Origin of the sequence: Pseudoflavonifractor sp. An176, from assembly GCF_002160435.1 — a bacterium.
GTDB lineage: Bacteria > Bacillota > Clostridia > Oscillospirales > Oscillospiraceae > Enterenecus > Enterenecus faecium.
This window is the reverse complement of the sequence record NZ_NFKO01000001.1, coordinates 1-115,343: the sequence shown is the minus strand read 5'-3', so window position 1 is coordinate 115,343 and position 115,343 is coordinate 1. Positions and strand designations below refer to the sequence as shown.

At 53.1% G+C, this 115,343-nt stretch carries 111 protein-coding genes and 2 riboswitches (1 of these 113 running past the window's edge); of the genes, 87 read left to right on the top strand and 24 right to left on the bottom strand.

The features are described from left to right. The 45 genes from B5F12_RS00550 to B5F12_RS00335 form a co-directional block, all read left to right on the top strand. Positions 1-388, top strand: the 3' portion of a protein-coding gene (locus tag B5F12_RS00550; protein ID WP_087228692.1) for a hypothetical protein. Its footprint begins 47 nt before the window's first position; only the last 388 of its 435 coding nucleotides appear in the window; the start codon falls outside the window, past its left edge; its stop codon occupies positions 386-388. A gap of 69 nt (positions 389-457) precedes the next feature. Beyond that, on the top strand, positions 458-877 hold the full coding sequence (locus B5F12_RS00545) for a GNAT family N-acetyltransferase (RefSeq protein WP_087228690.1): 420 nt from the start codon (positions 458-460) through the stop codon (positions 875-877). A gap of 177 nt (positions 878-1,054) precedes the next feature. Then, positions 1,055-1,183: a hypothetical protein gene (locus B5F12_RS12235; RefSeq protein ID WP_275532681.1), complete on the top strand. Its 129-nt coding sequence runs from the start codon at positions 1,055-1,057 to the stop codon at positions 1,181-1,183. Positions 1,184-1,323: 140 nt separating this feature from the next. Further along, a complete protein-coding gene (locus tag B5F12_RS00540; protein ID WP_143482291.1) occupies positions 1,324-1,896 on the top strand; it encodes a hypothetical protein in 573 nt (190 codons plus the stop codon). Positions 1,897-1,929: 33 nt separating this feature from the next. Next, positions 1,930-2,595, top strand: a complete 666-nt coding sequence (locus B5F12_RS00535; protein ID WP_087228686.1) for an ABC transporter ATP-binding protein — start codon at positions 1,930-1,932, stop codon at positions 2,593-2,595. 13 nt (positions 2,596-2,608) lie between these two features. Beyond that, positions 2,609-5,806, top strand: a complete 3,198-nt coding sequence (locus B5F12_RS00530) for an ABC transporter permease (RefSeq protein ID WP_087228684.1) — start codon at positions 2,609-2,611, stop codon at positions 5,804-5,806. A gap of 136 nt (positions 5,807-5,942) precedes the next feature. Next, complete coding sequence (locus tag B5F12_RS00525) at positions 5,943-6,146, top strand: alpha/beta-type small acid-soluble spore protein (protein ID WP_087228682.1); 204 nt, start codon at positions 5,943-5,945, stop codon at positions 6,144-6,146. 472 nt (positions 6,147-6,618) lie between these two features. After that, positions 6,619-7,815, top strand: a complete 1,197-nt coding sequence (locus tag B5F12_RS00520; RefSeq protein ID WP_087228679.1) for a LuxR C-terminal-related transcriptional regulator — start codon at positions 6,619-6,621, stop codon at positions 7,813-7,815. A gap of 211 nt (positions 7,816-8,026) precedes the next feature. Continuing rightward, the gene (locus tag B5F12_RS00515) at positions 8,027-8,380 is read left to right on the top strand and encodes a PqqD family protein (protein ID WP_158096710.1); all 354 of its coding nucleotides are present in this window, start codon (positions 8,027-8,029) and stop codon (positions 8,378-8,380) included. After that, positions 8,377-9,444 (top strand): radical SAM protein, encoded by a 1,068-nt coding sequence (locus B5F12_RS00510; RefSeq protein ID WP_087228675.1) that lies wholly within the window; start codon positions 8,377-8,379, stop codon positions 9,442-9,444. The genes B5F12_RS00515 and B5F12_RS00510 overlap by 4 nt, the downstream gene beginning before the upstream one ends. 1 nt (position 9,445) lies before the next feature. Continuing rightward, positions 9,446-9,922, top strand: coding sequence for a hypothetical protein (locus tag B5F12_RS00505; protein ID WP_087228673.1), 477 nt, complete (start codon positions 9,446-9,448; stop codon positions 9,920-9,922). 143 nt (positions 9,923-10,065) lie between these two features. Then, complete coding sequence (locus B5F12_RS00500; protein WP_143482289.1) at positions 10,066-10,728, top strand: hypothetical protein; 663 nt, start codon at positions 10,066-10,068, stop codon at positions 10,726-10,728. Further along, positions 10,721-12,484: an ABC transporter ATP-binding protein gene (locus B5F12_RS00495; RefSeq protein ID WP_242954862.1), complete on the top strand. Its 1,764-nt coding sequence runs from the start codon at positions 10,721-10,723 to the stop codon at positions 12,482-12,484. Before B5F12_RS00500 ends, B5F12_RS00495 begins: the two co-directional genes overlap by 8 nt. 51 nt (positions 12,485-12,535) lie before the next feature. Next, positions 12,536-13,372 (top strand): immunoglobulin-like domain-containing protein, encoded by an 837-nt coding sequence (locus B5F12_RS00490; protein WP_087228669.1) that lies wholly within the window; start codon positions 12,536-12,538, stop codon positions 13,370-13,372. Then, positions 13,369-14,808 carry a polysaccharide biosynthesis tyrosine autokinase gene (locus B5F12_RS00485; RefSeq protein ID WP_087228667.1) on the top strand — a complete coding sequence of 480 codons (1,440 nt, stop codon included), beginning with the start codon at positions 13,369-13,371 and terminating at the stop codon, positions 14,806-14,808. Before B5F12_RS00490 ends, B5F12_RS00485 begins: the two co-directional genes overlap by 4 nt. After that, entirely contained in the window at positions 14,789-16,249 is a 1,461-nt protein-coding gene (locus B5F12_RS00480; RefSeq protein WP_087228665.1) for a polysaccharide biosynthesis tyrosine autokinase, read from the top strand. The genes B5F12_RS00485 and B5F12_RS00480 overlap by 20 nt, the downstream gene beginning before the upstream one ends. A 52-nt stretch (positions 16,250-16,301) precedes the next feature. Further along, positions 16,302-17,531, top strand: coding sequence for a nucleotidyltransferase family protein (locus tag B5F12_RS00475; protein WP_087228663.1), 1,230 nt, complete (start codon positions 16,302-16,304; stop codon positions 17,529-17,531). A gap of 481 nt (positions 17,532-18,012) precedes the next feature. Then, positions 18,013-19,197, top strand: a complete 1,185-nt coding sequence (locus B5F12_RS00470; protein ID WP_242954861.1) for an aminotransferase class I/II-fold pyridoxal phosphate-dependent enzyme — start codon at positions 18,013-18,015, stop codon at positions 19,195-19,197. A gap of 20 nt (positions 19,198-19,217) precedes the next feature. Beyond that, the gene (locus tag B5F12_RS00465; protein WP_087228659.1) at positions 19,218-19,865 is read left to right on the top strand and encodes a sugar transferase; all 648 of its coding nucleotides are present in this window, start codon (positions 19,218-19,220) and stop codon (positions 19,863-19,865) included. Next, positions 19,862-20,467 (top strand): acetyltransferase, encoded by a 606-nt coding sequence (locus tag B5F12_RS00460; protein WP_087228657.1) that lies wholly within the window; start codon positions 19,862-19,864, stop codon positions 20,465-20,467. The genes B5F12_RS00465 and B5F12_RS00460 overlap by 4 nt, the downstream gene beginning before the upstream one ends. Beyond that, a complete protein-coding gene (locus B5F12_RS00455) occupies positions 20,442-21,593 on the top strand; it encodes a glycosyltransferase family 4 protein (protein ID WP_087228654.1) in 1,152 nt (383 codons plus the stop codon). The genes B5F12_RS00460 and B5F12_RS00455 overlap by 26 nt, the downstream gene beginning before the upstream one ends. Before the next feature lie 163 nt (positions 21,594-21,756). Beyond that, positions 21,757-22,755, top strand: a complete 999-nt coding sequence (locus tag B5F12_RS00450) for a glycosyltransferase family 2 protein (protein WP_087228653.1) — start codon at positions 21,757-21,759, stop codon at positions 22,753-22,755. Between the two features lie 30 nt (positions 22,756-22,785). Next, entirely contained in the window at positions 22,786-23,337 is a 552-nt protein-coding gene (locus tag B5F12_RS11620) for a hypothetical protein (protein ID WP_143482288.1), read from the top strand. Positions 23,338-23,363: 26 nt separating this feature from the next. Continuing rightward, positions 23,364-24,455, top strand: a complete 1,092-nt coding sequence (locus tag B5F12_RS00445) for an EpsG family protein (RefSeq protein ID WP_158096709.1) — start codon at positions 23,364-23,366, stop codon at positions 24,453-24,455. Then, positions 24,452-25,570, top strand: coding sequence for a glycosyltransferase (locus B5F12_RS00440; protein ID WP_087228649.1), 1,119 nt, complete (start codon positions 24,452-24,454; stop codon positions 25,568-25,570). The genes B5F12_RS00445 and B5F12_RS00440 overlap by 4 nt, the downstream gene beginning before the upstream one ends. Then, positions 25,563-26,795 (top strand): glycosyltransferase, encoded by a 1,233-nt coding sequence (locus B5F12_RS00435; protein ID WP_087228647.1) that lies wholly within the window; start codon positions 25,563-25,565, stop codon positions 26,793-26,795. The genes B5F12_RS00440 and B5F12_RS00435 overlap by 8 nt, the downstream gene beginning before the upstream one ends. Continuing rightward, positions 26,782-27,771, top strand: coding sequence for a glycosyltransferase family 2 protein (locus B5F12_RS00430; RefSeq protein WP_087228645.1), 990 nt, complete (start codon positions 26,782-26,784; stop codon positions 27,769-27,771). The genes B5F12_RS00435 and B5F12_RS00430 overlap by 14 nt, the downstream gene beginning before the upstream one ends. Before the next feature lie 21 nt (positions 27,772-27,792). Beyond that, complete coding sequence (locus tag B5F12_RS00425; protein ID WP_242954848.1) at positions 27,793-28,536, top strand: NTP transferase domain-containing protein; 744 nt, start codon at positions 27,793-27,795, stop codon at positions 28,534-28,536. Between the two features lie 50 nt (positions 28,537-28,586). Continuing rightward, the gene (locus B5F12_RS00420; protein WP_242954847.1) at positions 28,587-29,468 is read left to right on the top strand and encodes a phosphotransferase; all 882 of its coding nucleotides are present in this window, start codon (positions 28,587-28,589) and stop codon (positions 29,466-29,468) included. After that, positions 29,465-30,439, top strand: coding sequence for a hypothetical protein (locus B5F12_RS00415; RefSeq protein ID WP_087228641.1), 975 nt, complete (start codon positions 29,465-29,467; stop codon positions 30,437-30,439). The genes B5F12_RS00420 and B5F12_RS00415 overlap by 4 nt, the downstream gene beginning before the upstream one ends. A gap of 188 nt (positions 30,440-30,627) precedes the next feature. Further along, positions 30,628-31,182, top strand: a complete 555-nt coding sequence (locus B5F12_RS00410) for an HAD family phosphatase (protein WP_087228639.1) — start codon at positions 30,628-30,630, stop codon at positions 31,180-31,182. A gap of 153 nt (positions 31,183-31,335) precedes the next feature. Further along, positions 31,336-32,202 (top strand): hypothetical protein, encoded by an 867-nt coding sequence (locus B5F12_RS00405; protein ID WP_242954846.1) that lies wholly within the window; start codon positions 31,336-31,338, stop codon positions 32,200-32,202. After that, positions 32,202-33,113, top strand: coding sequence for a glycosyltransferase family 2 protein (locus tag B5F12_RS00400; protein ID WP_087228637.1), 912 nt, complete (start codon positions 32,202-32,204; stop codon positions 33,111-33,113). Before B5F12_RS00405 ends, B5F12_RS00400 begins: the two co-directional genes overlap by 1 nt. Before the next feature lie 14 nt (positions 33,114-33,127). Next, on the top strand, positions 33,128-34,027 hold the full coding sequence (locus B5F12_RS00395) for a glycosyltransferase family 8 protein (protein WP_087228635.1): 900 nt from the start codon (positions 33,128-33,130) through the stop codon (positions 34,025-34,027). A 52-nt stretch (positions 34,028-34,079) separates the two neighbouring features. Then, positions 34,080-35,006, top strand: a complete 927-nt coding sequence (locus B5F12_RS00390) for a GT-D fold domain-containing glycosyltransferase (protein ID WP_242954860.1) — start codon at positions 34,080-34,082, stop codon at positions 35,004-35,006. Between the two features lie 6 nt (positions 35,007-35,012). Further along, positions 35,013-36,143, top strand: a complete 1,131-nt coding sequence (locus B5F12_RS00385; RefSeq protein WP_087228631.1) for a polysaccharide pyruvyl transferase family protein — start codon at positions 35,013-35,015, stop codon at positions 36,141-36,143. 17 nt (positions 36,144-36,160) lie between these two features. Further along, a complete protein-coding gene (locus B5F12_RS00380; RefSeq protein WP_087228629.1) occupies positions 36,161-37,714 on the top strand; it encodes a hypothetical protein in 1,554 nt (517 codons plus the stop codon). After that, complete coding sequence (locus tag B5F12_RS00375; RefSeq protein ID WP_087228627.1) at positions 37,707-38,684, top strand: glycosyltransferase family 2 protein; 978 nt, start codon at positions 37,707-37,709, stop codon at positions 38,682-38,684. Before B5F12_RS00380 ends, B5F12_RS00375 begins: the two co-directional genes overlap by 8 nt. Positions 38,685-39,351: 667 nt before the next feature. Further along, positions 39,352-40,092, top strand: a complete 741-nt coding sequence (locus tag B5F12_RS00370) for a CpsB/CapC family capsule biosynthesis tyrosine phosphatase (protein WP_087228625.1) — start codon at positions 39,352-39,354, stop codon at positions 40,090-40,092. A 17-nt stretch (positions 40,093-40,109) separates the two neighbouring features. Then, the gene (locus B5F12_RS00365) at positions 40,110-41,114 is read left to right on the top strand and encodes an LCP family protein (protein WP_087228623.1); all 1,005 of its coding nucleotides are present in this window, start codon (positions 40,110-40,112) and stop codon (positions 41,112-41,114) included. 15 nt (positions 41,115-41,129) lie between these two features. Beyond that, positions 41,130-41,885: a Wzz/FepE/Etk N-terminal domain-containing protein gene (locus B5F12_RS00360; protein ID WP_087228621.1), complete on the top strand. Its 756-nt coding sequence runs from the start codon at positions 41,130-41,132 to the stop codon at positions 41,883-41,885. 12 nt (positions 41,886-41,897) lie between these two features. After that, positions 41,898-42,599 carry a CpsD/CapB family tyrosine-protein kinase gene (locus B5F12_RS00355; protein ID WP_087228619.1) on the top strand — a complete coding sequence of 234 codons (702 nt, stop codon included), beginning with the start codon at positions 41,898-41,900 and terminating at the stop codon, positions 42,597-42,599. 52 nt (positions 42,600-42,651) lie between these two features. Continuing rightward, entirely contained in the window at positions 42,652-43,743 is a 1,092-nt protein-coding gene (locus B5F12_RS00350) for a hypothetical protein (protein ID WP_143482287.1), read from the top strand. Positions 43,744-43,871: 128 nt separating this feature from the next. Further along, entirely contained in the window at positions 43,872-45,770 is a 1,899-nt protein-coding gene (locus B5F12_RS00345; RefSeq protein ID WP_343286305.1) for a nucleoside-diphosphate sugar epimerase/dehydratase, read from the top strand. A gap of 650 nt (positions 45,771-46,420) precedes the next feature. After that, positions 46,421-50,353 carry a LamG-like jellyroll fold domain-containing protein gene (locus B5F12_RS00335; protein WP_087228614.1) on the top strand — a complete coding sequence of 1,311 codons (3,933 nt, stop codon included), beginning with the start codon at positions 46,421-46,423 and terminating at the stop codon, positions 50,351-50,353. A 137-nt stretch (positions 50,354-50,490) separates the two neighbouring features. On the opposite strand, the gene glmM is transcribed toward B5F12_RS00335, so the two are convergent. The 5 genes from glmM to B5F12_RS00310 all read right to left on the bottom strand — a co-directional run bounded on the left by glmM (position 50,491) and on the right by B5F12_RS00310 (position 55,945). Beyond that, complete coding sequence (gene glmM / locus B5F12_RS00330; RefSeq protein ID WP_087228612.1) at positions 50,491-51,855, bottom strand: phosphoglucosamine mutase; 1,365 nt, start codon at positions 51,853-51,855, stop codon at positions 50,491-50,493. 32 nt (positions 51,856-51,887) lie between these two features. After that, positions 51,888-52,550, bottom strand: coding sequence for a UDP-N-acetylglucosamine pyrophosphorylase (locus B5F12_RS00325; protein WP_087228610.1), 663 nt, complete (start codon positions 52,548-52,550; stop codon positions 51,888-51,890). Between the two features lie 294 nt (positions 52,551-52,844). Then, positions 52,845-54,536, bottom strand: a complete 1,692-nt coding sequence (locus B5F12_RS00320) for a carbohydrate-binding domain-containing protein (RefSeq protein WP_087228609.1) — start codon at positions 54,534-54,536, stop codon at positions 52,845-52,847. 16 nt (positions 54,537-54,552) lie between these two features. Then, entirely contained in the window at positions 54,553-55,245 is a 693-nt protein-coding gene (locus B5F12_RS00315) for a DUF4956 domain-containing protein (RefSeq protein WP_087228607.1), read from the bottom strand. Further along, positions 55,238-55,945, bottom strand: coding sequence for a polyphosphate polymerase domain-containing protein (locus B5F12_RS00310; RefSeq protein ID WP_343286302.1), 708 nt, complete (start codon positions 55,943-55,945; stop codon positions 55,238-55,240). The genes B5F12_RS00315 and B5F12_RS00310 overlap by 8 nt, the downstream gene beginning before the upstream one ends. A gap of 441 nt (positions 55,946-56,386) precedes the next feature. Between B5F12_RS00310 and B5F12_RS00305 the strand changes: the two genes are divergently transcribed. Then, the gene (locus B5F12_RS00305) at positions 56,387-59,086 is read left to right on the top strand and encodes a family 20 glycosylhydrolase (protein WP_158096708.1); all 2,700 of its coding nucleotides are present in this window, start codon (positions 56,387-56,389) and stop codon (positions 59,084-59,086) included. Between the two features lie 97 nt (positions 59,087-59,183). On the opposite strand, the gene B5F12_RS00300 is transcribed toward B5F12_RS00305, so the two are convergent. Genes B5F12_RS00300 through B5F12_RS00280 form a run of 5 tightly spaced genes read right to left on the bottom strand, consistent with a single transcriptional unit; the run spans position 59,184 to position 64,148 of the window. After that, positions 59,184-60,191 carry a TRAP transporter substrate-binding protein gene (locus tag B5F12_RS00300; RefSeq protein WP_087228602.1) on the bottom strand — a complete coding sequence of 336 codons (1,008 nt, stop codon included), beginning with the start codon at positions 60,189-60,191 and terminating at the stop codon, positions 59,184-59,186. 21 nt (positions 60,192-60,212) lie between these two features. Next, a complete protein-coding gene (locus B5F12_RS00295) occupies positions 60,213-61,499 on the bottom strand; it encodes a TRAP transporter large permease (RefSeq protein WP_087228600.1) in 1,287 nt (428 codons plus the stop codon). Continuing rightward, positions 61,500-62,093 carry a TRAP transporter small permease gene (locus B5F12_RS00290; RefSeq protein ID WP_087228598.1) on the bottom strand — a complete coding sequence of 198 codons (594 nt, stop codon included), beginning with the start codon at positions 62,091-62,093 and terminating at the stop codon, positions 61,500-61,502. Positions 62,094-62,124: 31 nt separating this feature from the next. Continuing rightward, positions 62,125-62,886, bottom strand: coding sequence for a type I 3-dehydroquinate dehydratase (gene aroD, locus B5F12_RS00285; protein ID WP_087228596.1), 762 nt, complete (start codon positions 62,884-62,886; stop codon positions 62,125-62,127). 44 nt (positions 62,887-62,930) lie between these two features. After that, complete coding sequence (locus tag B5F12_RS00280; RefSeq protein WP_087228595.1) at positions 62,931-64,148, bottom strand: MFS transporter; 1,218 nt, start codon at positions 64,146-64,148, stop codon at positions 62,931-62,933. A gap of 249 nt (positions 64,149-64,397) precedes the next feature. Here B5F12_RS00280 and B5F12_RS00275 point away from each other — a divergent pair, with 249 nt between their 5' ends. The 7 genes from B5F12_RS00275 (at position 64,398) to B5F12_RS00245 (ending at position 71,952) form a co-directional block, all read left to right on the top strand. After that, complete coding sequence (locus B5F12_RS00275) at positions 64,398-65,285, top strand: LysR family transcriptional regulator (protein ID WP_087228593.1); 888 nt, start codon at positions 64,398-64,400, stop codon at positions 65,283-65,285. Between the two features lie 131 nt (positions 65,286-65,416). Next, positions 65,417-67,441: an FAD-dependent oxidoreductase gene (locus B5F12_RS00270; RefSeq protein ID WP_087228591.1), complete on the top strand. Its 2,025-nt coding sequence runs from the start codon at positions 65,417-65,419 to the stop codon at positions 67,439-67,441. Between the two features lie 30 nt (positions 67,442-67,471). After that, positions 67,472-68,359 (top strand): quinate/shikimate dehydrogenase, encoded by an 888-nt coding sequence (locus B5F12_RS00265; RefSeq protein ID WP_087228589.1) that lies wholly within the window; start codon positions 67,472-67,474, stop codon positions 68,357-68,359. A gap of 153 nt (positions 68,360-68,512) precedes the next feature. Then, entirely contained in the window at positions 68,513-69,097 is a 585-nt protein-coding gene (locus B5F12_RS00260; protein WP_087228587.1) for a helix-turn-helix domain-containing protein, read from the top strand. 158 nt (positions 69,098-69,255) lie between these two features. Continuing rightward, positions 69,256-69,816: an RNA polymerase sigma factor gene (locus B5F12_RS00255; RefSeq protein WP_087228585.1), complete on the top strand. Its 561-nt coding sequence runs from the start codon at positions 69,256-69,258 to the stop codon at positions 69,814-69,816. Beyond that, a complete protein-coding gene (locus tag B5F12_RS00250; protein WP_087228583.1) occupies positions 69,813-70,703 on the top strand; it encodes a hypothetical protein in 891 nt (296 codons plus the stop codon). The genes B5F12_RS00255 and B5F12_RS00250 overlap by 4 nt, the downstream gene beginning before the upstream one ends. Positions 70,704-70,722: 19 nt before the next feature. Beyond that, positions 70,723-71,952, top strand: a complete 1,230-nt coding sequence (locus B5F12_RS00245; RefSeq protein WP_158096707.1) for a serpin family protein — start codon at positions 70,723-70,725, stop codon at positions 71,950-71,952. A gap of 46 nt (positions 71,953-71,998) precedes the next feature. Here the strand turns inward: B5F12_RS00245 and B5F12_RS00240 are convergent, their stop codons facing one another. Together B5F12_RS00240 and B5F12_RS00235 are read right to left on the bottom strand one after the other, a co-directional pair. Next, complete coding sequence (locus B5F12_RS00240) at positions 71,999-73,297, bottom strand: FAD-dependent oxidoreductase (RefSeq protein WP_087228579.1); 1,299 nt, start codon at positions 73,295-73,297, stop codon at positions 71,999-72,001. Positions 73,298-73,439: 142 nt separating this feature from the next. Then, positions 73,440-74,951: an LCP family protein gene (locus tag B5F12_RS00235; protein WP_087228577.1), complete on the bottom strand. Its 1,512-nt coding sequence runs from the start codon at positions 74,949-74,951 to the stop codon at positions 73,440-73,442. Between the two features lie 249 nt (positions 74,952-75,200). On the opposite strand from B5F12_RS00235, the gene B5F12_RS00230 reads away from it, so the two are divergent. Next, positions 75,201-77,105, top strand: a complete 1,905-nt coding sequence (locus B5F12_RS00230) for a nucleoside-diphosphate sugar epimerase/dehydratase (protein WP_242954845.1) — start codon at positions 75,201-75,203, stop codon at positions 77,103-77,105. A gap of 93 nt (positions 77,106-77,198) precedes the next feature. Beyond that, positions 77,199-77,951 (top strand): CpsB/CapC family capsule biosynthesis tyrosine phosphatase, encoded by a 753-nt coding sequence (locus B5F12_RS00225; protein WP_143482286.1) that lies wholly within the window; start codon positions 77,199-77,201, stop codon positions 77,949-77,951. An 82-nt stretch (positions 77,952-78,033) separates the two neighbouring features. Here B5F12_RS00225 and B5F12_RS00220 read toward each other — a convergent pair whose 3' ends face one another. Further along, complete coding sequence (locus tag B5F12_RS00220) at positions 78,034-78,555, bottom strand: nitroreductase (RefSeq protein WP_087228571.1); 522 nt, start codon at positions 78,553-78,555, stop codon at positions 78,034-78,036. Between the two features lie 118 nt (positions 78,556-78,673). Next, positions 78,674-79,051 (bottom strand): RidA family protein, encoded by a 378-nt coding sequence (locus B5F12_RS00215; protein WP_087228569.1) that lies wholly within the window; start codon positions 79,049-79,051, stop codon positions 78,674-78,676. 150 nt (positions 79,052-79,201) lie between these two features. Continuing rightward, positions 79,202-79,320, top strand: a riboswitch (molybdenum cofactor riboswitch). 93 nt (positions 79,321-79,413) lie between these two features. Between B5F12_RS00215 and B5F12_RS00210 the strand changes: the two genes are divergently transcribed. Genes B5F12_RS00210 through B5F12_RS00165 form a run of 10 tightly spaced genes read left to right on the top strand, consistent with a single transcriptional unit; the run spans position 79,414 to position 87,073 of the window. Continuing rightward, positions 79,414-80,439 (top strand): molybdopterin-binding protein, encoded by a 1,026-nt coding sequence (locus B5F12_RS00210; RefSeq protein WP_087228567.1) that lies wholly within the window; start codon positions 79,414-79,416, stop codon positions 80,437-80,439. 9 nt (positions 80,440-80,448) lie between these two features. Beyond that, on the top strand, positions 80,449-81,651 hold the full coding sequence (gene glp / locus B5F12_RS00205; protein WP_087228565.1) for a gephyrin-like molybdotransferase Glp: 1,203 nt from the start codon (positions 80,449-80,451) through the stop codon (positions 81,649-81,651). A gap of 18 nt (positions 81,652-81,669) precedes the next feature. Next, positions 81,670-82,152, top strand: a complete 483-nt coding sequence (moaC, locus tag B5F12_RS00200) for a cyclic pyranopterin monophosphate synthase MoaC (RefSeq protein WP_087228563.1) — start codon at positions 81,670-81,672, stop codon at positions 82,150-82,152. Further along, the gene (gene mobB, locus B5F12_RS00195) at positions 82,142-82,645 is read left to right on the top strand and encodes a molybdopterin-guanine dinucleotide biosynthesis protein B (protein ID WP_158096706.1); all 504 of its coding nucleotides are present in this window, start codon (positions 82,142-82,144) and stop codon (positions 82,643-82,645) included. Before moaC ends, mobB begins: the two co-directional genes overlap by 11 nt. Then, complete coding sequence (gene moaA / locus B5F12_RS00190; protein WP_087228559.1) at positions 82,642-83,619, top strand: GTP 3',8-cyclase MoaA; 978 nt, start codon at positions 82,642-82,644, stop codon at positions 83,617-83,619. The genes mobB and moaA overlap by 4 nt, the downstream gene beginning before the upstream one ends. A 5-nt stretch (positions 83,620-83,624) precedes the next feature. Further along, positions 83,625-84,065, top strand: coding sequence for an MOSC domain-containing protein (locus tag B5F12_RS00185; RefSeq protein ID WP_087228557.1), 441 nt, complete (start codon positions 83,625-83,627; stop codon positions 84,063-84,065). Then, positions 84,062-84,562 (top strand): MogA/MoaB family molybdenum cofactor biosynthesis protein, encoded by a 501-nt coding sequence (locus B5F12_RS00180; RefSeq protein ID WP_087228555.1) that lies wholly within the window; start codon positions 84,062-84,064, stop codon positions 84,560-84,562. Before B5F12_RS00185 ends, B5F12_RS00180 begins: the two co-directional genes overlap by 4 nt. Further along, positions 84,559-85,395, top strand: a complete 837-nt coding sequence (gene modA, locus B5F12_RS00175) for a molybdate ABC transporter substrate-binding protein (protein ID WP_087228553.1) — start codon at positions 84,559-84,561, stop codon at positions 85,393-85,395. The genes B5F12_RS00180 and modA overlap by 4 nt, the downstream gene beginning before the upstream one ends. Continuing rightward, positions 85,395-86,051, top strand: a complete 657-nt coding sequence (gene modB / locus B5F12_RS00170; RefSeq protein WP_087228551.1) for a molybdate ABC transporter permease subunit — start codon at positions 85,395-85,397, stop codon at positions 86,049-86,051. Before modA ends, modB begins: the two co-directional genes overlap by 1 nt. A 5-nt stretch (positions 86,052-86,056) precedes the next feature. Beyond that, on the top strand, positions 86,057-87,073 hold the full coding sequence (locus B5F12_RS00165; RefSeq protein ID WP_143482285.1) for an ATP-binding cassette domain-containing protein: 1,017 nt from the start codon (positions 86,057-86,059) through the stop codon (positions 87,071-87,073). Positions 87,074-87,140: 67 nt separating this feature from the next. Here B5F12_RS00165 and B5F12_RS00160 read toward each other — a convergent pair whose 3' ends face one another. After that, positions 87,141-87,497, bottom strand: a complete 357-nt coding sequence (locus B5F12_RS00160; RefSeq protein WP_087228547.1) for a CoA-binding protein — start codon at positions 87,495-87,497, stop codon at positions 87,141-87,143. Between the two features lie 37 nt (positions 87,498-87,534). Continuing rightward, positions 87,535-88,350 carry a histidinol-phosphatase HisJ family protein gene (locus B5F12_RS00155; RefSeq protein WP_158096705.1) on the bottom strand — a complete coding sequence of 272 codons (816 nt, stop codon included), beginning with the start codon at positions 88,348-88,350 and terminating at the stop codon, positions 87,535-87,537. Between the two features lie 222 nt (positions 88,351-88,572). Then, a riboswitch (cobalamin riboswitch) is annotated at positions 88,573-88,763 on the top strand. 107 nt (positions 88,764-88,870) lie between these two features. Between B5F12_RS00155 and B5F12_RS00150 the strand changes: the two genes are divergently transcribed. The 6 genes from B5F12_RS00150 to B5F12_RS00125 all read left to right on the top strand — a co-directional run bounded on the left by B5F12_RS00150 (position 88,871) and on the right by B5F12_RS00125 (position 98,103). Next, on the top strand, positions 88,871-92,320 hold the full coding sequence (locus B5F12_RS00150; RefSeq protein WP_087228543.1) for an Ig-like domain-containing protein: 3,450 nt from the start codon (positions 88,871-88,873) through the stop codon (positions 92,318-92,320). 27 nt (positions 92,321-92,347) lie between these two features. Continuing rightward, a complete protein-coding gene (locus B5F12_RS00145; RefSeq protein WP_087228541.1) occupies positions 92,348-93,070 on the top strand; it encodes a DUF4430 domain-containing protein in 723 nt (240 codons plus the stop codon). A 19-nt stretch (positions 93,071-93,089) separates the two neighbouring features. Continuing rightward, the gene (locus B5F12_RS00140) at positions 93,090-93,980 is read left to right on the top strand and encodes an energy-coupling factor transporter transmembrane component T (protein WP_158096704.1); all 891 of its coding nucleotides are present in this window, start codon (positions 93,090-93,092) and stop codon (positions 93,978-93,980) included. Beyond that, positions 93,953-95,602 carry an ABC transporter ATP-binding protein gene (locus B5F12_RS00135; protein WP_087228537.1) on the top strand — a complete coding sequence of 550 codons (1,650 nt, stop codon included), beginning with the start codon at positions 93,953-93,955 and terminating at the stop codon, positions 95,600-95,602. Before B5F12_RS00140 ends, B5F12_RS00135 begins: the two co-directional genes overlap by 28 nt. After that, a complete protein-coding gene (locus B5F12_RS12105; RefSeq protein ID WP_242954844.1) occupies positions 95,584-96,885 on the top strand; it encodes an ECF transporter S component in 1,302 nt (433 codons plus the stop codon). Before B5F12_RS00135 ends, B5F12_RS12105 begins: the two co-directional genes overlap by 19 nt. Before the next feature lie 75 nt (positions 96,886-96,960). Continuing rightward, a complete protein-coding gene (locus tag B5F12_RS00125; protein ID WP_087228535.1) occupies positions 96,961-98,103 on the top strand; it encodes an L-serine ammonia-lyase, iron-sulfur-dependent, subunit alpha in 1,143 nt (380 codons plus the stop codon). Between the two features lie 71 nt (positions 98,104-98,174). Here B5F12_RS00125 and B5F12_RS00120 read toward each other — a convergent pair whose 3' ends face one another. From B5F12_RS00120 to B5F12_RS00095, 6 genes are all read right to left on the bottom strand, one after another. Further along, positions 98,175-98,552 (bottom strand): desulfoferrodoxin family protein, encoded by a 378-nt coding sequence (locus tag B5F12_RS00120; protein WP_087228533.1) that lies wholly within the window; start codon positions 98,550-98,552, stop codon positions 98,175-98,177. 102 nt (positions 98,553-98,654) lie between these two features. After that, positions 98,655-99,995, bottom strand: coding sequence for a hypothetical protein (locus tag B5F12_RS00115; protein ID WP_087228531.1), 1,341 nt, complete (start codon positions 99,993-99,995; stop codon positions 98,655-98,657). Next, complete coding sequence (locus B5F12_RS00110; protein WP_087228529.1) at positions 99,980-100,735, bottom strand: ABC transporter ATP-binding protein; 756 nt, start codon at positions 100,733-100,735, stop codon at positions 99,980-99,982. Before B5F12_RS00110 ends, B5F12_RS00115 begins: the two co-directional genes overlap by 16 nt. A gap of 13 nt (positions 100,736-100,748) precedes the next feature. Beyond that, positions 100,749-101,222 carry a hypothetical protein gene (locus B5F12_RS00105; protein WP_087228527.1) on the bottom strand — a complete coding sequence of 158 codons (474 nt, stop codon included), beginning with the start codon at positions 101,220-101,222 and terminating at the stop codon, positions 100,749-100,751. Further along, positions 101,219-101,941: a hypothetical protein gene (locus B5F12_RS00100; RefSeq protein ID WP_087228525.1), complete on the bottom strand. Its 723-nt coding sequence runs from the start codon at positions 101,939-101,941 to the stop codon at positions 101,219-101,221. Before B5F12_RS00100 ends, B5F12_RS00105 begins: the two co-directional genes overlap by 4 nt. Continuing rightward, positions 101,938-102,321: a GntR family transcriptional regulator gene (locus B5F12_RS00095; RefSeq protein WP_087228523.1), complete on the bottom strand. Its 384-nt coding sequence runs from the start codon at positions 102,319-102,321 to the stop codon at positions 101,938-101,940. The genes B5F12_RS00100 and B5F12_RS00095 overlap by 4 nt, the downstream gene beginning before the upstream one ends. A gap of 165 nt (positions 102,322-102,486) precedes the next feature. Between B5F12_RS00095 and B5F12_RS00090 the strand changes: the two genes are divergently transcribed. The 7 genes from B5F12_RS00090 to B5F12_RS00060 all read left to right on the top strand — a co-directional run bounded on the left by B5F12_RS00090 (position 102,487) and on the right by B5F12_RS00060 (position 107,196). Then, positions 102,487-102,810 (top strand): helix-turn-helix transcriptional regulator, encoded by a 324-nt coding sequence (locus B5F12_RS00090; protein ID WP_087228521.1) that lies wholly within the window; start codon positions 102,487-102,489, stop codon positions 102,808-102,810. Then, on the top strand, positions 102,807-104,141 hold the full coding sequence (locus B5F12_RS00085) for a DUF2812 domain-containing protein (RefSeq protein ID WP_087228519.1): 1,335 nt from the start codon (positions 102,807-102,809) through the stop codon (positions 104,139-104,141). The genes B5F12_RS00090 and B5F12_RS00085 overlap by 4 nt, the downstream gene beginning before the upstream one ends. Beyond that, positions 104,138-104,404, top strand: a complete 267-nt coding sequence (locus tag B5F12_RS00080) for a cysteine-rich small domain-containing protein (RefSeq protein WP_087228517.1) — start codon at positions 104,138-104,140, stop codon at positions 104,402-104,404. Before B5F12_RS00085 ends, B5F12_RS00080 begins: the two co-directional genes overlap by 4 nt. Next, complete coding sequence (locus tag B5F12_RS00075; RefSeq protein WP_143482284.1) at positions 104,401-105,270, top strand: NAD(P)H-hydrate dehydratase; 870 nt, start codon at positions 104,401-104,403, stop codon at positions 105,268-105,270. The genes B5F12_RS00080 and B5F12_RS00075 overlap by 4 nt, the downstream gene beginning before the upstream one ends. A gap of 155 nt (positions 105,271-105,425) precedes the next feature. After that, complete coding sequence (locus B5F12_RS00070; protein ID WP_087228513.1) at positions 105,426-106,193, top strand: EFR1 family ferrodoxin; 768 nt, start codon at positions 105,426-105,428, stop codon at positions 106,191-106,193. Positions 106,194-106,208: 15 nt separating this feature from the next. Next, on the top strand, positions 106,209-106,562 hold the full coding sequence (locus tag B5F12_RS00065; protein ID WP_087228511.1) for an arsenate reductase family protein: 354 nt from the start codon (positions 106,209-106,211) through the stop codon (positions 106,560-106,562). Positions 106,563-106,632: 70 nt separating this feature from the next. Beyond that, on the top strand, positions 106,633-107,196 hold the full coding sequence (locus tag B5F12_RS00060; RefSeq protein WP_087228510.1) for a 3'-5' exonuclease: 564 nt from the start codon (positions 106,633-106,635) through the stop codon (positions 107,194-107,196). A gap of 58 nt (positions 107,197-107,254) precedes the next feature. On the opposite strand, the gene B5F12_RS00055 is transcribed toward B5F12_RS00060, so the two are convergent. Continuing rightward, on the bottom strand, positions 107,255-107,848 hold the full coding sequence (locus tag B5F12_RS00055) for a TetR/AcrR family transcriptional regulator (protein ID WP_087228508.1): 594 nt from the start codon (positions 107,846-107,848) through the stop codon (positions 107,255-107,257). An 86-nt stretch (positions 107,849-107,934) separates the two neighbouring features. After that, the gene (locus B5F12_RS00050; RefSeq protein WP_158096703.1) at positions 107,935-108,393 is read right to left on the bottom strand and encodes a PaaI family thioesterase; all 459 of its coding nucleotides are present in this window, start codon (positions 108,391-108,393) and stop codon (positions 107,935-107,937) included. A gap of 174 nt (positions 108,394-108,567) precedes the next feature. Between B5F12_RS00050 and B5F12_RS00045 the strand changes: the two genes are divergently transcribed. From B5F12_RS00045 to raiA, 9 genes are all read left to right on the top strand, one after another. Continuing rightward, positions 108,568-109,446 (top strand): prephenate dehydrogenase, encoded by an 879-nt coding sequence (locus B5F12_RS00045; RefSeq protein WP_087228504.1) that lies wholly within the window; start codon positions 108,568-108,570, stop codon positions 109,444-109,446. An 82-nt stretch (positions 109,447-109,528) separates the two neighbouring features. Beyond that, on the top strand, positions 109,529-110,698 hold the full coding sequence (locus tag B5F12_RS00040) for an AI-2E family transporter (protein WP_087228502.1): 1,170 nt from the start codon (positions 109,529-109,531) through the stop codon (positions 110,696-110,698). Positions 110,699-110,751: 53 nt separating this feature from the next. Beyond that, a complete protein-coding gene (gene yabP, locus B5F12_RS00035) occupies positions 110,752-111,033 on the top strand; it encodes a sporulation protein YabP (RefSeq protein WP_087228500.1) in 282 nt (93 codons plus the stop codon). Between the two features lie 113 nt (positions 111,034-111,146). Continuing rightward, the gene (locus tag B5F12_RS11960; protein ID WP_204221436.1) at positions 111,147-111,455 is read left to right on the top strand and encodes a hypothetical protein; all 309 of its coding nucleotides are present in this window, start codon (positions 111,147-111,149) and stop codon (positions 111,453-111,455) included. Between the two features lie 53 nt (positions 111,456-111,508). Further along, on the top strand, positions 111,509-111,787 hold the full coding sequence (locus tag B5F12_RS00025; RefSeq protein WP_087228497.1) for a septum formation initiator family protein: 279 nt from the start codon (positions 111,509-111,511) through the stop codon (positions 111,785-111,787). A 55-nt stretch (positions 111,788-111,842) separates the two neighbouring features. Then, positions 111,843-112,316: a S1 RNA-binding domain-containing protein gene (locus tag B5F12_RS00020; protein ID WP_087228495.1), complete on the top strand. Its 474-nt coding sequence runs from the start codon at positions 111,843-111,845 to the stop codon at positions 112,314-112,316. A gap of 206 nt (positions 112,317-112,522) precedes the next feature. Next, positions 112,523-113,659 carry an amidohydrolase gene (locus tag B5F12_RS00015; protein WP_242954843.1) on the top strand — a complete coding sequence of 379 codons (1,137 nt, stop codon included), beginning with the start codon at positions 112,523-112,525 and terminating at the stop codon, positions 113,657-113,659. After that, complete coding sequence (locus tag B5F12_RS00010; RefSeq protein ID WP_087228491.1) at positions 113,659-114,501, top strand: fumarate hydratase; 843 nt, start codon at positions 113,659-113,661, stop codon at positions 114,499-114,501. The genes B5F12_RS00015 and B5F12_RS00010 overlap by 1 nt, the downstream gene beginning before the upstream one ends. 130 nt (positions 114,502-114,631) lie before the next feature. Continuing rightward, positions 114,632-115,177, top strand: a complete 546-nt coding sequence (raiA, locus tag B5F12_RS00005; protein ID WP_087228489.1) for a ribosome-associated translation inhibitor RaiA — start codon at positions 114,632-114,634, stop codon at positions 115,175-115,177. Positions 115,178-115,343 lie beyond the last annotated feature (166 nt).

Below are 115,343 nucleotides of genomic sequence, written 5' to 3'. Positions count from 1 at the left end.
TTTGGAGCGCACCAAAGAGTGGTACAGCCAGTCGGAAGAGTGGCCGTGTACATGTGGTCATTGCCGCAATTTTTTGGCGTTGGCAAAACAGAGGCTTCTTCTGCCTTCGATGATGGAACTGCTGGACAAATTCTCCATTGTGCCGGAGAAGGCCACCTATGTGTGTGAACTGGACCACAATGAGAAGGGCCATTTGTATGAGATTAGTTATCGCGTTGCTGGTCAAATGCTTGAAAAGGAACGGGAAGATCTTGAGGAATATTCCTGGGGAGGGGGCGGGTGTGGCCACAACCCGTACCCATATGGCGCTCCGGGATTTCCAGAGCCCCATTTTGATCTGGAGTTTTTCGTGACGTTGCCGTGGGTATTGGACGAACCGGATGAATAAATGGAGGGTGTGAAATGAGATTGCGCTGAACAGGTAACATCCAAAAACGAAAAACTGGAGGTTACTGACATGGAAATCAGAGAATACCGAACTTACAACGAACAGGAAATTTTGCCCCTGTATACCAGCGTAGGCTGGACGGCCTACACCGATGCCCCGGACACATTGCGGCAGGGATTTGAACACTCTCTTTTGACCCTTGCGGCATATGAAAATGGGCAGCTTGTGGGGCTGATTCGTACTGTGGGGGACGGATATACCATCGTGTTTGTACAGGATATTCTGGTGTTCCCGGAGTATCAGAGAAGAGGAATTGGAACGGCGCTACTGCAAGCGGTGTTGGACCGATTCAGCTATGTGCGGCAGATGGAACTGGCCACAGATGATACGCCCAAAACCATTGCCTTTTATAAATCCTTGGGCTTTTCCCCTATGTCTGAGATAGGATGCTGTGGATTTATGCGATTGTTGCCATGTGGAACAGAGTGAAACCACAAAAAATGAAATCTGATAATTCCGGTTTGACAAAACAGGGGGGACTGGGTATGATAAATCCCAGTGTACCGATGGTAAATCAAGGAGTTAGGGACAGCTCACAGCTGATGGCTGACGACTATGCCAGACCAGAGGGACAAAATATTTTGATTGAGTAAGGAGCTAACACCTATGAAGAAGCTGTTTATGGAGCCCGAAGTGAAGATCACCAAGTTTGAGGACGAGGATCTGATGCGTACATCTGGAGTGATTGTTGACCCTAATCCGGATGTGCCTGGTGGGGAGACTGACTTCGAGTGAGAAGGATGACAAGAAAAAAGCTTGGCGTGGTGTTGGGGATGTTAACGTTTGTTCTATGCCTGACGGCCTGCACAAGCCCCCAGCCCCAAGAGCAAACAACTAGCCCTGAGGTAGTCCAGACCCAGGCGGTCAGCCACAACATGGATACTGTGCGCAGCCTGAGTGACCGCTGTATTGTGCTAGACGGCGGACGGGTGGTGTACGACGGCGACGTGGAACAGGGGATTGACCACTATATGATGCAGCGCCTGACGGTACAAGACAGCTATGATTTCACCGATGTGCCCCGGAAGGGAACGGCGCAGCTGGTGCGGATGCAGCGGGCGCGGGTGAGCCAGAAGGACCATTGGCTCAACCTACAGTTGGATTTGAGCAGCAAAGAGTCGAGAAAAGGGCTGCATCTTCGGCTGACCGTGGCCAATGCCCGGGGAACACCGGTGGCCACGGCGGTATCTCAGCCGTTTGCCAGTGATGGAACGGCGGAACAGAGGCTCACCCTGACGCTGGACACGGATGCCCTGGTGTCTGGCACATACAGCGCTGATCTGGCGGTGGTGGAGCCTGTGGGAGACAAGCAGCAGCGCCATGATTTTCTGGAACACGCCATTGCATTTACCCTGGAGAAAGAGGAACTACCCTATCGGGTGCAGTGGCCTCAGCAGACCTGGGGCAGTGTGCGCCTTCCGGTTATGAGAGTGGAGCATGGAGCGTAAGCTCTGTGTATAGAGAGAAAAGGGGGAATTGTTGTGCATGCACTGAGCATTCAACATGTCAACTACACGTATCAGACGCAGTATCAGAAGGTAGAGGCCCTGCGGGATATCTCGGCGGACTTTGACGCCGGGAAGGTGTATGCCATCGTGGGCAAGTCGGGCAGTGGTAAAACCACCCTGCTCTCTCTGATGGCCGGGTTGGATTTGCCCACCCAGGGAGAGGTGCTCTGCCACGATGTGGCCACCAGTCAGATGCAGTTGGAGATGTACCGCCGGGAGAAGGTGGCGGTGATCTACCAAAATTTCCGGCTGTTTCCGCTGCTCACCGTGGCGGAAAACGTGATGTACCCCATGGAGCTGCGGGGGATGAGCCCCAAAGAGGCGCTGGAAAAGGCGAAAGCCTTGATTGAGCGAGTGGGACTGCCTGCCACGGTATTGGACCGCTATCCCACCATGCTGTCCGGCGGCGAGCAGCAGCGGGTGGCCATTGCCCGTGCCCTGGGGATGGAGACAAAGATCATGCTGGCCGATGAGCCCACCGGAAACCTGGATACGGCAAACGGTGAGAACATTTTCTCCATTCTGCAATCGCTCGCCCATGAAGATGGATATTGTGTCATCATTGTCACCCATGATCGCACCTTGGCCCAGAAGGCTGACGACGTCCTGGAGTTGCGGGACGGTCAGGTGGTGGGCTGAAGGAGGATGCCAGATGATTATTCGAAACGGAATCCTCAGCACGGTGCGTTCCAAAGGGAAAACAGTGCTGTTTACCCTCCTGATTTTTGTTCTGACCCTGTCGTTGGGGCTGGGATTGGGCCTGTGGAGCTACTGTACCCTGACCTTGCAGAGCATGGAGGAGATGTACACATCCATTGCTGTGGTGGAGTACATGGGAGACCAGTACCCGGAGGAGTATGTAGCAGACGAGGCCGCCCGAGAGGCATTGAACCAGCTGGGAGATATTGATCAGGTTCCCGGTGTGGAGTTGTGGGAGACCACCAGCTGGGGTATGGCACTTACGGATGGATACCAGCGGCGGGGTAGTACCGTGCCCTATGAGAACCAACTGGTAGTGGCGGTGTTCAATCTGGTGGCCAAGCAAGAACAGGTGTGGGGGGTGTTGTCCTCCAATGACTTGCCGGACAACTACCTGCTTTTCCTGAATGCGAATAACAGTGCGGCTACCGTGAAGCTGGGCAGTGAGATCTGGGAGAACATTCCCTTCGTGGACCTGTCTGTGGAAACGGTGGATACAGAAAACCTGCCCGATGTCTATTGTACGATGGGCACTCGAGTCACACTGGTGGACGAGACCCGAGGTGTGAACAAAGACATCTCGTTTCTCTTTGAGCAAGGAAATTATTTCAGTTATAACGCTGAGACAGAGGAACTCTCCGGCCTGTACATGGCAGATATGGGCTACATTGGCATTATTGGCGAGAACCTCTACTCCTATGAGGGAAAGAGCGGTGTTGCCATCCAGATTGATCCCGGAGACAGTGGATTTGTTCCGGAGAAAGATGGGCGGTATCTGCTGCACGGTGAAATTTTTGACAGCGGAAGCTCCAACCGTGCCATGGTGGTGACGGACTTCTATGAGGGCTGTGAAGCGTCTCCATGGGTGGCGTTTGACAGCTATGACGACCCGGTGCTCCATGAGGGAATTTTTGCTGAGTACGCGGAAAAGTATGAGTTAGGCAACAACTATATCCGTGTGGACGCCAGCGATGACATTGGGGCGTTGGAGCCCTTCCAGCAGGGAATGCTCTATCTTCTGGACGGACGATTTCCCGCTGCGGGGGAGGAAGGCGTGTGTGTGATCAGCAACGACATTGCCGAGGAACTGGATTTGAAGGTGGGAGACAGCCTCCCGCTGTCCATGATGGAGTCCACCCAGCAGGACCCCTTCGCCCTGGAGGAGACGGGCGAGTCTCAAACGTGGACGGTGGTGGGCATTGCCAACCAGGCGGAGACCTATGAGGGACGTGTTTGGGTGTCCCGAGGACAGGAGTTTCCTCGGACGTCGTTGTTTGGGTATCAGCTGGGCCGGGCTGTGCTGGATAACAACCTGGCGGTAGAGGCCGTGGAACAGATGGAGGCTCTGGTCCCCGATGGGGTGCGCATCACGCTGTTTGACCAGGGGTATTCTGCCGCAGCCCAGCCCTTGCAGGCCATGGAGTCCACGGCTCAGGGGGTCACCTTTGCCTCGCTGATTGGCGTGGTGGCCGTGCTGTTCCTGTTCGCGTTCCTCTTTGTGGGGCGGCAACAGCAGGCAGTGGATGTAATGACCTCTCTGGGTACGCCCAAGGGAAAAATTCGTCTGTGGCTGCTGTCCGGCGCCACCTTGGTGTGCGGCGTGGCTGTGCTGGCAGGAATAGTGATCTCTGCGGCTTCAATGCAATTGCTGGTGCAGCTGGTGTTGAAAGCGGCTGCGGCCTTCTATGCCGCAGATCAGCGGTATAGCAATGGTGCCTTGGGCATCACGAAGGATGTGGAGATGGTCCACCAGTTGCCCCTGTGGCCCAGCTTGGTGGCAGGTGTGGTGGTCTTTGGTGTGGCCCTGGTGCTGTGTGTGGCCTTTGTGGGACAGGCGCAGCGCAAGAACACCCTGCGCCGTGGTAAAACCCGGGTGCGGGTGCCTAAGAGCACCACCAGTGTGGCGGGGAAGGGGGCACTGCGGTTTGCCTATCTCTCTGCTCGCCGGGGCGGTTGGCGCTCCCTAGTGGTGCCGGTGGTTTCTCTGGTGTTGTCTGCGTTCCTGGGCTTTTTGATGGCCACTGCCCAGGGATGGGCGGATCAACGAGCCACCCTCTATGAGAACACCACCATCACAGGCCAGTTTACCTCCACCAACGGAAGACAGTACACGGGCTTGGTCTTGGCCAATCCGTGGAAGATATGGAACTCCGGGATGCTCTCTTCCATCGAAGTCAACGTCACCTATCACTACTGGCTGGAGGGTGAGATGCCCCAATTTGCCAACAACGACTACGGGGCAGATCGCAAAGAGGCTTGGATCAAGGACCAGTCTTCCATGGTATTCCTCAACGGGCTGCAAGTTGCGCCGGAGTTTATCTACGGAGAGGTGCCAAGCGTCACCTGGCTGGAGGGATGGGACGAGAGCTTTTTGGCCGATCCCAGCTATCATGAAAACTGGTCTCAGACCCCATGGCCCTGTGTGGCCAGTGAGCGCTGGATGAAGGAGCAAAACTTGAGTTTGGGAGATGAGATTCCGGTCAACTGTGAGATGCTGAATGGGGCAGTCCCGGTGAAAATTGTGGGCAGCTTCAACCCGGCGGGCGGAGAGGATAATCTCTATTTACCCCTGAGCTATTGGTGTTTGCCGCCTTGGGATACCGAGGACCAGCGGGAGAGCATTCCGCCCTCTGGTAGCTTCCCCAGCGCTTGTTTTACCTTGGGCTCGGCCTATCATCTGGAGGCGTTCCGGGAATATCTCGCCCAGGAGGGATATAACCAGCCGGGGAGCAATGGAAGCAACCGGGTTACGGTTGTGCTCAATGACCACATCTTTAACCAGACGGTGCAGGCCTTGAACCGCTACATCACCTTGGGACAAATCCTGTTCCCAGTGCTCTTTATCCTGATGGGAGTGTTGGGATTTGTGGTGTCCTGGCTGATGGTCAACGGCAGACGCATGGAGTTTGCCATCATGCGGGGCATGGGTGCCCCTAAGAAATTGGTGTTTGGCTCCTTCTTCCTGGAACAGGTGGGGCTGTGCCTGGTGGGCAGCCTGATCAGCGGCCTGATTGTCTCCGTGTGGAGCGGGCAGCCCATGGTTTGGTTGGCGATTGCTGTGTTTGTGCTGTGCTATCTGGCAGGCTGTGCGCTGGCCGTGCGGACTGTGGGGAAAACCAATATCTTCGCGCTGCTGACACAAGGGGACTAAATAGAGCCCATATTCCCATAGAACCATTGGTTTGAATGCTGAATTTTTCCAGATAAAATGGCGAATAGAAAAACGCTGTCTGCTCAAACTATGCTCGGATTCCAAATCCAACACAAGTTTGAAGGAGGACAACAATATGTCTAGCAACAATAGTTCTAACAAGCTGGTGGTTCCCGGTGCCCGTGAGGCCATGGATAAGTTCAAGATGGAGGCTGCCAATGAGGTGGGCGTGAACCTGAAGGCCGGCTATAACGGCGACCTCACCAGCCGTCAGGCCGGTTCTGTGGGCGGCCAGATGGTCAAGAAGATGATCGAGGCCTATGAGAACGGCCTGAAGTAAGCAATAAAACGCACAACAAAAGAAAAGGGCCTGGTGGATGCAGTGCATTCCGCCAGGCCCTTTTGGCGGTTGGAAGGGGCTTCGTTGTACCACTTGAATCATACGTTCGGGTGATTTACAGGAGATAGAAACAAGTGGTAAAATATAATAAAATCCTATGCAAAGAAAGGGAGTGCAGCGCATGGAGCATACCGTTATCGTACCTCGGGCGTTGAAACAGAAGATTACCAGTGCGCTGGCCCGTGGATGGGTTGTGCTTTTTAGCGATCCCTGCGGCTTTGGGAAAATACCTGTGACGGAATAGCGACTGTAATGAAGGTCTGGAATATGATGAGAAAACTGAAAACAATGGTTAGATATCATAAGAATAGCGGCTGAAAACATTTGCTTTTCTCTTAAAGGCACAAAAATTGAATTGGAGAAAAGTGTGCGCAAGTGCGAACACAAATTCTCGCGGAGAAAGGAAGGCCTCATGGAGTATATCACTGTAACAGAAGCTGCAAAAAAGTGGGGAGTTTCCAATCGTATGGTGCAGAAATACTGTGCAGAAGGACGGATTGAAGGGGTTAAAAAGTTTGGTGTCGCATGGGGGATTCCGGCCCATGCCGTCAAACCCAGAGATCCGCGGAAGGAGAGACACATAGATTCCAGAGCATATTCCTGTGAGGAAGAGGCGCTCCAGGGGCTTATGCCACTGATGAACCATCCGTTTCAACCTGGAAAGTGTTTGGAATTTATCGATATGATGGAAGATGGGCCAAAGAAAAAGATTGCTTTGGCTGAATATCACTACTTTAGTGGACGACCAGAGGAGGCCGCACAGGCGGCAGAACTGTTTTTGACAAGTCCAGACTTAGCGGTTCGGTTGTCTGCTTGCCTGATTTATGGATATGCCAACCTGTCACAGGGGCAGATTCAGCAAGCCAGGATGGCCCTGCGGGAGATTCGGGCGGCCATGGAATCAGAGGAAACTGTTTCGACTCAGGCCAAGACCATCGAATCCTTTGTAGCTGCTGCGGCAACGGTCCTCCTCCATCTACCACTGCCCAAGGAACTGCCCCCTTTGCAGCAGTTGCTTCCTGCTCTGCCCCTGGGGTTGCGGGCCTTTGCCATGTATGTACTGTGCCACTATCTCTATTTGCGAGAGGACTATCAGACCAGTTTGGGAATTGTAGAGGCCACCTTAGCTATGGGGGGGCAGAACTATCCTATCCCCGCTATCTATCTACATCTGGTGGCAGTTATGGACTGCATGAGCCTGCGAAAGGTAGCCCGAGCAGAACAACATTTAATGGCTGCGTGGGCCCTGGCCCGCCCAGACGATTTGATCGAGGCATTCGGGGAGCATCATGGATTGTTGGGAGGTATGCTGGAGGCGGTCCTAAAGCCCCAATGGCCTGAGGATTTCAAGCGCATTATCAACATTACTTGTCGCTTTGCTGACGGTTGGCGTAAAATTCACAACCCAGTGACAGGAAATAATGTAGCGGATAATCTAACCACTACGGAGTTTACCATTGCCATGCTGGCGGCCCGGGGATGGACCAATCAGGAGATTGGCCAGCATATGAACATATCGCCGAATACGGTGAAGCGTTATTTGTCAACCTCAATGGAAAAACTCGGAATTACACGTCGAAAAGATTTCAAAAAACATATGCTTCGGTAAATGATGGAAGAAGAGCTACCCGTTTTTCCATAAAAAATGGGTGATGGCAGAGAGTCGAATCAATGGTATAATTTTTATATTTGATGCAGATTGCTTGATTCTTCGACAAAAAATGGAGATATAGAGTGGAAGGAACAAGACGCAAATGTTGTATGATATGTGTGGAAAAATATGAAAAGTGTGATATAATGAGATGCAGGAGGTGACCACAGTGCGATTAAAAAAGAACTTGGTGCTGCGTAAGGTGGCAGGGGAGTACATTGTGGTACCAATTGGGAAGCTATCGAAAATTTCCCCTATGATGCAGGTGACACCGTCCACAGCTTGGTTGTGGGAACAGATGAAAGACAGCGACTTCACAGAGGATTCCTTAGTGGAGTTGGTGCTGGGACATTTCTCTGGTGTAGACGAGCCACGAGCCCGGGCAGATATTCAGGGATTCCTGAATCTGCTGGATGGGAACTATATGTTGGACAATGGCAGGCCGGAGCCCATGTTGGGGTCGGTAGAGGTGCAGGTACCGAACGGATTTAAGGATAAGCTGGGAGGGGAACAGGGTACATGATGAATCGAACGCCGTTTGGCATGGTCAAAATGGCCCAGATGCACCATCGTGCCTATGAAAATGCTACCCCTATACAGGCCACCTTTGAACTGACGCCCCGCTGCGGCTTCAACTGCCGCATGTGCTACGTTCACCTTCCGCCAGAGCGGATTTCCTATGTGGGAGATGGGCGGGAACTGACCGGAGAGGAGTGGCTGGAGCTGGGGCGACAGGCGGCGGATATGGGTGTGCTGGAGCTATGCATCACCGGCGGAGATCCCATCTGTCACCCGGACTTTCCGGCCATCTGGACGGGACTGGCTCAGATGGGGTTTCGGCTTACGTTGCAGACCAATGCCTCCCAGCTGACTGGGGATTTGTTAGACCTGCTGGATGAATACCCGCCGGAGATGGTGAAAATCACCCTCTATGGCTCCAATGACCAGGTATACCGGGAGGTGTGTCGGGTGAAGCGGGGCTTTACCCGAGTGGATGCAGGCATCCAGGCATTGAAGGAACGGGGGCATGCCATCCAATTGGTGACCACATTTATTCAGCAAAACCGGGAAGATGCTCAGAGCATTGCCGCCTATGCCAAGTCGAACGAGCTGCCGTGGTACTATAGTGCCGCCTGCTACCCTTCGCTCCGTGGGGCGGACAGTGAGGCCGAAACCTGCGCCATCCCCATGTGGGATGAGACGGGAGCGGAGGAGCTGTCCAAGCTGTGGAACAGCATGAAGCCCGCCAGTGAGGATATCCCCGCCAAATTGTGCTCGGGCTACCGCACCGCCTTTAACATCAGTTGGGACGGAAACATGCGGTTCTGCCTGTTTTTGAATGAGCCGAACCTGTCTGTAGTGGGTCGGGACTTGAAGGAATGCTGGCAGGAGTTACTGGACTTCTGGGAAGGCTTGCGGTGGCCGGAGGAGTGCTATACCTGTGACTATCGCACTCGGTGCCGGAAGTGTCTGGCCCATCTGGCCTGCTTCAGCGGTGGGCTGGGACGGTTGAGTCGTACTTATTGTGAGAAAATGAAACGAATTATGGACTTACCCCAAAAACAAGGGGGAGAAAAGGAGCATTGATATGGAAGGTCAAGTGTTTGTGCAGTATACGGGGATTGGAGGAAATAACTTGGATCAAGGGATTATGACTATGTCAGTCGAGGGATCATCGGCAGAGGCTGGGATAGAGGGAGGCTTGATTCCGAGCACTAACGTAACCTGGGTATTGCCGGGTGGAATTACCAACAGAAAATTCAGAATTGATCCCATAACTCCTTATCAAGGAGGTGAGTGGGGATACATGCTTCACACTAAAGAAGATAGTCCAATTCCAAATACAGATAACGATGTAATTGCATGGGTGTCGGGAAAACATCCTGACGCCGAATTTGATGAGAATGGAAACCTCACTACAATTGGACTCGAAACGACAATAGAAAGTGATATTAACAAAGAGCTATATGATTATGTAAGGAGAGCTATGTCATTTCAAGGAGGTTCAGACTGGAGGGATTTTGTTGAATATTTTGCCCTGGATATATGCGTGTTTATTAGATGATGAACGTAACAATATGCCGTTGGCGTTGCATTAACTCCAGAGTGATATGTATTCCTTATTGCAAAGAACTCCCTACGGAATGGGAAAAATTTGAAGCAAAAGACGATGGGGATAGTAGAATAAGAGTTTTAGTGCAAAAAAAAATGACATCAAATTATGATTTGAGGTGTTTTCAACCCCAACCAGGCCCTGCCGTCTTTCTGAGTAAAAATGCCCTTCTCAGCGCTAACCACGACTGGACCGAGGCCTGTATTACCCTGCTGGATGGCAAGGAGGAGGGCTTGGAAGGAGCCCTCATCGCTGCCATTATGACCCACCTGTCCACCCGGGGGGGCTTGATGATCCACACCTCTCTGGTGGACTACCAGGGAAAGGGCATTCTTTTCGTGGGCCCCTCCGGTATCGGCAAGACTACCCAGGCAGAGTTGTGGATGAAGTACCGGGACGCCATTATCATTAACGGAGATATGGCCCTGGTGGGAGAGAAGGACGGATCGTTTACAGGCTACGGATGCCCCTGGCATGGCTCCTCTCCCTACTGTGAGAATCGTCAGGTTCCATTGGCAGGTATCGTTGTACTGGAACAGGCCAAAGAGAACACCTTGGAGCGGCTCCACGGTGTAGCCATGATTGAGCGGATGATGCGCAACATCTTCCTGCCCCACTGGTACCAGAAGGGAGCGGAGGCGGCCATGGAGACGGTGGACCACCTGCTGTCCACGGTGCCGGTGTATCTGCTGAAATGTCGGCCGGATGAGGAGGCTGTAGCCATGGTAGAAAGGGCCTTGTTTGATACGAATGATTAAAGCAATCAAACACTATATCACACGAATTCGGGAGGGCAGACTCCAAGAGCTGCTCTCCCAATGGCTTTGGATGGGTGGCTATGTCCGCAAGTATTGGTTGCTCATCGGAACATACACCCTCATCGGGGCCTCCGGCTCCCTCATGGGGTTGGGCACCTCTCTGCTGTCCCGAAACCTAGTGGACTCGGTGACCGGAGATAGCACCGTGAAAATTTTGGCCTCTGCCCTGGGCTATGCCGGGGTGGGCCTGTTTCAGATGGTGATTTCTGCGTTTCGTACCCGGCTCTCCCTGCGCATTACCATGAAGGTGGGCAACAAAATTCGCAGCGATATTTTTGCGCAAATCCTGCGGACCGAGTGGGAGCACCTGTCTCAGTTTCCCTCGGGAGATCTGTTATACCGCATCAACGGAGATACCTCTGTAGTGGTCAACAACATTTTGACCTATCTGCCCAATGTGGCCTCTATCCTCATCTCCTTTGGTGGTGCTTTCTGGGTGATGATGCAAAATGACCCGTGGATGGCCCTCATTGCCTTAGCTGGTGCACCCATTTCCTTCCTCAGCACCCGATTTTCCATGCGGAAAATGCGGGAGTTTCAGAAGAAGCAGATGGAGCTGCAGAGCCATAAGACGGTATTCAACCAGGAGGCCTTGCAAAACATGCAGATGATCAAGGCTTTCGGACTGGTGGAGTATTTTATCCAGCAGTATACCGAGGTACAGGACCAGTCTTTGGAATATGCCATGGTACAGAATACCTTCCAGTCCAAGATGACCATTCTTACCGGACTGATTGGCCAGCTCATCGGCTATGCCTGTTATGGATTTGCGGTCTTTCGCCTGTGGCAAGGACAAATCACCTATGGCACCATGACCCTCTTTGTGTCCATGGCCTCTTCTTTGCGAGGTTCCTTCTCTGGGGTGCTGAATCTACTGCCCACCGCCATGCGGGCAGGTATCAGCGCCGGGCGCATCATGGAGGTAGTCCAGTTACCTCGAGAGTCGGAAGAAGACCTGGAAAAGGGGCGGACCATGCTGGAGCGAGCCAGAAAAACGGGTGTCCAGGTGGAAATGAAGGGTGTAAGCGTGGCATACGGGGACAATGATCCGGTGTATACCCATGCCGATATGCTGGCCCGACCTGGGGAGATCATTGCCCTCATCGGCCCCTCAGGGCAGGGCAAGACCACAACCCTTCGGGTACTGTTGGGACTATATCATACCCAGGAAGGGCAGGTTACGGTGGCCAATCCCGGAGGAGAAACGGAATCTGTGAGCGCGGGAACTCGTTGCCTGTTTAGCTACATACCTCAGGGGAACACCCTCTTTTCTGGGACCATTGCAGATAATATGCGTATGTTAAAGCCGGATGCCAGCGACCAGGATATCATCGAGGCGCTGAAAACAGCGGATGCGTGGGAGTTTGTGGAGAAATTGGACCAGGGCATTGATACCCCCGTCCGAGAAGGCGGAAACCGTTTTTCGGAGGGACAAAAGCAGCGACTTTCCATTGCCCGGGCGTTGCTCCTTCGCACACCAGTGCTCCTGTTGGATGAGGCCACCAGTGCGCTGGATATGGCCACCGAACGCCGCGTGTTAAAAAACATCTTGCGCCGTGACCCTTTGCAGACCATCATCGTCACAGCTCACCGTCCCAGTGTCCTATCCATGTGTCATCGCGTCTATAAAGTTCAGGACGGACGTTTTGATGAGGTGAATGATGCGGAAATCCAAGAATTTTTGCAGGGAGATTAGGAAAGGCGAAACCAGAGGAGACAGCTTGGTTCTAGAAAGAAAGGAAACGCCATGAAAATCATTCGAATTTTGCTGCTGATTTGTGCTGTGTTGGCTGTGGGGCTGTTTGGGGTCTCGGAGACCATTGCGTGGAGGCAGAGAGATTTGGCAGCGCCGCAATTGACGGCAGACACCGATGTGGTGGAAGTGCCCTGCGCCTATACGAGACAGGATTTGATGAAGGGGATTCGGGCCTGGGACGAGGAAGACGGAGACTTAACCGATGAAGTGGTGCTGAGCACATTGTCACGGTTTCTGGAAGACGGTGTGTGCAACCTGACCTATGTGGTATTTGATGATGCAGATCAGGCGGCATCTTTGACCCGAAAGGTGCGGTTTGTGGATTATCATGCCCCTCGGTTCACCCTCACGACTCCTTTGGTGTACGAAGAGGGAACGGGTTCCTACAATGATATTGTCAATGCTCTTGGGGCCCAAGATGCACTGGATGGAGACAGAACGGAGTGGATTGTTCGGACGGCCACCAACCTGAATTTTCAAACGGTTGGAACGTATTCCGTCTCTTTTGAGGTGAGCAACAGCTTCGGAGACAGTTCCTCGGTGCAGCTTCCAGTGCATGTGATTCCCACACAGGCGGGAAATGGAGGCATTTCCCTCAACACAGGACTGGTATATCTGGAAGTGGGACAGACGTTGGAGCCAACCCAGTATATACAGCACGTGACCGCAGCGGACGGCTCAGAATTGGAACTGCAAACGGTGAATATTACCTCTCAGGTTAATACCCAGGCAGCAGGCTGTTATGAAGTCCACTATGAGGTGAAGGATGCCCGAGGAAACTCCTATGAGACGTGGTTGACCGTGATTGTGGACGGGAGGGCAGCATGAATCGAACCGAACATTGGATGAGTGAAGTGAGTGTGCGGGGGCTGTGCGTCGACCTGATGCGCAATCTATGGATGATTGTATTGGCGGTCATCACCATGTGGTGTGCCACCGTGGGATTGCACAACCTCACCTACCAGCCTATGTATACCTCTTCCGCCACTTTGGTGATTGGAGTGAAGGGAGATAGCAATATTTACTCCTCGCTGTCACTGGCCTCCCAAATGGCAGAGGTATTTGGTCAGGTGTTCCAAAGCGATGCCCTGCGTGAAAGAATTGCCGCTGATGTGGGAACTGATGTGCAGGGTGAAATCAGCTGCTCTCTGGTGACCCAAACCAACTTGCTGGTGGTTAAGGCCACCAGCGCACGGCCCAGACCGGCGTACGTCTATCTCAATTCTGCCCTGGAGCACTATGAAGGGGTATCGGAACAAATTTTCTCCAATGCAGAACTTCAAATCGTACAGGAGCCGGATGTGCCACTTGCCCCCTCGAATACCTCGTGGTTCCTAAAATATCAGGGAATACTTATGGTTGTAGGGGCAGTGGGAATGGCGTTCCTTATTGCGTTGTGCTACATTGCTCGATTTACTGTGAAAACGGCGGAGGCTGCTCGCATCCAGTTGGATGGACCGATTCAGGGAACGATACCCTTTGAACGAAGAAATGTGGCCCTAGGGAAAAAGCGGAATAAGAAGGCTTTTTTGCTCAATTCCCCTGAAGTGAGTATGAATTTTGCTGAGGCCATGAGAAATATCGGAACCCGGCTGGAGCGTCATCTGCGACACCACGGATACCAGGTTCTTCTGGTGACTAGTGTAGCGGAAAACGAAGGAAAATCGACCACTGCAGCCAACCTAGCTCTGGCACTGGCGGAAAAACAAAAACGGGTGTTGCTGGTGGATGCTGATCTGCGAAAACCTTCCCAGTACAAGGTGTTTGAGGTCCGAAGAGATGACACGGTATCTTTTTCTCGGGTGTTGGAGGGAGAAAAAGACTGGAAAGATATCGTCGGGTATAGCCGTAAGAGTGGCCTTTGGATGCTCTTCCAGTTTTTGCAGGCGAAAGATCCCGGAGGCGCACTCAGGGAAGGACGTATGCGGGAACTCCTGACGGAGTGGAAGAAACAAATGGACTATATCATTGTGGACTGTGCCCCCATTTCGGCAGCTGCAGATGCGGAAATCTGGATGGCGGCTGTGGATTCGGTGCTTCTGGTGGTAAGAGAGGACTGGGCAGATGTGCGGTATATCAATGATGGAGTGGATGTTGTTCGACAAAATCACACGGATTTCTCTGGTTTTATACTCAATGCATTCCATAAAGAGTGGTCCTCCAAGCACTACGGTTATCAATACGAAAAATATGGAACATATTCCAATGAAGACGGGGCTGAGGATGGTGGAGAGGGTCTGAAATATGGAAGAAATAAAACGTGAGATCCAGGGACGATATAATGACGAAGAAATCGACCTGTTACAACTATTGTTGGACATGGGAAAACATTTTCGACACTTATGGTGGCTGTGTGTGCTTTTGGTGTTAGGAAGTGCGGCGCTAGTGACGGGGGCGCTCTTCGTTTTGCGAAGCCCGATGTACCAAAGTAGTGCTAGTTTTACCGTGGCAACGGGGGAGGAAAGTGGAAGTTATAGCTTTTACTATGACAGCGGAACAGCTGACCAGTTGTCTATGACATTCCCTTATATTTTGGAGAGTGGGTACTTCCGCAGCGTATTGTTGGAACATCTGGGGACAAATAACTTGAATGGAACCATTACAGCGGAGACGATTTCGGGCTCCAATGTGGTGACCATGAAGGTGCAAAGCTCTAGTCCACAAGATGCGTACGCGATCTTAACGACTGCGATTGAAATCTATCCAGAAGCGGCCCACTTTGTGCTAGGGGATATTAGTTTTTCCATGCTGACACAGCCTCAGATTCCTAGTGAGCCGTATAATCGGCCCAGCATAGGGAAAAGCTGTTTGCTTGGAGCTGGCCTGGGAATGTTGCTTTCAATGGCGATTTTGTTATTGTTGGCAATCTTTCGCAAAAATGTGTGCGCGAAGGAAGAGATGAGGAAGATCACCAGTATGCGGTGTCTGGCCATGCTACCTCGGGTCCATGTAAAAGCGCGGACAAAAAAACGTACGATGCAGCTCTCTTTTCTTAATCCATCTCTGCCCCACGGCTATACGGAAAGTATCCGTGTGCTGAAAAATCGAGTTGTGAAGGCAATGGAGTCCAAGAATCAAAAGGTGCTATTGGTTACCAGTACGGTTCCTGGGGAAGGAAAATCTGTAACAGCGGTAAATCTGGCTGGACAATTGGCCATAGACGGTGCCCGAGTTCTCTTGGTAGATGGCGATTTGAGAAAACAGCAGGATGGGCAACTTCTAAACCTCACGGCTGAGTACGGATTGATGGAGGCTTGTAAAGAGTCGGATATGGCAGCTGTATGGAAGGGAATTGAGCGAAATAGCGCTACATTGCAAGAGCGTGGTCTGCTGTTTTTGGGAGGAAGAAAAGTGTTGAACCAGCCGGCGTCACTACTCAATAGCTCAGAGCTGAAACGCTGTATGCAGTCCTTGCGAGCAGAGGTGGATTATATTATAATTGATAGCCCACCCTGTGGAATGTTTCAAGATACGGCCATTCTGGCTGAATACGTGGATAGCGTCTTGTATCTTGTGGGCTATGATCGCCTGCCTGCCAGTGCGATTCGGGAAGGTATTCACGCATTGGGCGGACAACTGGCTACTTTTCTGGGATATGCATTTAACTCATGCCCTGAGAATCGAGGGGGGGACGGCTATGGATATGGGAAATATGGATATGGCCGTTATGGAATGTATGGATATAGTGGCAGGAAAGAAAGATGATTCAGGCGAATATACGAGGGAAGGGTATTTTGGTGATTGAGGGGCCGACATTATGAGAAAAAGTGCCATGGAAATAAATTGGGAAACTCGGGATTTGTTTCTTCGTATGGTAGGAGATTTTGCGGTGGATAGAAAGGGTGTTTATCCAGATTGTAGCGATGAGTTGGAGGACTTGCTTTATCTAGCGCATATCCATAGCCTTGAACCTGTTGTGTACTACATGCTTCGGGAACAACGAAAGCAGTTGTTGGAACAAAAGCCAGAGCTATTTCGGCATATGCAAAGAGCATATCACTCTGCCGTGTATGTGTCAGTAACTCAGGAGGCTAGCAGAGCGGAAATTGAAGAAACCTTCAAGAGAGCGGGCGTCAAATTAGTTTTCTTTAAGGGGGCGCAGCTGCGAGAGTTGTATCCTGTGCCAGAACTGCGTACCATGGGAGATATGGATTGCCTGATTCGCCGGGAAGACAGGCCTAAGGCACATCAACTGATGCTTCAACTAGGGTATGAGTGTCAGGTGGACGCAGAGCCGGTGTGGATGTACAATAGAAATGGCATTGTGATTGAAATGCATACGCGAGTCGCTGCGGATAGTCTGGGCAATGGAGTTGATTACCCAACGATGTTCTCAGATGCGATGATGCATGTCCACGAAGAGAACGGATACCTCTGCCTCGAATGGGAGTACCATTTTTGCTATCTCATCTACCATATTGCCAAGCACTTGAGCTCAACAGGAGCTGGTGTGCGGATGATAGCTGATATTGCGGCATTTATGTATCGGCGGGCTAACCAGATGGAGTGGGAGCGGGTGAAGTCCGTGCTCCAGGAGTTTCAACTATGGAAAACGACATTGGCGGTGTTCGGATTATGTCACCAATGGTTTTCTGTAGAGATACCTACAGATGATATAGTATCAGAACAGACTTTGAATGATTTGGAGGCGTATATCATAGCTGGAGGGACCTTCGGCTTTGAGACGCATGATGCAGGGGATATTTATCGCAAAAGGGCGTTGCGTGGCGGGGCGGATACTACGGGATGGAAATACCGCATGAGATTGACAAGAAGCTATCTATTTCCGCCAAAACGATACCTTGTGCAATATTTCTCTCCCACGGAAAAGCACTCTTGGCTGCTGCCGGTGGCTTGGTTTTGTCGTTGCTGGAGGGGGCTCGTGCACCGAAAGGGGCATTCTGTAGCGACCATACAAGCTATGACGCAAGGGGATGCGTCCCGCAGCTATCGGGAAGTACTCATGCTTAAGGAAATAGGATTATGAAGAGGAATGCTCTATAATACGAAATCTGGAGTATCCACAGTTTTTGCCTCCATCATAAAACAAAAATCCTCTGTCGCTATCTGGGAGTATAAGCAAAAAACTCTGTGGTATTACCGCAGAGTTTTTTGCTCTTTCTGAGCTAAAAACGAATGGCAAAATGTATATTCAGTGCAATTGCTGTGAAATTGTGCAGTTTGTCGAATCGCTCTTTTGAAATAGACGAAGTGTTGTGGGAGTGTACAATAAACGGGGCAGGGATGGCAAGAATTTCTACAGACCGAGGAGTGAGGGGTGTATTGTAAAAAGAGAAGGGATAAGGTAGAATAAACTGTATATACCCTGTGATATGCTAATAAAGAAATATAATGATATCACACAGGGATCATGGTAGAAAATGAGGGAGTGCTTTGCACTTAGATCAAAAGGAGCGTTGAAGATCGTGAAGCCTTTTAAGAAAAAAGTGTGGCTCTCTACTCCCACGATGCACGGAGAAGAGTTGCGCTACATAACAGAAGCATACGAGAGTAATTGGATGTCTACGGTGGGTGAAAACATCAATGAAGTGGAGCGCATGACCTGTGAAAAGGTGGGATGTAACTATGCGGTGGCTTTGTCTGCAGGTACCGCTGCCCTACACCTATGTGTGAAGCTGGCGGGGGTAAAGCCTGGGGATAAGGTGTTTTGCTCTGATATGACCTTTGGTGCAACGGTCAATCCTGTGGTATATGAGGGTGGCGAGCCGGTGTTTATTGACACTGAGCGTGATACTTGGAACATGGATCCAGTGGCATTGGAGAAGGCTTTTGAGTTATATCCTGACGTCAAAGTAGTGGTGCTGGTACATCTGTATGGTACTCCTGCTAAAGTGGATGAGATTCGCGCCATCTGCGACAAGCATGGTGCTGTGCTCATTGAGGATGCTGCCGAGTCACTGGGTGCTACATATAAGGGACGGCAGACGGGAACCTTTGGTGCCTATCGTGCCATCTCCTTCAATGGGAATAAAATCATTACCGGTTCTTCTGGGGGTATGTTACTCACTGATAATGAACATGCCGCCAATAAGGCCCGCAAGTGGTCCACTCAGAGCCGTGAGAATGCCCCGTGGTACCAGCATGAGGAGCTGGGCTATAACTACCGCATGAGCAACGTAATTGCCGGTGTAGTACGTGGACAGTACCCTCATCTGGAAGAACACATTGCTCAGAAGAAGGCCATCTACATGCGGTACAAAGAGGGGTTCAAAGATTTGCCTGTGACCATGAATCCCTATGACGAGACAAACAGTGAGCCCAATTTTTGGCTGTCTTGCCTGCTGATTAACGAGGAGGCTATGTGTCGTCAGGTACGCGGTGAGCAGGAGGCCCTGTACATCAGCGAACCGGGGAAGAGCTGCCCCACTGAGATTCTGGAGAAACTTGCCGCATACAACGCAGAGGGACGTCCTATTTGGAAACCGATGCATATGCAGCCCATTTACCGGATGCATGCTTTTGTCACCCGTGAGGGCAATGGTCGAGCCAATACCAACGCTTATATTGCTGGTTCTGGCGTTGACGTGGGCATGGATATTTTCCAGCGTGGCCTGTGTTTGCCCAGTGATAATAAGATGACCGAAGAGGAACAGGCCCAGGTCATTGAGATCGTGAAGAGCTGTTTTGCATAATGGAGGAGAGACGAGAGAGTATGGTGCAGACAAAGCACACACCCTATGGTTTGTATGAGCGCTTTTTTAAACGAGCTCTAGATATTTTCTGTTCTTTGATGGCACTTCTGGTGTTTTGGTGGCTATATGTGATCGTGGCCATTTTGGTTCGGGTGAAGCTGGGCAGTCCGGTGCTGTTTACCCAGGATCGGCCAGGGAAGGACGAGAAGATTTTTAAGCTCTATAAGTTCCGCACCATGACAGATGCCCGAGATGAGAATGGTAGGCTACTGCCTGATGATGTGCGTTTGACCAAGTTTGGTAAGTTGCTGCGTTCCACCAGCTTGGATGAGTTGCCTGAGGTGTTCAATATTCTCAAGGGAGACATGTCTATCATTGGTCCTCGGCCGCTGCTGGTGAAGTATTTGCCCCTTTACAATGAGGAGCAAAAGCGTAGACACGAGGTGCGTCCAGGTCTGTCTGGCTATGCACAGGTCAACGGCCGCAATAGCGTGTCCTGGGAAGAGAAGTTCCGCATGGACGTGGAGTATGTAGACCATGTGACCTTTGTGGGGGATGTGAAAATCATTCTGGGTACGGTACTGAAGGCGTTTGTCAAACGAGAAGGAATCAATTCGGAGACGGCGGCTACGATGGAAGAGTTCAAAGGGACAGTGAAGAGTAAATGAAAACACTGGGGATTATTGGTGCCAGTGGCCACGGGAAAGTGGTTGCGGATATTGCCAAGAAATTGGGATATGAAGAGATCGTGTTTTTTGATGACAATCCAGAGGTAGACTACTGTGGTACTTATCCTGTTGTCGGAGTAACACAGAACATTTTCGAGTGCAACTGCCATGCATTTGTCGCTATTGGAAATCCAATGGTGCGCAGCCGTCTGCTGGAACAGCTGGAGCGAGAGGAGAAGTACGTTCCGGTATTGGTCCACCCCAGTGCAGTGGTGGCGGAGGATATTCAGCTTGGAACGGGAACTGTGGTGGCGGCAGGTGCGGTGATAAATCCCGGTGCTAGGATTGGAAAAGGTTGTATTATCAATACCTGTTCTTCGGTCGACCATGATTGCATCGTTGAGGACTATGTACATGTTTCGGTTGGTACACATGTGGCTGGTACGGTTTGCATCGGACATCACACCTGGGTGGGTACCGGTGCGACTGTGAGCAACAATGTGAACATTTGTGCCAACTGCATGATTGGTGCTGGTGCTGTGGTGTGCAAAGATATTGTAGAGGGGGGGACCTATATTGGAGTCCCGGCAAAGAAGAAATAAAATATGCTATGTAGTTACGATTCCTACTACAATTAGAGCCTTTTTCATCCCACAGCTGAAGTATTTGGCGGAACATGGGTATGACATCACGGTTGTGTGTGGACAGGACGATAAGCTACAACAGGACCTGGGGGATAATATTTGTTATACTCCTGTGGATATGCCCAGAGGCTTCTCTCTGTTTGGCTCATTGAAGGCAATCAAGTTACTGTACAATGTCATGAAAAGCAACAGATTTGACCTTGTTCAATACTCCACACCGAATGCTGCGTTGTATGCATCTATTGCATCAAAGCTGGCCGGTGTTAAGCGGCGAAATTATCATCTTATGGGATTCAGATATTTAGGGGCATCCGGAATTGGACGAGCCTTTCTTAAGGGAATTGAAAAGATTTCATGTATGCTGTCAACCTCTATTGAATGTGTTAGTGACTCGAACCTGAAACTTGGAATTCAGGAAAAGGTTTTTGAAGCCGAAAAGGCAACGGTTGTATGGAATGGTAGCACAGGCGGAGTGGATTTGAAACGCTTTGACTATGCTAACAGATACATCTGGCGAAATGAAGTCCGAACCCCATTGGGCCTTAAGAATGATGATTTTGTATTCGGTTTTGTGGGACGAATCACAAAAGATAAAGGTGTTAACGAAATTTTGGAAGCATTTCTGAGCAGTCAAGCGGGAGCAAAACTTCTACTTGTCGGAGCGGAGGAAGGTTTGGACACCTTGGAGCAACAACTGCTTCAAAAAGCAAAGTCTCATCCAGATGTTATATTTCAAGGATCGGTAACCGATGTAGAACGGTATTTTGCTGCCATCGATGTACTGCTGTTACCCAGCTATCGAGAGGGATTTGGCAATGTAATCATTGAAGCGGCAGCTATGGGAACTCCGGCTATAGTCAGCAATATTCCAGGGCCCATTGATGCGGTTGACCCAGGTAAGACGGCGCTTGTCGTGCCAGTCAAAAATGTAAGCGAGTTGAGAAAGGCTATGGAGCGCACTCGTGGAGACGGAACTCATGGGATGGAAGAGGCTTGCGTGGAGTTTGTGCGGACACACTTTGACAGTGAGAGATTGTGTGAAAAAATATATGGTCGCAAGGGGAAATTATTAGACAATGTTTAGAATTGCTTTGGCAACCGTTATTTATGGAATTTGTGCCATATGGCACCAGAGAAGCGGATAAGGTTATGAGTGGCATTAACCCAGAATTACACAGCTCCATGAACGCGTCAATGATGAAATCAGAGTAAGAAACTGAGTGATGAAAATGAGGAGAGTGTGGTAGATGGAACCATTATTTAGTGTAATTGTACCAATATATGGTGTTGAAAAATACATTGACAAATGTATCGGAAGCATACTCAACCAGACGTTTACGGACTATGAGCTTATTCTTGTTGATGATGGTTCTTTAGATAGATGTCCACAGATATGCGACGAATATGCGAAGACTGATGACAGAATTAAGGTTATTCACAAAGCGAATGGTGGTCTTGTTAGTGCGAGAAAAGCGGGATGTAAAGTTGCATCTGGTAAATATATTGTGAATGTAGATGGAGATGACTGGATTAGAGATGGTTATTTTGATGCTATAGCTCAGATTGCAGAACAATATGAGCCGGAAGTAATTTGCTTTGGAACGATATATCATTGGGGCAATAGAGAGGAGGAAGTCTCTTGTCAATATACATCGAAGTACTATTCAAGAGAGGAAATAGAAAATGAGATTTTCCCTGTTTTGATCGAAGCAGAGACTGGTGAGTACTTTCCTCCATCTATTTGGTCCAAGGCAGTAAGACGAGATTTGTATAGAACTTGTCAAGATAAGGTCGATGATAGAATTGTCATTGGGGAAGATGTGGCATGTACAAGGCAGATTATATATTGGGCTAAAAATATGTATGTCATGAATGATTGCCTTTATTACTATAGACAAAATGATCAATCTATGACAAAAAGTAAAAAGGCATTTAGCATGAGATCTCCAGAATTAATCTCGCATATTCTTATGGAACTTGCCTCAAACAATGTCCAAATGGAACTGCAAGTGTACCGTTGTGTTTGCCATTTATTTTTTATAGCAGCGTTGACACAGTTCAACAGGCAGGAGCATTATCGAAAGATAGTGGGCGATATTGAGATGGAACTGGAAAAGGAATATATTCAAACAGCAATTCAAAAGTGTTACTACAAGCCGCTATATTACAAAGGAAGAATCGCTTTGTTTTGCTTAAGACATAAACTGTTTTATGCAATGAAACTTTTGAATTTTACTAGAAAATGATAAAGTATAGAAGATGTGTGAGAATGATTTATGGATAATAAATTAAGAGAGATAATCAAAGAAGACAAGCAGTATTATTTTGGAAAAGAAATGAAAAAAAGCTTGTACCGTAGAATAACTCAAAATCCGCTTTATAAACGTGGAGAATACGTTATTGTATGTAGGAAGCTTGGGTATCACAAAGCCCATACCGGTTTGTGTCACCAGTTACTGGCGATTATATATTTAAGAAAGAAAAACATATTGGGGAAAAAGTTAAATATCGAGTTAGGACCAGATGAATTTGGACGGCGACTTAGAATTTATCATAATGACATCGTTGTCAACGCAGGTGCGGTGATAGGGGATGATTGTGAATTTTATGGAAATAACTGCATTGGAAATAAGGGAAGTGGTTCCGAACCATTAGGGGCACCAACTATAGGAAATAATGTGTCTTTTGGGGTGGGAGCAAATGCAATTGGAAGAATTTCGATTTGTGACCATGTACAGGTTAGTAGTATGTCCTTGGTAAATAAGGACATTACAGAAGCTGGATTATATGGAGGCGTTCCCGCACAATTGATTAGGTCTAAAACATGAGCCTACTTGGAATGAGGAGGAGAACATTGGTTGTATCATTATCTTATTTAGGAAGTGTTGCACTGTATGTATTTATCTTTATAGTATCTGCATGTGTGTTAAGAGTAAGGGTAAGAAATCGAACGCTTCAAATTGTTCTAGCCTCCCTACTTCCATTTCTGATTTCAGCATTCCGCTATAATGTTGGATGGGATTATGGAAGCTATGTGTTGGGATATGAATTGTTTGATCCAGGTATATCTATTTTTGAAATATTTAGTGGATATCAGTTTGGTGACTCCATAGGGTTAAATCTTGTGTTACTCATTACGAAGTCTTTGAATTCCCAATTTCTGTACTTGGGGATTACTAGTGCGCTTTGTTTTGTGCCTGCGTTTCTTTACTTAAAAAAAGAATGGGATACACGAGAATATTTCATTCCACTAGCGATTTTTGTAACGGGATTCTCCCTGTTTTTCACCGGTCTTAGCGCAATAAAGCAAGGGATTGCCATTAGTTTTTGCTTATACTCATTAACTTATGTATTCCATCGAAAACCCCTTAAATTCTTGTTGTTTGTAGCCATTGCTTTCTTGTTTCACTCCAGCGCGCTCATATTCTTGCCTATATACTTGTGCTGGGATCATAAGGGAAGATTAGCGGGGTGGAAGCAATTTTGTGCAATAGGGGGAGCGTTTGTATTTCTTATCTTTTTTACGGATATTATTTCCACCTTCGGTGGAGAAAGATTTGAGGATTATGCTACTTCAGTTGTTAGAACGAACAATTACATGTTTTATCTGATGCTATTTTGGCTGGTTATCTTTCTAGTGTGTAGACGAAAACTTATTAACCTAGATGCCAGAAATGAGTTGATGATTGTCCTCTATGCTATTGCAGTCATTTTTATGCTTTTGGGCTTTCAGAATGCATTTGTAAAGCGGATTGCTAGTTATTTCGATGTGGTTCAAATTATATTACTACCTCAAATGGTCTTTGTTTTTACAAAACGAAGTAGACGGCTTGCTGTGATGTTGCTCGGAGTTTACATTGTTTTATATTGTATTTTGCAAAATAGTGGAGCGGCGGGAAGTATGGCTCCTATTCCATATGCTTTCTTGTTTGGTGGTTTAGAATGAAAAAAATATGTATATTGCAGAATAGCATGACATATGGTGGAACGGACACATTTGTTATCAATCTTTGTAGGGGACTGGTGAAAGACGGATATGATGTGACCGTCGTTTTGTCAGCTGACGAAAACGAAACGCTTCCAAGGGAAGGAGAGCTATTAGATACAGGTGTTCGAATCTTGAAAACCTGTCATTTGCATGGGGGTGCGTCAAAGCTTAAACATTTAAAGCTTCTATACGCAGAATTAAAGAGAGGAAAGTACGATGCCTTTCAGAGCAATATTGACCTCTTTAACGGGCCACAGATGCTGGTGGCATGGCTGGCGGGTGTGCCTGTGCGAGAATGTCACTCCCATAATTCTCAACAGGGGAGAGAATTGAGTCAGGGAAGGACCGTGCCAATCAGATTCTATCAAGGCGTGATGCGTTGGCTATGTTGGACATTTTCAAATCGGCGATGTGGATGTTCTGAAATAGCAATGGATTTTTTGTTTAAAAAGAGATGGAAAAATGATTTACATTCCAAAGTGGTTTATAATGGGATCGACTTCTCAGCTTACAGCAACTATTTAGATTTGCAAGTTAAGAAAAAAGAATTAGGAATATCCAAACGATGGAACGTTTGTACTGTTGGTAGAATGACCTATCAGAAAAACTCTTTTTTTATTGTAGAAATTATGAAATCTTTATTAAACATTAGAAAAGATTGTGATTTTATATGGGTCGGGACTGGAGAGTTGAAAGATGAGATTCAGAATAAAATTGAAGAGTATGGCATAGAGGACAACGTGCATTTGTTGGGAGTAAGAGAAGATGTTCCCGATATTTTGAGAAGCTGCGATATATTTCTTCTACCAAGTATATTTGAGGGGCTAGCTATAGTTTTAATTGAAGCACAAGCTGCGGGTCTACAATGTGTTGTATCTAATACAACGGCCGTTGAATCAAACTGTGGGGGATGTTTATATCTTCCTTTAGAGGAAAGTGCTGATTATTGGGCAAATAAAATATGTGAAATTCTAGACGGAAAAATCAAAGTAAACGTGAAAAATGATATACTCAATAACTTTAGCGTAGATCATATGGTGAATGAAATGGAGGAGATTTTGTCCAATGAATGACAGGAAAAGGATTGTTTTTGTCAATCTTCATTCCGACTGGATGCTTCTAAAATCTGCGTCAGTGTATCTATTTAAATATTCAGCTGCAATCAAACATGGATATTTGTTAAAATATCTACTGAAGAATCCGGAGTATGAAGTGTGTAACTACATCAATGATAGAGGATTTTCAATTTTGAGGAATGACAACGAAATGTTGATGAAGTTACTTAATATCTTTCGTTTTGCAGAGAATAGAAAAACTATGAAAGTCAATGGAATTGCAGCTGGAGATATTACAATTATAAAAGATATATCCCAAATTCAAAAGGACGACATAGTCATTCTATACAATGTATGTGCGGATAACTATCGTCAAATGTCTGGGGTGCATGCGTTCAAAGCGTTGAGTATGTTGCATTTCCATGGTTTGGCAACTGAAGATGAAATAATTAACAATTCAGATGTAAGCTGTCTATTTGGGGAAGTTGATTTACAGAAAAACTGTGAACTATATCGTACATATTACCATGTGGATAAACCATGGGTGACACATCCCTTTGTGTATGCAGAACGATTTCAAAATAAGGTGCCCTTTGAAAAAAGAAAAAATATGGCGTTTGCTACTGGTACAATCACTTATAAAAATCATAAAGAATTTCTGGCTGTCTATGGAGACGCTTGTGACCAACCGACACGAAAGCAGATTAAGGATAATCCAGAGTTTTTTAAAGATACAGTGTACTGTACAAGTAGTGACTATCTGGAAGATGACGCCGGGAAAAAAGTTAACGAAACAGATATTCTACCTGTTAAATTATATAAGAAAATATATAATAGAACCCATGTCGGAAAGCAGAAAAAGTATTACTCCTTTGACATGGTAGAAGCATTTAACAACTACAAGATGTGCATTGTTGGTGAAGAAATTTTGGGGATTCCTGGAATAGGCTTTGTGGAGGGAATGGCTTGCGGCTGCGCCTACATTGGACAGGATATGCCTGCCTATCGGGATTGGGGGCTCATTCCCGGTATCCATTACATAACATATGATGGAACCAAGGAGGACTTGAAGCGGGTAATCGAATATTACCAAATGGATGACCATCAGACTGAACTTGAAAAAATAGCTCGTACAGGTTGCGAGTATGTTAGGACAAATTTTAGCGGGAATGCTGTTGCAGCGAAGTTATTAGAACAATTAGAAGAAGCGCAGAGGAAGTGGTTAAATAATGGAAGAGCCTAAAGTTACTATTATTGTCCCAGCGTATAATGCGGAAAACTCAATAGAGCGAACGTTGAAGAGTATTCTTTTGGGCACATATAAGAATATTGAGGTTCTTGTTGTAAATGATGGATCAACTGATGCTACTGAAAATATGGTGAGATCAGTTATTGCTAGAGACCAGAGAGTAAGGCTGATTTCTCAAGTTAATTCTGGTGTTGGAGCAGCAAGGAGTAGAGGAATTAAGGAAAGTTCAGGGGAATATATTGCATTTTGTGATTCAGACGATTGGTTTGAACAAGATTATTTGCAAGAACATGTTAAACACCTAAAAAACTATAACGCAGAAATATCTATGTGTCGAACACATGTAAGCAATAGCAAAGATGTTGCTAATAGCCAAGATGTAATGATTATAGAAAAGCCTGACCTGATGAGAGCTTATTTGAGTTATGGCGGAGTATCTGTTGCGCTATGGGATAAAGTATTCAAGAAGAGTATTTTAGATGTCAAAGAAATAATAAATGAGTTACGCTATTCTGAAGACCTGTATATGAACTATGTTGCATGTAAACGAGCGAGTAGATTGGTAAGATTCAACACCACAAAGTACAACTGGTTTAACAATTCTACGTCCCTTTCTAGAGGGAAATTCAACCCAGTAAAGCTAGAGTGTGATTTTTGGGCATGGAATATGATCATAGCTGATTGCAAAATAAACTACCCAGAATTAGAGGAAGTGGCACGGCTTAGTAGTGAGTTGTGGATATGTGGCACATTTCGCCTAATGGTTAGCCGCCGATATAAAAACAGAAAGTTGGAAAAGAAAATTGCAAAGTATATTAGGCAGGATGGATTAAAGGTTTTTAGCGCAGAAAAAAACAAAAGGAATAAGGCGTTTTTGCGCATTGCATACATATCATTCCCGCTGGCAAGAGGAGTCTGGTATGTAATGAATGACCTTAAATTTATAGTCAAGAAAGCACTGAGAAAGTGATTTGAGCTTGGAGGGGTTGATTTGGCAAAGAGATTGCATTTAATTATGCCGATGGGAGGGGCAGGTTCTCGTTTTTTTAAGAATGGCTTTGTAATGCCGAAGCCATTAATTGAAATCAACGGGAAGCCTTTTTTGTACTGGGCAACGCGTTCTATTGAAAAATACGTAGAGTTGGAAGACATTACTTTTGTTGTATTAAAACAGCACATTGCAGATTTTGATATTGATAAAGTGATTTTACGTTATTTTCCTGATGCAAAAATTGAGGCAGTGGATTTTGAAGAGGTTAAATCTGGACCGGTGATGACTTGCCTTAGTGGGATAAAAAACGTATCAGATGATAAACCAATCCTATTTAATGATTGCGATCATATGTTCTCTTGTAGTTCTTTTGCTCGTGATATGAATTCTGGTACGTGGGACTACGATGGAGCATTGTTATCGTTTGATTCTGATCAGCCGCAATTTAGCTACATTCAATATGAGAATGATCGAATCATAGGTACAGTAGAAAAAAAAGTGGTCAGCAATCATGCTATTTGCGGCGCATACATGATTCGCAATGCTCAAATGTTCCGTAACATGGCGGAAATATATCTGAAAAACTGCAATTACAGCGAATTTTTTGTAAGTGGCATCTATAATGTAATGTGTCAAAAAGGCCTTGACGTGCAAAACCATACTGTAGATTTTCATGTACCGTTTGGTACTCCGTCGGAATACGAGAAGGCGCAGCATTCCGAGTATTTCACAGTATTAGAGTGAGTAAGGAGCGGTGTGCACAGGATACCGCAAAATCGGGAGTGATAGATAAGGTGAACAGCTATAATTTAGGTGGTCATTCTGGATGTCAAATTCATCTGATGGAAGATGATGATGGAAAGACCTTTGTTCGTAAGATTTCAAAGGATGCGGACTATAACGAGAGATTAAAAGCTCAAAGTGAAAAGCAAGCCTCTTTTAAAGGCGAGCCAGTTAAAGTCCCAGCTGTTTTGAATCAGGGATATACGGAAGAAGGCTTGTACTTTTTTGACATGGAGTATGTCCAGGGGATTACTCTTGCTGAATACATCAAAACAATGGAAATAGGGAAAGTGAAAGGGCTGGTCGAGTCACTGGTTAGTAGCATAATGCCCCCCCATGCCATTACATCTACTCCGGAGTGCAAATATGATGTGTCACAAATATTTGCAAAGAAGCTGTCGGACTTGAAAAAGACTTTATCTGTCCACAACAATCCTGTAATTAATCAGTCCTTGGCTTTGCTGGAAGCGCATGACTGGAGTAAACTGAGTTATTCTCAGTGTCACGGCGATATGACTTTGGAGAATATCATCGTAAAAAATGATAAGCTCTACCTCATTGATTTTCTGGATTCATTTTATGACTCCTGGTTTTTAGATATTGGCACATTGCTGCAAGACGTCCAGGTAATGTGGTCCTATCGTTTTCAAGAAACTGTTAGTATGAATACGGTCCTCCGCTTGATTGTCTTCCGGGATATATTGATTGACGAAATTAAAAAAGTAAATCCTGCGTATGTAGTTGAGGTATATTATTCGTTATTACAAAAGCTGATAAGAATTTATCCTTACACAAAGGACGAACTTACATATCATTTTTTGAATGAGAATACAAGTCGTGTGATTGACAGAATAACGCAGTTAGAAAAAGCAGCAGGGGAGGTGTCGTTATGAGCACATTGATTGTACCCTGCATGGGACGGAAACTGGCCAATGGAATTCCACAGTATTTGAACCGACATCCGAACGGAAAATTGCTGATTGAACGCAGCATTGAGGGTGTGTACACAGATTGGTATGAAAAGGTTTTGGTTGTTTTGCTGGCTGAGGATGAAAAAAAGTTTCATTCAAAGTCAATTATTTGCCGTGAAGTAACAAAATATCCCATTGAAGTAGTTGCTCTTGATGAGATGACAAGTGGACCAGCGGAAACGGTATATGAAGCATTAAGAAGAGCCAATATCACAGGAACGGTTGTTGTAAAAGATGCTGACAATTATTTGAAGACAGAAAAGGTGCCACAAGGAAATTTTGTTGCCGGACTTGATCTGAATGTATGGGAGCGAGACATCCATAATTTAAGGAACAAGAGTTTCTTAATTGTAAATGAGCAAGGAAATCTATTGGACATCATTGAAAAACAAGTGCGTTCCGATATAATTTGTTTGGGGTTATATGGATTTAATAAGGCTGAAGATTTTATAAAGGCGTATGAACATTTGAATGATGTAAGCTATCCGATTACCAAGTTGTATGTCAGCCATGTCATTTCCTACCTGATTGGTTACTCAGGGCGAGTATTCCATTATGTACCTTCTTTGGCGTACGAGAATTGGGGAGATGAACGTCTTTGGAAGGATATGCAGCGAGATTATACACTGTACTTTATTGATTTGGATCACATACTTGGTACGGAAGGTATTTTAACTGAAGACAATAAGATGAAGCTCACAACCTTGCAAAACAGAGGGGCTTCTTTTGTAGGATACACCGTAGAAAATGAGTATTATAAAATTGAAGCGTTGAAGGCATTGCGGGAAGCCGGACTGAATTTTATCAAGATTGTGTATGGCTGTCCGTATTCAGAAAATAAGGAAATTATCGCTTCAGAAGAAGAACTTGAAAACAAAGTGATTGAATTATAGGAAGGTTGGTACGATGGACCAATAAAGAAATTACACGATTTGTTTTATGCGTTTAATAAATAGCGTTTGTTGTGATACCCCATAGCATTATTTTGTTAAATACAGTGCATTCATAAGCTATTTCTCCCTTGCAGGCGTTGTTTCGCCTGGAAGATGCATTATAAATGAGCTGATCTGAAAGGATAAATATGAAACTGGTTATTGTAGACCTTGACGGTACCCTATTTGATACAAAAGATGTAAATTACCAGGCTTATAAAGAAGCGATTGCGCCATATGGGTATGATATGGACTATAAATATTATTGTGAATTCTGTAATGGACGGCACTATCTGGATTTTTTGCCGCAGATTACTACCGATGATAAGGAAATTCTGACTGCAATACACAATGCAAAAAAGATGGCCTATAGGAATCATCTGGATAAGGCAAAATTGAATAATGGTCTGGTCGATATTATTAGACTCATGAAATCAGAGTATAAAACAGCAGTCGTAACCACGGCATCAAGAGATAATTGTTATGACATTCTTAACCAATTTAATCTTATCGAGCTTTTTGATTTGATTCTTACACATGACGATGTTACGAAGGCAAAGCCGAATCCAGAAGGATTCTTGAAAGCAATGCATCATTTCAACGTAACGCCTGCGGATACAATTATCTTTGAGGATTCGGATGTTGGGTTAGAAGCAGCGAAGAGGAGTGGTGCTTATTATTATAGAACGTATTGTTTTAATTAAAGGAGCACGACATGAGTAAGAAAACAACACAGACGATAAAAGGTGTGGCAATACTGATTATGATTATGCATCATTTTATCGTGATTCCGTTTACAGAGTTCCCGTACGTTGTGATTCTGTTCGGGTATGCATGTAAAATATGCGTGGCCATTTATGCCGTATTGTCAGGGTATGGATATTTTTTTTGCCAAAGAGAAAACAGTTAGGTATGGATTAAAGAAAATTTGGGGGTTGCTCCAGATATACTGGCTATCATTGTTTACTTTATTTATCCCCGCTGCTATACTGGGGGGATGGGAATTATCACCGTGGCAGTTAGTGATCCAATTGTTTGGGTTGTTACCGAATTTAAACTGGTTTGCATGGTATGTATTTTTCTATTGTTTCTGTATGTTGATAATGCCTCTACTTTGCAGACTCGATGTATTCCGTTTCAAACCGGCGGTAAATCTTTTGCTTATGCTATTTGTTCCATATATTATTGAAGTTGCCTTACATATAATGCCTAATTATGGAACTAATACTCTTGTTAACGATTTATTCAGCTGTTTTTTGTATTTTCCGTGTTTTTTCGTTGGTTATTGGATGGCAGAAAATCATGTGCTGGAATGGAGTCGCAAAATAAGATTGTTGCGTAATCCCATCATATGCGTACTGGGAGTTTTTGCGATATTTGCAGCAAGAATTTTGGTTCGCTCTGTTGGTGTTTTTTTGCTTGATGTATTTTACGCACCTGCACTAATCTGTATTCTTGTTAACCTGAGTGAGATATTTGATTGTAAACCAATTTCTGCGTCATTGAATTGCCTGGGGAAGTACTCGACAGGAATTTGGTTTTTTCATGCAGTGTTTTTCTCGACGTATGTTTGTGAGTGGTTTCAACCCATACTACGGTTCGTTTCATGGCCACCCCTTATGTTTGTGTGGCTTGTTGTACTAAGCCTGGGCGGAGCATTTATCTATCAGAAGGTGTTGGATGGATTGCGTGCCTTGCCGCAGCTTGTGAAAAGGAGTTTGTAATGGTCTCTGTTCTTATTCCAGCTTATAATGCAGAAAAAACGATATGTCGCTGTTTAAATAGTGTTTTATCCCAGACGTTTCATGATTTCGAAGTAATTGTTGTAAATGATGGCTCTAAAGACACTACGCTCAGTATGATAAGAGGATATTCAGAGAAGGATGCACGTGTCAAAGTTGTTGATCAGCCAAATCAAGGTGTCGCCACAGCTAGAAATGTGGCTCTGGAACATGCATGTGGGGAGTACATCCTTTTTGTGGATGCCGATGACTGGATTGAGCCGAACATGCTTGAAAGATTGCTGGAGTTGAGTGATGACGCGGACATTGTTTTTTGCGGGAATGATAATGCAGACACCCCCAGAGAGAAAAAAGAAATAGATGTGGTAGCGATAGAGTATTGGGATCAACACCAACAAATGTTAGAGTTCATGAAGCATAGACGTATGACGGGTATGCTTTGGAATAAGTTGCTTCGGCGCAGTACCACACAAGGTTGTCGATTTAATGAAAAAACAGGATATGGTGAAGATGCAGAATTCCTATGGCAGGTCTTAAAAAAATCAAAAAAGATGATTGTTACAAATGAAACGCTATACCACCATACCTTAGAAAAAACGAGTATTTCACACCATTCATTTTCGAACCAAAAGTATTCGGCGATTTCTATGTGGGAAGAAATCAATAGGGATGTGGATAGTAATTATCCAGCATTAAAAAATTTGGCAAGAGAACGGCTTATGTGTGCTGCTGTCTTTAGCTTGTATGAATGTAAAAAATCCGGTTATCGGAATGAAGAACAAATCCAGCACATGAGGAGAATTGTTCGGGGGAACGCAATGGTGTTGGTAGGATCCTCTAATGTTTCATTGAGATTTAAGGTTTATTCTTGCCTAATCTGTCTGGGATTTTGAGTAAAGGAGAACGTATGAATATTTTGATTTCCGTTGATCAAAGATATGTCGAAAAGGCAAAAACAACACTTTTCTCTTTGCGGTTACATACAAAAGAAGAGATAACCGTGTATCTGATAAATCATAGTTTGTCTGATGAAAGCACCAGGGAGCTGGGAGAATATTTAAAAAATAAGTGTGATATTCAATTATATGTTATTGACGCAAAGAAAACTGCGCTCGACAATTTTCCAATCCCAAATTCAAATTTTAGTATTGAAACTTATTATAGAATTCTTGCACAATTTATGCTTCCAGATTCGGTGGATCGCGTACTTTGGCTGGATGTTGACATAATTGTTCAGAAGGATTTATCTGAGTTCTATTGGCAAGATTTCGAGGGAAAAAAATTAATTGTATGTTGCGATCGACAAAATATGACTGAATTAGTATTTGAGAGAAAGGAGGCTTTGGGATTAGAAAAAGATTACCAGTATTTTAATGCTGGTGTATTACTTATAAATTTAACCCTACTCAGGGAAGGATTGTCGCTGGAAGATTTAGTTAAAGAATGTGAAAAGTATATTGACGTGCTGTTCTGGGGTGACCAAGATTTACTGAACCTGCTTTATGGAGATTCTACAAAAATCGTTGATTGGGAAAAATATAACTTCCAAATTAATGGTGATCGCCATGTTTCAGAGGAAGCTGTATTGAAGGCGTATATATTACATTATACAACAGGACGTAAGCCTTGGAATTATAAATACTTATGTTCATCATCAAAGTATTACTGGAGGATTAGGCTCAAGCAAGGTGAAGGGTTTGAATTATTGTATCTAATTCCAATGAGCATCATTTACCAGTCTGTCTACTATTCCATGCGTTTGGTTTACCATCAGTTGAAAAAGTTAAAAGGAAGACCGAGAAGCTAAAAACTGATTAATTTTTGAATATTTGATTTGAGGAGGCGTACAGGTGGAGAAAATGTCGACACTGTTGAAGAATCTTTTGCGTCCAGCTTGGTATAAGTTAAAAGAATTGGCGTATGGTCTCTTTTATTTGCGGTACAAATACTTAGGAACAAAACCCAAAATTCTTTCCTTTGACGAAACAATTCAATATATAATAAAAAATAGATGCTCTGTATCTAGATTTGGTGATGGTGAAATTGTTCTTATGCTTAAGCAGCATAAGATAGGTTTTCAGGAATTAGTGCCACAATTATCGGTCGATCTCCTCAATAGCTTCAAAGTGAATGATCCCAAAGTTCTGATATGTCTAAAGGGATTGTTTTTTAACTCGAAATTTGGAAGTGATGAAAGAAAGTTTTATGAATACTATTATTTTGAGTATTATCGTCATTTTTTGCGCCATTTAAATTTTGAATATGTATATGGAGCTGCTGATTTAACAAGATTTTACGAGCCAAGTAATTGGAAATGGACGGACTATGATAAGTTGGAGAGATATGTTGACAGGTTAAAAAAAATTTGGAAAGGTCAAAATGTTATTTTTGTCGAGGGGAATAATACAATGCTCGGCATTGGGAATGATCTATACGACAACGTAAATTCGATTAGGAGGATCTTGTGTCCCTCTCAAAACGCATACTCCGTTAAAGATCAGATTTATCAGTCGATTGTAAAAAATGCCACAGAAGACGATTTGGTGCTGTTAGCGTTGGGGCCTACAGCATCTGTTCTAGCAGTAGAACTGGCGGTGTCAACAAAATTATGGGTTATTGATATTGGTCATGTCGATGTCGTTTATCTATGGATGAAGAACAGGTGCAAATATAAGATGAATATTGAAGGTAAACATGTGAACGAAGCCAGTGAGGATGCTGGAATAATCCCTATCCGTTATAACAAAGATATTTATAAATCTCAAATTATAGATGAGGTTAGGTGAAAAATTGTGAAAAAGGTTGCAATAATAACGCACTACTATAACAGCAAAAATTATGGTGGAATGTTGCAGGCTTACGCCCTGCCTCATTTTCTGAATAAAAATGGATATGAGGCAAAGCAGGTGTGCTATTGTGGGAATACATCTCTCAAGCAAAATACGAGATCACTCTGTGTCACAGCTAAAGAGTTTGCGGCAAAGTTGAAATGGTACTTTCTGGACAGAGATTTTTACTATCAGGGAGTACAAATGAAGAAAAGAATAAAGCGCTTTGAGGAATTCCAGAATAATGTTGTAGAACATACCGAGAAGGTGCACTCAGATACTTCACTGAATTTACTCGATGCCGATTTCGACTGCTTCATTACTGGTTCTGATCAGGTTTTTAACTATAATTGCTACGAATACGGATACTGGTTGGAATTCACAAATAAACAAAAGCTTTCCTATGCTGCGAGTATGGCGTTGGATGCAATTCCAGATGAATGGGTCGAATACACGAAAAAGGCACTTCGAGACTACAAGACCATTGGTGTTAGAGAAGAAAATACACAGTATTTGTATTCAAAGTTGCTGAATAGAGAGATATCGCTCAATTTAGATCCTGTTTTTCTACTAGAAAAGACAGAGTGGGATCAAATTGCTGCTGATAGATTGATTGATGAGGATTATGTGTTTACCTATTTCTTGGGATCAAACAAAAAAGAGAGAGAGCTAGCTAAGGAATATGCACGAAAGCATAATCTAAAATTGGTAAGTATTCCATTTTATTATGACGGGAATAAGCTGATGGACTTAAACTATGGTGACTACAATGTAATTGATGCGGGTCCCCGTGAATTTATTTCATTAATAAAGCATGCACGCAGTGTTTTTACAGACAGTTTTCACGCTATCGTATTTTCTGCCATTTACCACAAACAGTTCGCAGTGTTTAACAGAAATGCGAGGGGAGAGATGTCCACTAGAATTGTATCAATTACTAGGTTGTTTCATGCAGAAGAACGATTTATACACAAAGAGACGATGGAGGACATTGCGTATATCGAAGAAATTTTGCGTGGGAATGTGGAGTATATGACCAATGAGATTCTAACATTACGAGAGAGGAGTATTCGATATCTTTTAAATAATGTGTAAAGAGGAGAAAATATAGAATGCAAAAGGATCTAGGCAACAGAACAAGGGCAGCAACTAAAAATATGTTTTGGGGAATTGTAAGTAAAGTAGTGTCTTTGATTCTGTCATTTGGCTCCAGAACGATATTCATACATTATTTAGGGAAAGAGATGCTGGGGGTCAATTCCTTATACACCGAAGTACTAAGTATGCTCTCCCTTGCCGAGCTAGGATTTGGCACAGCATTTACATTTTCAATGTATAAACCCATCGCTGATAGAGATGATGAAAGGATACGACAGCTTTTAGGCTTATTTAAGTTTGTATACCATATAATTGCGGTAGTTGTTTTAGTATTAGGTCTTATATTGACACCATTTCTTCAGTATATTGTAAAAGGTGCAGATTCGCTAAATATCCAGCAGTTAAGGCTATATTTTGTGCTTTTCTTGTTGAATACAGTAATCAATTATCTTGTTCAATACAAAACTACATTTGTTAATGCTTGCATGCAGTCGTATGTAGTTAGCAATATTGAGATGATAACAAATACAGCTGTTTTGGTATCACAATGTATTATCGTTATCATTTTTAAGAACTATTTTCTCTACTTGCTGATAAACACGGTAATGCTGATATTTTCCAGATTTGCAATTGCCCTCTATTTGAATGTCAAATATCCTATTTTAAATCAGAAACCAAAGGAAAATTTGCCCAAATCAGAGAGGAAAAAAATATATAAAGATGTAAAGGGACTTGCATTGCAAAATTTTGCGGGAGTTGCAATTCACTCTACGGACAATTTAATTATTTCAATGGTCAGCGGACTCGGAGTGATTGGCGTTGGGTTGGTCTCTAACTATAATACACTAATCACATCCGTTACAGGTTTTATAACAATTGTTTTAGGAGCGCTGACACCTGGATTTGGAAATTTGGTTGCATCTTCAAGTCAGCAACGATATAGAGAATGCTTTGAAGAAGTAAATTTTTACGATTTCTGGATCTATGGTTTCTGCTCGATTGCTTTTTTTGTTTTAATTCCGCCATTTATTGTTTTGTGGATTGGGGAAGAATATCTGATTGATACTATCCCGTTTTTACTTATTGTAATGAATGTGTATCTGCTTGGTCAAAGTGTCATTTATAACAATGCAAGAATTGCCAAAGGAAATTACAATTTGGATAAATGGATTTCTGTTGCACAGGCGCTGATTAATCTTGTTGTATCTATTGTGGCTGCAAAGATACTAGGCCTTACAGGTGTGTACATAGGGACAATTGTATCGAGACTATTTTATGTAGTTGCACGTCCAGCTAGAACTTATCGATTTTTATATGGTTGCTCAGTTTTAGAATATTTTAAGAATTCTATTATGTTTCTTTTGGCGACAATTTTTGCGGGATCTGTGACTTATCTAATGTCGTTGAGAGTTTTTGTAGATGGAATATCAGTGTTCACTTTTATTATTGCTTGCATAATTGTTGCTATCATACCTAATTTAACATTTTTGCTGCTATTTTATAAGACACAGTATATTAAGCTGTTTGTTAAGCGGTTGAGTAGCATTGTAAGGAGAAAAAATGGATAAAGTATTAAGTATTATTTCGCCATGTTATAATGGGGCTAAATATCTGCCTCGCTTTTTAGACTCAGTCCTGGCGCAAACGTACCCTTGTATTGAACTTATTTTGGTTAATGATGCCTCAACGGATGATACGTTACAAGTAGCTGAGTCGTATGCACCGCGCTTTGCTGACCGGGGGATAAAATATATCATTAAGACACAACCTGTCAACAAAGGTCAAGCGGCAGCTATCAATGTTGGATTGCCCATTTTTACTGGCGATTACGTGATGTGGATGGATTCTGATGACATTTTCTTTCCGAGTGCAGTAGAAGAAAAGGTTACGTTCTTAAACGATAATCCGGAGTACGATTTTGTTCTGAATCAGGGGATAGTTGTTGATGAGAATAATTTGGATCGAGTTATAGGAACGTTGCAAAGATTCAAGCCAGAGGGGAAAGATGACCTCTTCTCAGATATGATTTATGAGAAAAATGTCATATTTGTACCAGGTGGAATTTGTGTTCGGGCGGAAGCAATAAAAGCAGCCATTCCCACAAGGCAGATTTTTGAAAGTAGAGAGGGACAAAATTGGCAATTGGTGCTACCCCTTGCCTACTCATGTAAATGGGGATATATAGAGAAGCCGTTATTTAAATATGTCGTGCATTCTAACAGCCACTCTCACTTTCAAAGGACGTATGATCAACAGATAACGCGGTATGAAAACTTTGAAATTTTATTAGATGAAACTTTAGATCGTATTTGCACGATGCCTGTGAATGAGCGAAAGGAATGGAAACAAAAGATTAGAATTAAATATATGTATGCAAAATTAAGCGCAGCAAGTAAGTACCGCCTGAGAAGTGAATACAAACAACATAAACGTAGGCTAATTGAAGATGGACTTTCAGTATCTATTTTTAAGGCTTATAATTTATATTACATAAAAAGATTGTTCTTGATGGTAAGGTTTTGGCTATTCCATCGTTAATTGTATTCTGCGGTGCCCAACGGCATCTGAGTGCAGCTAACGGAGGTACGGTTCAGATTGTAAATAGATATCGGATTAGCTATGCATTTTTTATGCATATGGATATCTTGGCCGACCTGCGAGGGCATGGTTTCGGACCGCTCCAGGCCACAATCGGCAGACGGCTCAAGGTATCATCCCTTTAGAAGGGGGATATTGGTAGGCAAACATGATAGAGAACTTAGGACAACCTAAAGTTCTGCGTGGACTCCATACCGTTGAATCTGGCGATGGATTGCTGAAATGGAGATGTCATGAGAAAATACCTTCATAGCAAACTTACCCGGCCGATAACTTTGCTATGAAGCTGTTCTGTGGCGAGTTGAACCATGTAGCTGGCACCCAGTGTGGAAACAAGAAATGCATGAATATGATATAGCTGTAGGCTACCTTTAGGATGTCCCTATTGTTGGCTGATTTTATCTAAGATGGATTCTGCAAACCTGCTTGTGCAACAACCTTGATACTATCCAGACAGTCTGCCGATTGCATAAAACACATGGTAGAAAATAGTAGGAATAGGTATATTTTTTGAATTGAAAAAAGGCACGAACTATGATACACTTTCAGTTCGTGGAGGTTACATCAAAATATGTAAAAGAGCAGGATTTGTGTAGGTGATGAGTCTATGGAGAACATGAAAAGTGAAATCGTCATAGACCTGCATACCCATATTTTGCCCCAAATGGACGATGGGAGTCAGGATGTAAACACCTCGGTAGCTCTGCTGCACCTCCTCTGGGAACAGGGGGTACACACAGTGTGTGCCACCTCTCACTATTATGCTCATCAGGAGTGCATGGAGCAATTTCTCCAGCGCAGGCGCCAAGCGGTATTTGCGCTGGGCGATGCACTGGGAGAAGCGGGGGTGGAGGAGTATCCCTCTATCCGCTTAGGGGCTGAGGTAGCCTATTTTCCTGGCATTTCTCAGTGTCCGGAGTTGGAACAGCTGTGCTTGGGCGGTACTCGGACGCTGCTGTTGGAACTCTCATATACCCAATGGACCCCACAGCAAGTGGAGGAAGTGGCCAGCCTCAGTTTGGATCGAGGCTATCAGGTGATTCTGGCCCATCCAGAGCGTTTTTCTCATATGCGCAGTTACTGGAATGATATGGAGCGACTGATGTCTTTGCCCCTTGCACTCCAAATCAATGCAGATTCCCTGATCCACTGGAGCAGCCGTAAATTGGCGCTGAGTTTGCTGAGTCACGCGCAGAGCCCTCTCGTGGCCAGTGACTGCCATAACTTGACTTCGCGCCCGCCTAGATTGGAGAAAGCCCGCCTTGTAGTAAGAAAAAAGCTTGGAGCAGACATTCTGACTCGTATAGACGAAACGGCGCTTCGTTTCACACAACCAACTGGAGGATAAAGCTAGGAGGCTGAGATATGAAGACACGCCAAAGAATTTCGCGGAAAGATAAATTACGAGCTGGCATTGTTGTAGTGGTTTTGTTTGCTGTAATCGGTTTGGGAATATTGGCATTACAGAGGTGGCAAGAGTATCAGCAGATGCAAACAATACCGGCAGGTGAGAGCAACCGTAAGGTTCTGGAGTATCAGGGAACTACTTATGTAGCACGAGAGGGAATTGAATCGTACCTGTTCATGGGCATTGACGTGGAGGGGCCAGCCAAGGGCAGCAAAAGCTACATTGGCGGCGGACAGGCAGATGTACAGTTGCTGCTTGTGGTTGACCGCTTCAACCGCACATGGCAGGTGCTGCAAATCAACCGAGATAGCATGGTCGAGGTACCTGTCCTAGGCGTGAACGGGAAAGAGGTGGGTACAGAATACCAGCAAATTGCCTTGGCTCACTCCTACGGAGATGGTTTGGAGACAAGTTGCGAGAACAATGTGACTGCAGTGTCTAGAATGCTTCAAAACCAGACCATTCAAGGATATGTGGCATTGAATATGGATGCCATTTCGATTATCAATGATCAGGTGGGTGGGGTAGAAGTCACGGTATTAGATGACTTTTCCCAGTTGGACCTATCCCTCGTAGAGGGGCAGACCGTGACCTTAACTGGAACCCAGGCTTTAACGTATATACGAGGACGTCAAGGTGTAGGAGACGAGACCAATCTATCTCGTATGGCTCGGCAGGAACAATACCTAAACGCATTGTATTCGAAGTTAGCGGGGCTCAGTACAGATGTTGCCGTAAAAACGTTCCAGGCAGTGGACGATTATATGGTCACAGATATGAATGACCAATGGTTGAAATTGATGGATCGCTTAGAAGAATATGAAAAATTAGAACCACTTGCCATTGACGGAGAGAGTTATTTGGATGAGCAAGGTTCTACGGCATATCAGCTCGATGAGGACAGTCTGAAACAGGTGATGATACAGCTGTTTTATGAACCGATGTCCAAAGTAGACGAATAGAAAAGGAGTGTAGACATGGAGCATAATGAAACCTTGCATGCACCACAGCTGAATCAGTCTGCGGTGGATGATGGGGGCGAAATTGATCTGGTGGAAATTTTCTACCTGTTTTGGGGACATGCCATTCAAATTATTCTATGTGCCATCTTAGGTGGCTTATTGGCGTTTGGTTATACCCGGTTTTTAGTGACCCCGCTATACCAGGCGGAAGCGAAGTTGTATATGGTGTCCGCTTCTGCGGGATCTATGATTAGCATTTCAGATCTACAATTGGGCAGCCAGTTGACCTCAGACTACCAGCAGTTGATGGTTAGTCGCCCGCTATTGGAAGATGTGATTGACTCCTTGGATTTAAATATGGGTTATGGTACGCTCAAGGGAATGATTTCTGTGAGCAATCCAACAGATACCCGAATCCTGAGCGTGACAGTCACCAGCAGCGATCCCAAACTGAGTTGTGATATTGCAAATGAGTTGGTGGACCAAGCGGTGGTTTACTTGCCTCGGGTCATGGAATGCGATGAGCCCAATGTGGTGGAGCGGGCTGTGATTCCCGGTGGAGCCTCCAGCCCCAATTATGCCCGCAATGTGTTCTTAGGTGTGGCGGCAGGCATTGTGATTTGTTGTGCAGTGATTTTGATTCGATTCTTGGTGAACGACACATTTGTTACAGCCGATGACTTGGCACGTCGATTTGGAATTCAGCCGCTGGCATCCATTCCTGAGGCCGATTTGGGTGCCTTCAACAAGCGGTTGAAGCAAAAGAAGTAAGGAGGGAATTGCGTGAAACAGCTTACCATCAATCAGCTGCCACAGCTTCCCTTTGATGTGGCAGAGTCCATTAACCAGCTCCGTGTAAATCTTGGATTTTGCGGCAAAGAGATTAAGTCCATTATGATTACCAGCAGTACCCCAGATGAGGGAAAAAGTTTTGTCTCTGTGAATCTATGGCAGCAGATGGCGCATGTAGGAAATCGAACGCTGCTCATTGACTGTGACTTGCGTAATTCAGAGATGCGCACCCGCTATGGCATCGGTGGCGATGATAAGGTTTTGGGGTTAGTGCACTACCTTGCTGGACAGGTAGAGTTGGAGGATGTTATCTATCAGACAGACGTGTCTGGAGGATTTATCATTCCAGTGGCGACCCATATAGCAAACCCCTCCTTGCTTCTGGAGGGGGAGCGCTTTGAAAAGCTGATGGCCTATTGCCGGGATAACTTTGACTATATCGTTGTGGACACCCCGCCTATCATGAATGTGGCGGACAGCTTAAATATTGCAACGCATTGCGATGGCACTGTCCTGGTCGTGCGCAGCGGAGTGACCTCTCGCCGTTTGGTGGAAAACTCCATTCAGATGCTGCAAAAGACCTCGACCCCTCTTTTGGGAACGGTGTTAAATCGTGTGAACACCAACCGGAAGGCGTATCGCTATTATTACAAACGCTATTATCACAAGTATGGTTATTACGGGGGCAAGTAAAATCCCCCAAAGCAGTAATGAACCATGGTACATAAAGTAAGGAGGAACTTGCATGCGTAAGAACAGAATAATGGGGGCCGCTTTGGGAGTTTTCATGGCGGCCAGTGTAGCTTCTTCGGCCTTTGCAGCTTGGGCTCCCAGCAAGACTCAGCAGGAGATCATTTCTGCCAGCGGTGTTGCCAACATCGGTGGGAATCAAACCACCATTACTACGATTGTGGGTGGCGGAAAAGTTCCCGAGGGATATCCTGTCACTTCGAGCGGAAATTTGATTCTCTCTCAGGTCTCTGATCCTGTGGTCCTGGTGACCCCTCTGTCCCTCACCCAAATGGGCAACCAGGGGGTAGGAGAGGGCTTGGCCTACAAAGATAAGGCAGGCTTGGAGACGGAGAGCGGCCTGACTTATGCAGCCAATGCCAAGACAAACTTGGTGTACCAGACTGTGGTGAATGCTCAGGATACCACAGAGTTTTTGACCAAGTTTCCAGGAGACGTGAAGGGAGCCATGGAGGCTTTGATCGCCCAGAAAATCGAGGCCAAGCGCGCTGAGCTGGAACAGCAGAAGGCTGAGGCGGAAGCTAATGGGGACGAGGAGGCTGTGGCTGCCATTGAAAAGCAGTTGGCAGTTTTGGAGAACCCTGACTATGCCAGTGTGAACAATTATTCGCCTCTGGCGGTCTTTGATGTGTCTGCCAGTGCTGCTCTTCTGGAGCAGATGCAGGAGGGTGACACTGTGGATGTCACCTTCGAACTCAATGGTGTAAACCAGAACAGCGATTTAGTTGCGCTGCACTTTATGGGCGACATTGAGGACTGTGATGCCACGCTTGAGATGGTAAATACCGATTTTGACAACGCCGTGGTGGATTTTGATGTGGAAGTGCTGGATGTTGCGGCGGATGACGGAAAGGCTACCATCACCCTGTCTTCTTTCTCTCCTGTGATGTTGATGACCCGCGTGGAGACAGAGGAAGGGGCTCAGCCCAGCCAGGAACCCCAAGCGACGCAGCAGCCGGAAGAGAAGCCTCAGCCCGAGGAGAGCAGCAATATTCTTCCCTGGGTGATTGGTGGAATTGTGGTTGTGGTTGCCGTGGTTCTCTTTGTTGTGGCCAAGAGCAAGAAGAAGACTCCTGTAGAGAAGTGATGAACGGATACATCCTATCCCCGGTTTCCTGGCATGTGAAACCGGGGATAGTTATGTGTGAACACATTCTCAATAGAAAAATAGAGTGGAGAATTCCAAAGAGAGGAGTGTAACTCTTGAGATTAAAGATGACCTGGAAGATTCTCATCATTATGTTGGTGGATACACTGCTCATGGTGAGTAGCTATGCTTTGGCATTGTTAATACGGTTTGACTTTCATTGGTCACAAATACCTATGACCTATGTCCGTAGCTGGGCACCTTGTCTGATTGTGCAGTTGATTGTCACTGCCATCGTATTTTTCTGGCGCAGAATGTACCACTATATTTGGCGTACGGTCAATGCCCACGATGTCATTCGTATGTGTGTATCGGTTGTGTTGGCATTTGCATTATCTAATCTCTGTTGTGTCTTTTTAAGCTTACCGTTGCCCGCAAGTGTCTGGGTAATGGTTTTTGTGTTCCAACTGTGTGGACTGGTGGGCGAGCGCTGTGCATTGCGCCTCTGGTCTGTGGTTCAGTACTCCTATGGGAGAGGCAATAAGGGTGAAGAGCGGATTATGCTCATCGGAGCAGGGGAGTCTGGCCGCATGCTCTCTCGTGAATTGCGTTCTAGTCCCCAGGTAAAGGGACGGCTATGCTGCGTGATTGACGATAATCCCCAGTTGCATGGAAAGTATTTGGATGGAGTGCGCATCGTGGGCGGCCGTGACCAAATCGAAGATGCGGCCAAGCGGTACGATATCACCCAGATTCTCTTCGCCATTCCCACCATCCAGCCGGAGGAAAAGGCGGCCATTTTGAATATCTGTAAAATGACCGGTTGTCGTCTTCGAGTACTTCCGGGTCTCTATCAGCTACTCAATGGAGAGGTCAGTCTCTCAGCCGTGAAAGATGTTCAGGTGGAAGATCTGCTGGGACGTACCCCAGTGCAGCTGAACAAGGCGGTGGTGTCCGACTTTCTGGAGGACAAAGTGGTTATGGTTACCGGTGGCGGCGGCTCCATCGGCAGCGAGTTGTGCCGACAGATTGCCACCTGTCATCCTCGCCGGCTTATTGTTTTGGATATCTATGAAAACAACGCCTATGATATACAGCAAGAGCTGAAGCGACAGTACGGGACAAGGCTTGATCTACGGGTAGAAATTTGTTCCATACGAGATAAGAAGCGTGTCTATCAGATTTTTGAGCACTATCGCCCGGATGTGGTGTTCCATGCGGCAGCACATAAACACGTGCCCCTGATGGAGGATTGTCCGGATGAGGCTATCAAGAATAATATTTTTGGTACGTATCATGTGGTGCGCGCTGCTGAGAAGTATGGCGTGAAGAAATTTGTCATGATCTCCACGGATAAAGCTGTGAACCCCACCAATTTGATGGGGGCTACCAAGCGGTTCTGTGAGATGATTTTGCAGAGCCGCCGAGGCAGCAGTACCGAGTTCTGTGCGGTACGCTTTGGCAACGTTCTGGGCTCCAATGGTTCTGTGATTCCGCTTTTTAAGCGGCAGATTGCCAACGGTGGTCCGGTGACCATCACGGATAAGCGAATCATCCGATATTTTATGACCATTCCTGAGGCGGCTATGCTGGTGTTGGAAGCTGGAGCCATGGCCAAGCAGAGCCAAATTTTTGTGCTGGACATGGGGCAACCGGTGAAGATTCTCACACTGGCGGAAAACCTCATTCGACTGTCTGGACTGGAGCCGTACAAGGACATTGAGATCAAGGAGATTGGACTGCGCCCCGGAGAAAAGCTCTATGAGGAACTGTTGATGCAGAGCGAGCACCTATTGACCACAGCGAACGATAAAATCTTTGTGGAGGAGCAGCAGGTGATTCCCCAGCGGGATATCATGTGCGGACTGATTTCCCTGGATAACTTCGTATCTGCCCAGCGGCCTAAGGATGAACTGATTGCTCTGATGCGCTACTTGGTGCCAACCTTCCGGGATCCCGACGAGGTAAACCGGGAGGCAGTGGAGCGTCTGGAAGGTGCTCATGAGAAGCAGGCTGTCCGTGCATAACCTCAATATCCGGCACCCCAAGATGTGGCTGGGAGTGTGTATTGCCCTCGGTATGGTGACACTCTTGATATGGGGAAACTCCATGCGCACCTCTACCCAGTCTGCCCAGCAGAGCGGCTCGCTTCTGGCGTTCTTGACGCCATGGCTGACGGCTCTGGGGATTCAGGCGGAGGGATTCCACACCATTTTACGCAAGTTGGCCCACTTCTCTGAGTACGGCCTGCTGGGTGTTCTGTGGACGTTTGAGCTGTGGCTGGGGCCTCACAGTGAAAAGAGAAGGGGGACGATGGAGCGCCTGAGCCTTTGTATGCTCACGGCCTTTCTAGATGAGACCATTCAACTGTTTGTGCCAGGACGAAGCGGAGAGATCCGAGACGTATGGATTGACACAGCGGGTGCATGGACGGGTATTATGATCACAACGTGTCTTGTATGTATCGCAATGAAATTCCGAAATAGAAATAAGAATATGTGAGAAAATACCGCTTTACTGCCAATAGAGGCAGTGGAGCGGTATTTTACGTTTCATTTGTCTGCGACTACTGTCATTTTGACAAAGGGAGGAACACCGTGCCACAATATGTTTGTTGACAGTGTTGGACATAGCATGATACTATCACTATGAATTTATGTGAAAGGGAGAGAAGTCTATGAAACAAAAGGGGTGGAAGATCGTTTTATCTTCTGTGCTGGCATGTAGTATGCTCATGCCCTATGCGATGGGCGTGCGTACCATGGCTGCTGCGCCAGCGACTCAACTAAAAGATCACTGGAGTTTTGATTCTCTGACCAGCGATGCAGGAGAACACACAACGGCCACACTGGAAGGCGACGGCGTGAGTATTGTGGACAGCGGGAATTCGGTGTTTGGGAATGTGCTTCGATTTGGAGGGGGTACCGACAACTATCTGAAGCTGCAAGATTACATCAACACGGGAAAGGGACAAGTTTCCTTTTCGATGTGGTATCGGTACGATAAGACCATTACAGGGGATAAGGACTCTGCATCTACCGTGCTGCTTCAGCACGAGGGAAATGGACGATCTCTGTTGACCCTGCGCTCCAATGGCCAGTACCACACGTATATCAACGGAAAAGATGTGCTCTCCCAGAAGTCTGTGTCCAAGGGAGAGTGGCAGCACATCACGGTCACATTTGACCAGGGAAGTAAGAAGGTAAAGTTCTATATCAACGGTGTTTTGGACAGTGAGCAAGCGCTGGGTGACAGCACCGTGGATCAGCTGCTGACGCTTCGCCTGGGCGCCCATAAAAACGCAGGCAACACGGATCCTCATCCTATGCGGGGAGATGTAGACGAGTTCTATGTATACGAAAAGGTACTCACCGATGCAGAGGCCCTGGCAGTGTACGAAGATAAGGCTGTGGAGCTGTACCGGGCGGAGTTACAGACTGCTGTGGAGGCGGCTCAGGCCCTCTATGACAGCCACGCTCTGCCCGATGACCACGAATGTGCCGTGGAGCTGGCTCAGGCTATTGCGGCGGTGACGGAGGCCACAACCCTGGAACAGATGAAGCAGGCTTATGAGACGCTGCAAAATGCCGTAGCGGCATACCAGGCGGCTGTCCCACTGAACCTGACGGTCAACCTGGACCAGGTGAACCGAGTCATTGATGCGGATTCCATTTTTGGTATTAATCACCGCTATGCGTTCAACGGTTATGGTACCTTTGATTCTGAGACGATGCAGATGAAAGAGGAGTTTACCCAGCTGTACATGAATGCGGGTTTTGGCTCCATCCGGTATCCCGGTGGAACCATTTCCAATCTGTTCAACTGGAAAACCACCCTGGGACCGAAAGAAGAACGCAAGGACCAGATCCACGGCTTCTATAATAACCCGGGGCAGGGAGGTATTGAGCCCAACTTCGGCATTGCAGAGATTGCAGACTTTGCCGACCAGGTGGACTCTGAGATCGTCTATGTGTACAGCTTGGGCCGCGGCAATGCGCAGGATGCAGCCGACCTGGTGGAGTACCTGAATGCAGAAGTGGGTACCAATCCCAACGGAGGCATTGACTGGGCCCAGGTGCGTGCGGATAACGGACACCCGGAACCCTATCATGTGCGCTATTTTGAGATTGGTAACGAGATGCAGCAGGCCTATGGCCAGGCCGCTGACGGCACTTCTTCCCAGGGCTATTGGACCGACTATGTGTCCGGTGGAGCAGAGAAGGCCTACACCGAGGGCGGAACCGCCACGTTCACCCAGAGATACACAGTGGATGAGGAGAATTGGAACAAGGTGGCCTCTCAGTCCGATGGAAGTGCCAATCTGGTACGCTTTTTGCGGTATGCCAACCTCAACCCCGGTATGCTGGATGAAAATGGGGAGATTGTAGACGACCCCAGCTTCCGGGCCATGAATGATGGGGTGCGGGTCTATGTGGGGACCGATGGAAACCTGACGGAATGGACTGTGGTGGACAGCTTGGAGAACTCCGGGCCTGAGGACACCCACTGTGTAGTGAACTACGCCAACGGCTCCATCCTATTCGGTGATGGCGTTCACGGCAAGATTCCCTCCAAGGGCCAGAATATCTATGCCACCTACAGCGTGGACCGAGAGGGATTCCTTGATGTGTCCAAGGCCATCAAAGAGACCACCCAGAAGATCAATGAGGCGGAGGGCACAAACTACCAGGCCAACGTGTATACCAGCTTTGAATCCAAGGGCTTTATCAATCGCATGAATAGCCTGGGGGCCAACGAGTGGTACGATGGCATGACCATCCACCCCTATTCCGGCACCGTGTCCGGTGGCAGCGATGCCAATGCCTTCTATGACAACGCCATGAAGAAGGCAGAGAATGTGGGCATCCAGCACGTGCAGGACTATGTGGACATGCTGCCGGAGGGAAAGGTGCCTGTGATCAGCGAGTTTGGCATCTTCCGCAACACGGAATCTCAGGTGCGCTCCCAGACCCATGCCCTGTACATTGCCAAGGTGATGATGGAGTATGTGAAGCTGGGCAGCCCCTATATCCAGAAGCACTGCCTGGCAGACTGGTATAGTTCTGGGGCAGACTCCCTGGGGCCCACCCAGCAGGCGGTGATTCAGGTGGTAGCCCAAGAGGGGGCTGATACCTCCACAGGCGAAGGTGAATTCCGTTTCTTCTCCACTCCTTCCGCCCATGTGTTTGAGATGCTCAACGCTGGCTTCGGTGATCAGGTGGTGGAGGCCCAGGTGGCGAATGCTCCTACGCTGTCCAACGGTGTGACGGCCGTTTCCACCCTGGCCAGCAAGGACGAGGCTGGAAATGTGTACATCGCAGTGGTCAATGTGGACCGTGAGAAGGACTACCGCGTGCAGCTGAACATCCCCGGCATGGATCTGTCTGGCCGCACCGTAGAGATTCAGACCCTGGCCTCTGAGGGCATTGCCGATGAGAATACCCTGGAGAATCCCGACAACGTATCCATCGAGACGACTCAGATGGTCATGGGGGACAACCCTGTGGTGGAGCTTCCCAAGCACTCCTTTGTGGTGATGAAGGTGATGGCGCCTCAGCCTGAGACCTACACCGTGACTGTAAACACCCAGGGCCAGGGCACCGCCTCTGCCTCTGTGGAGACTGCCACGGCTGGTACTACCGTCACCCTGACGGCTCAGGCCGCCCAAGGTTGGCACTTTGTGGAGTGGAAGAGTGACGATGTCACCGTTTCCGACAACGCCTTCCTGATGCCGGAGCAGGCGGTGACTGTAACTGCCGTGTTTGCCCAGGATAGCCAGCCCGGCGATGTGGACAAGACTCTGTTGGAGAAGACCATCGCCTACGCTGAGACGCTGGACACCACCGGTGTCACCGACTCCGCTGTGGCCGCCTTCCAGAAGGCGCTGTCCGAGGCCAAGACCGTGATGGCCGACACCAATGCCACCCAGGAGCAGGTGAATGCCGCTTGGGACAACCTGCTGGAGGGCATCTGGGGTCTGGGTCTTACCCAGGGCGACAAGACCCTGCTGGAGCAGCTCATCACCAAGGCCGATGACATGATGGCCGATGCTGACAAGTATGTGGAGACCAACTGGCAGCAGCTGGTGGACGCTCTGGCCGCTGCCAAGGACGTGGCCGCGGACGGTGATGCCATGGATGAGGACGTCCAGCCTGTGGCAGAGGCCCTGTTGAATGCCATCCTGGCCCAGCGATTCAAAGCCGACAAGACCATTCTGGAAGACCTCATCACCAAGGCTGAGGACATCAACCTAGAGGGCTATACCGCCGAGTCTGTGGCCACCTTCCGCACGGCTCTGGCCAATGCCCAGGCAGTGATGGCGGATGAGAGCCTCAGTGAGGACGATCAGAGCGTGGTGGAGCAGGCGGTAGTCCAGCTCAGCGATGCCATGGACGGGCTCACGGCCCAGGGAGCGTCGGAGCCCAGTGATAAGCCGGAAGCTACCAACCAACCTGAGGCCACCCAGAAGCCCCAGGTCACAGAGAAGCCCAGCAGCGTGCCCCAGACTGGTGATTCCGCTCACCTGATGTGGTATGTGGTTGCTTTGATTGCGACTGTGATTTCGTTGGCAGGTACACTTGTGGTTGTGCGTACACGGAGCAAAAATTAAGTTCTAGACTCAAAGAGAGAGGTTGCTTTTATAGGCAACCTCTCTCTTCATAGAATTCATGCTTGAAAAGAAAGAGCTGTGCCGCAGAAGTCAACAATTCTGCAGCACAGCTTTTTGGAACTATTGGGTAAGATTGGTTACACTGCGTGACCCTTGGCGATGACCACATCCACCACTTGCTGGGCCAGAGCCTGGCACTGGTCGTGGTCGGGGGCTTCCACCATGACCCGGATGAGGGGCTCGGTGCCGGACTCGCGCACCAGAATGCGGCCGGTATCGCCCAAGGTATTGGCCACAGCATCCACCGCAGCCTGTACATCGGCATCATCCTGGGCGGTTTTTTTATCGTGGACCCGGACATTGATCAGTACCTGGGGATAGATGGTAACCGGAGCGGCCAATTGGGTCAGAGTTTTGCCCTGGGCCAGCATGGCCTCCATGATCATCAGAGCGGTGAGAATGCCGTCGCCAGTGCGGGCGTGCTGGCTGAAGATGATGTGGCCGGACTGCTCGCCACCCAGGCAGTGGCCATTCTTGACCATATTCTCATAGACATACTTGTCACCCACGGCGGTCTTCTCATAGGAGATGCCCACCTCATCCAGGGCTTTGTACAGACCAAAGTTGGACATGACGGTGGTGACGACGGTGTTGTTGGCCAACTGTCCCAGGCTCTTGAGGTAGCAGCCATAGAGGTACATAATGTGGTCACCGGTGACCACATTGCCGTTCTCGTCCACGGCCAGGCAGCGGTCAGCATCGCCGTCAAAGGCAAAGCCCACATCCATGTGGTTTTCCACCACGTAGCGCTGGAGTGCGCCGATGTGGGTGGAGCCTGCATCCATATTGATGTTCAGTCCATCGGGATTGGCGTGGATGGTGTGTACCTCAGCGCCCAGAGCCTCGAAAATCTGGGGGGCAAGTTTCCAGGCGCTGCCGTTGGCGCAGTCCAAAGCCACGCGCTTGCCCTGGAAGGAGTGCTGGACCAGGGAGATGAGGTGTTGGGCGTAGTGATCTCGGCCAGCCACATCGTCAATGATGCAGCCGATGGCATCTCCGCTGGCCATGGGCAGCTGCTCCAGGATCTCACCGTCCAGCATCAACTTGCCGTCCAGATAGTCCTCCACCAGAGAGATGACACCCTCATCCATCTTCTCGCCATCTCCATTAATGAGCTTGATGCCGTTGTCATAGAAGGGGTTGTGGGAGGCGCTGATCATTACGCCGCAGTCGTAAGCGCCGTTGCGAGCCATGTAGGACACAGAGGGGGTGGTGGTGACGTGCAGCAGGTGGACATCTGCCCCGGAGGCGGCCATACCAGCGCTGATGGCATACTCCAGCACATAGCTGGAACGGCGGGTGTCCTTGCCCACCACGATGGTGGCACGATGGCCCCGACCATAGTAGTAGCCCAGGAAACGGCCAATCTGATAGGCGTGGTCGGCAGTGAGGCCTACGCCGGCCTTACCGCGGAAACCGTCGGTTCCAAAATATCTTCCCATGAGATTATCCTCGCTTTCTTTATCGGAATGCATCAACCCTGACGAAGGGTGATGTGGTCCTTGTCCTTATAGATACTGCCCTGGGGGATGACGCCCCGGACGCAGCTGGTGGGGTAGACGCTGGTGTGGCGGCCCAGAATGGTACCGGGGTTGAGCACAGAGTTGCAGCCCACCTCCACATAGTCGCCCAGCATGGCGCCTACCTTTTTTCGGCCAGTCTCCAGCAGCTCATCTCCCTTGATGACCACTGGGGTCTTGTCGGACTTTACGTTGGAGGTGATGGAGCCAGCGCCCATGTGGCTCTTATAGCCCAGAATGGAGTCGCCCACGTAGTTGTAGTGGGGCACCTGAACGCTGTCAAAGAGAATGACGTTTTTCAGTTCCACGGAGTTGCCCACCACGCAGCCTTCGCCAACCAGAGCGGAGCCCCGGATGAAAGCGCCGTGGCGCACCTCGGTGTTGGGGCCGATGATGCAGGGGGAGCCCAAGTAGGCGGAAGGCATCACCTTGGCGGTGCGGTGTACCCACACCTGGGGCTGAGGCTGGTCATACTCCTCCGGGGACAGAGTGCTGCCCAGGGAGAGAATCAGCTGGGAGATTCCCTCCAGTGCCTCCCAGGGATATTCAAATTGCCGCAGATAATCAGCAGCAACGGTATGCGAGAGGTCAAAAAGGTCTTGAATTTTCACATCCATGCGAAATTGCCTCCATAAACAATAAATTTCAACACAGTCAACACACATATAATAGTAGAAATTGGAGCAGTTTGCAAGCAATTATTCCATCAAAAAATTTCCAGGTCATAGAGGTGAAACCTGTCGAATTGCCTGAGTTGGTGTGGCGGTTGTCAAAGTGTCACAAAACCCGGGTAGGCAAGGAAGCTGCTGTTCCAGTATATCCGAAAAGCTGGGGGTAGTTGAATCAATTTTCCAACATTTGCGTAAAACGGAGTTAAAGAATCAATAGAAGGAAAAATTTACTTTGAAGCATTAGAAAAACCAGTTGTCTACTGTGGGCATCACACAGCGGACAACTGGTTTCATTAGCATAGCACGTTTATGGACGGTGTCCACCCATGCCCCCATCTGGACGGGCTGTATAGAGCCGCTACCGTAGATCAGGCTGTCTAGTGTGATTCCTGTTTGAGCGGTTCCAGCTGTCACGGTGTAGGTGTTCCCCACGGTGAGGTCCGGGCAGCTGATGAGCACCGAGTTAAAGCTTTTGGGGGCCTCCCAGGTTGCCAGAACAGCGCCATTCTGGTCGGTGATGGACACGGTACTGCCGGCGCTTTGGCTGTCCACCGATACCAGGATGGAACCCTGGCTAGAGGTGTCACCAAAATTTGGGGCCATACCAGACATGCCCAGCCCCACAACGGTGCCGCCCGTAATGGAGGTGGTGCCGTCGCAGCCCAGAGCGGAATCAGCGCTCTGCTCCGACCCGGATACCAGTATGGTCCCTCCGCTTACGGTGAGGGTTCCGTTGGAGTCCAGCCCATCTCCTCCGGCATCAATGGTGAGCGCACCGCCGGAGATGTCAATGAAGATCTCGGACTGGTTCTGGGTGGTTGTTCCGGCAGCATTGATGCCATCGTCACTGGCTACCAAATTGATGGTGCCGCCGGAAATGGAAATATTCTGGCCCTCTAGCCCCTCGTAACAGGTGGTGATATCCAGATCACCGGTCTCTATGACCAGCTCCAAATCCGCGTGGAGGGCATCGTCTCCCGTGCTGATCTGAGCGGTGCCACCAGAAACAGTAAGGCTGCCGTTAGTGTGGAGGGCGTCATCGGCGCAGTTCAGCTGGAAAGTGCCACCTGTGATGGTCAGAGCAGATGTGGATTTGAACCCTTTGGTGCTGGTGGTGTCCTCAGTGGTGGTTGTAGTGGTTGAGGTGATCCGTGTGGCGGACAGTTCCGTGCCAGCCTGGCCGGAAATGTCTGGGGGCTCTGTGGAGCCGTCCGGCATCCCGCCGTCGTTGTCCGAGGGCTGCATCCCATCGGGCAGTTCCGGCGGCTGACCATCTGTGGAAGAGCCGGGGCCGCCGCCCATGCCACCCATACCGCCGCCGGGCTGCATGCTGTCGGTGTGAGCTTCTCCATTGGCGCTGCCGCCGCCAGAGGTGATGGTGTAGGTTCCACCATCTGTCTGCATCCAACTGCTGGCACTGACACCATCTCCGTCGGCGGTGATGGTGTAATTTCCATCGCCCAGATAGACAAAGCCCTTTTCGGTGTCTTCCTCATTGTCGCTTTGAATGCCGTCCTTCCCGGTTTGGAGGGTGAAGGTGCCGTTGGCAATGGCCACACTGTCCTTGCCAGACAGGCCGTGGCTGGAGACGTTGATCTCGTAGGTACCACAGGTGACCACCAGGTCATCCTTGGATACCACTCCGTGTCCCCCCTGAGAGGTGATGGTGACGGTGCTTCCGTCCACAGTGACGGCGTCGCTGTCGCAGGTAGAGGGGGAACCAAGCGGAATGTGGACGGCACTCTCCTCGTCATAGCCGATCTCAAAGTCCCGGTCACTGAACAGCTGGGACAGGTCCACATTGCTGGAGGTGGCAGACGGAGAGGATAGCTGGTCCTGACTGGACGTTGTGGGGGCGGGAGAGTCTGTCTTGCATCCGGGCAACAGCAGGAGCGTGGAGAGCAGAAGAGTGCATGGTTTCAGAGATTTCATGATGTATCATCCCCTCTTAGAGTTCGCAGGAAGCGGTCTCTTGGCGAGAAACTGTGATTTCCAGGTTTCCGTTGCGGCAGCGCAGCTGGTCAATGAATTCCTTTTCCAATTTGGGGTCCCGGAGGGTGAGCTGGTAGGTCAGGCGCAGCAGGCTGCCCATGTTGGTGGTCTTCACCTGGGAGAGCTCGCAGCGGTTGGTGTAGCGCTGGAGCAGGTCGTCAAAGACTCCGGTGTAGTCCAAATCTTCGGGAATGGTGATGTGCAGGGTCTTGTAACAGGCAGATTTCTTGCCGGAGCCGAAGTTCACCAGATGGTAGAGGACGCTGACACCGCCCAGCAAAATGGCGATGACAAAGCCGTAGCCGATGTATCCCATGCCCATGACCAGCCCTGTTCCCATGGCCAGGAAAATGGCGCCAATCTCTTTGGCGGAGCCGGGTACCGAGCGGAAGCGCACCAGGTTGAAGGTGCCCGCCACCGCCACTCCCGTGCCGATGTTGCCGTTAACCATCATGATGATGACGCATACCACGGCGGGGAGCAGAGCCAAGGTGGCCACGAAGCTTTTGGTGTACCGGGTGCCCACCATGTAGGCCAGGGCCAGCAGCAGTCCGGCCACCAGTGCTCCACCCACACAGAGCAAAAAATCAGTGATGGAAATCAGTTGGGTAAGATCGGTGTCAAATACACCGCGAAAGAAATCAGGCATAACGGAGTCCTCCTAACTGCTGTTGTTTTGTCATGTGTTGATAGGCCGTCCCATATTTGGAGAACGACGTTTTGAAGATGTTGTGCTGGGTCAGGGCGTGAACCATCCACAGGGGAATCCCCCCAGAGGTTTTGATCTCCATGAGGGTCTGACCGGGGGAGAGGATGGGGGTGCCATAGACCTCACTGCACAGGGAGAGCTGGTCCTGACGGTACAGAATGTGATCGTCAAAGGTGACTCGGAAGTCCCCACCGTCCACCGCATAGAACGCCTCCCGTTGATAGCTGAGAAAGACGGTGGGAATCAGCGGGTGATAGTAGGAGCGGAAATACGCAATCTCATGGCCAATCTGCGAGGACACCGGCAGCGGGGTATTCTGGCTCAGGCTCTGGCTCACCAGTCCCTCGGGAAGAGACAGCCGCCGCTTGTAGACGATGGATTTGTACTTTTTCTTCAGCTCCACAAACACCGGCTCCTCTGGAGAGACCTGGCGGTAACTGCGCACCCGCAGCTTTTCCTTATAGCAGGGCCGCTCCAGAGAGCGGCGAATGAGACGGAACGTTTCCGTGTCGTAGTAAATGTTTCGTATGGTCACACGGCCATATTGGTCTAGCTCCATGTGTCCGTCCATGGCCTGTAGCACCGCCCGCTTTTGAGTCGGGTTCAGCAGATATTTGAGTTCGTAGCGTTGGAATGTCATCTGTGCTGCCATCCCTGGATGCCCCTTTCCATCAGGATTCTGTTACAGGAGACAGTATACCGAGGCTACCTTAATCAAACTTAAAATTTTTACACCCCATTTACAAAAGAAAACCGCTAAATTCAGAGCATGTTCACCAGAACAAGGATGACTGTACAGATGAAATAGTACGGTGTGATGGCATATGGAATCACCTGCAACTTACAAGATATTACAATTTATTCTTAAAATATTACAAATGTTGCACAAAAGTGTTGACACAAATAGGGCAGAAGTCGTAAGATAAACTCGAACTGGAATGTCATGGGATCTGGAAAGAGGGCATCGGGATACGCTCAGGGGCGCTTGCAGACGCATCATAACTATGTGGCCCGTGCTTTCTCATGTCCAAGGACATGTGTAGATATTAGGAAACAACTTATTGCAGGGAGGTACTTTATTATGAGAAATTGGATCAAAAAAGGCCTTGCACTGGTGCTGACAGCCGCTATGGTGGTAGGCATTTCGCCGCTCCATGGTTCGGCTGCTGATACGGACAGTGCGCCTGGCATCGCCAGTGTTCCTACTGTGCAGTCCGCAACGGCTGGAGAAGGCAGCTTTACTCTGACCAGTGAGGCTCGCTTCTTCATCGTTGCAGACAGCGATCCCACTGGGACGGATTTGGCTACCTATGTTCAGACGGCCAATTCTGAGTTTGCCGCTCGGGGCATTCCTGGTGATTCCGTGCTGCCCATCGTCTATGGCGATGAGTCCATGGCCAAGAGCGGCGATATCGTCGTGAAGGTGGATGGAACTGCTGTGACGGACAGCCAGGGGTATGCTCTGGACATCACCTCTGACAACATCACCGTGACTGCCAATTCTGCCATCGGTGTGCTGTACGGACTGCATACCGTGCTTCAGAGCATGATTGCCAACGGCACCACTGTGATGGCTGGCACCGTCAGCGACTATCCTGACGTTCCTGAGCGCTCTTTGTACCTGGATGCTGGACGTGTATTTTACACCGTTGACATGATGAAGTCCTTCATCCACACGCTGTCTTGGAATAAGATGAATGTGCTGTACCTGGATTTCTCCAACAATAACGCCACTCGCTTCTTCCTGGATGACATGAACGTGACTGTGGCTGGCACCGACTACGATGTTTCCACCTGCAAGCCGGACAATGGCTACTGGACTGAGGCGGATATGAATGAGATCATGGCCGAGGCTGAGCAGTACGGCGTTCAGGTCATTCCTACTCTGGACAGCCCCGGACACATCGGTGGCGTGTATAGCATCAATAATAGCTGGTTCTATCGTGCCAGTGCCACCGACTATGATGCCAAGGTTGGTAAGATCACTCTGGACCTGTCCAACGAGGACGCCTATGCCTTTGGTCAGGCACTGGTGGCCAAGTATGTGGACTACTTTGCTTCCAAGGGCTGCACCAGCTTCAACATTGCAGCAGACGAGGCCTCTTACGCAGATGGTACCCACATGAACAGCACCGACCCTCGGTTTGTCAACTATGTCAATGACCTCAACGACTACATCGTCAGCAAGGGTATGACCACTCGGATGTTCAACGATGCCGTCAAGAGCGTGGATTCCGGTGTCAGCAAGGATATCATCATTCTGTACTGGGTGCCCGCTTCTCCCAATGCTCAGGCCCTGCTGGCTGCTGGCTACGATGTGGTGAACTTCGTCTATACTTATGTCTACTATGCATACGGCGCCTCTAGCTATTGGAATGCAGACCTGAGCAAGGTGTATGGCTGGAATCCCGGTATCTTCGGCGACAGCGCAAATGCTGAGCTGGGGGATAATGGATATGCATACCCCGACAGCGTCGGTAAGGTGCTGGGCGGAAACTTCGCCATTTGGTCTGACTATGGATATAACTATGGTAAGACCGGCGCCGACGTCATCAAGGGCACCAGCTGTGCCTATCAGCGTTCTGATTACTCCGTGAGACAGAAGATCTACGCCGTGGCTGAGCGCACCTGGAATCAGGACGGTGCCACTGCCAGCCTGTCTGCTTGGGAGGCTACTCTGCTGGATGCTCCTGCTGGAATTTCCGTTTCCACTGGCGACATGGACGCTACCGTGCTGCCCGAGGCTTCTGCTGTAACTCCCGCCGCCCCCTCTCAGGTGGACAAGACCCTGCTGGAGAAGACCATCGCCTACGCTGAGACCCTGTCCACCGACGGTGTCACCGACTCCGCCGTGGCCGCCTTCCAGAAGGCACTGACCGAGGCCAAGGCCGTGATGGCCGACACCAATGCCACCCAGGAGCAGGTGAATGCCGCTTGGGACAACTTGCTGGAAGGCATCTGGGGCCTGGGTCTGGTACAGGGCGACAAGACCCTGCTGGAAGAGCTGATTGCCAGGGCCGACGAGATGATGGACAACGTCGACAAGTATGTGGAGACCTACTGGCAGGAGCTGGTGGACGCTCTGGCTGCCGCCAAGGATGTGATGGCTGACGGCGACGCTATGCAAGAGGATGTGGGCAAGGCCGCCGACGCCCTGCTGGATGCCATTCTGGCCCAGCGCTTCAAGGCGGACAAATCCGTCCTGGAAGAACTCGTCAACCGTGCCACCCAGATGGTTGAGAATGCCGATAAGTATGTGGAGACTCACTGGCAGGAGCTGTTGGACGCTCTGGCGGGGGCTCAGGCAATCATGGCTGATCAGACTCTTTCCGAGGATGACCAGGCCAAGGTAGACGAAGCCGCCGACGCCCTGCTGGACGCCATCCTGGCTCAGCGCTTCAAGGCGGACAAGTCCATCCTGGACGACCTCATTAACAAGGCCGAGGGCATCAACCTGGACGGCTACACCGCCGAGTCCGTGGCTACCTTCCGCACCGCCCTGGCCAATGCCCAGGCTGTGATGGCAGACAACAGCCTCTCCGAGGACGATCAGGCTACCGTGGATGCCGCTGTGGCTGCCCTCAGCGATGCCATGAACGGCCTCACTGCCGGTGGCGCTCCCGAGACCACCGACAAGCCCGAGGCCACTCAAAAGCCTGAGAACAACGTGCCCCAGACCGGGGACACCGCCCACATGATGGGCTATGTGCTCTCCGCTCTGGCTACTGCCAGCCTACTGCTGGCCGTGGTTGTGGTGGAGAAGCGCCGCCGCAACGGTTAATGAAGATTGGAGCCCCGGCCAAAGGGCCGGGGCTCCAGCGTAAAAGAATTGCCCCACAGGGCGGCTATGTGAGCCGACCCTGTGGGGCGTTTTTTCTTTATTGGGTGTACCCTTGATACAGCTCCGGGGAAATGGCCTGTTCAATGGCATCGTATACCCCTTGGCACCGCGCTCGAATCTCATCCCGAAGTTCCTGGGAGAGGGTGATGATCTGGGTGCCGCTCTCCTCGATGACGTCAATGCGCTGGGAGATACGGGCGTCCGACTGCTCCCGGGCGTACTGGGTGGCGGTCTGTGCCGCCTGGGTGAGAATCGCCTGGTCCTCTTCCGAGAAGCTCTGGAACAGCTGGTCGTTGACGATCAGGGAGATGAGGTGGGGGAGGTGGTTGGTCTCCACAATATAGTCCTGCTGCTCGTACAGCCGATTGGAGACGATGACCTCATAGGGATTCTCCTGGGCGTCAATGGTGTGCTGCTGGAGGCCGATATACACCTCGCTGAAGCTCATGGGGGTGGGCTTGGCGCCCAGGGCCTGCCAGAAATCCAGGTGGTAGGGATTTTCCATGGTGCGGATTTTCTGGCCCTTGAAGTCTTCCAGGCTGTACACCGCTCGGTTGGTGCTCATGACCCGGAAGCCCTGGTCTGCCATGCCCAGCAGGTGATAGCCCCCCTGGGTGTACACATCGCATACCGACTGATAGAAGTCAGGATCGTCCAGCTTGGCCCGGCAGTCGTCCAGAGAGTCAAACACACAGGGCAGGTCAAACACGGCCAGGTCGGACATGAAGGTGACCTGCGGGGCGGTGTTCTGCACCAGGAAGGGGATGTCTCCGTCATAGCAGCTCTCCAGCAGCTCCCGGTCTCCCCCCAACGTGGAGTTGGGGTAGACCCTGATGAGAATCTCTCCGCCGCTGAGCTCCTCCACCTCCTGGGCAAACCGCTCAGCAAACAGCTGGGTCACCGTATCCTCGGGGCTGGCAGTGGCCAGTACCCACACCGGACGGGTGTCCCGTTCTCCGGTGCACCCGGACAGAAACAGGGAGAGGCACGTGGCTCCTGACAGGACGGCGGCCAGCAAGCGGCGTCTGAATTTCAACGATTTCATACCGATTTCTCCTCCGTTGTGTCAGATGAGGGCCAGGGAAAGGGCGGGGATATAGGTGATAAGCAGTAGCGCCACCAGGAAGTAGATGATCATAGGCAGCGACTTTTTGGCGATGGACATCACCGGCAAGTCCGTCAGCGAGCTGGCCACAAAGAGGTTGACGCCAATGGGAGGCGTGACAAACCCGATGGCCAGGTTGACCACCATGACCACGCCGAACTGAATGGGATTCATACCGAAGGCCTGCACCACGGGCAGGAGGATGGAGGTGAGAATCAGAATGGCGGGGGTGGTGTCCATGACCATACCCACAATGAGCAGGAACAGGTTGATGACCAGCAGTACCACCACAGGGCTGTGGAAATGGGTGCTGATGAAGTCACTCACCGTCTGAGGCACCTCCATCAGAGTCAATACCCGGGAGAACGCGGTGGAGGTGGCCAGAATGAAGAGAATGGGGGTAAAGGTGCGGATGGACTCCTGCAAAATACTCCAGATGTCCCGGATGCGGATGGTGCGATACACCACCAGGCTGATGAACAGGGCGTAAAACACCGAGATCACAGCGGCCTCTGTGGGAGAGGCCACGCCGGTGTAGATGCAGCCCAGGATGATGATGGGGCTGAGAATGGCAAAGAAGCTCTCCCGCAGGACCCGGAACAGCCCCTTTTGGTGGAGCTGCCCCACTGCAGCCCGGATTTTTATCTTATCTTCTCCATGCTTCCGGCAGTAGAACACAGAATAGCACATGAGCAGCAGACCGATCATGAGGCCGGGGATAATGCCCGCCAAGAACAGGTCGCTCACCGATGCCCCCGAGGCCATGCCATACATGATAAAGGGAATGCTGGGGGGGATGATGACCCCCAAGCCACCTGCCACCGCCACAATGGCGGTGGAGAAGGTGACGTCATAGCCCAGGGAGGTGAGGATGGGGATGGTCATGCTGCCCACTGCCGCCACGGTGGCCGGGGCGGAGCCGGAGATGGCCCCGTAAAAGAGGCAGGTGACAATCACCGCACAGGGCATGCCTGCGGTGCGGTTGCCCAAAAAGTAGGTGAACACGTCAAACAGCTTCCGGGAGATACCGCCTTTGGCCATGATGATGCCGGACAGCACGAACATGGGCACGGCCAGCAAGGGGAAGGAGTCCAGACCGCTGAACATGGAGCGGATGAGGAATTTGGCGCTCACCGTAAAGGAAGGGTCAAACACAACGGGCAGCGCGGATGCAATGCCCAGGGAGATGGACACAGGGATGGCAATGACCAAGCAGATGATGAAAATCAAAAACAGCAGTGCGACCATTTATCCATCCTCCTTATCTGTGTGTTTGTAGTGGTTTTCATCCCCGGCCTCGGTATTGGCCTCAATGAAGGACTCCGGGGTGTTGCGCTCGGGGTGGGCCGGGTCGTATACCGGCTTTCCTCGGGCCACCTGGAACTCAATGACCCAGCGCTGGAGAATGCGGAAGCTCACCAGTACAAAGGAGACAAAGGGGGCGGCCTGTACGTAGTACATGGGAGTGGAACAGGCCGGAGAGACCTGGCCGCTGACCACCGCAGACATCATATAGGAGTATGCGGCAGGGAGCAGGAAGAGAAAGAAGATCAGCTCGCAGGTGTGGTTGACCACCTTGATGGCGGCTTTGACCCGGCGGGAGAAGACAGCGACGAACTGCTCGATCTTGATGGAAAGGCACTTCTTGCTGCAATAGCTGACGCTGATGAATCCGCACCAGATGAAGAGATACCGGGTCAGCTCCTCCGACCAAGTCAGAGACATGCTCAGGGCATAGCGGCAGAACACCTGGATGCCCATGATGACAGTCATGGCCACCAGCAGGAGGACCAAGATAAACTCTTCCAGGTTTGCATCAAGCCAACGAATCGCTTTTCTCATAGATCTTCTTCCTAACTGCATGTTGTTTGAATTAGAGGGCGCTGTGGAGCAGGTTGAGAACGGTGCTCAAATCGTGCACGCCCATCTGACCGGGGGCAGAGGCCTTCTTGGCAGCGCCGAAGGTGAGGGCGGAGCCGAACACCTCGCCGCACAGGCGGCTGATGACGCCGGTGCCGGACATGGACATGGTGATGATGGGACGGTCGGCGTACTGGGTGGCCATCTCCTCGGTGGCGGCCAGCAGGGTGAGCACGTCCTTCTTGCTCTGGGGCATCACGGCGATCTTGGGAATGTCGGCACCCAGGTCCTGCATCTTGCGCAAACGGCCCACGATGTCGGCCTGATCAGGGGTCTTGGAGAAGTCGTGGTTGGAGGCCACCACCTTCACCCCGGCGGCGTGAGCGCCCTCAATGATGGTCTTGACAATCTCGTCGCCGGTGAAGGCCTCCACGTCCACCAGGTCCACATACCCGGACTGGGCGGCCTGGATGTTCAGCTGGGCATAGGCCTGGGGCTCAATGGCCTTCTCGCCGCCCTCCTTGGAGGTGCGGAAGGTGAACAGCAGGGGAATCTCGCCCAGGACCTCCCGCAGGCCCTGGAGCACGTCCAGCACCTGGTCGAAGTGGAACACACCCTCGAACCAGTCCACACGCCACTCCACCACATCCACAGGGATGGAGTCAAAGGTCTTGGCCTCGGTAATGATGTCCTCTTTGGTCACGCCCACGATGGGCACACAAATCTTGGGAATTCCAGTTCCAATCTCAACATTTCTCACGCGAACAGTATTCATAGCAAAGCTCCTATCTTCAACCTGAAATTGATATTGTGTATAGATTAGCTGTTTTTCTGCTCAGATGCAAGAGAAACCATCTTGGTGTAGCGGAAATTCACGAACAGGCCCAGGAGCACGCCCACGAGGGTGAGCACGATGTTCATGGTCATCACGCCAGAGGGGGTCATGTTGGCGGCAGCGGTGAGAATGGTGTAGTTGCACAGAGAGGAGGCGATCATGACCAAAGCGGTGACGGTGCCCTTGATCTTGGGGAAGAGCATGTTGCACACGGCGGTGACGATCTGGAGCAGTCCGCCGGCGCCGGCCCAGCCAATGGCGAAGGCGCCCACCAGGCACATGGTCTGGGTCTTGGTCACCAGCACCAGGATGAGAGCAGCCAGGCAGATGACGGGGTAGACCATGATGAAGCGCACGTCCTTGATCTTGCGGGTGAGCAGTGCGGTGACAATCAGGGCCAGCATGGTGCCCACGGAGTAGTAGGTCTGCATGATGGAGGGATCAGCCCAGCCCACAACTTCCTTGGCGAAGTTCTGAGCGCAGTTGAGCCACAGCTGGAAGGTGCCGGTGCAGGTGAACCCGATGAGAATCATGGCGATGGACTCCACGGAGAAGCGGGTGGTCTTCAGGCTCTGGATGAGGCCTTCCTTCTTCTCCTTCTTGGCATCGGAGTCGGGCAGGGGAGCGAAGAGGATGAGCACGGCCAGCACAATGTAGCAGATGCCGCAGATGTAGAACAGGGTGTTGTAGGAAGTCAGGCCAGCAGCAGTGGTGGCCACGGTAGCGCCCAGAGCGAAGGGCAGGAGCATCTGGGAGATGGAGATGAAGAACTTGATGCCCATGGTGGCGACACCGGGAGCAGCGTAGAACACCTCGCCCACAGCGGGGTAGATGCCGGTGTCCAGGAAGGAGTTGGCTACGCCGCCCAGGATGGCACACACGTAGGCGATCTGATAACCGCCGTTGGTGCCGGCGTTGAAGGCCAGAGCCAGACCGATGAGGTAGATGGCATAGGAAGCGCCGCCGATGACGCAGGAGATGCGGCGGCCCAGCTTATCGGACAGAGGACCGGCGAAGGGCAGGGCGATGAGTCGGCCCAGACCCAGAGCGGCGGAAATGGCGGTGATGGCCATGGCGGTCACGTTCCAGCTGCCAGCCAGAGCCTCTTTGATGACAGCTTGTCCCAGAATGGAACATCCCACACCGTGCAGGAAGTAGTTCAGGTACAGGATGAGGGCGCTGGGGAGGTACTTCTTGTTCATACGATTGTTCTCTCCTTTGGGTCTTTTCCAAGTCAGTGTCCTATATTCCGTCACAAACATAAGAAACAGGTTGCGCAGTCGTTAAAAAAATAACGATCACTTACGTATAAAATTTTATCGGTTTCCGTCTAAAAATTCCAATGCCAATAACGACGAAAAATGATGCATACACGCTATGGAAGTGGTATAATCAGTTTAACTGTAAATTATGAATAAGTTTGGGAGAAACATGGAGGAAGGAGACGCGTTATGACATTCAACCAACTGTACCACTTTCAGACGGTGGCCAAGTATGAAAATTACCGAAAGGCGGCGGAAGAGCTGTATATTTCCCAGCCCTCGCTCAGCCGCTCCATTGCCGCCCTGGAAGAGGAGCTGCAAGTGCCCCTCTTTGAAAAGAGCGGACGGGGGGTACACCTGACCAAGGGCGGGCATATTTTCCTGGAATACGTGGACCGGATTTTGGAGGAGTGCCGGGTGGCCAAGAGCAAGATGCAGGAGATTGCCAGCGGCGGCGGCAAGATTGACATTGGCTATGTGTTCCCTCTGGCCAGCCACTATATCCCCCACAGCGTGAGAAGCTTTCTCCACCGGGAGGAGAACCGCAACGTCACCTTTAACTTCTATCAGAACCACACGGCGGCCATCCATCAGAAGGTGAAGTCCGGCGAGCTGGATGTGGGCTTTGGGGGCTACATCGACCGGGAGGAGATGGATTACTTTCAGATTTTGTCGGCGGAGATCGTCTTAATTACTCCCAAAGGGCACCAACTGGAGGGCAAAGAGATGGTGTCGGTGTACGAGCTGCAAAACTATCCCGTCATCGGATATGACAGGGAGTCCTGGCTGGGCAACTACACCCAGCAGCTCTACCGCCGCCTGGCATTTCAGCCCAACATTGCGGTGGAGTGCCCCGACGAGCACTCCATTGTGGCCATGGTCAGCGAGGACTTCGGCATCGCTCTGGTCCCCGACATTCAGGAGATCGACCCCCAGCGGGTGAATATCCACCGCCTCTATGATATGGAGCTGGAGCACCGGGTCTATATGTTCTGGATGCGGGACCGCTACCAGCTCCCAGTGGTTAAGCGATTCGTGGAATATATGAAGGAGCAGGGGGCTGTGGAGCGGCTCTAACTATATTGATAGCTTGAATGCATCGAATTTGCACGAAAAATGTATTTTGATTTATTGGTTGCGAAGGCTATAATGAGTGTGTCACAAACAGAAGAAACACCTTGTGCGAAAAACAAACGAGGAGAAGATTCATGAAAACACACTATCCAAAAATCTTTGAGCCGATCACGGTGAAGAGGATGACCATTCGCAACCGCATTGCGATGACTCCCATGGGCACCAACTATGGCGAGACCAGCGGCGAAATGAGTAACCGTCACATGAATTACTATTCCTTGCGCGCAAAGGGCGGCGTTGGCCTGATCATTCTGGAGAACGCCAATGTGGAGTACCCCGTGGGCTCCAACGGCACCAGCCAGATCCGTATTGATCACGACAGCTTCATGCCCCGGTACTATCAGCTGGTGGAGAACCTGCACAAGAACGGGGCCACCGTGGCCATTCAGATCAACCATGCAGGTGCTTCCGCTTCTTCTGCCCGAACTGGGATGGAGACGGTGTCCTCCTCCAACATTCCCACTAAGGTGGGGGGAGAGGTGCCCCGTCCCATGACCCGTGAGGAGATTCTCCACACGGTGAAAAAGTACGGAGAGGCGGCCAAGCGTGTGCAGGCCATCGGCTTTGACGCCGTGGAGATCCACTGCGGGCACTCCTACCTCATGAGCCAGTTCATCTCCCCCTACTACAACAAGAGAACCGATGAGTTCGGCGGCTCCATGGAGAACCGTCTCCGCTTCCCCCGCATGGTGCTGGAGGAAGTGCGCCGCCAGGTGGGGCCCTGGTTCCCCATCATCGTCCGTGTGTCCGCCGAGGAGCGGGTGCCCGGTGGCAACACCCTGGAGGACACCCTGAAGTATCTGGAATACCTGGACGAGTTCGTGGACATTTACGACGTGTCCTGTGGCCTGAATCCCTCCCTACAGTACCAGATTGACTCCAACTTCCTGCCGGACGGCTGGCGTGCTTACCAGGCCCGTGCCGTGAAGGAGAAGTTCGGCAAGCCTGTCATCAACGCCGGCAACTACCGGGACCCCGCCGTGGTGGAGAAGGTACTGGAAAGCGGCGACGTGGACATCGTGGGTATGGGCCGTGGCCTCATCGCCGATCCCGAGTGGGTCAATAAGGTGAAGAACGGGGAAGAGGACATGCTGCGCAAGTGTATTTCCTGCAACGTGGGCTGTGCTGGCAACCGCATCGGGGTCAACCGCCCCATCCGCTGCACCGTCAACCCCGCTGTGCCTGAGGGCGACGTATACAAGAAGCTGAAGGTGAAGAAGAACTGCAACGTAGTTGTGGTGGGTGCCGGTACTGCCGGTATGGAGGCCGCCTGCACCGCCGCTGAAGTGGGCTGCAACGTGTTTGTCCTGGAGAAGCAGGACCACATCGGCGGTCTGTCCTCCTTCATCTCTGATCTGCCCAGCAAGTCTCGCATGAAGGACTTTCCCACCTACCTGGAGCGTCGGGCCGCCAAACTGCCCAACCTGTACCTGTTCTTGAACACCGAGGCCACCCTGGATAAGATCAAGACCTTCAAGCCGGACGTGGTGGTCAACGCCACCGGTTCCGTGCCCCTGGTGCCCCCCATTCCCGGTCTGCGAGAGAACATTGCCGCTGGCAATGTGTCTACCATCTTTGACATGATCCGCGATGTGAACGCCGGGAAGTACCCCGAAGAGGCCTGCAAGGGCAAGAAAGTGGTGGTCATGGGCGGCGGCTCCGTGGGCCTGGATGTGGTGGAGTATTTCGCTCCCCGAGGCGCTGAGTGCTCCATTGTGGACATGCTGCCCCAGATTGGCATAATGGCCGACCCCATCACCAAGTGCTCCATGCGGGAGACCCACGATACCTACGGCGTCAAGGAGTATGTGAATACCGCTCTGCAGGAAGTGAAGGAGAATGCCTGCGTGGTCAAGACTCCCGAGGGGAACATTGAGGAGCTGATCTTTGACCTGGGCTTTAACTGCCTGGGTATGCGGGCCAACAACCCCATTCTGGAGGCCCTGGAGCAGGAGTTCGGCGGCACCGACACTGTGGTGTACAACATTGGCGACTCCGTGCGGGCCCGCCGCATCATGGAGGGCACCATGGATGGCCGTGCCATTCTCAACGTGCTGGAAAACCAGGGCTATCTGGACTCCCTGGATGAGATTCGATAACAACATTGGATAGAATGAGAGGTAATTACTATGCCTAATATCACTGGACATACCGAACTGGTGGGCCTGATGGCCTATCCCATCCGCCACACCCAGTCCCCCACCACCCACAATCTGGCCTACGACAAGAACGGCGACGACGTCATCCAGCTGGCCTTTGAGGTGGACAATGACTCCCTGGAGGCCGCTGTCAACAGCATCCGTGCTCTGAAGATGCTGGGTTCCAACATTTCCATGCCCAACAAGACCGTGGTGCACAAGTACCTGGAAGAGGTGGATGAGGCCGCTCAGCTGTGCGGCGCCATCAACACTGTGGTGAACACCCGGGACGAGAATGGACAGGTCACCGGTAAGCTCAAGGGCTACAACACCGACGGCATGGGCTACTGGCAGGCCATCAACGAGGAGGGCATTGACTACACCGGCATGAAGATGGTGCTCATCGGCACCGGTGGCGCTGCCACTGCCATTGCTGTGTATGGCGCGCTCCACGGCATCTCCGAGATGCACGTGTTCAACATCAAGGACAAGTTCTATGGCCGTGGCGAGGAGATCGTGGCCACCATCAACGAGAAGACCAACTGCAAGGCCTACATGCACGATCTGGCCGACCTGGATCTGCTCAAGGAGAAGATGCACGAGGCCGATCTGTTCTGCGATGCCACCGGCGTGGGCATGCACCCCCTGGAGGAGCTGTCCAACATCCCCGACCCCTCCTTCTTCCGCCCCGACCTCATCGTCACCGACACCGTGTATGCCCCCCGTGAGACTGTGATGATGAAGCAGGCCCGTGAGGCCGGCTGCCAGAAGGTGTACAACGGCCTGGGCATGATGCTCTTCCAGGCCCTCATTGCCATCAAGCTCTACACCGGCAAGGACACCGATGTGGCTTACATGAAGGAGCAGCTGGGCATCTGATTGTCCTATAAGAACCATCATAGATAGAACCAACCAGTCCCTCCGACAGACGTCGGGGGGACTGTCTTTTGCCCGGTCTACGATGCGTAGGTTGAGGGAATAGGAATTCCCTGATATAATGGCACAACAAGAACAAACCAAAGGAGAACAGTCATGAATTCCTATGTCACAGGGAGTACCATCAAACGGCTGCGGGAGGGGCGAAGCCTGACCCAGGCCCAGCTGGGGGAGAAAATCGGGGTGAGCAGTAAGACCATTTCCAAGTGGGAGACCGCCAAGGGACTGCCCGACGTGTCTCTGCTGGAGCCTCTGGCCTCCGCTCTGGGGGTGTCGGTGCTGGAGCTGATGAGCGGGGACACCATGTGCAATGGCAACCGCTCGGCCAACATGCTCCGCTCCAAGCTGTACGTCTGCCCCATCTGCGGCAATGTCGTCCACACCATGGGAGAGACAGTGGTGAGTTGCTGTGGTGTCACTCTGCCTCCGCTGGAGGCAGAGGAGGTGGACCAGGACCATTCCATCACCCGAGAGGTGGTGGAGGATGAGGTGTACCTCACGGTGGACCACCCCATGACCAAGAAACACTATATTTCCTTCCTGGCCTACGTCACCTCCGATGGATTCCAGATGGTAAAACTCTACCCGGAGGGGAATGCGGCCTGCCGCTTCCGCCTCCAGCGGTCCGGGTATCTGTACCTCTGCTGTAATCAGCATGGACTGATGCGGGAAAAAGTGTAAAGAGAGATTACGCCCCCGGCTGGGTACGTTTCGTACCTGGCCGGGGCGTTGCTTTAGCTAGGCCAAATTTGATATCATGAAAAATAGAAACACACCGCAACCAACCCCTATGTTTTACGGGATATCAAGTGAAGGGCACCGAGAAGGGAGGGAGCCAGATGGAGGACCAGGAGATTGTGGAGCTGTACTGGAAGCGGGACGAGTCAGCCTTGGAACACAGCCGGGAGAAGTATCACGGGTACCTCAGCCGTATTGCCCAGCAGATTTTGTATGACCGAGAGGACAGTGAAGAGGTGGTCAACGACACCTATTTCAAGGCGTGGCAGTCCATGCCGCCCCAGCGGCCCAGCAAGCTATCCATTTACCTGGGCCGCCTGACCCGGCACGGGGCCATTGACTATCTGCGCCGCCGTACCAGCCAGAAGCGGGGAGGTACTACCTACGAGATGTGCGTGGAAGAGCTGGAGGAGAGTGTGCCCAGTGTGGAGACGCCCCAGCAGGTCCTGGAGGAGAAGCTGTTGGTGCAGCTGCTCAATCAGTTTTTGGAGACCCTCTCACCCCAGGCCAGAGCGCTATTTCTGGGCCGATACTACTACTTCGACCCGCTGTGGGAGGTGGCCCGCTACTGCGGTATGGGAGAGGGGCAGGCCAAGAGCCAGCTTTTCCGCATCCGGAAACGACTGAAAGCCTATTTGGAACAGGAGGGGTTTGTGGTATGAAGGGAGAACAATTGCTCCACGCTCTGGGTGAGGTGGACGAGAACTACTTGGCGCAGGTGGATGAGCTGCGGCGGATACCCCCGAAAAAGAAGCGACACACCTGGATTTCCATGGCTGCCTGCCTCTGTCTGGTGGCCGGGGTGGCGGCGTGGGCGCTGCGGGGTGGAATGGGGATGCCCAGCAAGGATGGCGCCGAGACAAACTCCAATGGAATGAGCGGCAGTGCCCAGGGGATATATGTGCCGCCCCTAGAGGTGGAATTGCCCCAGGCGGAGACGGAGACCATGATAGACATGAGTGGATTTTTCATCTATCAGGGGCGTCTCTATGCTCAGGTGGATGTGGTGGAGCAGGGGCAGAACTTGGTGGGAGCGCAGCTGGGGGAGTCCAGCGGTACCATTGACGAGTGGACGTCCGAGAACCAATATCTAGAGGGCACAGGGAGTATCGGCGGCCCTTTTTATGAGGTGAAGGGATATGACCCCCAGCACCTGCTGTGCATGGTATATGACTACGGAGTGGAACTATTCTGGAACAACTGCGACATCACGGTATCTACTGGGGCGGATGTGTTGGAAGAGGTGTTCCGCCTGTCTGACGGCATTGCCCGGGCAGAGTTCCAGAAAGAAGTGGACGTTCAGGGGGAAAACAGGCACACGACCTCAATCACCCGATTGGAACAGCTAGAGGCGTGGATAGATGACCTGGAGCAGGCCCCAGCCCTGTCCAGCGCTGAGACGGATATGGGGCAGTGCTTTGGCTACCTGTACCTCACCAAGGCGGACGGGGTGACGGTGCACCTGAGATTGATGGGGAATGGCTATGTGCAGGTGGCAGAGTTGCCGGAGGTGTGTTGGCAGATGGAATGGCAGTCTATCCTGCCATGACAGAAAGGAGGAGAACCATATGAAACAGAAGTGTTTGGCCTTACTGGTGGCGGGAGGTTTGCTGTGTAGTACCCTGATGGGGTGTACCCGAACCTATGCCACTGATCTGATGGATGGAGTGAAAGCTGGAACTCCCACGGAAGTACAGGTCCAGAAGGAGACCTGGACGGGGATGTATGACTTCTCGGTGAAACTGCTCCAGACTACCTGCGATAGGGAAGACAATACCCTGGTATCTCCCATGTCGGTGCTGTCTGCCCTGGCTATGACCGCCAATGGAGCCCAGGGGGAAACACGGACTCAGATGGAGGAAATCCTGGGCGGGAGTGTGGAACAGCTCAATGGGGCGTTGGCGGGGCTGGGTCAGGAGAACGATTCCCCCCTCTATCTGGCAAACTCCATCTGGTTTGCGGAAGGGGGACGCATCACCCCCAATCCAGACTTCTTGCAGGTGAATGCAGACTGCTATCGTGCGGGGGTGTTTGAGGCTCCCTTTGACCAGACCACCGTCACCGACATCAATCGGTGGGTGAAGGAGCACACCCACGGCATGGTGGAGGAAGTATTGAAAGAGATTCCCCGTGATACGGTGATGTACCTCATCAACGCTCTGGCCTTTGAGGGGGAGTGGGAGAACCCTTATCAGAAAGAGAACGTGTGGCAGCAGGCGTTTACCAACCAGGAGGGAAAGGTCCAGCAGGTGAGCATGATGCACAGTGAGGAGCAGTTATATCTGCGGGACGATCAGACCCAGGGATTTATGAAGTACTATCAGGGAGGCCGATATGCCTTTGTGGCGCTGCTGCCGGACAAGGAAATTTCCATTCTGGACTATGTGGAGGGCCTGGACGGCCAGCAGTTGAAAGAACTCCTGGAAGACCCAACATCCGTGCCCGTGGCGGCGACTATGCCCAAGTTTGAAAGCGAGATGGAAGTGGACCTTGTGGAAGTGCTGAAGGAGATGGGGATGGTCCTTCCCTTTGACGGCGCACAGGCAGATTTTACGGACCTGGGCACCAGCCCTGAGGGAAACCTCTATATCAACGAGGTTCTTCACAAGGCTTACATTGAGGTAGAGGAAAAGGGAACACGAGGTGGAGCTGCTACAGTGGTAGGAATGAATAGCGAGGGAGCACCTGAGGAACCAAAGGAGCAGATGGTGGTGACCTTGGACCGACCCTTTGTCTACCTGGTGGTGGACACCTCCTCCATGTTGCCCGTGTTTATGGGCACGGTACTCTCCGTATAAGGACAAGATAACGAGCCACTCTCTGGTGAGGGAGTGGCTCGTTGTTTCACGGTTTCAAATCCTTGGTGGCCGGGTTGTCGATGAGTTTTCCATCCCGAGTAAACCGGGAGCCGTGGCAGGGACAGTCCCAGGTATGTTCTGCGGCGTTCCACTTTAAAGCGCAGCCCAGATGGGGGCAGCGGCGAGTGGAAGGGGTGAGCAGGTTTACCGTGGACTCCAAGGCGTTGACCGCCAACTGGGGGCGGAAGATGGAGCGGGCGGGGGAGAAAACCTCGGCGTATGGGTTTTGCTTGCCCTGAACCAGGTCGCACAGTAGGGTGGCTGCCACCATGGAGTTGGTCATGCCCCACTTATTGAAGCCTGTGGCCACATATACATCGGACGTGTTGGACCAATAGGGTCCGATATAGGGCATGTTGTCCAGGCTCATGCAGTCCTGAGCGGCCCAGTAGTATTTCTCCGTGGACTCTGGATAATATTCCTTGACAAATTGACGCAGTTCCCGCCAATTTCCACCTGGTTTCCCTGTGCGGTGTCCGCCGCCACCCACCAGAAGCATACTGCCATAATTTCGAAAGGACAGTCCTGTCTGCGTCTGGTCCACATACATCCCGTTGAGATTAGGGGCGTGTTCCAGGGCGAGCACGTAGGAGCGGTGTTGGTAGAGCTTGATGAAGTAGCTGCCATGGCGGTTGAGAAAGGGAAAGTGGGTGGTGACCACGATGTGCTTGGCGTGGATGCGCCCGTGGTTGGTGATGGCGGTGCGGCCGACGAGTTCCTTGACCATGGTGTGCTCATAGATGTTCAGCCCCTGGGAGATGGCAGCGGCAAATTTCAGAGGGTGAAACTGGGCCTGACGGGGAAATTTTACCCCGCCTGCCACGGGGAAGGGCAGGGGCAGCTGGCTGGCGAATTCCCCGGGAAATCCCAGACGGTGCAGGGTGTCCAGCTCTCGCTCGATATTCCGTAGGTTATCCCGGGCGTAGACATAGGAGTCCTGCTCCTCATAGTCACAGTCTAGATGGCGGCACAAGGTGCGGTATCTGCCCAGCGCTTCCTCTTGGGCTGCCAGATACCCACGGGCACGCTCCACACCAAACCGGGCGATGAGCTTGTGGTAGATGAGCCCGTGCTGGATGGTGAGTTTGGCGGTGGTATTCTTGGTGACGCCGCTGCAGATGGTGTCTGCCTCTGCCAATACATAAGGCACCCCGGCCTGATGCAGTTGGTAGGCGCACAGAAGCCCCGCCATGCCTCCGCCGATGATGAGTACATCGGTCTTGATATCCCCGTCCAGGCAGTCAAAGTGGTTCAGCTCTGCGGTCTGTTCCCATAGTGATTTCATGTGTAAAAGCCCCCTAACACCAGATAACTCTAGTGTCCTGCAAATGACGGGAACTATACCGGAAAGAGAAAAAGATTTAGATTGAAAGAATAGCGCCCATCCTGAGAAAATCGGGATGGGCGCCGTGTAAAATGGTAGGGGATCAGGAGGTAGCCAGGGAGTGACCCAGACGCACCTTCTGCATCATCTCCTTAGCGGTATCCACCGTGGAGTAGTCGGGAATGGTGACATAGGCCTTCTGGTTGGGAATGGAGTAGGTGTAATCGCTGGACCCGGTGCCGGACACATAGTAGCTGTTGATGGTCCATGCTCCGCCGTTGGACAGCTGGCTGCGCACCAAAGTGCCGACGAGGTCATAGGGGACCGAGGTGACAAAGCTGTTCTGAGCGGCGTTCAATAGAGAATTATAGTTGGTGAGAATTTCAGGTGACATGGCCTTCTGAATGACCGCAGTGATGACCTGCATCTGATGGATGCCGCGCTGATAGTCCCCATTGGGGAAGGCGTACCGCTCTCGAACATAGGAGAGGGCCATGGCTCCGTCCATATGGTTGATGCCCTGTGTGAAGTGATATCCGCCCGATTTGAAATCATACTGGGAATTCACTTCGATGCCGCCCAGAGCGTCAATGATATCCTCAAAGCCGGTAAAGTTGACCCGGAAGTAGTAGTCGATATCGATATCATAGAACTGGGCCAGGGTGTCCTTGCTGACATCAATGCCGTAAATACCTGCATGGGTGAGTTTGTCGGGGAGATCGCCCTCATCGGCAATGGACAGAGGTACATAGTAGTCACGAGGAGTGGAAAGCAAAAGTACTTGACGGGTGTTGGGGTTGACGGTGGCAATGATATTCACGTCGCTGCGGCCTGTGGCCAGCACATCGCTGCTGCGGGAGTCGCTGCCGCTGATGTAGACGGTAAAGACCTCGTCGTCCTCCTCCGGGTCTTTGGAGTGCTCCGGCAGAGGTACCGGGGAAGGCGTATCGGTATCATCTTCGCTGGTGACAGAGATGGTGCGTACTTCCCGAATCTTGGTATCTAAATCCTGGTAGCCGTCCAGTTCAGAGAGCATGTCCAAATAGGCACGGTTGATGAGCATCACGTTGATGTCCGAGTTGAGTAGAGCATCCACCAGCTCCGAGGCAGAGGCGTAGGACTTGGTGTTGGCGGTGACGTAGAACTCGTCCTGAATCTTGAGCAGGGCCGCCTTGGTGTTGTGGGGGTCCAACTCCTCCAGTACACCGAACCGCTCCCGCAACAAGTCCGACAGTTCCCGCTGGTCGTCAATTCGGACACACACCACCATCTCAGCGGTTTCCACACCACCGGAGGTAATGTTTTTCAGGGCATTGACGGTAATCTGAGCATAGTAGATGCCGACAGCAAAAGCAGCCGATAGGATGAGAGCCAGTATGGTAGCTATGGTGCGGCGGACCTTGGTGGGGTGGAGAAGGCTCAAAAGCCAGACCAGCAGCAGCAAGATCACCACCGTACCGATGAGGACTCCAGTGAGCAGCGGTGTGAGCATCTTACTGGTGATGGCGACAAACACAAGCGCAAGAGAGAGGAGCGTGAATAGCACCAAAAAGATACGGTTGATGATGCAGCTTACCTCTTGGTTTTCAGAGCGAGAAAAAAATCGCTGATTCATAGTATTGTCATCCCCTTGTGTATATATTTGTGGTGTAGAACAGGGAAGCGAAAGTAGTTTGGATCATTATAGTATAAAATTGGTCAAATCGCAATGCCGGGTGGAGAATTTAAGGTAAACTCCCCAAAAATAGGTACTGGGAATTGACAGTTGTGGGGCGTGAAGCGTATACTAATAACCGATAAAGATATAAAATGTCTAGAAATTCGGTAGGAAAACGAGAAAATGATAGAGAAATGAGAGATGGATATGAATCTGCACAAGCTTTGGCGTATGCTGGTGATTGCGGTGATGGATGCCCTGTCGCTGGGAGCAGCAGCTGGACTGGCCATGTTGGTCCGATTTGATTTCGCCCTTAGCCAAGTGCCTCCAGAGTATCTGGACAAAATGGGGTATTGTCTACTGGTACAGATCGTGGTTACCATTGCTGTATTTGCGTGGCGGCGGATGTATCAGTATGTGTGGCGCAGCATCAATGTGCTGGACGTAACACAGATGTGTGTGTCAGTGCTGATTGCGTATGCTGTGAGTTTTGTATGCTGTAGTTTTATACAGCTGCCGCTGTCCCGCAGCATTTGGTTTTTGATGCTGATCTTCCAACTGGTGTTTTTGGTGGGAATGCGTTGCTCGCTGCGATTTTTCCTGGTATGCTATCATGTCTTTCGGTCACACGGGCCAGATGGACAGCGCATTATGCTGATTGGAGCCGGGCAAGCAGGTCAAATTCTAGCCCGTGAACTGCGTCAAAGCAGCCGGGTAGAGGGAAAACTGTGCTGCGTCATTGACGACAATCCCAGAATTCACGGAAAATATATAGACGGTGTGCGCGTTGTAGGGGGACGAGATAAGATTGAGTCTGCGGTAAAACAGTATGGCATTACTCAGATTATTTTTGCTATCCCTACCATTGAGCCGGACCAGAAGTCTGAAATTCTTAACATCTGTAAAATGACGGGCTGTCGCCTTCGAGTGCTCCCTGGCCTTTACCAGATGCTCAACGGTGAGGTTAGCCTTTCCGCCGTGAAGGATGTTCAGGTAGAGGACCTGTTGGGACGCACTCCGGTGCAGCTGAACAAAGCGGTGGTATCCGACTTCCTGGAGGACAAGGTGGTCATGGTGACCGGTGGCGGTGGGTCCATCGGCAGCGAGTTGTGTCGGCAAATCGCCACCTGTCATCCTCGACGCCTCATCATTTTGGACATCTACGAAAATAACGCCTATGATATTCAGCAGGAGCTAAAGCGACTGTATGGGGTAAAACTGGATTTGAGAGTGGAAATTTGTTCGATCCGAGACAAAAGACGCATCTATCAGATTTTTGATCGATATCACCCGGATGTGGTGTTCCACGCTGCGGCTCATAAGCATGTACCTTTGATGGAGGATTGCCCAGACGAGGCCATCAAGAACAACGTTTTTGGTACCTATCATGTGGTGCGTGCTGCCGAGAAGTATGGCGTGAAGAAGTTTGTGATGATTTCCACCGACAAGGCGGTGAATCCCACCAATCTGATGGGGGCCACCAAGCGATTCTGTGAGATGATTTTGCAGAGCAAGCGTGCAAGTCAAACAGAGTACTGTGCAGTGCGCTTTGGAAACGTCTTGGGCTCCAACGGCTCCGTGATTCCACTTTTTAAACGGCAGATTGCCAATGGTGGACCGGTAACCATTACGGATAAACGGATCATCCGCTACTTTATGACCATTCCCGAGGCAGCCATGTTGGTGCTGGAGGCTGGCGCTATGGCCAAACAGAGCCAGATTTTCGTGCTGGATATGGGACAGCCGGTGAAAATTCTCACGCTGGCGGAAAATCTCATTCGCCTGTCTGGCCTGGAGCCCTATAAAGACATTGAAATCAAGGAAATTGGCCTGCGACCTGGTGAGAAATTATACGAGGAGCTTTTGATGAAAAGCGAGCATTTGCTCACCACGGAAAACAAAAAAATATTTGTGGAAGAGCAGCAAGTGATTTCGGGCTATGAAATTCGGTGCGGGTTGAAGTCTCTGGATAACTTTGTCTCTGCCCAGCGGCCCAAAGAGGAATTAGTGGCTTTGATGCGGTACCTGGTGCCCACCTATCGAGACCCGGAAGAGGTGAACCGAGAGGCGATCCAGCGGCTGGGCGAGCCAAGTGGACAACAGGTCGGATAGTCAAAGAATAAATAGCGTGTTGAGTAGGAATTCCCTGCAAATAGAATCAACCGATTTGGATGGTTTTCGCAATTGCCTGGGGGAGTAGAGTGAGTGAAAACAGATATGATAGATATTCATGTACATATTTTGCCGGGGATAGATGATGGAGCATCCAATTGGAATGAGGCTGTGCATATGGCACAGATGGCAGTGGACGGAGGCGTATCTGCCATGATTGTCACGCCGCATTGTAACATGAGATACCAGAATTTCTACACGCCAGATTTGATGGAGCACAAACGCCACTTCCAGAACATGCTCCGAGAATACCAGATTCCATTAAAACTGTACTTTGGAATGGAGATTATGGGAAGCTATGATGTGGGTCAACAGCTGAGAGCAGGTAGGCTGGCGACCTTGAATGATTCTCGCTATCCGCTGGTAGAGTTCCATTTTACGGGAAGTGGTCAGGAAGAGACTGAGATTCTTGACTCGATTCTGCGGCATGGTTATCGTCCCATCGTGGCGCATCCTGAACGCTATCTCTATGTACAGGAGCAGCCAGAACTCCTAAACACTTGGGGGGAGATGGGATGTTTATTTCAAATTAACCGGGGCAGTTTGCTGGGGCGGTTTGGACACCGCGCAGAGGAGCTCTCTTATTCTATGGTGGACCGAGGGTATGCGGATGTGGTGGCCAGCGACGCCCATTCAGCGTCCCAGAGAACTCCGTGGATGGCAGATGTACGAGAGATGCTGGAGGAGGAGTTTTCCCAGGAGGTGGCGTATACATTGCTGGAGAAGAATCCAAGGAGAATTCTGGAGGACCAAGATATGCCCAAGAGAATGGTAAATTGGTTTTAAAGAACAGAACTTACACAAGAGCCAGGGAAACCGGTGCATGCACTTGGTTCCCCTGGCTCGTTTCAACTGGGACCGATCATGGTCAAACCCGTACGATGTAGTTTCCCTTGCGGGGCGCGGCTTCCTTCACTCCTCCTGGGGCACGATAGCCCAGAACACAGTTGCCGATGCCCTCGTAGTGCTCTGGAATTCCCCATTCACGCAGCAGAGCTTTGCCCTCGTCACTGGCGAACATCTCCTTGGCCCGGAAGATGTAGCAGGAGTCCACCCCCACAGCCTGAGCGGCGTTCATCAGGTTTCCCATGACCAGGGCGCCGTCGTAGAGATAGGTGGGGCGCTGGGTGTCTGCCAGAACCACGAGGACACAGGGAGCGCCGTAAAAGGGGTCCATGTCCCGGCCCATGATGGCGGCATTCATTTTGGACAGTTTGGCCACCAGCTCCGGCTTCTGTACCACCACAATCACCGGGGACTGCATGCCCATACCCGTGGGGGCGTAGGTGCCCGCTTCCAGAATGGCATTGAGCTGTTCTTCCTTGACCTGCTGGGGGAGAAAGCTCCGGCAGCTGCGTCGCTCTTTCAAATCTTGTAAGGTCTCTTTCATCACGCATGCCTCCTAGTAAAATTGCTCTAGTTTCATTATATCACTGAAGATCAGAAATTCCAGTACAGGAAAAGAGAAAACAGGACTCCGTCGTTGTTCGGCGGAGCCCTGTGGGAGATTACTTTACGGCAATGGCCTCAATTTCAAACAGACCGCCCTTGGGCAGGGCACCAGCCTGCACGCAGGAGCGGGCAGGGGGATTTTCGGTGAAATAGGTGGCGTATACCTCGTTGATGGCGGCAAAGTCGTTGATGTCAGCCAGGAACACGGTGGTCTTCACCACGTGGGAGTAGTCCATGCCAGCGGCCTGGAGCACAGCGCCCAAATTGTCCAGCGCCTGCTTGGCCTGGGCCACAACGCCCTCAGGCAAGACGCCAGTCTCAGGGATCAGGCCCAGCTGGCCAGAGGTATACAGGGTATCGCCGCACAGTATCGCGTGGCAGTAGGGCCCCACAGCGGCGGGGGCATGGGCGGCGTGAATGGTTTGATGGTTCACAACAGATCACTCCTTGTTTCATTGGTGAGATGGCTGTCAAAACGCAGCGGCATCTATGCCAGTATACAAGAGAATAGGTAATTAGGCAAGGGCAGGAGGCTTGAGAAACATATTGTACTTCTTGATTTGTTATGATACACTGGAGTAAATACCATAGAAATGCTTCGAGCCAGTGCTTCTAAGGGCTATATGCCTATGAACCGCTGGCCAGGGTCATGCTGGAAACGGAATGGCCTTCCGTGTTTGAAAAGAAGCTGCTCCAGCCCCAGTCCCTTTCTTAAGAGAAAGGGGCTTGTGCGTTGTGCTTTTGGAGGAGTGCTGTCTTTTCAGACGGCACTCTTTTTTGATTGGAGGTACGCCCCATGAAACTCATTGAAACCCGTCAGGCGGTGGGCCATGTGCTGTGCCATGACCTGACCCAGATCATCCCCGGCGTCACCAAGGATGCCCGGTTCCGCAAGGGACATATCGTCACCCCAGAAGACATCCCTGTGCTGCTGTCCATGGGCAAAGAGCACCTCTACGTGTGGGAGCAGCAGGAGGGGATGCTCCATGAAAATGAGGCGGCCCAGCGCCTGTGCAAGCTGTGCTGCAACGAGCACATGACCACCACTCCGGTGAAGGAGGGGAAAATCGAGTTGCTGGCCGACTGTGACGGCCTGTTCCAGGTGGACGTGGCCCGACTGGAGGCCATCAACGACGATGATGCCATCATCATTGCCACTCGCCACACCAATACCCCGGTACGCCGCGGGGATAAGCTGGCGGGCACCCGCATTATCCCTCTGGTCATCGAGGAAGAGCGGCTGCGCCGGGTGGAGGAGGGAGCAGGAGATACCCCCATTCTCTCGCTGACTCCCTGGAAGGTGCGTACCTGCGGGGTGATCACCACAGGCAGCGAGGTGGCCAAGGGGCTTATCCAGGACAGCTTTACCCCGGTGGTGAAGGAGAAGCTGGCCGCCTACGGCATCACCGTCACCCACCACTGCCTGCCGGGGGATGATCGGGCTGCCATCACCGCTGCCGCCCTGGACTTCCATGCCAAAGGTGTGGACATGATTCTGTGCACGGGCGGCATGAGCGTGGACCCTGACGACAAGACCCCCGGTGCCATCAAGGACACCGGAGCGAAGATCATCTCCTACGGTGCCCCGGTACTCCCCGGTGCCATGTTCCTGCTGGGGTATTTCCAGGATGGGACTCCCATTTTGGGCCTGCCTGGGTGCGTGATGTACGCCAAGGCCACCATCTTTGACCGGGTGCTCCCTCGCATTGCCGCAGGACTGCCCATTGACCGCCGGGACATCAAGAAAATGGGCCACGGTGGGCTGTGTTTGGGCTGTGCCCAGTGCCACTATCCCATCTGTCCCTTTGGCACAGGATTGTGAGGGGATAGGATGCGGGAACGCATTTCGCTGGAGGAGGCCTGGACGCTAATCACGGCCCCGCTCCGCCCTCTGGGAGAGGAGCAGGTGGACCTGGACCACGCCCTGGACCGGACATTGAGCCGGGACGTGTGGTCGTCCATAGACCAGCCTCCCTTTGACCGCTCGCCCTTGGACGGCTACGCCCTGCAAAGCCGGGACGTTCAGGGGGCATGTCCAGAGCACCCCGTCTCACTTCGGGTGGTGGAGCGGGTGTGTGCCGGAGAGGTGCCTCGCCAGCGGGTCACCCCCGGCACCGCCGTGCGCATTATGACCGGGGCCCCGTTGCCCAAGGGGTGTGACTGCGTGGTGCGGCAGGAGGACACCGACCTGGGAGAGAAAGCGGTGCAGGTCTATGCCTCCGTGGGGGCCTATCAGAACTTTATTGGGCGGGGGGAGGATTACACCGCCGGGACCTGTCTGCTCTCTGCTGGGACCCGGTTAGACGCCGCCGCTCTGGGCCTATTGGCCAGCGCCGGGTGTGATCGGGTGAGGGTGTACCGCCGACCCCAGGTAGCGTTGCTAGTTACGGGGGACGAGGTGGTGCCGCCCCAGGTGCACCCGCTCCCGCCGGGGAAAATCTACACCGCCAATTCCTATCTGCTCTCCGCCCGGCTACGCCAGTTAGGGGTGGAAGCGGTGACCTGTGCCATCGTGGGGGACGATCCCCAGGAGACGGCCCAGCAGATGAGAAAGATGTTGGAGCATTGCGATTGCCTCATTACCACCGGCGGGGTGTCGGTGGGGGAGCGGGATGTACTGCACCAGGCCCTGCCCATGGCCGGAGCACAGCAAGTGTTTTGGCGGGTGCAGATGAAGCCGGGCACTCCGGCCATGTATTCTCTGGTGGAGGGGAAACCCATTTTGTCCCTGTCCGGCAATCCCTTTGCCGCGGTTGCCACCTTTGAGCTGTTGGGGCGGCAAATGCTCCACGCCTTGTGCCCTGCGCCTCAGTTTGAGCTTGTGAAACGTCAGGCAATTTTGGACACCCCCTTTGACCGCCCCAGCGGTATGCGCCGATTTTTGCGTGGGGTGTATCAGGACGGGCATGTGAGACTGCCCAAGGATCACTCCTCCGGGTCGCTGCGCTCCCTGGTGGGGTGCAACTGCCTGTTGGAGGCGCCCGCTGGAAGCCAAAACGTGCAGGCAGGGGAGAAGTACACCGTCTATCTGTGAATCCGGGAGGAAGATACCATGGAACCCAAATTCAATCACTTTGACAACGACGGAAACGCCATTATGGTGGACGTCTCAGAAAAACAGCCCACCTTGCGTACCGCTGTGGCAGAGGGCACCATTCGAGTCTCCCAGGAGGTGCTGGAGGCCATATCCGGCGGCACTGCCGCCAAAGGGGACGTGCTGGGTGTGGCTCGGGTGGCGGGAATTATGGCCGCCAAGCGCACCAGCGACCTCATCCCCCTGTGCCACCCCCTGGCGCTGAGTCACGTCAGCGTGGACTTTGAGCTGATGCCCCAGCAAAGTGCCGTGAAGGCCCGGTGTACTGCCAAGCTCACCGGAAAGACTGGGGTGGAGATGGAGGCTCTCACCGGAGTCAGTGTGGCCCTGCTCACCATCTACGACATGTGCAAGGCTATGGATAAGAGTATGGAGCTGGGGGACATCCACCTGGTGCACAAAGAGGGGGGCAAGTCGGGGGTATATGAGCGTGGCCAGTAAACCCACAGTGGTGGCGGTGTCCGGGGTGAAAAACTCCGGAAAAACCACCCTTATTACCGCCATGCTCCCCCACTTTCATCGGGCAGGGGTACAGGTGGCGGTGATCAAGCACGACGGCCACACCTTCCAGCCCGAGCCGCCAAACACGGACACGGGACGATATCTCCAGGCTGGGGCTATGGGGGCCGCCATTTACGACGGGGAGACCACCAAGGTGATCTGGCGTCAGACGCCAGACCTGCCTGGGCTGTTGGAGCTCTTTCCCCAGGCCGACCTCATTCTTCTAGAAGGGGGGAAGCACAGCCCCTGGCCCAAGCTGGAGCTGGTGCGGGCGAGCAACTCCGCCCAGTCGGTGTGCGACCCCGCCACCTTGCTGGCCTTGGTCACAGACACCGCGCTGCGTCTACCAGGGATACCCACTCTGTCCCTTAACGACCCGGCAGGAGTGGCGGACTTTCTGATGAAATACCTGGAGAGGGGGCGGAGCACATGAGAGACCAGTATGGGCGGGACATCTGTTATCTGCGCATCTCGGTCACCGATCGGTGCAACCTGCGGTGTGTGTACTGCATGCCGGAGGAGGGGGTGGCGTGGATGCCCCACAGCCAGATCCTCACCTATGAGCAGATCACCCAGGTGGTGGAGGCGGCATCCCGTTTGGGCGTGCGCCACATCCGCCTCACCGGAGGAGAGCCCTTGGTGCGCCCCCAGCTGTACCGCCTGGTGGAGATGGTCAAAGGGGTAGCGGGGATTGAATCGGTATCCCTCACCACCAACGGGGTGCTGTTGGCCCAGCAGCTGCCCCAGCTGCTCCAGGCAGGGCTGGACGGGGTAAACCTGAGTTTGGATACCCTGGACCCTCAGCAGTTTGCAGCCATCACCCGCCGGGAGGGGCTGCTGCCTCAGGTCTTGGAAGGGCTGGAGTCTGCGGCAGGCACCCCCGGTTTGACCGTGAAAGTGAACTGTGTCCCCACCCAGTTCAATGAGGACCAGGTGGTGCCTCTGGCCAGACTGGCCCAGGAGCGGGAGATTTCCGTGCGGTTCATTGAACTGATGCCCATCGGACTGGGGCGGGACCGCCACGGATTGTCCCAGGAGCAGGTGATGGAGCGGCTGACCGGTGCCTTTGGCACTCCTATGCCCTGTGCCAACCCCAAGGGAGCGGGACCTGGGACCTATGTCACCTTCTCCGGGTTTGCAGGACGGGTGGGATTTATCAGTGCATTGAGCCACCAGTTTTGCCACCAGTGTAACCGAGTGCGTTTGACCGCCGATGGTCACTTGAAAACCTGCCTGCAATATCAGGACGGGGTGGACCTGAAGCCGTATCTGGAGGGTGGAGTCGCCCTCACGGCGTTGGAGGATGCCCTGGAACAGGCCATGTACCACAAGCCTGCCGGGCACCACTTTTCCACCCAGACCCAGGCGGGAGACGAGAAACACAACATGAACCAAATAGGAGGATGAGGCCCATGGGACAAGTGATGGCTGTGTGTATCAGCGAGAAGAAGGGGACCCAGAAGAAAAATGTGAACACCGCCACCTTTGTGGAGAACTGGGGTATCCAGGGGGACGCCCACGCCGGGAAGTGGCATCGACAGGTGTCTCTTCTGTCCCATGAGCAGGTTGAGGCTTTTCGGGCCCGGGGCGCTGTGGTGGACCACGGGGCCTTTGGAGAGAACCTGGTGGTGTCGGGCTTTGACTTCAAAACCCTACCCATTGGCACCAAGTTCCGGTGTGGGAACGTGGTGCTAGAGCTGACCCAGGTGGGGAAGGAGTGCCACGCCCACTGCGAAATTTACAAAGTCATGGGGGACTGCATCATGCCCCGGGAGGGGGTATTCACCCGGGTGCTCCACGGGGGGACCATCTCTGTGGGGGATGCGCTGACCATCTGGGAGGGCGAAACATGAGAGTTGCCATTTTGACCCTCAGTGATTCCGGCTATGCCGGGACACGAGAGGACACCAGCGGGCCCCTCATTGCCCGCATGGTGGAACAGGAGGGACACCAGGTGGTGTATACCCAGCTGCTCCCCGACGGGATCGAGCCCCTGTACACCACCCTGTGCCAGTTGTGCGATGAGAACCGTGCAGACCTCATTCTCACCACCGGGGGTACCGGATTTTCTCTCCGAGACCTGACCCCAGAGGCCACCGCCCAGGCCATTCAGCGCCCCGCCCCGGGGATTGCGGAGGGTATGCGCTACCACTCCCTGCAAATCACCCCCAAGGCCATGCTCAGCCGTGCCACGGCGGGCATCCGAGCCCAGACCCTGATTGTGAATTTGCCGGGCAGTCCCAAGGCGGTGGGGGAGTGCCTGGAGTACATCCTGCCGCCCCTGGCCCACGGGCTGGAAATTTTGACGGGGCAGAGTGGAAACTGTGCCCGAACGGAGGAGAGAACATGAAACGGAAGCCACTGGTATGCGCCTGCCTCATGAGTGCCCTGATGCTGCCCATGTGGGGCTGTCACTCCACTCCCACCACCTCAGAGCAGGCGGAGGTGGTGGTGTTTGCCGCTGCCTCTCTGGAATCTGCCCTGACCCAGATTGCCCAGACCTATGAGGCCCAGCACGAGGATGTCAAGCTCACCTTTACCTTTGACTCCTCTGGGACCTTAAAGACTCAGATTGCGGAGGGAGCGGTGTGTGACCTGTTCCTCTCGGCGGCCCAGAAGCAGATGAACCAGTTGGACAGCCAGGACACCACGGGGACCAACACCGACGGCCTGGACTTTGTCTACTCGGACACCCGCATCGACTTGCTGGAAAATCAGGTGGTGCTGGCGGTGCCCCCGGAGAACCCTGGCAAGATCAACTCCTTTAGCGACCTTGCGTCCGGGGACTATCTGCTGTGCATTGGCAACGATGACGTGCCGGTGGGAGCCTACTCCCTGGAGATTTTGGACTACCTGGGCTACTCTCTGGACCAGCTGGAAGACCAGGGTAAGGTGACCTACGCCTCCAACGTCTCGGAGGTGGCCCGCCAAGTGCAGGAGGGGGTGGTGGACGCCGGAATGGTGTATGCCACCGACGCCAGCACCTACGGCCTCAACGTGGTGGATGCCGCCACGCCGGAGATGTGCCAGCAGGTGATCTATCCTGCCGCCGTGATGAAGAGCGGACAGGCGGACAGCTATGACGCAGCGGAGGAGTTCCTCACCTACCTCTACACTAATGAGGAGGCCATTTCTGTCTGGAAGGATGTGGGCTTCACCCTGATCGCCCAAGGGGAGAACTGATGGACCTGTATCCACTCTTCAACTCTCTGCGCATTGCCGCCCTGTCCACCGCCCTCATCTTCTTTGTGGGCCTGTGGGCGGCCCAAGTGATCTCCCGGTGCCATCCGGTGGTGAAGGGGGTTCTGGACGTGGTGCTCACCCTGCCCCTGGTGCTGCCCCCTACGGTGGTGGGCTATCTGCTGCTGTGCCTGTTGGGGCCCAACGGGGCAGTGGGGAGCGCAGTGGCCCGCTTGCTGGATGTGCGCCTGACCATGGTGTGGTATGCGGGGGTGTTTTCCTCGGCGGTGGTGGCCTTCCCTCTGATGTACCGCACCGCCCGGGGGGCTTTTGAGAGCTATGATACCACCCTCACCGATGCCGCCCGCACTTTAGGACGGGGAAATGTGTGGATCTTCTGGCACATTCAGCTGCCCTGTTGCCGCCAGGGGATTCTGGCGGGGACGGTGCTGGCCTTCGCCCGGGCCCTGGGGGAGTACGGAGCCACCTCTATGATCGCAGGGTATACCCCGGGGAAGACCGCCACCATCTCCACCACGGTCTATCAGTTTTGGCGCACCGGCAACGATGAAATGGCGCTGCGCTGGGTGCTGGTGAATCTGGCCATCTCCGGGGTGGTGTTGCTGGCCATCAATCTGTTGGAGCGCAAAGAGAGGTGACGGACATGTCCCTGATGGTAGATATGGAAAAACAGCTGGGGAAGTTTCGCCTCCAGGTCTCCGTTACCGCCCCTCTGGGGGAGGTGACCGGACTGCTGGGCGCCTCAGGCAGCGGTAAGACGGTGACGCTGCGGTGTATTGCCGGACTGCTCACCCCGGACGCAGGACACATCGAACTGGACGGTCGAGTGCTGTTTGACCACAAACAGGGGGTGAACCTGCCGCCCCAGCAGCGGAAGGTGGGGTATCTCTTCCAGCAGTACGCCCTCTTTCCCCACTACACCGTGGAGCAGAACATCGCCGTGGCCACCCGGGACCGAACGGCGGTGGAGGAGCTGCTGCGCCGCTTTCAGTTGGAAGAGCACCGACACAAGCGCTCCCATCAGCTCTCGGGAGGACAGCAGCAGCGGGTGGCTCTGGCCCGGATTCTGGCTGCCCAGCCTCAGGTGCTGCTGCTGGATGAGCCCTTTTCCTCTCTGGACACCCACCTGAGAGGGGAGATTCAGGGGGAGCTGTCCTGGTTTCTGGAGCAGTTCTCCGGCCCCTGCCTCATGGTCACCCACAGTCAGGACGAGGTGCGGCGGCTGTGCCATCAGGTGTGTGTGGTCCACCACGGGGCTTCCCAGCCCATGCAGACCACGGAGGAGTTTTTCAATCATCCCCGCACCTTGTCGGCCTGCCGCCTCATGGGCTGCCCTAACATCTCCCCGGTGGAGCATCGGGAGAATGGAGGAGCGTATGCCACAGCCTGGGGGCTCCAGGTACAGGTGCCCCAAAATGCCGCCTATGTGGCGATCCAGCCCCACCACATCCGTCTGGTGGATGGCCCCGGGGACCATCGGCTATTCTGTCGCTGCACCCAGGTGGACCAGGGGCCCTTCTCGGTGTCTGTGTCCCTGGCGTGTGGAGATGGAGCGCTGCAAATGGAGGTATCCAACTCGGACTGGCAGGCAGTGGACCATGCCCAGGGGGTGTGGATTGAGCTGCCGCCTTCCCAACTGCTCCCTCTGACAGATGAATGAAGATAGGAAAACCGCCCCGGCTCTTGAGAAACGAGAGCCGGGGCGGTTGTTGTCATGGGGATGGGGCTTATTTGCTGTACAGCCGGAGGCCCACCAGGGCGCAGCCGTCCAGGTAGGGAATGTGGTGCTCTTGGAGGTAGGCCAGCAGGGCCTCGTCGGAAGCACCGGGCTGGATGAGCACGCAGCGGAAGGGCTTTTTGCACTCCTGAAGCAGGTTCAGACCCTTGGTGGGGTGGATGCACAGGTCGATGACATCGATGTCGTCCGGGATGTCGTTGAGGGAGGCCAGCTCCTTGCCCACGGGATAGACGGTGTAGCCCTTCTCCAGAAGGGCGTGTTTGATCTTATAGGCGTATTTTTCCGGGTTGAGGGTATCGCCCAAAACGGCGAAGCGGGACAGGGCCATGATTTCCTTGAGTTCCATGAAGATACCTCCTTTTTGTCTGATGGTAGGGGTGACGTCAGCGGATGGAGTGGAATTGGGGCTTTCTCTGGCGATAGGTACACACGTAGCGGTAGCCCAGGTGTTGGAGCATCTGGGCGGCCTCCTGGAAGCCGGCCCCGATGAACTGGGAGCGGTGGGCATCCGAGCCCAAAGTGAGGATTTCGCCCCCCAGCTCCCGGTAGCGGGTGAGCAGGGGAAGCCATTGGCGGACGGTGGTGCCCTGGGTGGTGTTCAATTCGATGCCCTTGCCGCTGTGGATGACCCGCCGGAGAATTTCGTCCAGCCGGTCCTGCCAGGGGTCCAGGGTGAGGTGGAAGTCCGGGGAGAAGTAGCGCAGGGGATAGATGATGTGGCCCAGCACGTCAAAGGTGCCGTCCTCCACCAGCTCCTCCATCTGCCGGATGTAGTCCTCCAAAACGGCGTTGGCCCGCTGGGGGTCGGTGCAGGACTTGGCATAGGTGAAAATACCGATGCCCCCCAGGTCCAGGCTTACCGAGTGGAGGGAGCCGATGACGAAGTCCAGCTCTGGAAAGTCCAGACAGGCCTGGACGGCGGCGGTGTCCACGGTGCTGTTGCCCAGCTCGATGCCCACCCGTACCTCCACCCGGTGGGACCAGTCGTCCTTGAGCGCTGCCCACTGATTCAGTACGGCATCAAAGTCATAGTGGGTGGGCAGGCGTTCTCCCCGCTGGTTTAAGAGGTTCCAGTGCTCGGTCATGCACAGTTCGGGAATCCCCGCCTGACAGGCGGCGTTGAGGTTTTCCCACAGCTGGGATTTGGCGTCGCCGGACAGGTGGGTGTGGGTATGGTAGTCAGCCAAATAGGATGGCATACAGTGACCTTCTTTCTGTAGCTCGTGAAATGTTATGGTTCTTGCTTTTAGTATACCGGAATTTTGCAAAAGAGAAAAGGAGAATGTCATGGAAAAATATATTATGTGGAAATAGAACAGTTTGGCCCAGGTAAACGGAGGGTATGGGGATAAAATCACTAGAAATGGCCTGGGTGCAAAATTCCCCTTTTCGTTTGCCTGCCTGCCATGTATAATAGAGATAATTACATAAACCACATGTGTGATCTGTGATCGGGCAGATTGAAAAGGGAAACAGGTGCAAAACCTGTGCGGAGCCGCCGCTGTAATGGAAGAGTGCTGGCCAATATGTCACTGGAAACGGAAGTTTCTGGGAAGACGGCCAGGGCGATGAGGCCAGAGCCAGAAGACCTGCATATGATGGGACCAAGGTGCGCCCAAGGCGATGGGCGGGCCTTCCTTTTGTGTTGCCTGAAAGCGGCTGCAACCATGGGTTGCAGCCGCTTTTTGATATTCATTTCCCAGGAAAGGACTTGAGAACATGAGAGCAGAAGCGAGAAGAAGGGGGCGGCGGTGGCTGAGTCTGCTGCTGACCCTGGCCATGGTGTGGACCCTGGTATCCGGGGCGTTGGCCCTGAACACCAGCCGGAGCGGAGTGCAGACCGTGACGGTGACCATGGAGTACGCCGACGAGAGTGGCCACACTATGTACTATCTGCCCCCCACCCAGGTGGAGTTGGAGGAGGGTGATATCCTGGTGGATGTGCTGCAACGGGGCTATCAGGACCGTGGCAGCGTGACCTACAGCGCCCTGTACGGTTTTACCGTCACCCCCAACGATGGCCAAGCGGTGGGCGAGGTGAACTGGGGCAAAAAAGCCTGGTGGCCCTTTGTGGACAGCGTCAAGGTGGGTAACAAGTACCAGGTGCAGGCGGGTGAGGTGATTCGCCTGATCTACGTCCAGGACAGCGCTCAGGGCACCCCGGACTACATCCCGCCTGCCGCAGAGGGCGGACAGGGCGCTCTGGGGATCAACAAGGACAAGCTGGTGTCCAGCCTGGCCCAGCTCACCCAGGCCCAAATTGACGCCAACGCCCAGGCCTATGAGCAGGCGTTGCAGGTGGCGGTGGACGGGGCGTCCACCCAGGAGCAGGTGAATGAGCAGACCCAGATTGTCTCCCAACTGCTGGCCCAGAAGGTCCCCGCCACCGATATCACCGTGACCCCTGGGGAAGTGACCCTGATGGTGGGGGAGACCCAGACCCTCGCGGCTACGGTTACCCCGGAGGAGAGCAACGACACCGTGGTGTGGTACAGCGAGGACACCCACGTGGCCCAGGTCACCGATCAGGGCGTGGTCCGGGCTGTGGGAGAGGGCACCGCTGTCATCACCGCCCAGGCCAACGAGACGGTGAAGGCCACGGTGATGGTGACCGTGACGGGCATTGCCGCCCAGTCCGTTACACTGAGTGAGACCAAGCTGGACCTGGAGGAGGGCCAGGGGATGCGGCTCACCGCCACGGTAACCCCGGCCGACTCCACCGACGCTGTGGTGTGGCAGAGCAGTGCCCCCGACATTGTTAGCGTGGATGACAGCGGCCTGGTGGTGGCCCGCCAGGCGGGAAGCGCCCAAATTACAGTGACGGCTGGCAGCTGTAGTGCCGTATGCACCGTCACCGTCACCCCTCGAGAAGTGCCCACCACCCCCACGGTGGTGTTTTACCACACGGACGGGCGCATTACCCAGTGGGACGACACCCACACCTGCACCCTCTCCGCTCTGGACGAGGGGCGGTTTGTGCTGGAGGGCGTAGCTGAGGGACAGAGCACCTATTGGAGCTGCAGCCAGCAGAACGGAGGCTCGGAGTCCTCCACCATCCACATCTCCTCCAGCGGTAAGTTTTATCCTTCTGTGGGCGAGTATCAAGCCTATGTGTACGACAAGAACCCTGACTGGTATGTGGCCCAGGAACTGGCCACCTTCACCTTGAAGGTGGTGCCCACCCAGGTCACCGATCTGAAGCTGTACCAGGATGGCTGGCCTGTCACCGGGGAGGAGCCCCTCCATTTGAGCGGCACCCAGCCCCAGCAGCTGACGGTGAAGGGCTGCCTGGACGGGGTGTACATCACCATCCCCAATCAAGCTCTGGAGATGACCTCCACTGAGGGCTCCTACATCTATACCCTGGATGGGGAGAACGGCCTGGAGTTCTTTGCCGAGGACCAGTCCATGCACACCTTCACTGTGTCCCTGGCGGATAACCCCCAGGTTACGGTGAGCTTCCAGGCCACCGCCCAGCGCATTGACGTGACCGGTCTGACGGTGACCTATCCTGAGGTGTTCTACATCGAGGGGTGGAACGGTCTGGGAAACCAGTACGTGGGCATTACCTCCCATGATACCGACCCGGAACGGCGGTATGAGATCAACATTGAGCCCCACAACGCCACCGTCAAGGACGTGGTGTGGGTGTCCCACGACTCGGATGTGGCGGAGTTCCAGGCCACGTATGGCAACGGTATCGTTCCCAAGAAGGCGGGCACGGCCCGGTTTACCGTCACCAGCGTGGACAACCCCGCAGCCACCCAGGACCTCATCATTCGCTTTGAGTATAAATACCCCCTGGAGAAGGTGGAGATGGAGGAGACCGCCCTCACTCTGGCCCAGTATGAGTCCATGAACCTGGACCTGCTGGTGACTCCTGCCAATGCCACCAACCAGCGGTTTACCTGGACTTACAGCCAGGATGGGATTGTGAAGGTCAACGACTATGTCACCAGCACCCCCGGCACCATGACCACCACCCACACCCTGTCCGCCCTGGAGCAGGGCACGGTGACGGTGACGGGCACCCCTCTGGACGACACCCAGGGAGCCAAGCCCATCCAGTTCACCGTGACGGTGACCCAGCCGGACGCTGTGGAGGACCTGGACTTTGACCGATATGTGACGGATAACATCCGTCACGCTCTGTCTTACCTGGACAGCCAGCTGGAGGGCAACTACACCTATGGGGCCGAGTGGAGCCTGTTTACGCTGCTCCGGGCCGGGGCCAGCCTCAGCCAGAGCGATTTGGACCACTACTACGCCAGTATCACCCAGCAGCTGGAAAGCGGCGGGAGAATGCTGCCCACCGACTACTTCCGGGTGGTGGTGGCGCTGCTGGCCATGGGGAAGGACCCCACCGATGTGGCGGGGATGGACCTCATTGAGACCCTGTATAACTACCCCAATCTGGACCGCATGACCTCCAACATGATGAGTTACACCCTGTTGGCCCTGGACACCAAGGACTATGAGGTGCCCCAGGATGCCCGGTGGACCCGGGAGACCCTCATTGAGAAGATTCTCACCTTCCAAAATGCCAACGGCGGGTTCGGCCTGTCCTCGGCGGACACGGTGAGCGTGGATGTCACCGCCATGACCCTCCAGGCCCTGGCCCCCTACCGGGACATGGAGCAGGTGGGCCTGGCCTTTGACCGCGCCCTGGAGTACCTGCGCAGCCAGATGACCAGCGACTGCGGCTATATCAATGAGGGAGACGACAACGGCTGTACCGCCGCCCAGGTGCTCACTGCCCTGGCGGTGGCGGGCATCGACCCCCTGGACCCGGACAACGGGTTCACCCATGGCAATTACAATCTGGTCACCAAACTGGACCAGTTCAAGCGGGAGTCCGGCTTTACCACCTTTATGAGCAGCGACCAGCCCGACGGCATGGGCACGGTACAGATCGGCTACGCCCTGGAGGCCTACCGCCGCTTTGTGGCAGGGGAGAACACCCTCTTTGACCTGACCCAGTGGACCCCTGCGCCCCCCACAGAGGATGGAGACAGCGGAGAGAATCCGGGCAGCGGGGAGGAGGACTCCCAGGTGCCCCAGACCGGAGATGCCAGCCCCCTGGTGGAATCTATGGTGATTCTGGGCATGAGCGCAGCGGGGCTGTGTGCCGCTGTTTGGACCGACCATAAGAGAAAGAGCCGGGGCTAAAAAGCCTCCGGCGTATGAGGAGAGCCTATGAAGCATTTGAAACGATGGATGTGCCTGTTTTCCCTGTTGCTGCTGCTGACTTTGGCGGCCTGTGGAAACACGGGGGAGCAGGGCGCTGTGGTCACCCCCACAGTGTCCCCCACCGTGGGGGTGGAGGAGAGCCTCGCCCCCCGCGAGCAGCCCTCTGGGGAACCCCAGGCCAGTGAGGCCCCGGCGGCGACCCAGCAGCCCGCCCAGAGTCAGGACCGGGGGGAGTCGTCTACAGCGGCAGCCACGCCGGCGCCGACCCCCAAGCCCACTCAGAAGCCGGCGGTGAAGGCCACGCCTGCTCCCACCCCCAAACCGACCCCCACGCCCAAGGTCAACACCTGCTATCTCTCCATTGAGTGCAAGACCATTTTGGGCCGTATGGAGGACCTGACCCCAGGGAAGGAGAGTTTGGTGCCCTCAGACGGGGTGATTTTGTCCCGCAAGGCCATCTCCTTTGAGGAGGGAGAGTCGGTGTTTGACGTACTCCTCCGAGCCACCCAGACCTACGGCATCCACATGGAGTACGAGTACACCCCCGGCTTTGGCAGCCATTACATTGAGGGCATCAACAACCTCTATGAGTTCGACTGTGGGGCCGGGTCCGGCTGGATGTACTACGTCAATGGGACCAAGCCCAACTACGGGGTGAGCAAGTACACGGTGAAGAACGGGGACGTCATCGAGTTTAAGTACACCTGCGATCTGGGCTTTGATTTGTAAGAGAGGAGGAGAGGGCGGCGTGAAGGACGAGTTTTCCCGCTGTCATCCAGGTATCAATTTCATCTTTTACCTTCTGGTGCTGGGGGTTACCCTCTTTTACATGCACCCGGTGCTGTTGGTATTGTCGGGAGTCGCCGCCGCTGCCTATCTCCTCCGCCTGCGGGGCGGGAGGGGGCTTGTTCGGGTGTGCCTGCTGGCCCTTCCGGTGGTGGTGCTCTCGGCCGTGATCAATCCCCTCTTCTCCCACCAGGGCCTCACCATTCTGGGCTATCTGCCCTCGGGGAACCCGGTGACCCTGGAGTCTGTGGTGTACGGGGTGTGCACCGGGGGGATGATGGGGGTGGTGATCTTGTGGTGTGCCACCTGGCAGGACGTGATGACGGAGGACAAGGTGGTGTACCTCTTTGGTAAGGGCTTTCCCGCCCTAGCCCTCATCTTCTCCATGGTGCTGCGCTTTCTTCCCCTGTTTTTGACCCAGGCCAAGCGGGTGATGGCAGCCCAGCGGTGTGTGGGCCGGGACGTGGGGGAGGGCACCCCATGGAAGCGGCTGAAAAAGGGGGTGCGGGTGCTGTCCATCCTGGTCACCTGGTCCCTGGAACACTCGGTGGACACCGCGGACTCCATGCGAGCCCGGGGCTATGGCCTGCGGGGGCGCACCCTATACCACCCCTTCCGATGGGATGGGCGTTCCACCGCCTTGGCGGCGGGGATGGCCCTGTGCTTTGGCTGTGTGGTGGCGGGGGTGGTCACAGGACAGCTGAACATGCTGTATTTCCCGGTGTGGCGGCTACACGGGGCCACCGTCCCGGCCTGTGTGTGCTATACCCTCTACGGGGTGCTGTGCGCCCTGCCTTTGATACTCAACTTGGTGGAGGATTTGAAATGGCGTTATTGGATGTGCAAAATCTGACCTTCTCCTATCCCGACGCGTCAGTCCCCGCGCTGCGAGAGGTGAACCTCCAAATTGGGGCAGGGGAATTCGTGGTGATCTGCGGGCGGTCCGGGTGTGGAAAATCCACCCTCATCCGCCAGTTCAAAAGCGCCCTCACCCCTCACGGAACCCGGACCGGAGAGGTCTTCTACAGGGGTACTCCGCTGCACCAGGTGGATTTGCGCACCCAGGCGGGGGAGATTGGCTTTGTGATGCAAAATCCCCAGCAGCAGATCGTCACCGACAAGGTGTGGCACGAGATGGCCTTCGGCCAGGAGAATCTGGGCCTGGAGCTGGGCGACATGCGGCTTCGGGTGGCGGAGATGGCCAGCTACTTCGGCCTCCAGGACTGGTTTGACCGGAAGGTGGAGGAGTTGTCCGGCGGGGAACAACAGCTTCTCAACCTGGCCTCGGTGATGGCCATGCACCCCCAGGTGCTGGTGCTGGACGAGCCCACCTCCCAGCTGGACCCCATGGCGGCCACCGACTTTCTCCATACCCTCCAGCGGCTCAATCAGCAGCTGGGGCTGACGGTGGTGGTGGTGGAGCACCGTCTGGACCAGGTGTTCCCCATGGCGGACCGGGTGGTGGTGCTGGAGGAGGGCAAAGTCCTCTGTAACGGCTCCCCCCGGCAGGTGGGGCAGGCTCTGGCCCACCACCCTCTGGGGGTGTGCTGCCCGGTGCCCATGCAGATTTATAATCGAGTGGAGGGGGGAAAGGCCTGCCCCATGACAGTGAAGGAGGGGCGGACCTGGCTGGAGCAGTACCGGGACAAGCCCCAGCCCCCCGTAGAGCCCCCTGCCCAGCCCGCTCCCAGGGATTTTGCCCTGGAGGCTCGGGAGGTGTGGTTCCGCTATGACCGCCACGGGGCAGATGTGCTCCAGGGGCTCAACCTCCAGGTGCCCAGAGGGCAGCTGTACGCCCTCATGGGTGGTAACGGCGGGGGCAAGACCACAGCTCTCTCCCTCTTCTCTGGGGAACATCGCCCTTACCGGGGCCAAATCCGCATCGGCGGTCAGGTGAGAAAGCGGGGGAGCTCGCTGGAACGGGGGGTGCTGGGGGTGCTGCCCCAGAATCCCCAGTGCCTCTTTGTGCAGGACACGGTGAGGGCGGACCTGGAGGAGCTGCTGGAAGAGCTGCCCCTGTCCAGAAAGGAGCGGGAGGAGCGCCTTACACAGGCCATCCGTGTGACCCAGCTGGAGGGCCTGCTGGGTCAGCACCCCTATGATTTGTCCGGGGGAGAGCAGCAGCGGGCGGCTCTGGCCAAGGTGCTGCTGCTGGACCCGGAGATTCTCCTGTTGGACGAGCCCACCAAGGGGCTGGACGGGTGCTATAAACAGACCTTGGCTCAGGTGCTGGGAGCGCTCACCGGGCAGGGCAAGACGGTGTTCATGGTCTCCCACGATGTGGAGTTCTGCGCCGCCTATGCGGATACCTGCGGGCTGCTGTTCCGGGGCCAGCTGGTGTGCCAGAAGCCCGCCCGGGACTTCTTCCTGGGCAATCATTTTTACACCACCGCCGCCAATCAGATGGCACGGGACGTTTTTCCCCAGGCGGTGACGGTGGAGGATGTGGTGCGGGCATGTACACAGACAAAGTGAAGACGGGCACCGGGGCGGACAGCTGGGTGATGGTGGCGGTATGGCTGTGTGTGGCCATGGCGGCCAATGCCGCCTTTGCCCCCTGGTTTTCCATCCCGGAGCTGGCCTATCAGGGCCTGACGGACCAGTTTGCCCTGTGGCGAGCGGGAGAGAGCGTGGACTTGGCCCGACAGCTGTATCTGGTGCAGGCTCCACAGTTGCTGACTCTGGACGGGGAAATGCTGGCATGGCTGAGGGCGACCCAGCTGGCAGCGGGGCTGTCCATTCCTGCGCTGCTCCTCGCCGCTGTGCTGGCCTGGCAGCGAAAGAAAGGTGCCACGGCGGCGGTGCGGCTGTCCGCCCTCCTGGCCCTGCTCTCTGTGGCGGGGGCGGCGGTGGTGCTTGTCCGCCTGAGTGAGATACTCAACGCCTCTCTGGGCCAGGGAAACACCTTCTGGGACCTGACGGTGTTCAGCCACATGCAGCTGACCGGGTTTGCCTGCGGCCAAGGGGCGGCAGGGTTGGCCCTTTTGTTGGGAGCGGGGCGGCTGCTGAACACCCAGCGGGTGGAGTTGGCCTCAGTGCCCACCGTCCGGGGCATGGGACGGCGGACCAGGTTGGCCGCTGGGGTGATTTTGGTGCTCATCCCGCTGCTCATCGCCTTTGGCATTGTGTTTTTGAAGGGGCGTAGCTACTATTTTATCTCCATCTGCGTCATTGTGGCGGCCATGCTCCCATTCTTTGCAGCCTTTGAGGACCGCCGACCCCAGGCCAGGGAATTGGTGCTCATCTCCTCTCTGGTGGTCATCGCCACGGCGGGGCGGGCGGTGTTTTTCATGCTCCCCCATTTCAAACCGGTGACCGCCTTGGTGATTGTGGCGGGCATTGGGCTGGGGGCAGAGGCGGGATTCCTCACGGGAGCCATGACCGGGTTTGTGTCCAACTTTTTCTTTGGGCAGGGGCCTTGGACCCCTTGGCAGATGTTCGCCTTTGGCGTCATTGGCTTTTTAGCGGGGCTGCTCTTTGAAAAGCGGATGCGGCGGGGGAATCTCCCCCTGGTGGGGGTGTGCGTGTACGGGTTTCTGGCCACCGTGGTTATCTACGGCCTGTTGCTGGATACCTCCACCGCCCTATCTGTGTTGGAGGGGCTGACCTGGCAGTCGGTGCTGGCTTGCTACGTGGCGGGAGTGCCTGTAAACATCACCCACGGGGTGTCCACCGTGGTGTTTTTATCGCTCTGTGCCAAGCCCATGCTGAAGAAAATTCGGCGTATGCGCAAGAAGTATGGGCTGCTGATGGAGTGACCGGGAAATGCCTCTTCCTGTGGAGCGGGACCTGTGGTAGAATGGAACAAACATCAGATAAGGAGAGACAGCTCCATGCAACGGACCGATGAGAGATATCAAGCGTATGTGCAAATCCTCCGAGAGGAATTAAAGCCTGCCATGGGGTGTACCGAGCCCATTGCGGTGGCCTATGCCTGTGCGGTGGCCCGCCAGACCCTGGGGAAGCTGCCCCAGCTGGAGTGCATCGCCCATGTGACCGATCAGGATATGGAGGCGGTGGAGGAATATCTGGCCCAGGAGCGGGTGACCATTTTGCCTCTGGACACTACCCATCCCTTTGACATCCTGGTGGAGGTCCGAGCAGGGGAGGATGTGGCCCGGGTGCGGATGGTGGACCAGCACACCAACCTGGTGCATGTCAGCCGCAACGGCCAGGTGCTGCAAGAGCGGGAGGTTCCCCAGGCCATGCAGGAAAACCCCTTGCAGCAGCTGCTCACCGTGGAGGACATTTTGGACTTTGCCGACAGCGTGGACCTGGAGGACATCCGCCAGCCCATCCAGCAGCAGGCCCAGCTGAACTGGGCCATCTCCCAGGAGGGACTGGAGGGCTGTTACGGGGCCATGATCGGAAAAGAGCTGATGGCCCAGGCGGGAAACGACTGGAAAGCCCGGTTGCGTGCCCGGGCGGCGGCCGGGTCTGACGCCCGTATGAGCGGCTGCGAGTTGCCGGTGGTCATTGTCTCGGGCAGTGGAAACCAGGGCCTCACCGCCTCCCTGCCTGTGATGGAATATGCGGCCATGAAGGGCATTGGGGAGGAGCGGATGTACCGGGCCATGGTGGTGTCCAATCTGCTCACGGTCCACCAAAAGACCAACCTGGGCCGTTTGTCTGCCTTTTGCGGGGCGGTGAACGCGGCCTGTGCCGCTGCCGCCGCCATTGCCTATCTGGATGGCATGGGTCTGGATGGGGTGGCTCACACCCTGGTCAATTCTCTGGCTGTGGTGTCCGGCATGGTGTGCGACGGGGCCAAGGCCTCCTGTGCGGCGAAAATCTCTCTGGCCTTGGAGGCGGGGCTGATGGGCTACGAGATGTACAAGGCCGGACACGAGTTTTACGATGGGGACGGCATTGTGAAAAAAGGAGTGGAGAACACTCTGAACATGGTGGCCCGTTTGGGGCGCCTGGGTATGCGGGAGACAGACCGGGAAATCTTGCGGATTATGACGGGACAATGATAAAAAAGAAGCGTGGACCAGCAGGAAACTGCCAGTCCACGCTTCTTTTATCTAAGGGGGGAGAGTATCTGTTACAGTTCGGTCATCCACAGGCCGTGGAGGTTGCAGTAGGCGTACACAGCCACAGGCTTCTCGTCGCCCAGATGGAACACGGCGCGGGGGGCGTCGCCGGGCTTGAGCTGGATGCGGTGGCCGCCGTGCTCGGTTTTCACATAGACCCACATGATGAAGTGCTCAGGAGCCATGGGATGCTCCACAGAACCCACCTGGACGGTGAGAACGCCGTTTTCTACACTGGCTACGGGGACATGCTTCTCGCCGCTGGCCTCTACGGTGTTGGGGGTCAGCTCCTCCATGGGCTGTCCACAGCAGAAGATGGGGACACCAGCGTCGTGGATGACGCCGACAATGTTGCCGCAGTGCTTGCAGCGCAAGAATCGAGTGTTCATGGGAAACCCTCCTGTTCCGATTCATGTATATTGGGTGCCTTTGGTACCGCTGTTATTATACCACGTCTTGCCGAAGAAAAACAGCGGTGTGGGGAAATTTTTTCAGGAAACCGGAGTCAGGGTGAGCCGATAGTCCTGGACCTGAATAAATCCTGTGATGCTCTGGCTGTGGATAAAGCGGGCAGAATACGCCAGGCCGTCCGAGTTACATACTGCTATCGACACAGATGGAGTGACCATATAGCCAGAGGGAGAGGTCTGAAGGTAGGAGGCCATCACCAGGCGCTCTCCATCGTAGTGTGTTTGGAACGATACACCGAGGGGAAATTGAGCCTGGGTCAGGTCGCAGTCCAATACGGGTACATACAGGCCAAAGTCATTTTTGGCCCACAGCTTCAGGGATTGAACCAGCGGGGCGGGATAATCGTCTGATAAGGACAGTACCCCCAGATACGAATCTTGGATGATAAAGGTATGGTTTTCATCTGGGAGTTGGATGGGGATCTCCTGCAGCGGTTGATAGGTGAGGGTGTCCAGAAGAAGAAATTGATAGTTGTTTTCCGCCAGGTTCTCCATGAGGAGAAGGTGGTATCCGCCGTCTGCCAAAGCCAGGCGTTGGGGTTTGCCGCTGGTTTGGTAGCACAGAGTGCAGTTTTGAGCAGCTAAAGCCTGGCCGCCAGAGGCGGGGATGCGGTATAGCCCATAGGGAGAGGCACCCGATACCGGAGTGCCATCCTGTTGTTCGGGGCTAAAAAGCACATAATAATAGCCGTTGGATAGGATTGCTTCGCTGTATAGAGAGGGAGCCTGAGGCGTGGAGAGGTAAATAGAGGAGATGACGAAATTCTGGTCCAGTTCCAAATCCACTTGTATGGTATCTCCCTGGCCCATAGGAATGCGGAGGGCTTGGGTCAAATCCCAGGTTTCCCAGCCGGAGCTGTAAGAGTCGGGCAGGGGGATATCAGACAAAATCACAGGATAATAATCCAGATAGTCGCTCAGTGCTACGGTTTCAGAGTAGCTTCCCTTGGCAGGGGCTCGGCTGGACACGTCTTCAATGATCTCACGATAGGCTTGGCCGATGACGTTGGTGGACCAATCGTCACCGGAAATATAGAACATGGAGGTGTCTCCCACAGCAATGGACAGCATAGGAGAACTATCCTGAGGGGTATACCAGCTGATATTTCCGGGGTCATAGCGATAGTCTGTGCTCCAGGTGGGGGTAGAGCCCAAGGTTAGCGTGGTGTCCCAGGCCATGTCATAGTTTTGAAAGGTAGGAATGTTTAACTGGAATCCCTGGGCAGCAGCAGGGTCCCCTATCTGCTGCTCCACGGTGAAGGACACAGCGTCCTGGGCATCCAGGGCCTCCACTACTGTGTAGCCGAAGAATCCAGCCAACAGGGCAAATACCAGACAAAAAGCCGCTAACGGTTTCCACATAGGCCATCCTCCTCTCCGCTGAGCTGGGAAAGAGCGTTGCTCACCCGATCCGGTTGATAGTGGTACTTCTCTTTCACATAGTCCAGAACGGTCAATCCCTGTTCATCCAGGTCGGCGGTGGAGACGTCCCCCACAATCTGACCATCCCACAGCAGCACCGCCCGGCTGACAAAGTGGTTGATCTCGGAGAGCAGGTGAGTGGAGAGAATGACTGTCTCGGTGGGCTCCAGAATCCCCAGCAGTACCTTGTAGAAGTCCTCTCGGTTGAATACATCGTTTCCGGCAAAGGGCTCATCCATGAGAATGTAGTCCGCACCCTGGCACAGAGCCAAAATCACCTCCACCTGGTTTTGCTGGCCCACAGACATGGCACGCAGGGGACGGTTTCCCGGCAGGCGGAAGAAGTCCATGAGGGCTTCAAACCGCTGGTCCCGCCAGGTGGGGAAGTGATCCCGATAGAAGACCCGGTGTTCCTGGGGGGTGAGGGTGGGGAAAAAGGAGTGCTCACAGGTGGCAAAGCTGAGACGGGCGATGTTGTCCCGGCCAATGGGTGCCCCGTCCAGGGTGATGGAGCCCTGATAGGACAAGAGACCCAGAATGCACTTGAGCAGGGTGGTCTTGCCCGCTCCGTTCTCCCCCAACAGCCCTACGATCTCGCCGGGGGCGATGGAGAGGTTGACCTGGTGCAGGGCATGGGTGGTCAGATGATAGGTCTTACTTACACGGTTCAGTTGCAGCATGACGATAACCTCCTTAGCTCCACAGGGCCTCCCAGAGGGAGGAGGGGAGAAAACGGTCCGGGGTAACAGTCCAATAGATGGCGAAGTCCAGCAGCCACAGCGCCAGGGATAGACCCAGGAAGAACAGTGCCGCCAACACAGGGAGGGTGAGGCAGCGGCGGGCCAGCTCCCAGCGGTCCGGGAGCCGCCGCATGAGGTATACACTGTGGCTCAGACGGGTGTGCAGAGCCCAGAAGTACCCGGCCAGGGGCACCATAGCTAGGGCGGAGACCCAGAAGCCGTAGAGGCTGGGCCCCAGCAGCAGGGAGAAGGGGGGCATTTGGACACCGGGGAATGAGACGGCAATCTGCTCGATGCCTGGAAGGGCGCGGGCGTAAGCGTTGAAAAAGGACAGGCTGCACACCAGAGAGAATGCAGTTAGAGCCACAAAACCCCGGCGAAGGACGGTGGCATTGGCCTCCACAGGGAGATAGCGCTTCCATTTCATTCTCCCACCCCTTTCCGCAGATTCAAAACCAGAAGGCCTCCTTCCACACAGCAGCCCACAACGAGCAGCACTGCCATCACGGTGGACCAGGAATGACTTCTCAGCTCCAGAGGCGTGATGGACAAGGCCAGGGGGAAGATGAAGGACCACACCAGCAGCTTGCCCTGCCAGCTCCGCACCATGCCCACCGCAGTGATGAATCCGAGACCCACATAGATCATGGTGGTACTGGCCCAACTCCACCCATCCAGCAGGGGGAGCAGGACGTGGACATACCCGCTCTGAACACTGGTGAGGAAGAGCGTCTGTTCCCCCCAGTCAAAGGTGGGGTAGAGAGTGGCCAGCAACTGGGTGGCTGCCACCACCACCGCCAGCTGGGCAAACCAGCACAGCAGCAGGACCGCCACGGCGTACACCAGATAGATGAGAAACACCTGAGTATAGGACACAGGAAGACGCATCAGGGTGTAACTCGTCTGAGTGGGGCGACTGCCATGGGAGCGCATCAGGGTGTACATCACCAGAATCAAGGCCGCCGCGGCGGGGAGGCGGAACGCGAGGTGAGAAAACACATAAGGTGCGCCGTAGCTTTCCGGGAGGACCTTGGGTATCCCCACAGCAACCCCCAGCTGGACCACGGCCATTCCCGCCAGAATGACCAGCACCCGCCAAAAGGAGGCGGCGACGGTAAGATAGAGAAGGGAACCAGTTTTTCTCATGGGACATCCTCCTTCCATAGGGTCTCGATGAGGGCGATGGTCTGGCTGCGGGTGAGACCCATGGCCCGCATTTTTTCAATATACTCCAAGGTCTGGGTGTTGGGCAGTTGCTGCTGCATGGCCTGAGACTGCTGATCGGAGAGACACACACAGCTCTTGCTTCCCGTTCGGGAGGAGATGAGCCCCTCCTCCTCCAGCAGACGAAAGGCCTTTTGAATGGTGTTGGGGTTGACCCCCAGCAGGGCGGAGAGGGTGCGCCGGGAGGGCAGCTCGTCCCCATCCTGCACGGTTCCGGCGGCAATGCCCGCCTTCAGATGCTCCATAATCTGTAGGTAGATGGGGGCCCCATCCCGGAGGCGCAGGTCGTCAAAGCGCACCATGGTGTATCACTTCCTTCCAAAGTGTATTATAGGTGTAGTACACTTTCTAACTGTATTATATGAGTAGTACGGTTTGCTGTCAAGTAGAATCTTCTTGACAATCTCGAACATCGAGAATACAATGAGGGTGAGGAATCTCGATGTTCGAGATAAGGAGGTGAGAGGATGGCACGGGCCAAGTTTCAGACCCTGTCCGAGCAGATGTTTTATGTGCTGCTCTGCCTACGCCAGGAGCGGTGCGGCATCGACATTTTGGACCAGGTGCCTGCCATGACCCAGGGCAGGGTGCATGTGGGGTCGGGGACGCTGTACAATCTGTTGGAGCAGTTTTTGGAGGCGGAATGCATTGTGGAGACCCGGGTGGAGGGGCGGCGGCGCAGCTATCTCATCACCCCCAAGGGGCAGGAGATGTTGGACCAGGAATATGCCCGCATCTGTGCCCAGGCCCGGGACTACCGACAGATCATGGGAGAGGAGGAGCGCTCATGAAAACACGGAAACGAACCTGGAAGCGATTGGCGTTTTTCGATTCCGGTGCGACCATTCGCTATTTGGAGAAACAAGCCCGGGAGGGCTGGGTGCTGGAGAATGTCTTTGGCATTTGGTGGACGTTCCGGCGAGTGGAACCCCGCACCGCGCATGTGTGGGTTACCTATCTCGATCAGGATGCGTATGAGCCCCAGCCCAGCCAACAGGTGGAGGACCTGGCAGAGCTGGGGGAGCACACGGGGTGGAAGCTGACGGTGGAGACCCCCACCATGCAGGTGTTTTATAACTGGTCGGCGCACCCTCTGCCCATGGAGACCGATCCGGTGGCCTATGTGGAGGGGATGCACCGGGCCTTGAAACAGGGGGCGTTGAGGGTCTACCGTGTCTGTTTTGGCCTGACGCTGGCGATACTGCTGCTCAACCTTTGGAGTTTTTTGGAGCTGCCTTTGTGGGTTCTCTCCACTCGGGCGGAGTGGGTCCTGGAGGACCTTTTGCTCTTTGTGGCCATCGGAGCGGAATTGGTCCCATATGAACTGTGGCACCGGAAGGCCAAGAAGCTGGCGGCCCAGGGGGAGTGGCTGGATACTGGGCCGTGGGGCAAGGTCGTCCGTTGGGTCCTAGTGGCGTATGTCGTCTTGTGGCTTACTGGAATTGTGGCTACCTTGGTGTTGAAACCATGGGCCAATGCCCGTCTGTTTTTCCTCGTTACGGCGCTATCGTTTGGAATCGGGTGGAATTTGGTGCTGTGGATGCGGGATGTGCTGAGAAGGCGAAAGGCGTCCTGGAGCGCCAACGAGTTGGTGACATCGGCGTTGTACTTCTTCCTTATCATGGCCTATACCAGTGTCATAACCTTTGGCTATATGCGCCTGGATTGGTTTTCCCCCACTGCGGCAGACGGCTGGTGGAGCCAATTTCCCGATGGGCTGCCCCTGACGGTGGAGCAGCTGCGGGGAGATGTGGGGGACCAGGAGTTTTGGGTCAGCCGGGACGGGGAGGAATCTCTGGTCCTAGGGCAGTATCAGGGCTGGCAGATTACGGAGGAAGAGACCGGGCCGGAAGAGGACATGGACACCGTGATGTATACGGTGACCTTGGTGAAACTCCCCATTTTGTACGACCTGTGCCGGGACGAGATGCTGTGGGCAGACCATGAGCAGGTAGACGCCGCTCCTTGGCTGGCCCAGGAAGCATATAGAAAGACGGATGGGGTACGCCTGCGGACCTATCTGCTGTGCTACCAGGACTGTGTGGTGGAGATCGCCTTCGGCTGGGAGCCTACCCAGGAGCAGATGCAGCTGGTGGGCGAGATGTTTGGGGGACTACAATGAGTAATAATAAGCCTTTGCATAACTATGAATTTTTCTCACATACCAGCTGTGAGTTCTTTCCCTGTCATCCCACCCAAAACCCGGAGAATTTTAACTGCCTGTTCTGCTACTGCCCCCTGTATCTCATGGGGGAGAAGTGCGGTGGGAACTTCACCTATACCCCCGGAGGTATAAAGGATTGCAGCGCCTGCCTTCTCCCGCACCGACGGGAGAACTATTCCTATATCGTGGGCAAGCTCATGGAAGGGGGAGAGAAGCCGTGAGAGAAGAACGATTGGTGACAAATGAGATGGTCCGGCTGCCCCAGCGGGAGCGGGACAGCCACAAGGGGGACTACGGAAAGCTTCTGATTGTGGCGGGCAGTGAAGGGTATACCGGAGCTCCGGTGTTTGCCGCCCAGGGAGCACTGCGCAGTGGAGCAGGTCTGGTGTATCTGGGTGTGCCCAGAGATGTATATCCCATGGTAGCCACCCGGTGCTCCAGCGCCATGCCCTTCCCGCTGCTCGACGATACGGAGCAACTGGTAGAGCGAGCCCGTAGCTGTGATGTGGTACTGGCGGGCCCAGGGATGGGGCGCAGCCCACGGGCCCAGCAGATCGTTTTCCGCCTGATGGAAGACATAGAGGGGCCGCTGGTGCTGGATGCGGACGGCCTCAATGCCCTGGAAGGACAGACCCAACGGCTCAGGGCTCGAACGGAGCTCACCGTTCTCACACCCCACGATGGAGAGTTTGCCCGCTTAGCTGGATGTTCGCTGCCGCTTAACGACCGGGTGGAGCAGGCGGCTGAGCTGGCTCAGGACACGGGCTGCGTGGTGGTGCTCAAGGGCCACGAGACCCTCACCGTGGACCCTCAGGGCAGGGTGTGGCGCAACACCACCGGGAATCCCGGTATGGCCAAGGGAGGCAGCGGGGACATTCTGGCGGGGATGATTGCCTCACTGCTGGGTCAAAAACAGCTGACGGGATGTGTTTCCTGTCCCGGGGAGCTGGTGGCTTGGGCGGTGTACCTCCACGGGGCGGCGGGAGACGCTGCCGCTGCCCAGTATGGGGAGTATGGAATGCTGCCCGATGACACTTTGGCGGCGGTGGCAGGGGTGCTGCAAACCCATATACAGGCCGAACTCTGAACGAAACGGAAATATTCCTCCCGATACGCACAGATTTCACACGGTTTCACAGGAAGTTTATGTGTAGTTTTTTCTCTTTGGAACATTGACACCGGGGCCAAATTCGGTTACTGTGTGCGTAAGGAGAGAGGGAAGGATCCCTTGGAGGAAAGAATATGATTGTTTATTTTTCGGCCACAGGAAACAGCCAATTTTGTGCGGAGTGGCTGGCGGACCACCGAAAGGATGACCTGCTGGACACCTTCTACTATATTCGACACGGCGTGGCAGCCGAGCTGCAATCAGAGAAGCCCTGGGTGTTTGTCATGCCCACCTACTGCTGGCAGATTCCCAGAATTGTGGAAGATTTTATCATCAGCGGCCATTTCAGCGGCAGTCGGGACGCCTACTTCGTCATGACCTGCGGTGGAGAGGTGGGCAATGCAGAGCCCAAACTTCAGGAGCTGTGCCAGCGAAAGGCTCTGACGTATCGGGGGACCTTGCCGGTGGTGATGCCGGATAACTATCTGGTGATGTTTACGCCCCCCGACCCTGCCCAGGCTGAGACCATGCGGCAAAAGGCGGTGGCCACATTGCAGCAGGGGGAACAGTGGATGGAGGAGGGCAAGTCCTTCCCGCCTATTTCCACTGGGAAGTGGGACGGCCTGAAATCTGGCGTGGTCAATCAGGCGTTTTACCGCTTCTATGCCAAGGCCAAGAAGTTTTATGCCAAGGACACCTGTATCTCTTGCGGCAAGTGCCAGCATGTGTGCCCGCTCAACAACATCCATCTGGAGAATGGAAAGCCTGTGTGGGGCGCCCAGTGTACCCACTGCATGGCCTGTATCTCCAAATGCCCCGTGGAGGCCATTGAGTACGGAAAGGCCACCCGAAACAAACAGCGGTATCTCTGCCCCCCGTATCAGGGGCGGGAGAGCCAGTAAAAAGGAGCGTAACCTATGAGTGTCTTATTTTTGCAATATCCCCCATGTACCACCTGTAAGAAGGCCAAGGCCTGGCTGGATGAGCGGGGTGTGGCCTATGAGGCCCGGAACATCAAGGAGGAGAATCCCACAGCGGAGGAGTTGAAGGCGTGGCATGAGAAGAGCGGCCTGCCTTTGAAGAAGTTTTTCAACACCTCCGGTCTGGCCTACAAGGCCCTGGGGCTGAAAGACCGACTGCCCACCATGTCTGAGGAGGAGCAGTATCAGCTGCTGGCCAGCGACGGCATGCTGGTCAAGCGTCCCCTGGTGATAGGAGAGAAATTTGTGCTGGTGGGATTCCGGGAAGCCCAGTGGCAGGAACAGCTGTGAGGTAGACGGGACGGAAAATCTGTGGTAGAATGGCCGGCAGTGAAAAAACATAAAGAGAGGCCTGTGAGAGATGTCCCAGAGAGTTGTTGCCTTTGATGTAGAGACCCCCAACTCCCTCAACGACCGCATGAGCGCGGTTGGTATTACCGTGATGGAGCGGGGACAGGTGGTGGAGGAGTTCTATTCCCTGGTCAATCCGGAGGAGGAGTTTGAGCCCTTCAACGTGGAGCTCACCGGGATTACCCCGGAGATGGTGGCCCATGAGCCCACCTTTCCCCAGCTGTGGGAGACCATACGTCCCATTTTGGAGCAGGGAATGCTGGTGGCCCACAATGCGCCCTTTGACATGTCGGTGTTGGCCAAGTGCCTGCGGGACTATGGCCTGACCTGGCATAAACGGGTGCCCTATGCCTGCACCTGTCAGATGAGCCGTCGGCTCATTCCCCAGTCCCCCAACCACAAGCTCAATACCCTGTGCGATTACTTCGGCCTGGAGCTGGACCACCACCACGCCGGAAGCGACAGCAGAGCTTGCGGGGAGATCTTCTTCCGCTGTGTGGAGACCGGGGCAGACGTATTGGGGTTTGTGCGTACCTATGACGTGGAGCGCATCCGCACAGAAAAAAGACGATAATATGAAACAGCACCCCGTATCCGGATTGCTCCAGGATACAGGGTGCTGTCTATTTTGGTTAAGCTTTTTTGTAGTGGCTGAGTACCATGTCCACCAGACGGAACATCCGCTGATGGATATCATAGCCGCCGTGGCGCAGACACCAGTCGTACTCCACGCCCCGGCACGCCAGTACCAGGTCGCCAGCCATCTGGTCCACGTCACAGTCGGGGATTAAGAGACCCTGCTCTTTGGCCTCTTCGCAGTATAGGCGGATGGTGGAGGACAGCCCCGAACTCTCCCGTTTGTCATAGTACCGGGCAAACATGCGGCTTTCGCACAGCTCCCAGCCCTCATCCAAAAAGACCTCGCACAGATAGCTGCCTAAAAACTGCCGGATCTTTTCCAGGGGAGAGAGCCCCTCCAGCATACCCGGGACCTGATGGAACAGCCATCGGGCCCGCATGTTGGCGTGGTGATTGAGAATATCGGCTTTGCTTTTAAAGTAATAGTAAAAGGCTCCGGTGGTCATACCGGCCTTGGCGGCAATGTCTCGCACGCCCACTTGCTCGAAGCCCTGTTCCTTAAATAATTGATAGGAGATTTCAGAGAGACGCTGTTTGGTGGCCTCTGATTTTGGGGATGACGTTCCCTGTGTATGCTCTTTGTCCATATGAAGTGCTCCTGAAACAAATGGTCATAATCTTATCAAATACGTTACCACCACAGTGCAGAGAAGTCAATAAAAAGCACATGGCTTTACGACCGAGTTCGGGAACAGTACACACCGGAGGCAGAGACCAGAACCCGCTCCTCTTGTCCGGGAAGATAGATTTGGGCCTGGAGCTGAGCGGTGGTGCCGCCTGCCAAGAGGGTGGTGACCCGGAGCCGAACCGTCTCGTTGAGGGCCACAGGCCGGGCATAGGTGAGATTCATGGAGATGGTGGGGGTGAAGTGGCCGTAAATGCAGTAGCAGGTCAGGCCCATGGCATTGTCCAGCATGAGGGCCAGCACGCCGCCGTGCACAATGCCCATGGGATTGGAAGTCCAGGCCTTGGTGTCGTACTCCAACTCCACGGAGAGGGAGGGGCCGTCGCAGGAGACGAGACGGGGACACAGGTGCAGATTGGGCTTTTCAGGATCACAGTTGGGGTGCAGGGTGTCCAGAGCCTGTTGGATGGTCTGAGAAAATTCGGGGGTGGTGATGTGAAAAGCCATGAAAGACGCTCCTTTTTCTATAAAAATCGGGTATAAATATAGTAGCATAGGAAATGGCGAGGTGCAAGTGAGATTGTCCATTGACTTTGACGCTTGAAAGTGCTAAACTGCAAAGAAAGAAAACACCCATGGACGCATCATGGGGAAGACGCATCAGAAGGGAAGGAAGTACCAATGGCAGAGAAACGAATTGTGGTGGTGGGATTGGGCCTGATTGGCGGGTCCATGGCCATGGCGTTACAGGGGTTTGAGGACTATGAGGTGGTGGGCGTGGTGCGCTCTGCCTCCACCTATCAGAAGGCGGTGGAGCGGCACGCAGCGGACCGGGTGACCTATGACGCAGCGGAAGAGCTTCCCGGGGCGGACGTGGTGATTCTGGCCCAGGACCCCCAGGGCATTGTGTCTTTTTTGGAGGAGCACCGCAGCCACTTCAAACCGGGCAGTGTCATTGTGGACGTGTGCGGCATCAAGCGGGCCATTATGGACGGGGCCCAGTGCCTGCCCGACGATGTGGACTTCATCGGCTGCCACCCCATGGCGGGTAAGGAGGTCTCCGGCATTGACAACGCCGAAGCGGGGCTGTTCCGGAACACCCACTTTATCATGACGCCCCCGGAGGGAGTGCGTCAAGAGCACGTGGACCTGGTGGAGCGCATGGCTCGGTTCTGTCAGTTCCGGGATGTCATCCGCACCACCCCGGAGCGCCATGACGAGATGATTGCCTACACCAGCCAGTTGATGCATATTATAGCCCTGTCGGTGTGCGACGACGAGGAGCTGTTCTCCTGCCGGGGCTTTGAGGGCGGCTCCTTCCGTGACTGCACCCGCGTGGCAGCTCTGGATGTGGCGCTGTGGACCCAGCTGTTTTCTCTCAATCGGGAGGCTCTGAGCCGGACGGTGAAACGGCTGGAGGGCCGCCTGGCCGCCTATCGCCGGGCCATTGAGACCCAGGACAACGAGCTGTTGGCCGCCATGCTCACCCACTCGGCAGCCCGCAAGAAGCTGATGAATTTGGAGCAGGCCCGAGGCGACGACGTGCACAACTCATTCTGACGGCAAGATTAGCATCTTCTGGTATTCATTGACGCAAGAGAGGTATAATGGTACACTGTGAGAGAACAATGAAAGCAAAGGAGTGCTGACGTTGGACAACGGAGTGTTTCGAAAATTGTTGTTGCTCATCACCTATGTGGTGGCGTTGGTGGTGGTGATTGTGAAGATCGACGTGGTGCTGGACTGGTGTTCCGGTGTGCTGCTGGCCTTCCGTCCCATTTTCATCGGCTTTGCCATCGCCTTTATCCTCAGCCGCCCTTGTAATTTCTTTGCCCGCCTCTATGCCAAGGGGCTGGGAAAGAGGGGAGAGAAGCTGGCCCGGCCTTTGGCGGTGGTCACCGCCTATGTGATGCTGTTTGCCGTCATCGGTGTGCTCATCTCCCTGGTGGTGCCGGAGCTGACCCGCAGCATCCAGCGCTTTGTGGGCAACATGAACATCTATGCTGAAAACTTGCAGGAAGTGATTGATTTTATCACCCAGCGCCTCTCTCTGGAGAATCTGGCCAAGCTGAATCTACCGGATAAGATCAACGATATCCTGGGCGATGCCCTCAACCAGGTGCTGGATACCCTGACGGGCACGGTGCCGCACCTGATTTCTGCCACCAGCTCTCTGGTGTCGGCGGTGGTGACCACGGTGATCTCCTTTGTGTTCTCGGTGTATATGCTCTCCGGCGGCCCCAAGCTCACCGCGCAGTGCCGCCGCCTGGTGGTGGTGTACCTGCCCGAATCCATTGCCAAGCGTGTGCTGGCCGTGGTGCATCTGACGGCAGATACCTTCACCAAATACGTTTCCGGTCAGCTCATTGAGGCCTGCATTTTGGGCAGCTTGTGTTTTATCGGGATGGTGGTGTTCCGCTTTGACTATGCACCCCTGATTTCGGTGATTATCGGCGTCTCTGCGCTGATTCCGGTGGCAGGCGCCTACATCGGGGCCGTGTTGGCAGCACTGCTGCTGGCCATGATCAGCCCCATCAAGGCGTTCTGGTTTTTGGTGTTCCTGGCGGTGCTCCAGCAGTTGGAGGGAAACCTCATCTATCCCCGGGTGGTGGGTACCTCTCTTGGCCTGCCCGGCATTTGGGTGCTGGCCGCGGTGACAGTGGGCAGCAGCCTGCTGGGCTTTATCGGCCTGGTCATCAGTGTCCCCCTCACGGCGGTGGTGTACACCATTTTGAAGTACGACCTTCGCCAGCGTCTGCCGGGGAAGGAGCTGCAAGAAGTGGAAGATCCTCAGGAGTCTGGAGAGGCATAATCCCGGGACAAACCCCATATACATGAACCATCCAAGGAAAGAGGAGTGGTTGCATGGGATATGAGGTAGCGGCAGCGGCCCGCCATCACGTGACGATGGAGGACCGCAGAGGCCTGACGGTGTCCGGGGTGGAGGATGTGGAGCGGTTTGACGACACCAACATCGTGCTCTCCACCACCCAGGGGATGTTGGTGGTCAGTGGAGAAGGGCTTCACATTGAAAAGCTGTCCCTGGACGGCGGCGATCTGAAGGTGGAAGGGAAGATCGACGCCTTGAGTTATGAGGAGCGGGCAGAGCGAAATGTAGGAGGCTTTTTCTCCCGGCTGCTTCGATAAGGTATGGGGATCAATGTCATGACCCAGGCCCAGGTGCTCGGACAAGGTTTCTTGTTGGGCCTGGGCCTGGGTGTGGTATATGACGCCATGCGGGGGATACGCCGGAGCTGTCCGTGGCGCTGGCTGTGGTTTCTGTTGGATGTCACATTCTGGATTGGGACGGCGGTAGCTGTGTTTCTCCACGCCCTGGTTTTGGGCAACGGGGTGGTGCGCATCTACCATGGCGGGGCATTTTTGCTGGGCGGCGTAGTGTACCTGACTACGGCCAGCCGCATTTTGCTCCCCATTTTTGTTCGAAGTTTTCGGTGGATTCACGGGATTGTTCGATTTTTTTTGACACCTGCTGTGTGTGCGGCTGGGAAAACAAAAAAAGTTTTGAAAAATCAAAAAAAGGACTTTCAAAAATGGTTGAAATGGTATAAAATAAACATTGTATATGACGTTGATGCACAGGCAGAAAAGGAGGCCGACCATAGTGAAAGTCAAACGAGCAGGCATTGGTACAAAACTGTTGGTGCTGGTGCTCCTGGTCGCTGGCGCCATCGGACTGCTGTCCATGAGAAGCCAGCTGATGGCAGCTCAGGACAAAAGAGACGAGCTGGCCCAGCAGGTACAGCAGCAGAAAGAGGAAAACGCCGCGCTCACCGACGACATTCAGCACAGCAGTGACCCCAATTACTTGGCGGACATTGCCAGAGCCATGTTGGGGCTGATGGAGCCGGGCGAGATCTGCTTTGTGGATACGTCCAAATAAAAACGGGGCGCAAACCCGCGTCCTGAAATCACAGGGAGAGGGAAAAGAAAAGTTTATGGGGTTTGAAGTTGGATCCATTCTGGAAGGAAAGGTGACTGGGATCACCAAGTTTGGCGCATTTGTTTCGCTGCCGGAGAATCGTTCCGGCCTCGTCCACATTTCTGAGATTGCTTACACCTATGTCAACGACATTCACGAGCATCTCAATGAGGGCCAGGCGGTAACGGTGAAGGTCATCGGCATTGACGAAAACAATCGTATCAACCTGTCGATGAAGCAAGTGCTTCCTCCTCCGGCCCGTCCGGAGCGCCGTCCCAACGCCCGGCCTGCGGGGCATCGGAGTGAGAACGGTGGGGAGCGCCGTCCCAGCCGCCGACCTGGCGTGAGCAGCTTCCAGGCAGCACCGCCTCAGCCCAAGGGGCCCGTGAGCTTTGAGGATCAGCTCAAACAGTTTATGGCCAGTTCGGACAGCAAGCTGTCTGAGCTGCATATGAATGAAAAGCGCAGCAGCCGTCGAGGCCGCCGCTGATTCCATGCTCTCATAGGGGCGGGCGCCAAAGCCCGCCCTGTTTTTTTGCATAAAAAGTGGCTTCCCCCGGAGAGGGGAAGCCCAGAGGTTTTGCTGCGCGGGAGAATGGAATGACTGCATGGGGGTTCCCATGCTGCGGTGATACCGCACAAGAGAGTATAGCAAACCCAGAGGAAAAATTCGGTCGAGAGGAGGGATGCGCCTTGATGATTCTCAACGGAGTCATCCACACCATGGAGGGCAAGACCATCGACAGCGGCTATATCCGGGTGGAGAACGGAAAAATCCAGCAGGTGGGGCGTATGGACCAGCTGCCCGACGGGGCCGAGCTGGAGAACGCTGTGGATGCCCGAGGAGGGCATGTTTTGCCGGGGCTAATGGACATCCACTGCCATTTAGGACTATGCGGGTGCGACGGGGAGGACCTCAATGAGACCTCCCAGGTGTGTACCCCCAACATCCGGGTGCTGGACGGGGTCAACCCCATGGACCCCTATGTGAAGGAGGCCCGGGAGGCGGGGGTGACCTGCGTGATGGTCCACCCCGGCTCCACCAACCCCATTGCGGGCCAGGCGGTGCTGATGAAGACGGCGGGCCGCATTGTGGACGAGATGGTGGTGCAGGCCCCGGCGGCCATGAAATTCTCCCTGGGGGAAAACCCCAAGGGGCGGGACGGATGGCCAGCCACCCGTATGGGCACGGCGGCAGTGATTCGGGAGCTGTTGGCCCGGGCATCCGAGTATCAGTTGAAGTGGGCCACGGCTCAGGCCGACCCTCAGGAGGAGATGCCAGGCTTTGACCCCTGTCTGGACGCCCTGCGCCCTGTTGTGGCGGGAGAAGTGCCTGCCCATTTCCACGTGCACCGGGCCGACGACATTGCCACGGCGGTGCGCATTGCCAAGGAGTTCGGGCTGGACTATGCCATCGTCCACGGCACCGAGGGGTATTTGATCGCCGACTACCTGGCCCGGGAGGAGGTGCCTGTGATTACCGGTCCCATCCTCACTGACCGCTCCAAGGGGGAGTTGCGCCAGATGACCTTGGAGAATGCGGCGCTGCTGACCCGTGCCGGTGTGCGGGTGGCCATTTGCACCGACCACCCGGAGACCACAGCGCCCCAGCTGCTGCTGTGTGCGGCTATGGCAGCCCGACACGGGATGGAAGAGGAGGACGCCTTGGCGGCCATCACCATCAACGCCGCCTGTATTGCCGGGGTGGACCACCGCATGGGGTCCATCACCCAGGGCAAAGATGCGGACCTGGTGGTGCTGGACGGTCCTCCCCTGGACTGGCGCAGCCAGGTGACCCATGTATTCATTGACGGACGAGAGGTGGAGAGATGATGAAAGAAATTACAAATGAGCAGGTCTCCCAGTTGGTGCGGGAGCTGTGCATTCAGGCCAATACCATTTTGCCTCAGGATTTGCGCAACGCCATCTGTGAGGCGTGCAAGGGGGAGGCCTCTCCGGTGGGACAGGCCATCTTGGGCGACCTGCGGGAGAACTACGAGTTTGCCCAAGAGAAGGGGCTGCCCATCTGCCAGGACACTGGCATGGCCGTGGTCTTTGTCAACTGGGGCCAGGACTGCCACCTCACAGGCGGCAGCCTGGAGGAGGCGGTGAACCAGGGTGTAGCGGAGGGCTACGTCCAGGGCCACCTCCGCCTGTCTGTGGTGGAGGACCCCCTGCGCCGGGTGAACACCCAGAACAACACCCCCGCCATCCTTCATTTGCAGATGGTGCCTGGAGACCAGGTGGAAATCACCGTGGCGCCCAAGGGCTTTGGCAGCGAGAACATGACGAAGATGAAGATGTTTAACCCCTCGGTGACCCAGGAGCAGGTGGAGGACTTCATCGTGGAGGCCGTGTCTCAGGCTGGGTCCAACCCCTGTCCCCCTGTGGTGGTGGGCGTGGGCCTGGGCGGCACCTCGGAGAAGGCCGCTATTCTGGCCAAGCGGGCGCTGCTGCGCCCGGCGGGGGAGTGGAACGCCGACCCCTTCTATCGGGAGATGGAGCAGCGTCTGCTGGAGCGCATCAACCGTCTGGGCATTGGGCCCCAGGGCATGGGCGGTACTACCACCGCTCTCACCGTGGCCATCGAGCCCTTTGGCACCCACATTGCCGGACTGCCCTGTGTGGTGAACCTGGGCTGCCATGTCACCCGCCATGCCTGTGGCACACTGTAACGAGAAAAAGAAATTGTGAAATTTTCATAAAGGTATAGCGTCCGTGGAGGAAATGTGTTATACTCTTTAACAAGGAGAGAACCTCCCAATGATACGCCCTCCTGGTGGGGGGCGAAAGGAGCTGAAGCACATGAAGTTTACCTTTACGGAAAAGAAGGTCCATCTGCCCAAGGCTCTGCACAACTATGCAGAGAAAAAGGTGGGAAAGCTGGAGCGTTACTTCAAGACGGACAGCGAGGCCAATCTGGTCTTCTCGGTGGAGAAGGACCGGAACAAGGTAGAGCTGACCATCCGCTCCGGGGCCACGATTCTGCGTGTGGCGGAGAGCACCTCCGATATGTTCGCATCGGTGGATGCTGCCGTCACGTCCATGGAGCGTCAGCTGCGCAAGCATAAGACCCGGCTGGAGAAGCGTCTGCGTCAGGACGCCTTCACCCGTGTGATTCCCCAGGAGGAGCAGTCCACCTTTGTCCCCGACGTGGTGGAGGAGAGCAAGTTCGAGGTGGTTCGCACCAAGAAGTTCCCCATCAAGCCCATGACAGTGGACGAGGCCATCTTGCAGATGGATCTGCTGGGACACACCTTCTTCGCCTTCAAGAATGATGACACGGGTGCCTTCTCCGTGGTGTATCAGCGCAACGACGGCGGATACGGCCTCATTGAGGACGAGGGCTAAACCAACTCCCATAAGATGAAATTAACCGGCTGCGGAGAACTCTCCGCAGCCGGTTTTATGGTGCGCCCGGCATGGGCAATAACTTGGTGGTGAAAGTCCACTACAGACTTGGCAGTAGGAACTGTTAGCCGAAGGCAAGGGTGTCCATCGTGAGGTGGAATCTGAA

Coding starts and splice junctions, on each gene's coding strand:
- B5F12_RS00545 (WP_087228690.1), top strand. CDS start 458: ATGGAAATCAGAGAATACCGAACTTACAACGAACAGGAAATTTTGCCC.
- B5F12_RS12235 (WP_275532681.1), top strand. CDS start 1,055: ATGAAGAAGCTGTTTATGGAGCCCGAAGTGAAGATCACCAAGTTTGAG.
- B5F12_RS00540 (WP_143482291.1), top strand. CDS start 1,324: ATGGATACTGTGCGCAGCCTGAGTGACCGCTGTATTGTGCTAGACGGC.
- B5F12_RS00530 (WP_087228684.1), top strand. CDS start 2,609: ATGATTATTCGAAACGGAATCCTCAGCACGGTGCGTTCCAAAGGGAAA.
- B5F12_RS00525 (WP_087228682.1), top strand. CDS start 5,943: ATGTCTAGCAACAATAGTTCTAACAAGCTGGTGGTTCCCGGTGCCCGT.
- B5F12_RS00520 (WP_087228679.1), top strand. CDS start 6,619: ATGGAGTATATCACTGTAACAGAAGCTGCAAAAAAGTGGGGAGTTTCC.
- B5F12_RS00510 (WP_087228675.1), top strand. CDS start 8,377: ATGATGAATCGAACGCCGTTTGGCATGGTCAAAATGGCCCAGATGCAC.
- B5F12_RS00505 (WP_087228673.1), top strand. CDS start 9,446: ATGGAAGGTCAAGTGTTTGTGCAGTATACGGGGATTGGAGGAAATAAC.
- B5F12_RS00500 (WP_143482289.1), top strand. CDS start 10,066: ATGACATCAAATTATGATTTGAGGTGTTTTCAACCCCAACCAGGCCCT.
- B5F12_RS00495 (WP_242954862.1), top strand. CDS start 10,721: ATGATTAAAGCAATCAAACACTATATCACACGAATTCGGGAGGGCAGA.
- B5F12_RS00490 (WP_087228669.1), top strand. CDS start 12,536: ATGAAAATCATTCGAATTTTGCTGCTGATTTGTGCTGTGTTGGCTGTG.
- B5F12_RS00485 (WP_087228667.1), top strand. CDS start 13,369: ATGAATCGAACCGAACATTGGATGAGTGAAGTGAGTGTGCGGGGGCTG.
- B5F12_RS00480 (WP_087228665.1), top strand. CDS start 14,789: ATGGAAGAAATAAAACGTGAGATCCAGGGACGATATAATGACGAAGAA.
- B5F12_RS00475 (WP_087228663.1), top strand. CDS start 16,302: ATGAGAAAAAGTGCCATGGAAATAAATTGGGAAACTCGGGATTTGTTT.
- B5F12_RS00470 (WP_242954861.1), top strand. CDS start 18,013: ATGCACGGAGAAGAGTTGCGCTACATAACAGAAGCATACGAGAGTAAT.
- B5F12_RS00465 (WP_087228659.1), top strand. CDS start 19,218: ATGGTGCAGACAAAGCACACACCCTATGGTTTGTATGAGCGCTTTTTT.
- B5F12_RS00460 (WP_087228657.1), top strand. CDS start 19,862: ATGAAAACACTGGGGATTATTGGTGCCAGTGGCCACGGGAAAGTGGTT.
- B5F12_RS00450 (WP_087228653.1), top strand. CDS start 21,757: ATGGAACCATTATTTAGTGTAATTGTACCAATATATGGTGTTGAAAAA.
- B5F12_RS11620 (WP_143482288.1), top strand. CDS start 22,786: ATGGATAATAAATTAAGAGAGATAATCAAAGAAGACAAGCAGTATTAT.
- B5F12_RS00440 (WP_087228649.1), top strand. CDS start 24,452: ATGAAAAAAATATGTATATTGCAGAATAGCATGACATATGGTGGAACG.
- B5F12_RS00435 (WP_087228647.1), top strand. CDS start 25,563: ATGAATGACAGGAAAAGGATTGTTTTTGTCAATCTTCATTCCGACTGG.
- B5F12_RS00430 (WP_087228645.1), top strand. CDS start 26,782: ATGGAAGAGCCTAAAGTTACTATTATTGTCCCAGCGTATAATGCGGAA.
- B5F12_RS00415 (WP_087228641.1), top strand. CDS start 29,465: ATGAGCACATTGATTGTACCCTGCATGGGACGGAAACTGGCCAATGGA.
- B5F12_RS00410 (WP_087228639.1), top strand. CDS start 30,628: ATGAAACTGGTTATTGTAGACCTTGACGGTACCCTATTTGATACAAAA.
- B5F12_RS00405 (WP_242954846.1), top strand. CDS start 31,336: ATGCCGTATTGTCAGGGTATGGATATTTTTTTTGCCAAAGAGAAAACA.
- B5F12_RS00400 (WP_087228637.1), top strand. CDS start 32,202: ATGGTCTCTGTTCTTATTCCAGCTTATAATGCAGAAAAAACGATATGT.
- B5F12_RS00395 (WP_087228635.1), top strand. CDS start 33,128: ATGAATATTTTGATTTCCGTTGATCAAAGATATGTCGAAAAGGCAAAA.
- B5F12_RS00390 (WP_242954860.1), top strand. CDS start 34,080: ATGTCGACACTGTTGAAGAATCTTTTGCGTCCAGCTTGGTATAAGTTA.
- B5F12_RS00380 (WP_087228629.1), top strand. CDS start 36,161: ATGCAAAAGGATCTAGGCAACAGAACAAGGGCAGCAACTAAAAATATG.
- B5F12_RS00375 (WP_087228627.1), top strand. CDS start 37,707: ATGGATAAAGTATTAAGTATTATTTCGCCATGTTATAATGGGGCTAAA.
- B5F12_RS00370 (WP_087228625.1), top strand. CDS start 39,352: ATGGAGAACATGAAAAGTGAAATCGTCATAGACCTGCATACCCATATT.
- B5F12_RS00365 (WP_087228623.1), top strand. CDS start 40,110: ATGAAGACACGCCAAAGAATTTCGCGGAAAGATAAATTACGAGCTGGC.
- B5F12_RS00360 (WP_087228621.1), top strand. CDS start 41,130: ATGGAGCATAATGAAACCTTGCATGCACCACAGCTGAATCAGTCTGCG.
- B5F12_RS00350 (WP_143482287.1), top strand. CDS start 42,652: ATGCGTAAGAACAGAATAATGGGGGCCGCTTTGGGAGTTTTCATGGCG.
- B5F12_RS00345 (WP_343286305.1), top strand. CDS start 43,872: ATGACCTGGAAGATTCTCATCATTATGTTGGTGGATACACTGCTCATG.
- B5F12_RS00335 (WP_087228614.1), top strand. CDS start 46,421: ATGAAACAAAAGGGGTGGAAGATCGTTTTATCTTCTGTGCTGGCATGT.
- glmM (WP_087228612.1), bottom strand. CDS start 51,855: ATGGGAAGATATTTTGGAACCGACGGTTTCCGCGGTAAGGCCGGCGTA.
- B5F12_RS00325 (WP_087228610.1), bottom strand. CDS start 52,550: ATGGATGTGAAAATTCAAGACCTTTTTGACCTCTCGCATACCGTTGCT.
- B5F12_RS00320 (WP_087228609.1), bottom strand. CDS start 54,536: ATGAAATCTCTGAAACCATGCACTCTTCTGCTCTCCACGCTCCTGCTG.
- B5F12_RS00315 (WP_087228607.1), bottom strand. CDS start 55,245: ATGCCTGATTTCTTTCGCGGTGTATTTGACACCGATCTTACCCAACTG.
- B5F12_RS00310 (WP_343286302.1), bottom strand. CDS start 55,945: ATGACATTCCAACGCTACGAACTCAAATATCTGCTGAACCCGACTCAA.
- B5F12_RS00305 (WP_158096708.1), top strand. CDS start 56,387: ATGAGAAATTGGATCAAAAAAGGCCTTGCACTGGTGCTGACAGCCGCT.
- B5F12_RS00300 (WP_087228602.1), bottom strand. CDS start 60,191: ATGAAATCGTTGAAATTCAGACGCCGCTTGCTGGCCGCCGTCCTGTCA.
- B5F12_RS00295 (WP_087228600.1), bottom strand. CDS start 61,499: ATGGTCGCACTGCTGTTTTTGATTTTCATCATCTGCTTGGTCATTGCC.
- B5F12_RS00290 (WP_087228598.1), bottom strand. CDS start 62,093: ATGAGAAAAGCGATTCGTTGGCTTGATGCAAACCTGGAAGAGTTTATC.
- aroD (WP_087228596.1), bottom strand. CDS start 62,886: ATGAATACTGTTCGCGTGAGAAATGTTGAGATTGGAACTGGAATTCCC.
- B5F12_RS00280 (WP_087228595.1), bottom strand. CDS start 64,148: ATGAACAAGAAGTACCTCCCCAGCGCCCTCATCCTGTACCTGAACTAC.
- B5F12_RS00275 (WP_087228593.1), top strand. CDS start 64,398: ATGACATTCAACCAACTGTACCACTTTCAGACGGTGGCCAAGTATGAA.
- B5F12_RS00270 (WP_087228591.1), top strand. CDS start 65,417: ATGAAAACACACTATCCAAAAATCTTTGAGCCGATCACGGTGAAGAGG.
- B5F12_RS00265 (WP_087228589.1), top strand. CDS start 67,472: ATGCCTAATATCACTGGACATACCGAACTGGTGGGCCTGATGGCCTAT.
- B5F12_RS00260 (WP_087228587.1), top strand. CDS start 68,513: ATGAATTCCTATGTCACAGGGAGTACCATCAAACGGCTGCGGGAGGGG.
- B5F12_RS00255 (WP_087228585.1), top strand. CDS start 69,256: ATGGAGGACCAGGAGATTGTGGAGCTGTACTGGAAGCGGGACGAGTCA.
- B5F12_RS00250 (WP_087228583.1), top strand. CDS start 69,813: ATGAAGGGAGAACAATTGCTCCACGCTCTGGGTGAGGTGGACGAGAAC.
- B5F12_RS00245 (WP_158096707.1), top strand. CDS start 70,723: ATGAAACAGAAGTGTTTGGCCTTACTGGTGGCGGGAGGTTTGCTGTGT.
- B5F12_RS00240 (WP_087228579.1), bottom strand. CDS start 73,297: ATGAAATCACTATGGGAACAGACCGCAGAGCTGAACCACTTTGACTGC.
- B5F12_RS00235 (WP_087228577.1), bottom strand. CDS start 74,951: ATGAATCAGCGATTTTTTTCTCGCTCTGAAAACCAAGAGGTAAGCTGC.
- B5F12_RS00230 (WP_242954845.1), top strand. CDS start 75,201: ATGAATCTGCACAAGCTTTGGCGTATGCTGGTGATTGCGGTGATGGAT.
- B5F12_RS00220 (WP_087228571.1), bottom strand. CDS start 78,555: ATGAAAGAGACCTTACAAGATTTGAAAGAGCGACGCAGCTGCCGGAGC.
- B5F12_RS00210 (WP_087228567.1), top strand. CDS start 79,414: ATGAAACTCATTGAAACCCGTCAGGCGGTGGGCCATGTGCTGTGCCAT.
- glp (WP_087228565.1), top strand. CDS start 80,449: ATGCGGGAACGCATTTCGCTGGAGGAGGCCTGGACGCTAATCACGGCC.
- moaC (WP_087228563.1), top strand. CDS start 81,670: ATGGAACCCAAATTCAATCACTTTGACAACGACGGAAACGCCATTATG.
- moaA (WP_087228559.1), top strand. CDS start 82,642: ATGAGAGACCAGTATGGGCGGGACATCTGTTATCTGCGCATCTCGGTC.
- B5F12_RS00185 (WP_087228557.1), top strand. CDS start 83,625: ATGGGACAAGTGATGGCTGTGTGTATCAGCGAGAAGAAGGGGACCCAG.
- B5F12_RS00180 (WP_087228555.1), top strand. CDS start 84,062: ATGAGAGTTGCCATTTTGACCCTCAGTGATTCCGGCTATGCCGGGACA.
- modA (WP_087228553.1), top strand. CDS start 84,559: ATGAAACGGAAGCCACTGGTATGCGCCTGCCTCATGAGTGCCCTGATG.
- modB (WP_087228551.1), top strand. CDS start 85,395: ATGGACCTGTATCCACTCTTCAACTCTCTGCGCATTGCCGCCCTGTCC.
- B5F12_RS00165 (WP_143482285.1), top strand. CDS start 86,057: ATGTCCCTGATGGTAGATATGGAAAAACAGCTGGGGAAGTTTCGCCTC.
- B5F12_RS00160 (WP_087228547.1), bottom strand. CDS start 87,497: ATGGAACTCAAGGAAATCATGGCCCTGTCCCGCTTCGCCGTTTTGGGC.
- B5F12_RS00155 (WP_158096705.1), bottom strand. CDS start 88,350: ATGCCATCCTATTTGGCTGACTACCATACCCACACCCACCTGTCCGGC.
- B5F12_RS00150 (WP_087228543.1), top strand. CDS start 88,871: ATGAGAGCAGAAGCGAGAAGAAGGGGGCGGCGGTGGCTGAGTCTGCTG.
- B5F12_RS00145 (WP_087228541.1), top strand. CDS start 92,348: ATGAAGCATTTGAAACGATGGATGTGCCTGTTTTCCCTGTTGCTGCTG.
- B5F12_RS00135 (WP_087228537.1), top strand. CDS start 93,953: ATGGCGTTATTGGATGTGCAAAATCTGACCTTCTCCTATCCCGACGCG.
- B5F12_RS12105 (WP_242954844.1), top strand. CDS start 95,584: ATGTACACAGACAAAGTGAAGACGGGCACCGGGGCGGACAGCTGGGTG.
- B5F12_RS00125 (WP_087228535.1), top strand. CDS start 96,961: ATGCAACGGACCGATGAGAGATATCAAGCGTATGTGCAAATCCTCCGA.
- B5F12_RS00120 (WP_087228533.1), bottom strand. CDS start 98,552: ATGAACACTCGATTCTTGCGCTGCAAGCACTGCGGCAACATTGTCGGC.
- B5F12_RS00115 (WP_087228531.1), bottom strand. CDS start 99,995: ATGTGGAAACCGTTAGCGGCTTTTTGTCTGGTATTTGCCCTGTTGGCT.
- B5F12_RS00110 (WP_087228529.1), bottom strand. CDS start 100,735: ATGCTGCAACTGAACCGTGTAAGTAAGACCTATCATCTGACCACCCAT.
- B5F12_RS00105 (WP_087228527.1), bottom strand. CDS start 101,222: ATGAAATGGAAGCGCTATCTCCCTGTGGAGGCCAATGCCACCGTCCTT.
- B5F12_RS00100 (WP_087228525.1), bottom strand. CDS start 101,941: ATGAGAAAAACTGGTTCCCTTCTCTATCTTACCGTCGCCGCCTCCTTT.
- B5F12_RS00095 (WP_087228523.1), bottom strand. CDS start 102,321: ATGGTGCGCTTTGACGACCTGCGCCTCCGGGATGGGGCCCCCATCTAC.
- B5F12_RS00090 (WP_087228521.1), top strand. CDS start 102,487: ATGGCACGGGCCAAGTTTCAGACCCTGTCCGAGCAGATGTTTTATGTG.
- B5F12_RS00085 (WP_087228519.1), top strand. CDS start 102,807: ATGAAAACACGGAAACGAACCTGGAAGCGATTGGCGTTTTTCGATTCC.
- B5F12_RS00080 (WP_087228517.1), top strand. CDS start 104,138: ATGAGTAATAATAAGCCTTTGCATAACTATGAATTTTTCTCACATACC.
- B5F12_RS00070 (WP_087228513.1), top strand. CDS start 105,426: ATGATTGTTTATTTTTCGGCCACAGGAAACAGCCAATTTTGTGCGGAG.
- B5F12_RS00065 (WP_087228511.1), top strand. CDS start 106,209: ATGAGTGTCTTATTTTTGCAATATCCCCCATGTACCACCTGTAAGAAG.
- B5F12_RS00060 (WP_087228510.1), top strand. CDS start 106,633: ATGTCCCAGAGAGTTGTTGCCTTTGATGTAGAGACCCCCAACTCCCTC.
- B5F12_RS00055 (WP_087228508.1), bottom strand. CDS start 107,848: ATGGACAAAGAGCATACACAGGGAACGTCATCCCCAAAATCAGAGGCC.
- B5F12_RS00050 (WP_158096703.1), bottom strand. CDS start 108,393: ATGGCTTTTCACATCACCACCCCCGAATTTTCTCAGACCATCCAACAG.
- B5F12_RS00045 (WP_087228504.1), top strand. CDS start 108,568: ATGGCAGAGAAACGAATTGTGGTGGTGGGATTGGGCCTGATTGGCGGG.
- yabP (WP_087228500.1), top strand. CDS start 110,752: ATGGGATATGAGGTAGCGGCAGCGGCCCGCCATCACGTGACGATGGAG.
- B5F12_RS00020 (WP_087228495.1), top strand. CDS start 111,843: ATGGGGTTTGAAGTTGGATCCATTCTGGAAGGAAAGGTGACTGGGATC.
- B5F12_RS00015 (WP_242954843.1), top strand. CDS start 112,523: ATGATTCTCAACGGAGTCATCCACACCATGGAGGGCAAGACCATCGAC.
- B5F12_RS00010 (WP_087228491.1), top strand. CDS start 113,659: ATGAAAGAAATTACAAATGAGCAGGTCTCCCAGTTGGTGCGGGAGCTG.
- raiA (WP_087228489.1), top strand. CDS start 114,632: ATGAAGTTTACCTTTACGGAAAAGAAGGTCCATCTGCCCAAGGCTCTG.